Genomic DNA, 115,343 nt, shown 5'->3' on the forward strand with positions numbered 1-115,343 from the left:
AGAAAATAACCAGGACATCCTTTCAAGCATGCCTTTACATAACTGCAACAGGTGAAAACCTCCTGTTTTTATATATGAGCATACAAGCTGAATTTGGGAGTTGATTATACAATTACCCTTAACGAACTATTCAATTCCCTTTAATTGGTTATTTTAATGGGACTTTTTCAAATTTTAACAATTTATTGCTCAACAATTCTCATTGCCACATTTAAGATTTAAACAGCTTCAATCGGATAAAGCATTTATGACATCAACTTTAATCCATTGGAAAAAAAACTTTCATCAATCTAGAGTAAAAATACAACGGATGTAAACCACATCATTACAAATCAATTTAGGCATCTTCATTTTTGATACCCATTTTGTAGCCGATACGGTTAAACATTCATATCTTTGAACGGTCAAATAGTTCGGATGACCCAGCTCACAGGTCATCTTGATGGAGATAGAACATGAGCCAAGACGATAAAAAATGTCCTTATAGCCACTTAACCACTGATTTTGGTGCACCCGTGGTGGATAATCAAAATAGTATGACAGCAGGTGCTCGGGGTCCTTTATTAGCCCAAGATTTATGGCTAAATGAAAAACTTGCCAACTTTGTCCGTGAAGTGATTCCTGAACGTCGTATGCACGCTAAAGGTTCTGGTGCATTCGGTACATTTACAGTTACCCATGATATTACTCAATATACTCGTGCTAAAATCTTTAGCGAAATCGGCAAAAAAACAGAAATGTTTGCTCGTTTTACCACGGTTGCAGGTGAACGTGGCGCAGCGGATGCTGAACGAGATATTCGTGGTTTTGCCCTGAAATTCTATACCGAGGAAGGCAACTGGGATATGGTAGGTAATAATACCCCTGTATTCTTCTTACGTGATCCACGCAAATTCCCAGATCTCAACAAAGCAGTAAAACGCGACCCAAAAACCAATCTACGCAGTGCTACCAATAATTGGGATTTCTGGACTTTATTGCCAGAAGCCCTGCATCAAGTCACGATTGTAATGTCAGATCGCGGTATTCCTGCTAGCTACCGACATATGCATGGTTTTAGTAGTCATACCTATAGCTTCATTAATGCAGCCAATGAACGTTTCTGGGTGAAATTCCACTTTAGAACGCAACAAGGAATTAAAAACCTAACCGATGCAGAAGCTGGTGAATTGGTGGGTCAAGACCGTGAAAGCCATCAACGCGATTTATTCGATGCCATCGAACGTCAAGACTATCCAAAATGGACGCTTTTCGTACAAATCATGCCAGAACAAGATGCCGAGAAAGTTCCATATCATCCATTCGATTTAACTAAAGTTTGGCCTCATGGCGACTATCCACTGATTGAAGTTGGTGAGTTTGAACTCAATCGAAACTCTGAAAACTTCTTCCTAGATGTTGAACAGTCGGCTTTTGCACCAAGTAACTTAGTGCCAGGTATTAGCGTTTCACCTGACCGTATGTTGCAAGCACGCCTATTTAACTATGCGGATGCGCAACGTTACCGTTTAGGCGTGAACTATCAACAAATTCCAGTGAATGCTGCTCGCTGCCCTGTTCACAGTAATCACCGTGATGGTCAAGGTCGCATTGATGCCAACTATGGTGGTTTACCACATTATGAACCTAACAGCTTCGGCCAATGGCAAGAACAGCCGCAATACAAAGAACCACCATTGAAAATCAATGGCGATGCAGACTTCTGGGATTATCGTGAAGATGATAATGACTACTTCAGTCAACCTCGTGCCTTGTTCGAGTTAATGACACCTGAACAGCAAGATGCCTTATTTGGCAATACAGCACGCGCGATGGGTGATGCGTTGGACTTTATCAAGTATCGTCATATCCGAAACTGCTATGCTTGCCACCCTGCTTATGGCGAAGGTGTTGCAAAAGCACTTGGTATGACTGTTGCTGATGCGCAAGCCGCCCGTGAGACTGACCCTGCTCGTCATTTACCAAGCTTTCTTTAAACCCTAAAACATCCAAATAAAAAGCCATCTTCGGATGGCTTTTTTGATGGAATTGGGTAACCATTTAGTCAAGCCATGACATGAATAAGCGTTCAATCCTGTGATGATGAATGTTGGGCTTGTCAGCCTTTCCGTCATTGTCTTATGCTTTATCAGTACACTACAGCAAGCTAGGCCCGAATGAAATGTCCTTCACGAATACAATAAAATGGATTGACTAATTTAGATGAAGATTTCATTGCTTGTTGTAACTCATGTTCAGGAGCATTGCGATCTTCATCAGTAAGTTGGAAAGTTCGAAAATGAATGGCCAATGAACGATGCGCATGCAAATCTAAATGCGCGTGAAAAGCATCTTGTGGATTCATATGCACATATCGCATTAACTTTCGTGGCTCATAAGCACCTATGGGTAATAGTGCAATACGTGCATCACCATATCGCTCATATATTTGTTTGAAGTGCCCTGCGTAACCTGTATCACCCGCAAAGAAACAATGTCCTGTCTTTGCTAGAAGCGAAAAACCACCCCATAAAGCTCTATTTTGATCCCGTACCCCACGTCCAGAAGCATGTTGTGCTGGGGTATAGGCTATCTTGATTTCGTCATGAAAAGGAATCTCTTGCCACCAATCCATTTCAATCACATGTAAATGTTTTGCTAAGTAGTAACCATTACCTAAACCCGTATAAATCGGCATTTTAAATTTCTGATGCAGCCACTCCAACGTTGCCAAGTCCATATGGTCATAATGATTATGGCTTAGTAGTACTGCATGAATCGTTGGAAGCTTTTCTAAAGCGATGCCTGCAGGGCAAACTCGTTGCGGGCCTTGACCTTGCTTTGGGCTCACATAGTCACACCAGACAGGATCGGTTAAGAAGTTGTAAGGGCCTATTTGGATGAGAACCGTTGCATGTCCTACAAACCAAATCTGCCAATTATTTAAATCTGCGTGTGGTCTATTTTGTGGTAACTCAAGCATTTGATTACGCAAATTAGCTTCATGTGCGCGATCAACATTCCAAGTATAAGATTTTCGTGTCGCTAGCCATTTAAATAAACCTTTACGGTCAAACGGTGTAAGCTGTTTTTCTAAATTATAAAAACGATCAATACCACAATGATCAGAAGGCTCATGTGGAAATGGAGGTTTCCCCCAAGTATGGCTCAAGCAAGATTGGGTCGGCAATTGATAGGTTAATGTCGGCTTATCTTTCATGTACTTCTTCTTTGCTGGAATTGAATCGCACAAAATTCCGATAGGATTGGGATACTGAGCAGTCCTTTACTCTAACTTTTAAAATCAATCTAATTGTATGATTTTTTTAGAGGGTTTAACTGTCTCTAAACAATCGAACTTGATCCTAACATAAGCTCGTTAGTTATGCTGATTTTATCCAGTCGAGTCAATACAATTTTAGGGAACATATCAAACTTTTCCACTATATAACTTATATAGTTTTCTTATTTATCTAATACATTTTTTATATTTTAAGAAAAAGTATATTGTTTACAAAAACAGCTATTATATAATGCACACCGAGAAGTACTTTCTAACACTCATACTATTACAATAATAGTAAGACATATTTGGATCAGTCTAATGGAATTACGCCATTTACGTTACTTTATTACTGTTGCTGAGGAATTAAGCTTCAGTAAGGCTGCGGTAAAACTGCATACAGCTCAGCCCTCTTTAAGCCAACAAATCAAAGATTTAGAGGATGATATTGGTGTTCAATTATTTTATCGCACCAAACGTAAAGTTGAATTGACTGAGGAAGGTCTGGTTTTTTTAGAACAAGCACGCTTAACCTTAGCTCAAGCGGACAAAGCCATTACTATGGCGCGACAAGTTGCGGCAGCAAAAGTACAATGCCTAAGAATCGGATTTTTACCTTCTGCTGAAATTAGAATTTTTCCCTATATTTTCCCTAGGTTACGTGTCAAAACACCTAAACTGCAAATCAACACATTAAACTTAAAAGAAAGTGATCAAATCGCAGAATTAAAAAAAGGTGATTTAGACATTATTTTTATTAATCAAGACTTTCAAAATGAATATTTTGCCAGTCAATTGGTTTTGAAAGAACCGTTAATTTTTATGTTGCCGAAACAGCATCCTTTAATGGAGTTTAATGAGTTAAATATTGAACAACTGAATGGATTGGAACTGACCATCCTATCACATAAACTTTCTCAACCATTGGCTCAAACGATTCTGAAATACAGAGATCAGCATCAAATTAAATTTAAATCGGTCCACGAAACCAACACGATCGCTGAATGTATTCAAGCAGTACATAGTGGTTTGAGTTGCGCGATTTTACCTTCTTATATGCAAGCACTTGCGACGGATCAAATCGCTGTTCGCCCATTAAACCACCCTCTGCCGAGTCTCGATGTATTTATGAGTTTCCATCGCACCTCACCAAGCCAAGCAGCAGAACAATTTTTGGAAGAAATTAGACAAGTTTTCGAACTAGAACAGTTAGCGCTTTATGCAAGCTAAGAAAAAAGCCGATTTAAATCGGCTTTGAGTTTGTCTACTTAGGCTGGTTCACTAAAAAACGCTATAAATTTTTGATAACTTTCACGCTGTTTTACATTTTCTAAATATTGTTCTATTACGGGATGAGTCTGTATTTGACCAATTTTCAACTGCCAAAATAACATTGCTGCAACCATCACATCTGCTGTGGTAAATTGTTGCCCGCATAAATATGGATCAGCCTCATTTAAGCCCTGAATAAAGGCATGATAAGCTTCTTGATAATCACCATAGCCAACAAACATTTTCTGATCAGATTTTATCTCTACACCCAACATTTTGTTAGTCGATGCTGCTTCCCAAGGTCCAGAAATAAACATAAGCCAACGATAGTACAACCCTCGCTTAGGATCATTGAGTGCTGGTGCTAAGCCCTTATCCGCGAACTTATCTGTCAAATATGCACACACTGCTCCAAGCTCATAAATCACTATATCTCCATCGACTAGAACAGGAACTTTTCCAAAAGGGTTTATTTTTAAATATTCTGGTGCCTTCATTTCTGTCTGGTAAGCCACTTCTATTCGCTCACAGGCAACCCCCAGTTCAATGAGCAACCAATCAACAACCATACCGCGAGACTGAGTATTTGTATAAAATTTAAGTGTCATTTTTCATATTTCCTTGTTTATTGGTGTTATTAAAATTTAATCGTTCACATTGTCAGTTTTTGTCAGTAGTCGAACGACATACTTCCTGAGTCCACCATTGTTGAAAAAGTTGTTGTTTGAATTGTGGATAGAGCTCTTGGCTTAAACTTAAACTTTGCATACGATCAAGTCGAAAATTTCGAAAATCATTGCGTAATTCACACCAAGCAGCGAGCACAATCTTGTCATTAAAATACCCAAGTGCAAACGGCCAAACGGTTCTCGCACTGGTACGTTGCTGTTCATCAACATAATCAAAGAAAATTTTAACTTGAGATCGAATCGATACTCTGACTTGCTCAACCAATATTTGATTGACAGGTAACCATACGTTAAAGGCTCTTAATGTGGTTTGCTGCAATAAATTTTGCCGATGTTCAGGTAATACCGCATTTAATTTTGCTAACACTGAAATTGATGCTTCATTCAAAGCTTGGTCAGGAATACTTTTGAGCCAATATAGAGCTAAAAACATCGCTTCAATTTCATTTTCATTCAAGGTCATTGGAGGAAGCAAAAAATCTTCTTTGAGCTGAAACCCCAATCCTGCCGCTGCATCAATTTGAACGCCTTGTTCACGCAAAGTGTCTATATCACGATAAACGCTACGCTGACTAATCTGCAAACGCTCAGCCAAAACGACTTGTGCGGTGACTGGAGAACGATATTGTCGAAGTAATTGTAATAAATTCAGTAATCGAATAGAACGACTCATGCTATCCCTATTGTTATTATTGATGATGAGAAAATCAGCTTTCTCACCATCTTATCTTTGCAAATAATGTGAATCGCTTAACTTTCAGTAATCGCTGCGCGTTCTAAGATAGTTTGCAAATAAGCATGTAAATCCTGCACATTATGAGCAATCGTTAAAGGCTGGTATTGTTGCAAAGTTTCAATACTATGCACCCCATAGCTGACGCCAATACGTTGCATATTCAAATTTTCTGCCATTTCTAAATCGTAACTGGTATCCCCCACCATAATGGCGCATTCAACTGCTACATCCAACTCAGCAAGAATCTCCTGCAACATCAATGGATCAGGTTTAGACTTGGTTTCACTGGCTGCACGAGTAGTATCAAAAATCTGATGACTATTGGTTTGACTTAATACACGATCTAAACCTTTACGACTTTTACCCGTCGCAACTGCAAGCTTGATCCCTTGTTGTTTTAAGTCAGCCAACAACTCTGCCACACCACTAAACCATGCATCGCCTTTTGAATTTGCAACATAATGATCTGCATAACATTGCAAAATATCTTGCTGCAAATCTGGAACCTGCGGAAATAAGATTTGCATGACTTCGGGCAAACCCAAGCCAATGATACTTTTTGCGGCATCATCCGTTAAAGGTTGCTCAAATTGCTGTGCTGCATATTGCAGACTTGCTACGATTTGTCCAACCGAATCGAATAAAGTGCCATCCCAGTCAAAAATCACCAGTTCGATATTTTGACTCATTTCTGTTTTCTCAATTCATTGATCACTTGTTGCATATCTTCTGGCATTGGCGCTTCAATGCTTGGATAGTTTGGAATGTCTAAACGCATGGCATGTAGGCATAAACGACGTGCTTCAGGGCCTTTATAGTCTGTGTTATGTCCATATTTATCATCCCCAACTAAAGGATGACCAATACTTAAACCATGTACACGGATTTGATGGGTACGTCCCGAAAGCGGTGACGCATGCACCAAAGTTGCTGTCTTAAAACGTTCAACCACTTTCCAGTCAGTCTTACTCGGCTTACCGTCTTTGGTCACACGGACACGACGCTCGCCATTCGCCAGTTCATAACGCAATAAGGGCGCATCAATCAATTGCTGATCCAAACTGACTTGTCCTTTGACAATCGCCACATACGTTTTTTGAATTTTATGCTCGCGTAGTAAATCCTGAAGCAGTTTTAAGGTACTACGTTTCTTACTGATCATGACCAAGCCTGAAGTATCTCGGTCAATACGATGGATCAATTCCAAGTATTTTTTACCTGTCGCGGCACGCAAGGCTTCGATTAAACCATACGCCACACCACTGCCGCCATGAACAGCAATCCCAGACGGTTTATTCACTACTAATAAGCCTTCATCTTCGTAAACCACACGACTAAGCAGGCTTTGCGCCACGCCATCACTCACTGGTGCCGCGCTTTCATCCTTTTGTTCATAACGAATTGGTGCGACACGAATCTGATCGCCAATATTCAAACGTGTTTCTGCTTTTATTCTTTTTTTGTTTACACGTACTTGTCCTTCACGAATCAAACGGTAGATTCGACTTTTCGGAACACCTTTTAATCGGGTAAATAAAAAATTATCTATTCGCTGCCCGTCTTGATGCTCATCCACGTCAAACCAAGTGACACTTTGCCATTGTTGTGTAGAATTCATACGCTCGATTAATCCAAGATTTGCTAAATATGATTAAAAATTGATCATTTAGCTAAGTTATTTCACAAGAAACCTAAACTTAGCCCATAGGCAGATGCCGCAAGGTTTGATATATTCAGCGCACGGATACCACCGTAAGTGAGCATCAGATCAAAAATTTTATTTAGATAAAATTTTAAATCGACGAGATGTTCACCAATAACTCGGATAGGTCCTAAAGAATTATGCCGACGCCGAAGGCTTATTATATCGGCAAAATGGCAAACTGTTGCGTTTAATTGTGCATCAGCACATACAGTTTGTTCAGAAAAAATATGTTGCCAACAAATTTGTTGGTTATTAAACGTAAACTGATCCACATCAGACAATTTGCTCCCTGATGTCGCATTCAGGCTAAAGCGTTGATGCATTGGAACTGCTAAGCAGAGATACGATGATCATTCCGTATCACGAGACTTCCAGGTGGATCGACTTCAATGCTTAATGACAGTGAAAGTCACCATCCAATGCACCGCTCACCCGCCAGTGAAGCGTCTAGGAACTTTGATTATGCTGGGTCTAACGATATTTCACAGATGCAAAACATGGATGAAATATCATTAGACTGAAGATTAAGGCACTATTGCTGACATCGAAATAAACGTATCAAAGCACAAACTGAATATTTACAGTCAGTGGTTTCAGAGCATCATGTACAAAGCTGCTTCTGAATCTTGATCGCGCCAATTTGATGTTTGCTCAAAAGTATCGGGCTGATTGTTTGTGTGCATCACTATTAGGTGTCACACCCATGAAACGTATGTTGATTAATGCAACCCACGCCGAAGAAGTTCGCGTTGCACTGATTACTGGTAATCGTCTTTACGATTTCGATTTAGAAAATCGTACTCGTGAACAAAAAAAATCAAATATTTATAAAGGTCATGTCACTCGCGTTGAACCTTCTTTAGAAGCAGTTTTCGTTGAGTACGGCGCACAGCGTCAAGGCTTTTTATCTATGCGAGAAATTGCAAACTCGTATTTCAAAGCGGATCCTCGTCAAACTTCAAATATTCGTGAACTCATCACTGAAGGCACAGAATTATTGGTTCAAGTCGAAAAAGAAGAGCGCGGTAACAAAGGTGCTGCGCTTTCTACTTTTATTTCTCTCGCAGGCCGTTATTTAGTACTTATGCCAAACAACCCGAAAGGTGGCGGTATTAGCCGTCAGATTTCAGGTTCTGTGCGCGAAGAACTCAAAGAAATTCTATCTTCTTTAAATGTACCTCGTGGCATGAGCGTCATTGTTCGTACTGCGGGTATTGGTCGTACACAAGAAGAATTGCAACTTGATTTGCAACATTTACTTGACCTTTGGGCTCAAATCCAAGGTTCAGCAGGTTCTGGTCCATCACCAATGTTAGTTCACCAAGAAGCAGGTGTAGTGACACGTGCGATCCGTGATTATTTACGTGATGATGTTGCAGAAATCCTGATTGATAGTGAACAAGCTTATAACGAAGCCTATAACTTCGTAAAAGCAGTCATGCCACGTCAACTTGATAAGTTAAAAACTTATACCTTGAATGAGCCTTTATTTGCTCATTTCGGCATTGAAAGCCAAATCCAAACCGCTTATGAACGTGAAGTTAAACTTCCGTCTGGTGGTTCAATCGTCATTGACCAAACTGAAGCTTTAGTTTCAATCGATATTAACTCGGCGAAATCAACACGTGGTCATGATGTTGAAGAAACTGCTTTAAACACCAACTTGGAAGCAGCTGAAGAAATCGCACGCCAACTTCGTTTGCGTGATATTGGCGGTTTAGTCGTAATCGATTTTATTGACATGACCAAAGACCGTAACCAACGTATGGTTGAAGCGAAATTACGTGAAGCAACGCAAAGTGACCGCGCACGTATCCAGTTCGGTCAACTGTCACGTTTTGGCCTCATGGAAATGAGCCGTCAACGTTTACGCCCTTCTTTAGAAGAAGCGACTGGCTACGTTTGCCCACGCTGTCATGGGACAGGTATGGTGCGTGACTTACGTTCATTATCACTTTCGATTATGCGCAAGGTCGAAGAAATTGCTTTACGCGAGCGTCAAGGTGAAGTTCAAGTTGAAGTTCCAGTTGAAATCGCAGCATTCTTATTAAATGAAAAGCGTCACAGCCTTGTATATCTGGAGCAAACTTCCAATGTGCGTGTCACCATTTTGCCGCATCCACACTTAGAAACGCCACACTATGAAATTCAGTACAATCCAGCAGGCTTTGCGCCTTCAAGCTATGAACGTACTGAAGCGACCCGTGACAGTGAAAAACAACTCGGTTATGAGTCTTCTGAATGGCATTTAGAAGAAGCAGAGCATCTCCATGCAGCACCTGCACAAAATAATGCAGCTGGACAGCAAAAGAAAGCCACTCAACAACAAGCTGCTCAACCTAAGCAAGCACAACAAGCTGTTGCACAAAAATCAGCAAGCCCTTGCGCATGGTTAGAGAACTTATTCGTTCAAAAGCAAGCACAAACGATTGATCAATCACGTTCTGCACAAAATGCTGCCGCAGCAATTGAACAAATGATTAATAACGGTGCAGTCAGCCGTGGTCAGTTTGGTCAAATGAATACACCCGCTGCTATCACTGAGACTGCAGCACCAACCGTCAATAATGCTTATATTTCACAATCACCCGTGAAACAAGAAGCACGCGAAACATTTGAGAAAGATGAAAAAGCTCATCGCCCAAATCAATCGCAAAATCCGAAGAAACGTAAACATAAAGAACAACGTGAACATCATTCACATGCACATGAACAACAAAATCAAGTGCAGGAAGAAAATGTTCAAGTTTCTTCTCGTCAAGAGCAACCATCACGTCAAGAACAACGTGAGTTAAAGCGTCAGCAAAAACGTCAGCAACCACAAGAACATCAAAACCAACAGCAGCATCAAGATGCTGGACATGGTAATGATACAAGCGCGTTGCCACGTCGTGATCGCAATAACCAACAGCGTCCAAATCGACCAAACCGTCATCGTGACCAAAGTGTTTTAAATGAAACTGCTGCCGCTACACATGAAACTGTAGCGAATCCTCAACAAATTAAAGTTGATGTGATTGATGCACCTCGCGCAGAACCAATCAACACAGCATTGATCGTAAATATTGATCAAGGTCAAAGTGAAATTGTTGCATTAAATCAACAACAGGCTAAGCCAGTTACAAAAACTGAAACAGCACCTGTTGCTGTAGAGCAAACTGAAGTCCTTGAACCTGTTCAAACAGAACAAGTGGCTACAGAAGTTGAAGAAGTGACATCAACTGAAGCTGCTCCAGCACCTGTAAAACGTGCTAGCAATGATCCACGTTCACGTCGTCGTCATCGTGATTCACAATCATCGCCTAAAGCTGTTGTGCCTAAAGTTGTACCGTCACAAATTCCAACATTAGCTCAATACACGATGAGTAGCCTGATTCGTCATGTATATGGTGAAGATTGTACTATTTTGATTGAGCAATTCGGCTTGGTGACAACATTTAATCGTGCATTACAAAAGTTTGCTGAGCAATATGCAAATACTTTAGTGCTTGAAACTGTTGCTGAAGAAAAACGTCCCGTAACCCGTGATGCTGAACTTCCAACTCAAAAGCAAACTGAAGAAGTTGAACCTGCACCTGTATTGGCACTAACTCCACCTGAAGCACCTGCTACTCGTGTTGCAAATGATCCACGCGAACGTCGCCGCTTGGCTAAACTTGCCGCTGAACAAGCTAAGGAAGCTCATATCGCTGCAAATACGACTGCTGCACCTATTGAAAGCACTGAATCGAAAGAAGAAGTGCCAGAAACAGTCGTTAATATTGTTGCAGATGAAACAGTAGCCACCACTCCAGCGCAACAACCATTAGAACTAGACAGTGCTGATGTTACGCCAGCAGAAGCCGCACCAGTTGAAGCTTCCGAGCCAGTAACATCGACTGAAACAGCTGAAGTTGAAATCGTAGCTGCAACGGTTTCTGAAACGACTGAAACTGTTCAAGCTATTGAAAAAGCTGAGCCAACTGAAGCAGAACTAGAGGATGAAGCAGAGAAGGCAGAAAAGGAAAAATCTAGCCGCCCTCGTCGCCCTCGTGGAAGACCACCTAAAAAGAGCACAACTAGCAATGAATAATTTGCTAAATTGCACTCAATAAGGCCAAGCCTAGTCATTTCGATGACTAGGCTTTTTTGTTATTTTGTCAGATTAGGTTGATTGCTCTAGGAAATTACCAGTAAAAACAGCATCAACAACAATGATGTTAATGGTTTTGTTCTAACAGATAGCCATTTTTGGACTGGTCGAAAAATAAATAGGATTGATATGAGCCAAACTACGCAGACCGATATTATTACCCTTAGTGATGTTGCTACTCGACTTCCAAACTTCATCACCAAAGTACCTCATATCCTCAATGGACTTAAACAAGCATATATACGAACGCCAACTTCACCTGCTGGTTTAGGCATTGCCTTTGAAAAAGCAGTCAAGCGTAACCCTCAAGGCATCGCACTGTTATTTGAAGATCAAAGTTACAGCTACCAAGCACTAAATGAATGGGCCAACCAAATTGCGCATTACTATTTATCACTTGGTGCTAAAAAGGGTGATGTCATTGCAGTGATGATTGAAAACCGTCCTGAACTGATTGCTACGATTGTTGCTTTAGCTAAAATTGGTGTCACGATCGCACTCGTAAACACATCACAAGTCGGTAAAATCCTCGCTCATAGCATTAATTTGGTTAATCCAATTGCAGTGATTGCAGGTGAAGAAGTCCGTGCTGCGATTGATGAAGCACGCACAGAATTAAAAGTTGCTCAAGATCGTTTCCACTGGTTTGCTGATCTAGAAACACGAAAAAATGCAGGGATTGCACCACAAGGTTATGTGAACCTTGCGCAACAAATTGACCAATTTCCAAAATTCAATCCATCGACTACCCGCACCGTGACAGGTAAAGATGGTTTGTTCTACATCTATACCTCAGGTACAACGGGCCTACCAAAAGCTGTTATTTTCACACACAGCCGTTGGACGCTTGCCTATGGTACGTATGGACATATCCTTAACCTCGGTAAAGATGATGTGATGTACGTGACCCTCCCGCTTTACCATGCAACGGGAGTTGTGGTGTGCTGGTGTGGTGTGATTGCAGGCAGTGCAACCCTTGCCGTACGCCGAAAATACTCGACGAGTGCATTCTGGAAAGATGTACAGAAATTCAATGCCTCTGCAATTGGTTATGTCGGTGAACTGTGTCGTTACCTCATCGATGCGCCTGCAACTGAACAGGATCGTGCCCATCGTGTTACCAAAATGATTGGTAACGGTATGCGTCCAAACATTTGGGGTAAGTTCAAAGAACGCTTTGGCGTGCAAGAAGTACTTGAACTTTATGCATCAAGTGAAGGCAATGTTGGTTTTAGTAATATCTTTAACTTTGACAATACAGTTGGCTTCTCTCCAACACCATACGCGATCGTTGAATTTGATAAAGAAAAGAATGAATTAGTTCGCGATAAGAAAGGCCACTGCAAGAAAGTCAAAACAGGTGAGGTTGGCTTACTGATTGGTAAGATCACTAGCCGTTCACCATTTGATGGCTACACCGATCCAGAAAAGAACAAATCTGTGATTTTAAAAGATGTGTTTAACAAGGGTGATTCATACTTCAATACGGGTGATCTGGTTCGTGACATCGGTTTCCGCCACGCACAGTTTGTGGACCGTTTAGGCGACACTTTCCGATGGAAAGGTGAAAACGTATCCACCACCGAAGTTGAAAACATGGTGTGCGAATACGATAAGATTGCAGAAGCTGTGGTATATGGGGTAGAGATTCCAAATACCAATGGTCGTGCAGGTATGGCAGCAATTACTTTGGTTGATGGTGCAGAGCTTAACGAAACTGATCTAAGCGCTATGGTAAATGTATTTAAAAAATGCTTACCATCATATGCAATTCCAGTATTTTTACGCATTCAAGCCAAAGTAGAAACCACTGGAACATTTAAGTATCAAAAAAATAAACTGAAAGAAGACTCATTTAATCCGAGCAAAACATCTGAACGTTTATTGGTTTTATTGCCAGGTACAAACAGCTATAGTGATGTAAATACTGAAATCTTTGATAACATTCAAAGCTATCAGTACCGTTTCTAGTTTATTTTTTAGCTAAACAAGAGGAAATCGTGCTTTTTATAAACAATCATGCAGATGTTTTTAAATTTCCTCTTGTGTTAGCTGAATAAGTTGCTAGAATACGCAACATCAAAACGAGATGGGTCGTTAGCTCAGTTGGTAGAGCAGCGGACTTTTAATCCGTTGGTCCCGCGTTCGAGTCGCGGACGACCCACCATTTAATGTTTTGAGCCCCTATGGGTCGTTAGCTCAGTTGGTAGAGCAGCGGACTTTTAATCCGTTGGTCCCGCGTTCGAGTCGCGGACGACCCACCAGATTCTAAAAAACCTCATCATTTATGATGAGGTTTTTTATTTTGTGCGAACTATCTTTCTAAAAGATGACAACAACCATTAGATTACTTTAAGCATCCTTGCTCAAAGTAATCTTGCACCTAAATTATAAAAAACTTTCCAACACCGAATTTAAAAAGATATGTCCCTGCTCTGTGCAAGCAATTCGATTTACATCATCGACCAAGAGTTTTTTGTCACGTAGTTGATTCAGCGTCTCATTGATATCTTGCAAATCAAGCCCTGTGCGTTGAGTATAAAATTTCGCATCTACCCCATCATTTAAACGCAAAGCATTCATCATAAATTCAAAGGGCAATTCATCCGCTTCAATCTTTTTCATTTGGAGATGATCCGCAGGAACCTTGGCTAAATAATCCTTCGGTAAACGGGTTTTCTGAAAACGATAAATCCCATCTGGACGACTAACCTTAGCATGTGCCCCTGCCCCAATGGCTAAATAATCACCAAACTGCCAATAGTTCAGGTTGTGCGCTGATGGCTTTTCCTTACGCCATGCGGAAACTTCATAATTGATAAAGCCCTGTGCCTTTAAACATGCCTCACCCTGCTCTTGTATCTGCTCCAGTATATCGTCCTGCGGAAGCATGGGCTGGGTACGAAAAAAAACGGTATTCGGCTCAATGGTCAGTTGATACCAACTAATATGGGTTGCGCCCTGTTCTACCGCAAGTTTGAGATCAGTTAGAGCTTGTTCAAGGGTTTGTTGGGGTAGACCATGCATTAAATCCACATTGACACGCTGAAAGCCTGCCTGACGCGCCTGCTGAATGGCACTGAGCGCATTATCGGCAGAATGAATCCGCCCTAAACGTTGTAAATGTTCCGTATTAAAACTTTGCACACCAATCGACAATCGGTTAATGCCCGCTGCAAGATAATCGGCAAAAGGATCATGCTCAACCGTGCCAGGATTGGCTTCCAGTGTAATCTCGCAATCAGCTTCAAAATTCAATCGGGCTTTGAGTTGATCGAATAACCACTGATAACCTTGTGCTGAGATTAAAGACGGTGTTCCACCACCAATAAACACACTATGAATCGCGCGCCCTTGTGCCATGTCGACTTGAGTCTCAAAATCAGCCACCAATGCTGCCAGATACTGTTGTTCCAAATCAGTAGAAAGTTGACCATCAGGAACAGCATGTGAGTTAAAGTCACAGTATGGACACTTGCGTACACACCAGGGCATGTGTATATAAAGTGAAAGTGGAATAAGGGCTGGATTTAATTCACTCAAAATATAAGCTCAATAACAGAACTTAATTATTTTAACATGACTCTATCAATCCGCTTATTATCATCACTTCACTATTCGGTTAGACTGAAACAACGAAGAACAATTAGACCGATAATATGATCAAAATTACCAGCCAATTGCTATTTATTCTTCCTCTTGCATTAGGTGTCGGTATTGCAATGGCATTTCAAACTGCAATTAATTCACAACTCAGAGAATATTTACACTCACCTCTTCAAGCTGCCTTACTCTCTTTTTTGGTAGGGACAATTGTGCTTGCATGTATGGTTTATTTTCAAAACACAGCAAAACCCAGTTTTGGAGAACTGTCTCAAATTCCATGGTTTCTGTGGGTCGGTGGATGTCTTGGGGTTTATGCCATCAGCATGAGCATTTATACTGCACCCAAACTCGGTTTTTTAACTTTTTCAGGCTTAGTTATTTTCGGTCAATTGACCATTTCAATGTTACTTGACCATTTCGGCTGGTTAGGTACAGAAAAAACACCTGTCAATTGGCAACGTCTTGTCGGCAGTATTGTCATTTTTATTGGTGTTATATTCACTCTACAACGCTAATTCTCCCTCAATCAATAAGAGTATTTTTTGTGTCTCACGCGACAACCAAGCGGTTTGAACTTAAGCAATTATTTCATTTAATGTTTCCAATCTTGATCACCCAATTTGCTCAAGCTGGGCTTGGTCTTATTGATACCATCATGGCAGGTCATCTTTCTGCTGCTGATTTGGCAGCGATTGCTGTCGGTGTTGGTTTATGGATTCCAATTATGTTGTTATTTGCAGGAATCATGATTGCCACAACACCTTTAGTCGCTGAAGCACGCGGTGCAAGAACACCAGAGAAAATTCCGACTATTGCACGTCAATCCTTATGGGTTGCGGTCATCCTCGGCATCGTTGCTATGTTGATTTTGCAATGTATGCCGATGTTTTTACCTCTCTTTGGAGTACCTGCAAGCTTACTACCCAAAGCAAGCCTATTTTTACATGCGATTGGCTTTGGTATGCCTGCGGTGATGATGTACGCAGCATTACGTAGTTATTCTGAAGCCTTAGGACATCCACGACCTGTGACTGCGATTAGCTTAATTGCATTATTGGTCCTGATTCCACTGAACTTTATTTTTATGTACGGTTTTGGACCTATTCCTGCTTTAGGGAGTGCGGGTTGTGGCTTTGCAACAGCAATCTTACAGTGGCTGATGTTTATTACACTGGCGATTTATATTTCAAAAGCTAAGGCTTATAAACAAGCGCCCATTTTCACAAAATGGGAAAAAATTGATCCTGTATGGGTAAAACGCATCTTAAAGCTGGGTCTGCCGATTGGTCTAGCTGTATTTTTTGAGGTAAGTATTTTCAGTACAGGCGCGATTGTCCTGAGTCCACTCGGTGAAAATGCGATTGCGGCGCATCAGATTGCAATTTCTGTGACTTCACAATTGTTTATGATCCCATTATCTCTTGCGATTGCACTCACGATTCGTGTGGGTACTTATTATGGAGAGAAAAATTGGTATGCGATGCGCCAAGTTCAAAAAGTAGGGTTAATTAGCGCAACCATTTTTGCTGCTTTGACCATGACACTGATTGCTGTAGCGCGCCCCTATATCGTGGCAATCTATACCAATGATATTCATGTTATTCCTGTCGCGATGTATCTCTTGTGGTTCGCGATGGCGTATCAACTAATGGATGCATGGCAAGTAAGCGCTGCAGGCTGCCTACGAGGCATGCAAGACACGCAAGCACCAATGTGGATTACCTTAATGGCATACTGGGTCATTGCTTTCCCAATAGGCTTATATCTGGCACGTTATACGATTTGGGGTGTTGCAGGTGTTTGGTTAGGATTGATTATCGGTTTAAGCATTGCCTGTGTATTCTTAATTGGTCGTTTATATTTAAACAATAAACGTTTAGGGCAACACATTAATCTCAACTCATAAGAACTTAATGCTGGTTTAATTTTATAATTGAAAGATGACAAGGATGTCATCTTTCAATTTGATCAAAATGTGCGATCAATCTAATAAAAACTTTGGCTAAATCTTAAAAGATCGGGCTAGATTACATCTAAAGATTCCAACCAATAGATGTCCAATACATCCTGTAAGATCTAATCCATTCTCAATATCTACTTACATCCCTTAACATTTTTTTATAGGCAATTTAAGTTTTGTCACCTATGATCAAAGCATCACTCTAAAACTGAATCGAATGAGGTCAAGCGAATATGGCAAAACATGCAAGCTCTCCCAGTAGACGTTTTTTAAAACTGGCTGGTATGACCGCAAGTATTGCCAGCAAAAGCGTTGCTAACTCCATTCGTAATCTCGCCGCAGATGAAGAACAAAAAAACGCAGCACGCAGCCAACTATTTCAAGATATTGGCTTACAGATTGCCGATACATTGGGTGAAATGAAAGGTGCTGTGATGAAAGTCGGGCAAATTGCCTCACAGTATAAAGACATTTTTCCACCCGAAGTGGCGAAAGCAATTGCTAAATTACAACGCCAAGCCCCAGCCATGCCTTTTGCTGAAATCAAGCAGCAGATTGAAAAAGAGTTGGGCAAACCACTGAATAAGATTTTTACCTCATTTGAGCCAGAGCCTTTCGCGGCAGCCTCGATTGGTCAGGTACATCGTGCGGTACTTCCAAATGGGCAAGCAGTTGTGGTGAAAGTACAATATCCAGGGGTTGACCAAGCCTGTGAAAGTGACTTAAAGCAAGTCCGCCTCGCATTACGCTTAATGGGCGTACTTAAGATTGATAAGAAGCTACAAGATCAACTATTTCAAGAAATTCAGGACAGCCTTTCTGCTGAATTGAACTACGAAATCGAAGCACAAAACCTTGAGGTTTTTAAAATTTTTCATGAGAAGTTGGATGATCAAATCATCATACCAACCGTCTATAAAGATTATTCGTCTCGCCGCGTACTTACGCTAAGCCTTGAACAAGGTGATTCCATTGAAACTGCCAGTACATGGTCAGTTGAAACCCGTAATCAAATCGGTCGTCGTTTGATTCGCGCTTTAGGACAAGAAATGTTTTTCTTGAAGCGTTTTCACTGTGATCCACATCCGGGCAACTTCGCTTTCCGTGAAGATGGCAGTGTGATTATTTATGATTACGGTAGCGTCAAAACACTATCCCCTGAAATCATTCAACACTTTAAAGCATTGGTCAATGCAGCTCGCCAAGAAGATATTGCTCAGGTTGAAGATTTACTGGTTGAACTGCATTCGATTGCTGAAAAGCAGAAATTTCCAAATGAATTGTATACACAATGGATTGAAATTCTATTACGCCCGTTAAGTACACATTATGACTTTGCCGAAAATTCATCGCATCACGATGGAATGCGACTTGTTAAAAAATCGCTGAAATATTGGGATGTATTTAAACCTTCTCCAGATACGCTCATGGTCAATCGTACGATTTCAGGACATTATTGGAACTTGATTCACCTTAAAGTTCACGACAACTTAAATGATTTATTTGAAGAGCTTGTTCCAAATTACTAAAAACCACCCCCTTTATTTTGAATAAAGGGGGTGAAATATTTTACCTACAAGTTATAGATCACTCACTTGAAAGCATTAGAATTGACTCTATATATTGTTATGTTATAACATACTATAAAAATAGGAGTCATTTAAAATGCGTAAAGATATCCATCCTGCTTATCAACAAGTCTTGTTTCATGATACCAATGCTGATGCCTACTTTTTAATTGGTAGCACACTCCAGACCAAACAAAGCAAAGAATATCAAGGGAAAGTCTATCCATACGTTACCCTAGATATTTCAAGTGCATCGCATCCGTTTTATACAGGTGAAGTACGCCAAGCAAGCAATGAAGGTCGTGTTGCCAGCTTTAACAAACGCTTTGCACGTTTTAATCGCAAAGGTTAATCTTGTTTTAAGTTTCATTCATTAAGCTATTAATATTGGAAGTCTAAGGCTATATCTCCTCCGCTTAGACTTCTTTTTTTATGTCTAGATTCTATACATCCTAGCGATCAGTTGATTTACCCACCACGCCAAACTCAATCGGTGTTTTCACATAGAATAAAGAAATCTCTTTACGATTCAAATAACTCAAGAATTCGATTGCCTGTTCAGAGCTTACTGCAAATTGAATTTGTATAGGTCGATCCGCTAATTCAAAGAAACGAGCAGAATGAAATAAAACCTGATGATCAACACCTTCCAAACCCGCTCATACTGTCGCCCCACACAAATTCATTTGACTTGCGACTGTCAACAAACATTCACTAATCATTTTTCCCTAAACATTATGGTTTTGTGTCGTACAAAAAGTAATTAAAAATCCATTCATTTCATCACTTCTTGGCTATGTGGCACTAAGCCATTGATGCAGGCTCATACCTAAGAGGGTAAACAGCAATGATCCAAGCACATGAATCAAAATCACAGCACAGGCATAACCCAATTTACCACTTTGTAATAAGGTAATAATCTCAGCCGAAAATGTTGAGAACGTGGTCAATGCACCACAAAAGCCCGTGATCACGAACAGTTTGTAATTGGGGCTGAGAGAGCTTTGAGAAAAATAGGAAATTGCAAAGCCAATAATAAAGCCACCAACAAAGTTGACAGTGACCGTTCCTAAAGGAATATTGGGGGAAATAGGATTCAGCTTTAAACCCAAAAACCAACGTAACCATGCACCTAATACCGAGCCAAGTGCGATTGAGAGTAAAGGATAGTACATGATTTACTCCATACACTGCGCTGGAGCTAAAATGATATTCAGCATGAGTTTATAGCTAATTTTCTGAAGATTTTTCATTTGCGAACTCCAAAATGGGAACAGAGCACGCACAAACCTACGCCCCCTGTTCAGGGTAACGTAGGCATCATTAGCCAAAACGGCGGTTTGTAATAGGAGGAATGCCATCTCCTTTGTTCTAAAATAACATAATTTTTAGACAACTCAACTGCTGTGTATAAACACAAAGTTATCCACAATTTATTGAGATTCTGGCAATACTTTTTCTCCCACCACATAAAAATCCAGTTTAGGAACCACAAAAGTAAAAGCTGCGGTATCATCATCTAAACCAAATTGTTGCAACAATTGAGGAGCCTGTAATTTATCAATCTCAGCAGCCTGAATTTGTGGAAATTGCACAGGCATGTTGATATCCCCCTTCGACATCCGAGTCGGTTGGTCAATCCATTCAGCCCACGCATGATCTTGATACACCAAAAATTGAACGGCCTCCTCCCATGAGGAAAATAAGCTTTGCCAAGCCTCAGGTAAACGTTTCTGCATGGTGATGTGTATATCACTGCTAAAAGAATAATCTTCATCCACGCGAATACGAGTATGAATCGCGTTTCCATCTCGTTGATGCTGAAAATTTGGCGCATATTGCGCAGGCATCACATCACTGGCGAGGCGACCACCGATCACATACAGAGCTTGATCAACGATCACTTGTTCAAAGATTACGGTCTTGGGCTTTGATTCATTTAAATAAAAGCGCCAATTACTTTGCCGAGGTGAAGGCATTAACTGGCGTACTTTTCCAAGGAAATTAAAGCCAAAATGCTGGTGCTGATAAGTTAAAATAGTAAAGATGGTTTTGCCCTGCTTTTCCCATAAAATAACAGGATCTGGATAACGCTGGCGAACTTGCTCAGCATCCGCCAACCAAGACAAATAAACCACATTGCTCACCTGACTTTGTAAACGCATAAAAGGAAGTATGCGCATCACCATACGACGGAGTTGCAAGACAAAACGACAACTTAATATCGGCGCGAAAAATCGCAATGTAGACCATGGTGAGGACCACCTTAAACGGTGTCTATTCATTATTATTCAAAAGATTCATGCTCGCTTTGAGCATAAACTGCCAAGATTACAACGTCCAGTTCAAATACGATGCTGTATTTAAATGTTATGATGCGGGCATTACTTCACCAAATATGGAATTTTGAAATGGCTCAAAGCTTATTGGCACAACTTAAAGATGGTTCAGCAAAGTTTGCAGACGTATTGGCATTTATTGAAGCGCGTTATCAACATACGCCAACAGCCTTTCAAAATGGCGCACAATCAAATGCTGAAACAGAAAACCAAGGCAGCGCAAAAGTACTCAGCTTTGCTCAAATCGAAGGCTTAAATCAAGCGGATACGCTCAGTTTATTTGCGGAACATTATGCATCTGTATTGGCAACACCTGAAGCAACAGATCATCAAAATATCCGTCAGTTTATGCAAAATGGTTGGGATGGCGTGAAGTTTGAAGGTAAAGCACTGACTGCAAAATAAGATAAAGGAGGTCTTTAACCTCCTTTTTTATCATCATTTTCTATTGTAATGTTGGGTCTAACCAGTTTAGATAAATTTGTTGTTAAACTATAAAAATCGCCACCCATTTTCCCAACACTATCGAGTTGCTGCTGATCAATCATCTGCCCATCCCATAACCGATCATCAACATAAATCGATTTGACATCCAGCAATACGACTGTACCTCCAGATGCTAAGCTACTGAGCTGAATCACCTCTCTTAATTGGCATTCATAACGCACTGGTGCATATTTTACTGCCAAGGCTGCGACCGCATGGCTTGGTTCAGACTCAATCTCAGCAAAATCAAACTCACTTTGCTCTGGAGGCAATACTGCACAAGATAAATTCATCTGTTCAAGCAGTTGTGAATTTACAATATGAATCGCACATTGTTGCGTCTCGATTAAATTTCTCAAAGTATCTTTATCTTGCCCATTTCTTGGATTGACTTGTGAATACCAAAGGATGGGAGGATGACAACTCGCAACGTTAAAGAATGAATAAGGGGCTATATTGGCTACGCCACTAGCAGAAATGGTACTGATCCATGCGATGGGTCTAGGCGTAATTCCCCCAACCAACAAACGATAGATCTGATTTGCATCTAACTCAGAGGTTTCAAAAATCATAATGCTTGCACTACCTACTTATGGGCGTTCGATATATTGTGGTAAATCATCTGTAATGCAGTCCCATTCTGCTTTTGACGCCGCGAAAATATGCATGCTGGGTTTTTGCTGTAAAGGTGTATCTAACGTACCAATTCTTAAACGATACAATTCTGGCTGCGCATCACGTGAGCTAATGAGTGGTGAACCACATTCCCCACAAAACCAGCGATAAACACCTGTAACAGCAAATTTTTTAACGAGGTGCTCACCTTGTACAATTTTAAAATCTCTACTACTAATCGGTGCATTAGTGGCGTAAGCCGTCCCGTTCGCTTTACGGCAACGCTGACAATGGCACTGAACTATCTCACCAATCTCACCCTGAATTTCGTAGCGGATGCCCTGACATAAACAACTCCCTTGATATACTGGCGATTGTTCAGACATATCATCATACATCCTATATTTATTGGCTACTCAAAACTAACACTATTCGCATATCAAACAAAGTACAAAACAGCGTATTTATCTGCTTAAAAAATGTTGTACGCCTTGCCCTGCTGCTCGCCCTGTGGCAAAACAAGCCGTCAGCAAATATCCACCTGTCGGTGCATCCCAGTCCAGCATTTCGCCACAGCAAAACACATAAGGATTAGATTTCAATTGCAATTGTGGAGATAAAATATCTTGCTTGACCCCGCCCGCACAGCTAATCGCTTCTTCGATTGGACGGAAGCCATCTAAAGAAATACTGAGATGCTTGATCTGCTGCACCATTTGCTTGGCATCTGACCATAAGCTTTTATCAACGATTTCCCGAAGCAGATTAATTTTGACCTGATCCAAGCCTGCTTTACGCCAAAGATTGGTAAGAGACTGCTTTTTATTGCCCTGTAATTTCTTTTCTAATTGTTCAATACTGAGGTCTGGTAGTAAGTCTAGGTGAAGTTTTAGGTTTTTCTTTTGGCTCAGCTGTGTTCTTAAATCACGCCCCAGCTTATAAATCACACCACTTTCAAAACCATAGTGCGTAATGATGATATCACCATGTGTCTTTCGCTCAGTTGTAACCCACGCATCAACTCGTTTGAGTGGCTGACCAAAACAATCTTGCATAAACGGCGACCATTGTTTCAACACCCCAGCATTGCTAGCCTGAAATGGTTCAATTTCATCGGTGGAAAGCCATTGCTGCCACGCGCCATCACTACCTAATTGTGACCATGACACTGCTCCGCAGGCCAAAATAATCGCATCATAAGTTGCACTAAATTGCTGAGTCTGATTCTCTATCGTGAGCTGATTGTTGGATAAATCCACACAACGATGACGATAATGGAATTTTACACCCTTCTGAATCAATCGCTTTAACCAAGCACGAAGTAACGGTGCTGCTTTCATTTCTACTGGAAACACACGCCCTGAACTGCCGACATAGGAATTGATCCCAAGACCTTGCATCCAATTTTGAATCCACTGAGCATCCCATTGTTTCACCCAAGGGCTCAACCAATCGGTACGATCATAGCGTTGGATAAATACGTCTACAGGCTCAGCATGTGAGATATTTAAACCTGTTTTGCCCGCCATTAAAAACTTGCGCGCTGCAGAAGGTTTTTGTTCAAACACATCAATTTGATAGTTGTATTGACTCAACATTTCAGCAGCCATCAAGCCCGCTGGACCTGCACCAATAATCGCAATGCGTTTAGACATCAAGGTTCTCTTGAATATTCTGCCCTTGCAATGGTGCAAAATCATCAAAACGGGTTGTATAGCCTTCTGGTTTTCGAATGATCAATTGTTGGCACAATTCACCACGTTCTAAGTACTTAATTTCAAAATGAGTACGTGCAGAATCTACTGCAATTTTCTGCTTTTCATATGGTAGTTTCCATAGCTCAATCAACTGCTGTTCAGCTTCATCAATATATTCAGGAATATTGCTTGCGAGCGTAATCGAGCCATTGGGCTGAAGACGAGAAAGTAAGAACTCAAAGAATGGCATATTCAGCCAACGTTGTGCAGGATTATGCGGCTCTGGATTTGGATAGAGAATAAAAAATTGTTCGACCTGTGCAGGATATAGGGCATGTACAATCCAAGGTAAAGCATCGGCATGAATCGGATTGAGATATTCACGCGGTTCTAGTTGATGCTGTTTTTGCATAGCCAGAAATTTTTCTTTGGTTCGTTCAATCGCATACAACGTGGTGTGTGGATTTTGCCCCGTAAACAACAAGGCATGTTTGCCTTTTCCAGCACCAATTTCGACACAAATCGGTGTACTAGGAATGGCAATAAAATCACGAGGGGCTTGCATACGTTGTGCTTGAAATTGACGAATCGACATAATCTCATCAAACTATCTAGAAATCGGCATAAGTCTAACAACTCACTTTACTTTTGCCTAATCTATTTGTTTTATGTTTTAGGAATTTTCTATGCCACGTACATTTCCCTGCCCTCGTTGTGGTGAAGCCAGCACTTGGGAAGGTAATGAATTTCGTCCGTTTTGCTCAGAGCGTTGCAAACTAATCGATCTTGGGGCTTGGGCGAGCGATGAATACAAATTACCTACCCAAGATTCACCTCAGGCAGGCGATAAACGTCATGAAGATGAATACGAGGATTAGCCAGCTTTACTTGCAACGAATGGGTTGAATTGTTTCTCGTAACCGATTGTGCTGATTGGACCATGCCCCGAAATAAACTGAGTTTCATCAGGTAAGCTAAAGCATTCTCTTTTAATCGAATCGAGTAACTGCTGATGATTTCCTTTTGGAAAATCTGTACGTCCAATCGAGCCTTTAAACAACACATCACCCGTCCAAAGCAAACCATGCTTTTGATTGTAAAACATCACATGACCAGGCGTATGTCCTGGTGCAAAACGCACCTCGAATTCGTCTTCACCCAGTTTTAAGGTTTCACCACCTTCTAACCACTGATCGACTTTAACAGGTTGGGGAATTGGGAAACCATAACGTGCTGAGACTTCTTGAATCATATCTAACCAGAATTGGTCTTCTTTATGTGGACCAATCACAGGAATATTCCATGTCTCAGCAAGTTCGCCCACCGCACCTGCATGATCAAGATGCCCATGCGTTAACCAAAGTGCTTTAACATTTAAACCGAGTGCTTCTACTTGTTGTTTGAGTACAGCAGCATCACCACCTGCGTCAATCAAAACAGCCTCTTTACTTTCACTATCCCAAAGAATAGAACAATTTTGGGAAAATGCAGTAACGGGTACAATTTTGACTTGCAGCATAAAAACCTCTGGCGAAATAAAACGTCAATTTAACGATGGGCTAAGGTATGAGTAAGGGCATCAAGATTAGCCTGAACTAGACTAGCAAGCAAATCAATATGCGCTTGATCGCTGTTCAAAGCAGGAATATAAGCATATTCCCCACCACCCGCATGTTGAAACAGTTCTTTATTCTGGATGGCCAACTCTTCCAATGTTTCTAAACAATCCGCCGAAAATGCAGGACTCAATACTTGCACTGATTTAACTTTTTGCTCACCCCATTGCTGTAAAATCACATCCGTATATGGCTTAACCCATTCCTGCTTACCAAAGCGAGATTGGAAACTAATAGCCCATTCATGCTCATTTAGGTGCAATGCTTCAGCAACGAGTTTCGCTGTCATACGACAACGATCAGCATAAGGATCACCTTTATCCGCATACGGCTGCGGGATACCATGAAAAGACATCAATAATTTTTCAGGTTTACCATATTGGGCTTGATAAGCGACAACACTATCCGCCAATGCCTGAATAAACATGGGATGTTGATAATAATCTTTGATTAACGTCAGACCGGGTAAATGGCGTTGTTTAGGAATCCATTTTGCAAAAGCATCATAAAGGGGTGCTGTTGATGTTGCAGAATACTGAGGGAATAAAGGTAAAAGGATAACGTGCTCTTGCGGTGTTTTTTCCAGTTGTGCCAAGACATCATAAATGCTCGGTTGCCCATAGGTCATAGCAGGAACAACCGTCAAATCAAAAGGCTGATTTTCCGATTGTAAGCGTTGCTTCACCAATTCAGTTTGCTCAAGCACAATTTCTCGCATTGGTGAATCTTTTGACCATACAGAAGCATAAGCTTCAGCCACTCTTTTAGGACGAAATGTCAATACAAATAAATGTAAAATAATCCACCAAATCGGTTTCGGGATTTCAATGACACGTGTATCGGATAAAAATTGTTTTAAAAATCGACGTACTGCTGGCACAGTGGCTTCGTCTGGCGTACCTAAATTTGCTAAAACCACAGTCACTTTTGGTTTTGGTGTAGCTGACATAGATCGCTTCCGCTATAGCTAAATTTCTTCAATTACTTTAGCAGTTTTATGATTATTTTTTAAATTGAATTAATGCATGGTCTTAAATTGAAAAACCCGATTACTATCCAAAATGTTACTTTCTAATAACTTCTGCCCTTTTGAGGTCAATTGCCATAACATCCGTTGGCGATCATCACGACCAGTTGGCATAATCCATTCATTTTGACGCATTTGTGTTTTAATTTCATGCAGCGCACGAATATTGATTTGCGCACGAGAAACAGCATGCGCGCGTGGCATTTCCTTGCGCGCATCATCCAGACCCGTTTCATTTAGATATTCATTCATGCGCTTGGAAAAATATTCTTCAGGTGTTGGAATCACAAATGATGAACCAAGCACATTCAGTAATTGTGCCCATGTCATTTTACGGAATGGTTTAACTTCTTTGAAATTACCATCTTGATAAGCATGCATACGATATTCAAATGAATAAATCTCATGCATTGATACCTTTGGAACAGTTGCAATCGGATCGACTTCTCGACTTCCAACTTCAGTTTCAAGTTGTTTTACTTTTGCACGCAAACTGTCAATTTCATCTTGTAAAACTTGCGTATTTTGCGGACGCACCCAACCGACCACAGGATAACGCTCTAACATTTGTGGCATATTCGAACGTACCGCAAGTTCTAAATCACGCAAAGTCCGATAAGTAAAAACTTGATCAACTTCATGTTGAAGCTGTTTTCTAAACTCTTTGAATTTTTCTCTCAATTCTAATTTATGATCATGTAATACAGCATCACGTGATTCAGGATCTTCATGCATGAATACAATCACAGGTTTTTGCTTCGTCATGGCGTAAATATATTCCAGATGCATGTAACCGACACCTGAAACGGATTGTTCGCCATACTGGCTACCTAATAAGATTACGACGTAATCACAGTCATCTATTTGACGACGAGCAATAGAGGTACTTAATGGTGTGCGCTGTTCTAAGCCCCACGAAAAGAAACCCATCCCAACCAAAGTTTGAGTCAAGACTGCTCGCTCTGGTTGCATTTCATTGCCAGACGTAGAAATAAACACTTGATAACGGGTATCTTGCATAGGCTAAGCCTCAATTCACTGATCAATAATTTTAAGCTATTTTGCTTAAATTTTATTAATAGATAACCTAGATCAAACCACAAATATGATTAGATTTTAAGCACTTAAGCAGTACTTTCATCCAAATTGCGAATCGTCCATGTTATTTGTTCTGGTACTAGATGTTTGAGCACTAATGATAACTCAATCGCATTATTACCACTGACATAACATTCAATACGTGTAATATTATGACTTATTTTGTCACATAATAACCTATTTTTTATTAAAATATATGCTGTTTGTCGTGCAACCGCTTGCCCAGAGTCAATTAACTTTAACTTTTCACCAAAAACCTGACGAATCGCATCTTTTAGGAAGGGATAATGGGTACAACCTAACACTAAAAAGTCCGCACCTTGAGCAACAACAGGCTGTAAAATTTCTTGCAATACATTCAAACAACCTTGACTCATTTGCTGACCTGACTCCACAAAAGGTACCAGTTTTAAACTGGTTACAGCGAGAACTTTCACCCCAGCAGGTTCAGCAAATTTGAGCATGACATCTTTAATCAATTGACCACGAAAAGTTGCTGGTGTTGCTAACACTGCTACAACTTTAGATTGGGTTTGGATCACAGCAGGCTTCAACGCAGGAACTAAACCTACGATTGGAAAACGCTCACCATAATAATCTCGCAAATAATCCAAACTAAAAGCTGAAGCAGTGTTACAAGCGACAACTGCAATTTTGCAACCTTGTCGATACAACCACTCAATTGCTTGAGCAGTAAGCTTGCGAATCTCTTGATCTGAACGCGCACCATAGGGAACATGCGCTGTATCTGCATAATAAAGAATGCGTTCATTCGGTAAATGTTGTGCAATTTCTTGTGCAATCGATAATCCACCAATACCCGAATCAAAAACCCCAATTGGCGCATCAGCAGATGCGTGTGGCATAGGATCCAATAAGAGAGGCATAGGTTGAACAACTGTCATACACACGTGAGCACTAATTTATCTAATCTTTTAAGCTTAAACCTCAGGTGCTCAAATGCAAGATCAAATCACCACTTTTTAACGTTAAAACAGCCTCACCTTGAGCATTTTCAGACAAAGAACCATAGTTCACGAGATGATAAAAACTTTGTCTCTGGATTAAAGCATTGATACCAAAACGTATATGTACATATGGGCGTAATTCACCTGCATATTCACGCATAAAAATAGGGTGTGTTTCATCCACAATCACGACGTCCTGATTGGTTGTAGAGACTTGCAAATAAGATTTTCCATCAATTTCAATTTGATCCACATGATTGATTAATAAAGGCTCATCTTCTACCTCAATTTCAATCTGCTCAACAGGTGTTTTAAGATAAAATTTACCCTCTTCTTTCCAAAGTACTTTAGTAAACAAATCCAATAGCGCCTGCCGCTTGATCAATTGACCTTCGTGCCACCATTCACCATTGGCTTTTACTTTCAAATCCATTTTGCCACAATGCTTTGGATGCCATTGGTCTAAAGGTGGAATTGACCTTTTGTGACTTTGCTGTACATCTTTTAAGTATTGTGAAATGTTCATTAAGTTTTTATCATCAGAAAACATGATTTTTCCCTGATTTTCTAAAGGGTTTTGTGAAGAATCATTTTCATTTATCATAGTTTATGCCTTGCTGACGAGAAAATATGACCGCTCAGCCAATTGGCGAGCCCAAGGTTTAAAACTATACTATCCCAAATGTTTGCAAGCACAATAGTAGCATTTGTGTTTGGCAATTCAGAACACTCATGGCAGCACCGAATCGCAATATTACGGTTGCCACCCTTAAAAATATGAGGAGTCCTACATGGAACACATCGAACGTGAAGCGATGGAGTTTGACGTAGTGATCGTAGGCGCAGGCCCTGCGGGATTATCTGCTGCGATTAAAATTCGTCAATTAGCCATTGAAAACAACTTACCTGATCTTTCTGTTTGTGTGGTTGAAAAAGGCTCTGAAGTCGGTGCGCATATCCTTTCTGGTGCTGTGCTTGAACCACGTGCCATGAATGAATTGTTCCCAGACTGGAAAGAACAAGGTGCACCGTTGAATGTGCCTGTGACTGGCGACGAGACCTATTTCCTACTTTCTGATACTAAATCTCAGAAAATGCCACACTGGATGGTACCAAAGACTTTGCATAACCAAGGCAATTATGCGGTATCACTGGGTAATGTGGTTCGCTGGTTGGGTCAAAAAGCGGAAGAGCTTGAAGTATCTATTTTCCCAGGCTTTGCTGCTTCAGAAATTCTGTACCATGCCGATGGAACAGTCAAAGGCATTCAAACGGGTGATATGGGCATTGGCAAAAATGGTGAGCCAACGCATAACTTTACACCGGGTTATGAGCTTCATGCTAAATATACTTTGTTTGCAGAAGGCTGCCGTGGTCATTTGGGCAAACGCTTAATTGCAAACTTCAATTTAGACAAAGATGCTGATCCGCAACATTATGGTATTGGTATTAAAGAACTTTGGGAAATCGACCCAGTTAAGCATAAAGAAGGCTTGGTCATGCATGGCTTAGGTTGGCCTTTGGATGAAACAGCTTCTGCTGGTGGTTGGTTCCTTTATCATCTTGAAAATAATCAAGTAAGCTTAGGCATGATTATTGATTTATCTTACGAAAATCCGCACATGTATCCATTTATGGAAATGCAACGCTGGAAAACGCATCCATTGATCAAACAATATCTTGAAGGTGGAAAACGCATTTCTTATGGCGCACGTGCGGTCGTGAAAGGTGGTTTTAACTCTTTACCGAAACTGACATTCCCAGGCGGCTGCTTGATTGGTGATGATGCTGGCTTCCTTAACATGGCAAAAATTAAGGGTTCTCACACTGCCATGAAATCTGGCATGTTGTGTGGTGAAGCAGTATTTGAAGCAATTGCAGCAGGCGTAGCCAAAGGTGGCGATTTAGCCGTTGCACGTGTGACTGAAAGCGAAGATCATTTCGATAAAGAATTAACAGCGTATACTGAAAAATATGACAATTCTTGGTTAAAAGAAGAGTTATACAATACGCGTAATTTTGGTTCAGCAGTCCATAAATTTGGTACTTGGATTGGTGGCGCATTTAACTTTATCGATCAAAACATCCTTAAAGTACCATTTACTCTACACGATCTTAAACAAGACTTTGCTGTACTTAAAACAGTTGATACCTCAACGTTCAAACCAAACTATCCAAAACCAGATGGTAAGTTGACCTTTGACCGTTTATCTTCAGTATTCGTGTCAAATACAGTGCATGAAGAGAACCAACCTGCTCACTTAAAGCTAACTGATCCATCAATTCCAGTGAATGTAAACTTACCAAAATGGGATGAGCCTGCTCAACGCTACTGTCCTGCTGGTGTTTATGAAATCATGGAAAATGATGATGGTTCCAAACGCTTCCAGATTAACGCAGCAAACTGTGTACACTGTAAGACTTGTGACATTAAAGACCCTTCACAAAACATTACTTGGGTAACCCCTGAGGGTGGTGGTGGTCCTAATTACCCTAACATGTAATCTATTATCATAGTCATTACTCAAAGCCCTGATTGAAAGATTGGGGCTTTGTTTCTTTTAACATTCGAGCTAAAATCAACTCAATTTTTTCTTTTTATGCAGATAAAGGAAAGGTTTTTAAGCAACTCAAACATCAGAATATTCAATGGCGTGAAATTACTGAGATAGCCAAGTTTGAAAATTTGCTTAAAAATAGCCTGATCAAGGAAGCATAATAAATATATCGCCCTGTCCCAAAATGTCAGGGCTTATTCATAGCATGACTATATATTGGCCAATAAAAACTCATGAGTGGGGCTTCCATATTCCCAAAGATGACCAAACTCTCTCCAGTAAACAAATGCCTGATCTTTCCCACCCATAGTGATATATCCCTCCTCAAATTCAGCAGGTTTAGGATGACGTTTTTTCTTGAGTTCTCGAGCAACCAGTGGAAAAGCAGCTTTTGCTTCAAAAAATGTGGCTTTAGCTCTATCCATATCTTGCTGCATTAATGCAAACAATACTTTTCCATATAAAAATTCAGGGCTATGGTCTTCTGGATACTTGGTATCCAGCCATTGCAATTTTAATTTATTCCCTGTTTCAAGAAAGCGTTTTAATAACAGATAGCGTGCTCCCTGATTATCATTTGGGGATATCTTCACTAATCTTGTAAAAATCTGCTCCGCTTCAACAGCCATCGGTGTATCAGCCAAATGTAAGGCTAAATTAAAGCAAGCCCTTAAAAATGGACGGTTCTCAATAAAGCCCCATTCTAATAAATCTTTATCCCAGTTAAATGTAGTGGAAAATGCTGCCAATCCAATACGATGAGCCTCACGCAAAGCAAGATAAGATTCCATTTTTCGACCAGAATATTTATAAACCAGCCCAAGATGAACCCAAGCATCAATATGTTGGGGATACTCAGAAAGTAGCTTGGTTAGAGTCAGCTCTGATGCAAGTAAACTGCCTTGAGACAAGTACTCCAATGCTTCATCAAATTGCTGCTCTATATCCTCATCAATCAAAGTTTCAAAAACCCACATGTGTTTTTCAAGCTGTTTTAATTTCACTGGGCCATTTCCTCAAATTTAATTCAATATCCAGACTACCCTTTCTGTACCAAGTAGCGATATTCAGTGTGACTGTTTTCATCGAGACTTTCTTCTTTTAATAATAGTTCATGCCCTAAATGCATACAGAATTTTGGAATATCCCATGAGGTTGACGGGTCGGTTGCCAGCACCTCCACAACATCACCCGACTTTGCCTTGCGGATAGCCTGATGCAACATCATGACAGGCTCAGGACAACGTAAACCTCTAGTATTAAGTTGAACAGTGGGAAGTTGAGGTTGTTCGGACATCATCATACTCATATATTTTAATATTCACATTTTAACATAAAGTAAGTCGATAAAAATCATCAACAGCTTTTTGAAAAACTGTACATTTTTCGCATCGTTTTATTAATGCATATCCGCTTTTTCTTCGGTATGATGAAAATCATCTAATTGATATAGAGAGTCTTTAGGAAAGATCATGGTCGAGGAATCCAGTCCGTCGTGGGGTATGCGTGGCTTAAGAAAGTGGTTAGGTACTGCACCTGAAACCCGCGATGAATTACTCAGGTTAGTTCAAGACTCACGTCGTTTTTTAGAACCAGATACTGTTGCTATGCTTGAGGGTGTTCTCGATCTACCAGCAACAAAAATTCGGGAAGTCATGACGCCTCGAACTGCAATCATCAGCTTACAGGAAGATGATCAGTTATTGGATATTTTAGATATCCTGATTGATTCAGCACATTCGCGTTTCCCAGTGTTCTCAGCAGATCAAAGTGATAATGTTGTTGGTATTTTATTAGCAAAAGACCTTTTACCTTTTTTGACTGAGCGTAATGTCAAAGTCGATATTCGTTCATTGATGCGCCAGCCTGTATTTGTGCCCGAAAGTGCACGTTCAGACCAGGTGCTACGCATGTTGAAGAATACCCAGACCCATATTGCCATCGTGATTGATGAGTATGGTTCAACTTCTGGTTTAGTCACCCTTGAAGACATTCTCGAAGAGATTGTTGGTGAAATTGAAGACGAACACGATATTGCCGATGAAGAAGCACTATATATCGTACCTGACAATGACCCAACCACAGCCAATACATGGATTGTGCAAGCACTTACACCCATTGAACATTTCAACACTATTTTAGATGCAGATTTTTCTGATGATGAAGTTGAAACTATGGGCGGTTTGCTACTGCAAGAGATTGGTTTAGTGAGCGATTTACAAGGTCAAACCATTGAGCTTGGAGATTGGCAATTTACCATTATTGAAGCAGATGCACGCACTATTCATCTGATTCGAGCTGTCCGTCAATGAGAAGCTATTTTGAAAAGCTGTTAAATCCATCTCAACCACAAAAACAGCTCCCCTTTATTGTTCCACTGCTGATTGCCCTGATCTCAGGCGCAATCTTTAGCTTGGCACTTGCACCGTATTATTTCTGGTGGTTGGCGATTCTATCACCAGCACTATTGTATGCTGTATTACGCCAGCGTAGTCCACGCCAAGCCTTTGCACTGGGCTGGGCCTATGGTTTTGGTTTATGGTTTGTGGGGGCATTTTGGCTCTACACCTCCATCCATACCTATGGCGACACCAATGCCTTTTTAAGCATCCTGATGATTGTCTTTATGGCAGCCGCAATGGGCTTATTTACTGCTTTTCAAACATGGCTGTACCGTCGCTTTTTCCCAGAAACACCACTCACCTTTGCCCCGCTCTGGGTGATGTTTGAATGGGCAAAAACCTGGGTATTTACAGGTTTCCCATGGTTGTTTGCTGGATACGCATTTACTGAACGGCTGCTGGATGGCTATGCACCTTTATTTGGTATTTATGCAGTTTCATTTGTGGTCATCGTGCTGGCATGTGCTTTGGTCGAAATTTTAAATCGACGCTGGTTTTGGGCCATTCCCTCCGCCTTGCTGGTGCTAGGGGCCTGGGGTGCTGGATTTATCCAGTTTGTTCAGCCCAAAGCCTCCAAGCCCCTGAGCGTGTCCCTGATTCAGGGCAATATTCCGCAAGATCTGAAATGGCTGACTGAATACCAGATCAAGACTTTAGAGATTTATGCAACCCTGACCCGTGCGGAATGGGGGCGTGACCTGATCGTTTGGCCTGAATCTTCAATTCCAATGTTCCAGACCGATATTCCTGAATTTTTGGAGGCCATGGCAGCTCAGGCAAAAAAGACAGATACAGCATGGGTCACAGGTATTCCCTATTGGGACGTGGCAAAATCACAGCAGGTGGGTGAACCACTGTACTACAACAGCCTCATGTCTTCGGGCAGCGACTCTCACGGTCTGTATAAAAAGCAACGCTTAGTGCCGTTTGGTGAGTACATTCCATTGTCAGGCATGTTGAAATGGGTACTGCCCGCCATGCAGAACGATGTCAGCATGAGTGGTTTCTCGCGTGGTGAAGCCAATCAGAAGCCACTGATCGTAAAAGGTCATGCACTCGCAGCCGCAATTTGCTATGAGGTCGCCTACCCGAACCTCACCCGCCGCAATGCATCGAATAGCGACTTTTTAATCACGGTTTCAAATGATGCCTGGTTTACAGGAACGGCTGGACCTTGGCAACATCTACAAATGGTGCAAATGCGCGCCAAGGAAAATGGTCGCTGGTTTATTCGCGCCACCAATACAGGCGTGACTGCGTTTATTGACCACAATGGTCATATCGTGAAACAGGCACCTTTGGATGAGGCGTTTGTATTACGTGGTGATTTACCCGCAATGCAGGGAAAAACCTTATATAGTCGTTTCAGCGATTATCCTATTCTGATCTTCTCCATTCTTCTATTGGTTGTAGGCTGGATTTATCGTCCACGTAAAGTTGATGTATCGTTTAAATCACGGCGGTAATAAAAAAGAGCGTTGTAAATCAACGCTCTTTTTCAATCCTAGATTAGCACTTGAATTACAAGGCCAATGTTAAGTGTACTGATAAATATGCAACCAGACTCGATAAAAATAACATCGGAATATAGCGGTAGGCCTTAAACAACAATTGCTCATATTTGGAAATCATCCCCTGATTATCCCATACGGTTGTTTTTAAGGCACTTAGAAAACACAGTACAAACCATGCACTCAACATGCTCAATGCAAAAAAACCAATCATGATCTGGCTGCTACCTTCTGTAGCATGCCATAAACTTAACGCCCCTTCTGTAATCGGCAATAACATTAAAATCAGTAAGACAGATTTAAGCATTGCCCAATGAAACTGATTCAGTTCATCCAACATAAAAAATGCTTTCATTTGCTCACTCCATGCCTGATTTAAATGGTCTGAATTTATTATGCAAAGCTTTGATTTAAAGGAAAATTCTATTTACCTACATAATTCATTGTTTCTTGTAACCATTAAGCATGGGAATAATTCTTATTATAAATCTCACATAGTTAATATTTTATTTTTACATATTTTTCAAAAACTTAGACAAAAATTATTAATCAATAAACATTATCACTTCACTCTTGATTTATTTAATCAAAAAAATGAAGTGATATTTTATTCAAGCATTATGGCTGATAATAAATATCAGCATCATTACCCTCGCCGCCTTCTTTACCATCCGCACCAAACGAATATAAATCAAACGCGCGACCTTCACGGCCAGGAATCACATATTGAACATCATTTTCCCAACTGTCTTTTGGATAACCACCTTTAACATAACCACCTGGCAACCAGTTTTTAGCGGCCGCAGGTTTGTTGACCAAAGCATCTAAACCACCATCTTGCATCGATGGATAACGACCATTATCGAGCTTATATTGATCCAAAGCACCTGCAACACCTTTTAAGGTAATATTGGTGGTATCTACTTTGGCTTTTTCACCACGTCCCATCACATTAGGTACAATCAGCGCAGCCAAAACACCTAGAATTACAATAACAACCATCACCTCAATGAGGGTAAATCCTGAGGCACGATTCGTTCGAGCAACGCTCGACACTGCCGCAAGGCGAGAAGCTGTGCTTCGAGTGGCTGGATTAAGATTATACTCGGACTCTGAGTTGCAAGATTCCGCGAGGGTAGAAGCATTCAAGCTACGTCCAACATTTTGTTTATCTATTAAATTATTCATATTCATCTCTTACATCTTACTCATCAGATCATATTGTTCATATTAATAATTGGCAACATTACTGCAATCACAATCACCAATACAATTGCCGCCATAAAAATCAGCATCAAAGGTTCAAGCAAGGCCAGTAATGTAGAAATAAAGGTCGTCACCTCACGATCTTGCATGGTCGATGCACGATCCAACATCCGATCCAGTTCACCTGACGCTTCACCACTTCGAATCATTTGTACCATCATGGGTGGGAAATAACCGCAACGCTCCAATTGTGTTGCTAAATTACCACCTTCTGTTACACGTTCCATCGCCACTTCAATCGCATCGCGAATCACCCAGTTATTGCTCACTTCCGCGCCAATGCGTAACGCTTCAACCAAAGGTACACCTGAACGGGTCAAAATCGACAGCGTACTAGCAAAACGTGCTGCATTGATACCACGCGAGAGTTTACCAAACAGCGGCAACTTGAGTGTTAAACGGTCAAAGGCATAATGCCCTGCAGTCGTTCTTAGAAACCGTGTAAACAGAATGATTGCAATCACAGCAAGGATCAGCATTGCAATCCATGTATGGCGAATAAAGGTACTGGCTTTCATCAGCACAACCGTAATCCACGGCAAGGCTTCTTTACTTTGTTCAAAAGTCTTAACGATTTCAGGCACGACATAGGTCATTAGACCCATGACAATTCCGAAAGACATCAACATCAGTACAATCGGATAAATCATCGCGCCCTGAATTTTCTTTTGCATGGCAAAACGATTTTCAGTGTAATCCGAAAGCTGATCTAGAATCAGGTCCAGATGCCCCGAACGCTCACCTGCCGCAACTGTGGCAATATACAGTTCAGGGAATCGCCCCGACTGCTGCATACTTTTCGCCAGTGAATGTCCTTCCAAAACCTTGGATCGTACGGCAATTAATAGGTTTTGCACATGTGATTTTTCACTTTGTTTACTCACTGCACGCAGTGCTTCTTCAAGTGGAATTCCTGCAGCGACCAAGACTGAAAGCTGACGGGTCATCAGGGCAAGATCATAGGCACTAAAGCTTTTTTTAAACCATGAGCGTTGTTGCTGTTTGTCTTTTTGCTCAACGGCATCGACCGCAATGGGTGTCCATGCTTTATCGCGTAACTGTTGACGAATTTGGCGTGCAGAATCCCCTTCCAGCACACCTTTATGTTGCTTTCCAGAGGCATCAAGCGCAGTAAATTGATAAGCAGGCATGGTTCTGTTCTAATTGTCCCAAAATAGTTGTTGTTACAGTTGCATCCGTGTTTGAAATGAAACCTGAGAGTTTCACAAGAAATTCATCGACATAACACTTCGCACTTTAGCATAATTCCATGACATGCAGTCATGCCATTTTAACCATGAATGAAGCCTATATGCCTACCGAAAATTCTAACGCGATTCTGTACCGTATTCGAGTTGCAATACCCGTTTATGTTTACGACACGTTTGACTACACGGTCAGCCCTGAACAATACGCACAAGCTCAAATCGGTGCACGTGTCGCGATTTCGTTTGGACGGCAAAATCTCGTGGGAATCATTACTGAAAAAGTTGATCCAAACGAAGCATTTACAGGGCAATTCAAACTTAAACCCATCACAGAATTACTCGATCAGGAATCGATTTTAGACCAACAAGTTTTAACTTTGTTGACATGGTCAGCACAATATTACCAATTCCCGATTGGTGAGGTGATGCAAAGCGCTCTGCCTACTTTATTAAGACAAGGGCGCTCCTTAGACATTCTGTTTCATTTATGGAAAATCATCCCATACGATGACCCGAATGCCTTATTAAAACGCTCTCAAAAACAATATGATGCCTATCAGGTGTTAAAACTTCATCCACATGGAGCCACCGAGAATATACTTAACCTGAGTGGTGTAGAAACCTCAACTTTAAAGGCATTAGAAAAAAAGGGCTTGGTTGAATGCTGCCTAGAACCGCATGATTTCACCCCTACACCTGTGCAATTGGCTCAAGTGCCTTTAACACCGAACGAAGATCAAAAGAAAGCCATTCAACAGATCCTCAAAGCACAACATCACTATCAGGCATTTTTACTCGATGGTTTGACTGGCAGTGGCAAAACTGAAGTTTATTTGCAAGTCATGCATGAGGTGTTAAAACAAGGCAAACAAGTATTGGTACTAGTGCCTGAAATTGGCCTAACCCCGCAAACGGTCGCTCGTTTTAAGTCACGGTTTCATTCCGATTTGGCTTTACTGCACTCAGGCTTAAATGACTCAAAACGTTTACAAGCATGGCAACATGCACAAACGGGCAAAGCTTCCATTATTATTGGCACACGTTCAGCAATCTATACCCCACTTCCTCAGCTTGGTTTAATCATCTTGGATGAGGAACATGATCTCTCATTTAAGCAGCAAGAAGGTTTTCGTTATCATACCCGTGATGTCGCGTTGTATCGTGGCCATTTGCAAAACTGCCCTGTCATTCTCGGTTCAGCCACCCCAAGTATTGACAGTTATCACTTGGTGGAATCGGGCAAGTTACATTTGCTTGAGTTGAATCAGCGTGCGGGCATCGCTGTACTGCCGAAAATGTATGTGGTGGATTTAAAAGTCGCAAAAAAGAAGCATGGTCTCAGCCAAACCCTGATCGAACAGATTAAGCATACTTTAGAGCGTAAAGAACAGGTGCTGATCTTTTTAAATCGACGTGGTTATGCGCCGATCCTGATGTGTGAAAGCTGTGGTTGGCAAGCCAACTGCCCACATTGTGATGCGCATTTTACTTTGCATTCACAGCCCTACCATTATTTGCATTGTCATCATTGCGGCACCATCAATCGTCTGCCTGATCATTGTCCTGCATGTCAGAAACAAAGCTTAAAAACGATTGGGGCAGGAACAGCAAAACTTGAAGAACATTTACAGGAGCTTTTCCCACATCATGAAGTGGTTCGGGTCGATCGTGACAGCACCAGTCGAGTCGGTAGCTGGCAGAAAATTTATGATCGCATTCAGCAAAATAAACCGAGCATTTTGTTGGGCACACAAATGCTGGCCAAAGGCCATCATTTTCCGCATGTGACTCTCGTCGCGATTTTAGACATTGATGCAGGACTGCTCAGTGTTGACCCACGTGCACCTGAACGAACTGCACAGCTGATTGTGCAAGTCGCTGGCCGCGCTGGTCGTGGTGAGCATAAAGGCAGTGTTTATTTGCAAAGTTTGCGTCCGGATCATCCGATGCTGACCACATTAATTGAACATGATTATCGTACTGTCGCCAAACAAATGCTGGCTGATCGCAAAATTGCCCTGCTACCACCTTATCGTTATGCAGTATTGGTTCGGGTTGAATCTAAAGACAGAGATTATAGCCAACAATTTTTAGCTGATATTGCACAACAATTACGTACAATGGCTGGAGATTTAGTTGATATTTGGGGGCCCATTCCCGCACCGATGGAACGTAAAGCTGGTCGTTATCGCGCGCATATGGTGATTTTATCCACTGATCGCGCCAAACTGCACTTTTATTTACGTCAATGGTGGCAACAAGTGGTACATTTACCACGTCAGCATTTGCTCAGACTCTCGATCGATGTTGATCCACAAGAGTTTAGTTAAATCAGTGGTTTATTAAATTTTGTGATATTAAAAATCATTTCCAAAAAATAAAAAAATCAAACTATTCGTAATAAACATTAACTTTGCAAATGAAAATAATTATAATTAGCATTATCTTTGTAAGATTATCATTTCACCATGCGATTCCGTACCTCCTCCCTCGCTTTTTCTATACTTGCTGTCATGGCAAGTCATACTTTTGCTCAATCTGAACAACAGCAAGATACCGCATCTTCTACCTCAACACAGGTCTTGCCGAAGATTAAAGTTCAGGCAGAAAAACAAGAAAAAAATAGCTATGCAGCAAAGACTGCCACAGCTGTGCTCAGATCAAATGCCCCTTTATTTGAAACAGCCCAATCAATTAGTGTGGTAACCAATCAGCAAATCGAGCAGAAACAAGCAAAAACCATTTCCGAAGCTTTAGAAGGCGTGGCTGGTGTGAGTTCTGGACAATATGGTCGTCGTGGTTGGGATGACTTTATTATTCGTGGACAAATTTCAAGCTCACAAACCTATATTGATGGTTTACGAGTACAGACATCAGACAATGTACTAAGAGCAGAAGATATTTCAGGCTTAGAATCGATCGAGGTCGTCAAAGGTCCTACTTCTGTTGGCTTCGGTTTTGCTTTACCTGGTGGTTTAGTCAACCTAACCACAAAGCGCCCACAGGCAGAAACCGCTTATCGGGGAACTTTAAGCTATGGTAGCTACAATCTCAGAGAAGGCACTTTTGATATTAACTATGCACCGAATAACACAGAGAAAGGTGCTTTCCGTCTCGTTGGTCGAGTCTCTGATCAAGATGATCCAACCGATTATGTGTATTTCAAAAACTATTACATTGCGCCGTCTTATAACTTTGATTTAGGTGAAAAGGACGATTTATCTGTTATTGCCAGTTATCAGCAGCGTGAATATGTTCGCCAACAGGGCATTCCACATGGCAATAGTTCAACCTATAAGAGTTATTCACACAATCTTTTCTTTGGTGAACCAGATCACGGCTATAACGTTGATGTCTATCGTGCTGGAGCAAACTATGCACATTATTTTGACAATGGTTGGACCTATAAACAAAACTTTGCTGTCACCAAAACAGATACTCAAGGTGATGCCGTTTTAGCTACGAGCAATACCACATTGCCAACCATTAAACGTGCAGTTAACAATCAAGATAAGCAAGATATCAACTATGCGTTGGATAGTCATTTGCAGCGCAACTTTAATTTTGGACGAGTCAATTATGATGTCATGGTTGGCTTGGATATGATGAAAGAGCGTAGTGATTATTACCGCCGAACAGATACTATTAATTCATTCAATGCGGATAATCCAAGTTATGGTATTACCAGCGTAAAACTGGGTACACCAACTCAAGAGCTGACTTATAGTCAATATGCAGGTTTATATCTTCGCAATACGATTAAGATTGATGACAACTGGATTATTGGCTTATCTGGACGCCATGACTGGACTCAAGTTGAAATTGACAACATCTTAAAAAACACCACGACACAGAATTCTGATCAAGCCTTTACAGGTAGTGCCTCTGTCATGTATCGCATCAATGATATGTTTGCGCCTTATATCAGCTATGCGACTTCATTTATGCCAGTGACAGATACAGGTGCAAATGGCGAATTACTCGATCCTGAAGAAGGTAAACAAGCAGAAATCGGTATTAAACTTCAAGCCTTAAATCAACGCTTGCAAGGTTATGTTGCTTATTATGACCTCACACGTAAAAATGTAACTGAATCAGATGCCAGTGGTGCTTATTCCATCCAAACAGGTGAACAAAAAACCAAAGGCTTTGAAGCTGAAATGGCAGCATCTTTGACGGATCAATGGAATGCATCTGCCACTTATAGTTACATCCCAACTGCGAAAGTGATGGAAAGTGTAACGGAAAGTGAAATTGGGAAAAGAGCCAACCATGTACCTAAAAATGCGGGAACATTATCGACTCAATATTATTTTAGTCCTGACAAACTAGGCTGGAATATCGGTGCAGGCATTCGCTATCAAGGTTTACGTACCGCACAACGTGGAACAGCCTATATTGAGTTACCAGGCTATACAGTGTTTGATGTTAATGCAGGTTATGAGGCAAAACATTGGGGAGCTGGCTTAACGATTAAAAACTTCTTTGACCGAGAATACCTAGCAGGTACGACACCAAATGCGCAATTAGTGAATTGGGGTGATCCTCGTATGATTCGTTTGAATGTGAAATTTAAATACTAAGCCACTGCCTCACATTTATTGTTCTGAGAATAATAAGTGCCTATTTTCATATGAATGAGCCATGCATTTTCTGAGTGGCTCATTCAATTGATGCTTCTGTGAAATGGTTATTGCGCCCAACAACATCATCTACTTTATAAATACTGCACCTCCATGAAACTCACGTGATATCGTTTGACATGGAGGCGTACATCTCAAGAGCGTTTAAAAATAAAAATCCAAAAGAAAAATTCATATTTCCCTTACAAACTCACCCAATTTTTAAGTTAATGTAACAGCTGAAAGAAATCAGCAGATCAAGGCAGAACATGTCATTCCTAGCACAAGCTATTGTTTTACTGGCGGCAGCTTTAATTTTTGCTCCATTAGCGAAGCGTTACACAGGCACGACTGTCTTGGGTTATCTGATTGCAGGACTTTTACTTGGTTCCAGTGTTTCTGGTTTGATTGAAGACCCTCAACTGATTAATCAACTGCTGCATTTCGGTATAATGGCCGTGATGTTCTTCATTGGCTTTGCTTTTCGCCCACTACAACTATGGCGAGAACGCAGAGAAATCCTAAAAAATAGTGGCTTACAATACTTCATCATCACGATCCTTCTAGCTGGAGCATGTTTCTTACTGTTTGATCAAGTGCTGCACAGTCTGATTGTCGGATGTGCTTTAGCACTCTCCGCATTGATTCTTCCACAACAACTACTCCAACAAAAACAACAGAGCAACCATAAGTTAGAACAAGCTACTTTAGCCACCTTACAATTTCAGGCTTTTATTACCGTCATTCTGATTGCACTCTTTCCTTTACTCGAAGACACAACATCTACTCGACACGGAGTCGCCTATTTTGCAGCACTCATTGCTACGATTTCAGGCCTTTTTTTAGCCAATCGTTATTTAGTTCGTCCTATATTTCGTTTTTTAGCACATAAAAAAAGTCTCCATCTCATTGCTGTGCTCAGTTTATTCATCCTGCTTTCAGTCATCCTAATTATGGATATTTTAAATCTTCATATTTTGATTGCTGCATTTTTAGCTGGACTTTTACTTGCTGAGACTGAATTTAAAGTTGAAGTTGAGCGTATTCTAGAACCCTTGAAAGATACGGCGACAGGCTTGTTTTTTATGGCGATTGGCTTAGGTCTTTCATTGACACCTTTAAGCCAATCTCCACTCTTGATTCTAGGTTCAATCTTTGCATTGGTCTTAATCAAAGCAGTTGTGATCGGTGCGATCAGCTATTACCAACAACGCAATGCCAAATTTAGTACCTTATTTGCCGTAAGCTTGGCACAAAGTGGTGAACTCAGTTTAATTCTACTCAAGCTAGCTGAAAGCGAAAATTTACTTAGCACAGAATTATTAGCACCGACATTTCTCATTATCTTGGGTTCGATGCTATTCACACCTTTACTTTACGCACTGTTTAATCGGAAAATTTTACCGATGCTACAAAAGAATAAAGTCACGGTGGTTGATACAGATATTCCACCCCATCCGATTCTTATTGTGGGATTTGGGCGTTTTGGGCAAGTCATTGCACGTGCTTTACATGCGCAAGGCAAACACTTTAACGTGATTGATAGCAACCAACCTGATGCTGACTTTATTGAACAATATGGACATCATTTTATTGATGCCGATGTTACACAAATCGAAAACCTACGCGCTACAGGTATTGAATACTGTAAGTTACTGATTATTGCGATTGATGATGTCGAGGACAACATGAATCTAGCACGACATCTGCGTTTAAATTATCCAGATTTAACCATTTTGGTTCGTGCTCGAGATCGTCATCATGCACGATTACTTCATGATTTAGGTATCTCACAGATTTGGCGTGAAACCTACGCATCTGCGTTAAGTATGGCGCAGCAAACCTTGGTTGAAACAGGCCTTCCCGAAGATGAAGCACAAAATTTGATGATGCATTTTAAACAAGAAGATGAACGGCTTATCCAGCAACATTGGAATTCTAATCAACAAGAGATCATTAAAAACCATCCAAGTGCTATTGCCGAGCTTGAGTATTTATTTGCAAATACAAAAACTTTGATTTTAGATCGTGCGAGCAATGATCAAAACACACAATGTGATGCAAAATCACTCAATGAAACATCTTGAGTTTTGGCAAATTGACACCATTATTGATTGCATAACCATGCACCTCTTTATAAATTCTGAAGTGCGTTACAAAGCAAAGCGTTGCTTTGCGCTCCCTCGAAGGAGCACTGGAGAAAAATATGTCTGATTTACGCCAACGCTTTTTTATCGAAGACTGCCCTGTTCGTGGTGAAGTGGTTCATTTGGAAGAAGCACTACAAACCATTTTGGCGCAACGTGAATATATGCCTGCGGTACAAAGTCTCTTGGGTGAAATGCTGAGTGCAACCGCCTTACTTGCAAGTACACTCAAGATTCGTGGTCGTATTAGCTTACAAATTCAAGCAAGTGGAACATTTAAATGGGCTATGGCCGAATGCAATCACTTAGGTGAAGTTCGTGCGCTCGCAGATTACGAAGAAGATCCGCGCTTCGCAGAAGGTAAAGATAGTCGTACCGTGCTTGCTGCCCTGAGCAACCCTGTGCTGTTCATCAATATCGAACCTGAACACGGCGAACGCTACCAAGGTATCGTACCATTTGATCAACCGACATTAGCAGGTTGCTTAAAGCAATATTATGATTTGTCTGCACAGATTCCAACACATATCGTACTGGCAACTAATGGTCAACGTTCAGGTGGTTTATTAATCCAACTACTCCCTCGTAATAATGAAGAAGAACAAAAGTTGGTTGATGAAGACCTGTGGCCCCGTTTGACCATGTTGACTGAAACCCTTAAACCCGAGGAGTTGACGGATCTTTCAGCCAATGAAATTCTCTATCGTTTGTATAACGAAGAAGAGGTTCGTTTACCTGAAGTTGAGCAGTTAAAGTTCGGTTGTACCTGTTCAAAGGAACGCTGCGCCCACGCTTTGATTCAAATTGGTGTGGATGCAGTTCATGAAACACTAGAAGCACAAAATCCAATCCAGATGGATTGCCAATTCTGTAATGCACGTTATGAGTTTAGTGCAGAAGAAGCTTTAGGCTTATTTGGTGAACATTTAAGTTAATTGAAAAGTAAAATAAAAAAAGACGGGCTTCCGTCTTTTTTTATTTGATATGAATGTCTACTGGATAACACATTTACCCAAAACTCTATCTCACTTAAAGTGATAGTTCAATGGACATCATGATCGGTGTCAGCTAAGCCAAAGTGCTGGCATTTTTTCCAAAACAACAAAACAAATCTTATACAATCCAGCCTATTTAAATCTTGCCAATTCGTTTCATAATGAAAGAAACATTTCATTATTATATTTAAGATCATGGCAAAAAATTATTATGAAGAGCTAGGTGTTTCAAGAGATGCCTCAGCAGACGAAATCAAGAAAGCCTATCGTAAATTAGCAAAGAAGTATCATCCAGATATTAGTAAAGAAGCAGATGCTGAAGCCAAAATGCAGGCGATTAATGTCGCCTACGATACCTTGGGTGATGCCACGAAAAAAGCTGAATATGACCAGATGCTGGATCATCCACAGGGCTTTGCAGGCTTTGGCCAGGGTACAGGTGGATTTGGTCAAGGTACGGGTGGTTTTGATGGTTCCCAGTTCTATCGCCAAAGTTCAGGCGATGAGGGTGCAGACTTTAGTGGTTTTGAAGACTTATTCGGCCGTTTTGGCGCAGGGTTTGGTGGCGGACAACAACGTTCGCAACGTCAACAACGTAGCTATCGGGGTGAAGATCAGCATGCCAGTATTCAAGTCGATTTAGATATTGCATATCACGGTTCAACCCAACAGATTACCTTACAAATTCCAACTTATAACGTCTATGGTGAACCTGAAGTCCAGCGAAAAACCTTACAGGTTAAGATTCCAAAAGGAATGAAAGAAGGTCAGCAAATTCGCTTAAATGGTCAAGGACAAAGTGGTATCAATGGCGGTGAAAATGGTGATCTTTATATTGAAATCCAATACAAAGATACCGACCGCATTCGTATTGAAGGGGCTGATGTCTATCAAACTATTGATGTGAGTCCGTGGGAAGCAGCTCTAGGACAAAGCATTGAAGTCAATACTCCCGCAGGGCAACTCAAAGTCAATTTACCTAAAAATGCCAAAAATGGACAACAATTACGTCTCAAAGATAAAGGGATACCAAATAAAACCGCAGGGCATTTATATCTAATTATTAATATTGTTTTACCACCAGCACACAGTGAGCAAGAACAACAGGCTTATCAACAATTTGCCGAAGCCTTCTCCACTTTCCGACCTCGTGCCTCATAAGGAGTAAGATCATGACAACTATTCAATACAAAGAAATTCAATATGACGGTCACTGCCAAGTTGAAATTATTGATGAACAATTGGCACTTGATCTCGAACACTTTGCAGAAGCATGTGGCCAAAGTACAGATTGGGTTTTAAAACTGATTGATTATGAAATTTTACAAATCCAAGTCGATCCACAAAGTTATCAGTTTATCGGTGAAGATGTCGCCCGAGCACGTCGAGCTTATCGTTTACAACGTGACTTCGATGCTAGCTTATCAGCAGTTGCGGTGATGCTGGACCTGATTGATGAAGTGCAGCAACTCCGCAGGCAGTTAAAACATTTTCACTAAGGTAACATCAATATATATGACTAAACGCTTTATTTAAGTTTAGTCATTTTTTCTACTTCTTTGAGTGTTTGCTTAATTGGTTCATAGTCTAAGAACCAAAGTAAATTTAAATTTCGTTGTTTATGCTGTTGCGCCAATAACTCAATTACGCTCCGTTCACCCCGCCCTACTAGATGTTGCTGGTAAAAATAGTACAACAGTGCCACCGTGCTCATTACCATGACTGCAAGCATAATCCAAAAACCAACAGGTGACTTTAATCCTGGAATAAACTCAAAGTTCATTCCGTAAATTCCCGTCAGCAAAGTCAAGGGTGCAAATATTGCCGTAATAATTGCCAAAATCCGCATATTTTCATTGGTTTGATTCGCAATAGCTGAAAAATGTAAATCAATCGCCGATTGAATCGCATTTCTTAAACGCAAGGTATGTTTTTGAACACGCTCTACATGGCTCATTAAATCATTGAGACGAACCAAGAGAATGTCTTGATTCTTATGTTTATGTTCCCCCATCACATGATGATAATTATCCACCAGTTCATCTCGTAATTCCTGCAAGGTCTCTACTTGTTCCTCACATAAATTTTCAATTTGCTGGAAAGCCATATCTTCATGAAACAATTGATGCCACTGTTTAAAACGGCGGTTGCCCTGCAAAAGTTGCTGTTGCCAATATTCAACACGACGGGTCAAGGGCGTACGTAAATTCAAATAGCCATCAATCATGCTGTTCAATAAGCGTAAGCATAAATCGGCAGGTGTACTGGCTAATTTTCTCGGCTTATTTTGTTCAGCAATCGGACGACCCATAATTACTTGAATACGTTGAATATAGCTTTCGATTGCTTTATTTCCCTGCTCCCTCACACTCACCAAAATGTTCGGCGTAAGGATAAAACTCATCGGTGTAGTTGCTAGGCCAAAAATACTTTCATGAGATTCTAAAGCATTGTCACTTTCATAAATCTGGTCGTCTGGACTGATCAATTTCCGAAATACTAATAGGTCATATTCCTCGACACTGTCGAAAGCACAAGGATGTTCGATATTGAGCAGGTCACGCATATGAAATTCGTTAAGCGCCACACCTGTATGCTCATAAATATTTTTTTGCCAAGAATCGGTATGATTAACCAAATCCTGTCTCAAACTATCAACCCATAAAAACTCAAGCGTATGTTCTGTTTGTTGTTCCACGCTAATAAAAATCGTATTTTCACTGTTATGACGATAAAAATAATAAAGCTGCATAGAGTCGAGATAAGTTTGAAAATCTATAGAAATGCTGCCATGAAGCACAATAAAAAGCTATGTTTATTCTATTATCAAAATCAAATGACATGAAAAAGCCTCGTATGCGAGGCATCGAGGCTTTTTCAAATTAAGGGGTATTAAACTTCTTTGTTTAGTACCACACCATGTTTTAAGGCTTGGTCGAGTTGCTCTTTATCTAATGCCTTATCCCATTTTGCAACAACAATTGTTGCGCAAGCATTACCAACTAAATTAGTTAGAGCACGGCATTCAGACATAAAACGGTCAATACCAAGGATCAATGCCATTCCCGCAACTGGAATCGCAGGAACAACCGAAAGCGTTGCTGCTAAAGTAATAAAGCCTGCACCCGTAATCCCTGCAGCCCCTTTAGAACTGAGCATAGCCACCAATAAAATTGTCACTTGTTGAGTGAGTGTCAATTCAATATTACATGCTTGTGCAATGAATAATGCCGCCAATGTCATGTAAATATTGGTACCATCTAAGTTGAATGAATACCCAGTCGGAATTACTAAACCTACAACCGATTTTTCACAACCTGCTTTTTCCATTTTCGCCATTAATGATGGGAGTGCTGCTTCTGATGAACTTGTACCAAGAACCAACCACAGTTCATCTTTGATATAACGGATCAGGTCGATAATCGAAAAACCGTTATAACGAGCGACTGCACCCAAGATAACAATAACGAAAAGTAATGCGGTGATGTAGAAGGTTGCGATTAATAACATCAAGTTCCCAATTGAACTAATCCCATAAGCGCCAATGGTAAATGCCATCGCACCAAATGCACCAATAGGTGCAAACTTCATCAACATGCTCACTAAAGTGAATACAGGATTGGTTAATTGTTGTAAGAAGTCCGTAATTGGACGGCCCAAATCACCTGATTTAGCAAGTGCCAAACCAAATAATACTGCGACAAACAAAACTTGAAGAATTTGACCTGATACAAATGGACTTACCAATGTATCTGGAATGATATTCATCAAGAAACCTGTAATAGTTGACTCATGTGCTTTAGCTGCATATTCATCAACTTTAGTGCTGTGTAACGTACTTGGATCGATATTTAACCCATGACCAGGTTGAATCACATTCCCAACAATTAACCCGACGACTAATGCCAATGTTGAAAAGGTCAGGAAGTAAATCATCGCTTTACCCGTGACTCGTCCAACGCTACCGAGATTTTTCATCCCAGCAATTCCTGTCACAACAGTCAAGAAAATTACGGGTGCAATAATCATTTTCACCATTTTAATGAAGGCTTCACCAAGTGGTTTTAAGCTTTCACCAAATTCAGGAAAAAAATGACCTAACAATATCCCTGCAACAATTGCGAAGATCACTTGTACGTAAAGAATTTGATAAAACTTGGGTTTCTTTGGTGGCTGCTGGTCATCTTGACCTGTGGCGGCATGATCGATATGCATGTGCAATATTCCTTCATATTGGGATAACAAATAGACTTCCGACAGTCTATCTAAAACGGCAGGAGCGGAAATTTGGGGAATTCTACGTTAATTGTAATCCTCACAATTTAAGCACTCGACTAATGTCTAATATAAAATAATTTTATGTTTATTGTTTCGCCAATTTATATTTATAGTTTTCATCTAGTTAATAAAAAAGCGCATTGTAAAAACAATGCGCTTTTTTTAATCAAAAGTATTGCTATTATTGAGCTTGCTCAATATCTTTCATTGTCAACTTGATACGACCACGGTTATCAACATCCGCAACCTGTACTTTCACATCTTGACCTTCTTTCAATACATCAGTCACGTTTGCAATACGCTCATTTGAGATTTGCGAAATGTGAAGTAAACCATCAGTACCTGGCATGATGTTTACAAACGCACCAAACTCAACGATACGGATTACTTTACCGTCATAGATCTTACCTGGTTCAACTTCAGCAGTAAGTGCTTGGATTTTTGCAATCGCAGCACGAGCAGCAGCTTTAGTTTCACCAAATACACGAACTGTACCATTGTCTTCGATATCAATCGCAGCTTTAGTCTCTTCTGTAATGGCACGAATCGTTGCGCCACCTTTACCAATGACATCACGAATCTTGTCTGGGTTAATGCTGATCACTTCAAAAGTAGGAGCATGCATTGAAATTTCAGGACGAGCACGTGAAATCACTTTGTTCATTTCATTAAGGATGTGCATACGACCAGCAAATGCTTGGTTTAACGCAACTTCCATAATTTCTTCAGTGATCCCTTCAATCTTAATGTCCATTTGAAGCGCAGTAATACCGTTTGCTGAACCTGCTACTTTAAAGTCCATATCACCAAGATGATCTTCATCACCTAAGATGTCAGAAAGAACTGCGAAACGCTCACCTTCTTTCACTAAGCCCATTGCAATACCAGCAACTGGCGCTTTAAGTGGAACACCTGCATCCATAAGTGATAATGAAGCACCACATACTGAAGCCATAGAAGATGAACCGTTTGATTCAGTAATATCAGATACGATACGAATCACGTACGGGAAACGATCAGCAGCAGGAAGAACAGCTTGAACACCACGACGTGCTAAACGACCATGACCGATTTCGCGACGTTTAGGGCCTGATTCACGACCCGTTTCACCTACAGAGTATGCAGGGAAGTTATAGTGCAACATGAAGTTGTCAGTTTTAGTACCAGCAAGGGTATCAACCATCAACGCATCACGAGTATTACCCAAAGTTGTTGTTACCAACGCCTGAGTTTCTCCACGTGTAAATAGCGCAGAACCGTGAGCACGATCTAATACACCGACTTGAACATCGATCGCACGAACAGTTTTAGTATCACGACCATCAATACGTGGTTTACCTGACAAAATGTTGTCGCGTACTGTACGATATTTAAGGTCTTCGAATAAGAAATCAACTTCATCAGCGATGCCATCCATATCTTCTTCAGGAACGAATTGCGCTTTCGCTTCTGCATAAAGTGCATCCAAAGCTGCATAACGATCTTGTTTCACTGCAATTGTATAGGCTTCTGAAATTTTTGCTTCAAATGCTTCTTTTAATTTCGCACGTAATTCTTCGTTGTGTGTTGGAGCAACCCACTCTGATTCTTTCGCACCAACTGCAGCAGCAAATTCTTTGATTGCTTGTACAGCAATTTGCATTTCGTCATGACCGAAAAGTACTGCGCCTAACATTTGATCTTCTGAAAGTTCTTTTGCTTCAGATTCAACCATTAACACCGCTGATTCTGTACCTGCAACCACAAGGTCAAGATCAGATTGTGCAAGTTGTTCTAACGTTGGGTTAAGAACATATTCACCATTGATTAAACCAACACGCGCACCACCGATTGGACCACGGAAAGGTGTGCCCGCAATCGACAAGGCAGCAGATGTACCCAACATTGCAGCAATGTCAGCATCCATGGTTTTATCAGAAGACACAACTGTTGCTGTGACTTGAATTTCGTTGAAGTAACCTTCTGGGAACAACGGACGAATTGGACGGTCAATCAAACGAGAAATTAAAGTTTCAGCTTCAGACGCACGACCTTCGCGCTTGCCATAACCACCAGGGATACGACCCGCCGCATATTGTTTTTCTTGATAGTTAACAGTTAACGGGAAAAAGTCTTGACCCGCTTTTGCTTTAGGCTGAGCCACAACCGCAACAAGCACAGTGACACCACCCATGGTGATTAAAACTGTATTTGCTTGACGTGCAACACGACCCGTTTCTAAAACAACCTGATGCTGACCAAATTGGAATTCTTTACGAACGATATTAAACATTGACATGTATTATATTTTCCTGGTTTCTTTTAAAAAGTTATTCTAGTGAGACCCCTAAGGTTTGGCATTCAGACCACAACTCATGTGTAGATAAATGACAAAGCTTAGAAGCCATCGCACCAGATCAAAATTTTTAAATAAATTTAAACACAAAGAAGGAGCGAACATGCGCCCCTTCTAAAAATCGCCTAACTTAAATCAGGCGAAACTTTGTTTTCAGCGTTAAAGCATTGCAACATGCGAAATACCGAAAATAAAGCCAAATCGAATTAACGACGTAAACCTAATGCGCCGATCAAAGCAACATAACGACCGTGATCTTTACCATTTAAATAGTCAAGTAATTTACGACGTTGGTTAACCATACGAATCAAACCACGACGGCTGTGGTGGTCATGTTTGTGTTCTTTAAAGTGACCTTGCAAATCATTGATTTGAGCAGTCAATAAAGCAACTTGTACTTCAGGTGAACCAGTGTCGTTTTCTGCACGAGCAAATTTAGCAATGATCTCTGCGCGATCTGCGTTAGTTAAAGCCATTCGATTTCTCCGAGATGCTTAAAAAATAAAATGATAATGATCAGTTGCAAGCAACTGACTGCCGTGCATCACTACAGCAAGTCGCCTATTTTAAGTGATCTATCACCATATTGCAAAAATGTTTTAACTTTGCTGGCATTTCGGCAGCTGACAGCATTGAACAAAATAGGCACACTATGGGATATCTGTTTTCAATTTATGACAGAGACGAAAGAAAACGAAAATATTGCGAGGGAATCGTGAAAATTTTATCAACCAATACTTGTTATGTACCAAATGACTTAAATCAAGTGATTCGCTCAAAAGATGAAGTTGCGGCTGAATTGGGTGGAATGACTGAAAAGCAGATTCAAAAGATCTGGAATAGCGTTGAATGCCTGTATAAAACAGGAAACTATCCACTCGTTACATTATGTTTGCGACGTCAAGGACAAATTTTACTGAACCGCAGTATTGGTTATGCACAGGGTAACTCCCCAGATGGCTTAGCCGCAGATGCAAAAATTGGTACGCCTGATACGCCTGTATGTTTATTCTCTGCATCAAAAATGATTACAGCAATGCTGATCCATATGTTGGATGAGCGCGGTGATTTAAATCTGCTCGATCCGATTAGCTACTATATTCCTGAATATGGGGTCAATGGTAAACGTCGTGCGACTATTTTCCATTTGCTTTCTCACCGTGGCGGGATTCCACGTATTGATACAGAAGTCACACCAGAACTTTTATTTAACCAAGAAGAAATCTTAAAAGTACTTTGCGCAGCTAAACCTGTTTCGCCATCAGGGACACATCTTGCTTATCACGCTGTTACCGCGGGTTATATCCTAGGTGAAATCGTTCAGCGTGTAACTGGACAAAGCGTACGTGAGTTTTTAGCTGAAAATATTGAAAAACCAATGGGGCTGGATTATTTCAACTATGGTCTGAAACCACAATATCGAGATAATGTTGCACTAAACTATGCCACAGGAATTCACCCAAGCTTAGGTACAGACCATTATCTTAATCATGTACTTGGTGGCGGTTTACAACTTGCAGTGGATGTAACCAACGATACTCGTTTCATGGATACCATTTGTCCTGCTGGGAACATTTATACCAGCGCTGAACAAATCGGTCGTTTTTTTGAAATGTTACTCAGCGGTGGTGAGTATCAGGGTAAAGAGATCATGAGCGCAAAAACTGTATTTCGCTCAACCCTACCAACATCAGGAACAAGCATAGACCGTACTCTACTCGCCCCAATGCGTTATGCGTTAGGTCCAATGCTTGGTAGTAATCCAGTCGGTTTATTTGGTCCAATGACTGGCCAGGCTTTTGGGCACATTGGTTTTTCTAATATTTTATGTTGGGCAGATCCAGAGCGTGATATTAGTGTATCGTTGCTTACCACAGGAAAATCTGTCGTTGGGACACACCTCCCTGCTCTTGCCAAAACATTATATCAGATCTCAACAAACTGCTCGAAGATTCCAAAGAATCAACGTCGTTCATTATTCGCAACAGATCGACACGAGGCAGACATCGTCTAATTCAATTTGATCGCAGCAAAAAAAGAGCCCAAGTCAGACTTGGGCTTTTGCGCGTTATTCAAGGTTCTTTTCATTTTTCTATTATTATTTATGTTTCTTATTAAGCTACTTTCAGCCCCTCTGAACGTATTTTACACATCACTTCTTATGTTTTGCTTTCAGTGTGTATCTTCTTTATACCGATTATTCTGTCAGAACCAATTGTGGAGAAAAATAGCATTTTTCTTATCTCTATGTAAGCAAAAACGTACGGGGCTGTATAACATTTAAATTAATAATACATAAAAATTATCAAAAAATCATGTTTTTAATTTAAACTTTTGGTTAAAAATTTTTATAGAAAAATTAATGTTTGCTTCACACAGTTAGAGGTAGAGATTCTTCATTAAAATCATTTTGATTAAAATAAATACAATAACTATCATGACATTAGTAAGATTAAAGATTAAAAATAAAAAAGCCCTGTAGTCTCTCCCAAAACTACAAGGCTTAGCGGCTGTAAGTTTCCTCTTTTATCACTTACCTCACTGTAAGTTCGCTGTCTCATTGACTTAATTATTATATTTTTGCGATTTACCTAGCTTTCCGTGCCAGGCTCTTTGTGTGTACATGATCTCAAAAACATTTATTTCACTCTAGCGACAATATCTCGAATCTTTGTAAGCTTTTACTTACAGAACAGTGAATTTTAAAGAATAATTTCACAATCCCTCTAAATTGATCTTTTGCACTAAACCACTTCGACGAACGGTTCTAATCATCAATGACTGTTGTAATGCCTTCCGATCAGCCAGAATACTCACTACTTTTTTAGCGCGAGTGACTGCGGTATAGATCAATTCCTGACTCAATAGTTTCTCGGCATGTACATCCAAAACAATCGCGGTATGGGTAAATTCCGAACCTTGTGATTTATGAATGGTTAAAGCAAAAGCGGTTTGCATACTGCGTGGCAGTCGGTGCGCTGCAATCCATTTATTTAAGCTCGGGAAAAATACTTCAAATTGCTGCGCTTGAGTGCGATGTTTAAAACAAATGCCAATATCACCATTAGAAATCCCAAGCTGATAGTCATTATAGGTCATCATTACAGGACGTCCGATATACCAGTCTCCAACAGCGATTTGTTTCAATTGCTGATTGAGCCAATGCCCCGCATAACGATTCAGTTGCTCGATTCCCAACGGGCCATGTCGAACTGCCGTTAAGATTCGATAATCATCAAAGGCTTGAATCACGTTCTGAATCTGTTCGACAGGTTCATCTGCCTGTATATAATGTTTTAAAGCTTCAATATAAGCTTGAAATCCAGCCATTAGCTTCTGTTGATAAGGTTCAATCTCCACATCCTGCTGCTCGGGTAGATATTCCAACTGGATCAGATCACGCATATCTTTATTTAAAGAAATCGTTTGCAAAGGTGCAGCCTGAACAATTTCTGCCTCTAATTTTGATAAGACTAAATCAGGGCTGCTGAGACCTTGCTGGGCCTGAATAAATCGTGCGAATTGACCAATCTTGGCTTCACCAGAGAAACGACGGCTAGTCTGTAGCTGGACTCGATTTTCAGTCAATGCCTGTACTTGCTGTAAATCAGCCAAAACCGAGCCGACCTCAACCGAAGCCAACTGATTGGCATCACCCAGCAAAATAAGTCGACATTGTTCTGGGACTGCCTCGAATAACAGGGTTGCCAAATTCAAATCCAGCATTGAGGCTTCATCCACCACAATCACATCATAGGGCAGAGGCTGTTTGGGATGAAAGCGTGGTATTTGTCGATTGCCCATACCCAGTAAACGGTGCAAGGTTTGCGTGGTTTGATTACGCAACTCATCGGTGATGAGTCCTGATTCCAATAATTTTGGATCATTAAAAGAGTTCTGCAACGCTTCCTGCATGCGTTGAGCGGCTTTACCTGTCGGTGCCGCCATAGCAATACGAATATCTGGAATGGTCTGGTTGAGGGCTGCAATAATACGCGCCAAAGTATAGGTTTTCCCTGTCCCTGGCCCGCCTGTAATAATGCTCAGGCCTTGTTGCAAAACCATTTTCAGTGCAGCCTGCTGATGTTCATCACTGAGTAAGTCTTGATACTGTTCGGCATCAACAGCCTGAATCGTTTGTCGCTTTAATCGACAAATCTGCTGTGCAAGGCGTTGCTCTAGGTGCCAATATCGGTATAATGCCAAGCCCTGCTGATCATAGACACAAGGGGCAACCTGCGTGGTTGCGATTTCGCTGGAAACAGCCAAATCCGCCAATGCCGCAATCTGGCTTGGCTCAACCTCAATACAACTGTCACCTTGTAGGCTGGCTTCAACCAGTTGTTGTAGTACATGTGCAGCGTTAACGGTTTGAGTAGATTGAGAAAATGGTGCTTGTGAGAGGTAGTTACTCCACATATTTAACCATGTCATTTGTGCTGACTGATCATCAACTTGTTTGTCCACAGAGTTATCCTCAAACTTACCCACACGCTTATCCACAAGGTTATAAACACATTTATCCACATGATAAACTGTTGTTTAATCTAAATTCATAACTTTTATCTACATTGGTTTGCCCATTTTATCCTCAGAGAAATATCCGAGGATGGCATCCAGACGCAAGATAAATTCATCATCAGGTTTCCAATAGTAACAGCCTTGCTGCGCCTGCCCATTCATGCCGCGCAAATACAGATAAGATGCGCCGCCTAAATGCTGCTGCATATCATAATCCTGCAATTTCACCGACAGATAACGATGTAGTGCCACAAGATATAACGCTGCTTGCAACCAATAACTCGACAACGACATACTTTCTGCAATCTGAGGCTGCTGATAATCCAGTTGCTCCGCTCCCAGATAATTACTCTTATAATCGGCAATATGGTAACGCTGACCATCGAAGTACACCAAGTCAATGGAGCCATTCAAGTAGCGGGCAGATTTAGCCTCAAGTAACTCTGGCATTTCAATACCATATTCCTCAAACAGCTGCTGTACACGCTGCATCGCTAGCACTCGATCTGATAAAGCCAGATAGAAAGGACATTCCGACAAGTATTGTCCTGCAGCTAATTGCTTTAACTGAAAACCCTGATTGAGTGGCGTGTGTAATACCTCACCAAGCCAATCAGCAATCCATTGATACAGTTGTTGCTCGCTATTTTCTTGTTTAGGGAAATGCTGTTGATATTGAAATAGTAGCTCTGACCATAAACTTTGATAGCTATTTTTAAAACGACGGCGAATTTCTTCTACCCACATGTGGGGTTGCTGAAAATTAATCTGTTCAAAAATCTCATGCAGGAAATTTCCAGCCAGCGTTCCTCTCGGAAAGTGTTGTTTAATCCAGGCAATCGGCTGAGCTGTGGCTGTATTTTTCGATTCTGTAAGATTCAGCTCATCTTCTGCTTGCTCAAAATCAGTGTTTATATTGGCCAAGCGATCAGCCCGAGTCGCTTTGTGCTTTAAATGTTGTGCCAGATAACTAAAACTGGTTTTCCCACGCGAATAAAAACGTTGTGTCGGCAGTGTTTGGGCCAACAGTACGCGCTGTTGTTGAGTTTGTTGCATCTGTAAGGCTTGTGGTCGCGCTAAGATCAGCTCAGCATCGGCACTATAGGGATGTTGAAAGTGATCGCCCTGATTCTTCCAAAAAGCCAAACCTGAAATTTTATTTTTATCGCCTTTTTCTGGTTCAAACACCGCATAGACCCGATGACTGGCACGTGTTAGTGCCACATACCACAACCGATTTTGTTCCGCTAAAGCGCGTTGCTGGTGCTGATCCAGCTCATTCTGTTGCAGAAAGTTTTTATCCGCAATCGCCACCACACGTTGTGTTCTAGTTTGTCCTATTTCTGGCAGCTGGATTTCTGTGGTTGAGAAATTTAAAGCCTCTTTTTGTGAGTCTGGTGCTGCTTTATTTGCTCCAAGCAAAAAGACGATTTTAAATTCCAGACCTTTTGACTGGTGGATGGTCATCAACTGCACCCCAGCTTCACTGGAAAGCTTATGTTCCAGTTCCCATTCACGGTCACTTGGAGAATTGAGTTGCTTTAAATACCAGTGATACAGGTTTTGCGCTCCCTGCACATGCTCACTATGCTGACTCAGAATATCAGTGAGATGGCACAGATTGACCACTGCCCGTTCATTGTCCTTGCTTTGCGTTGCAACCAGTTGCTGCCAGATACCAAACTGGTTTAGGCAACGTTGCCATGCCACCAAAAATCCCTGATTCAGCCACATTTCACGGATGTCATCGAATTGCTGAATATAATGGCTCAAGCCTTCTGCACTTTGTTCTAAGGCCAACAGTCGAGCCAGATCAAAGCCAAATAAACGACTAAGTAAAGCCCGTTTGAGCTTGGCTTCATCATAAGGATGAAGCAACGTCGTGAGCAGGGCCCCTACATCCTGTGCAATGCTGGAATCAAACACACTGCGTTTCGAAGGTCGGTTGACCCGAATCCCCATACGTTCCAATACATATTGCACTTCATCCAGTTGGCGATGGCTACGCGAAAGAATGGCAATATCATCTTCATCAATCGCAGTCGGAACATCCCCCTCTAAGTACAATTGCTTTAAATAGGCTTGGTTGAGTAAGTGCTGAATCTGCCACGCCACTTGTGTGGCCTGTTCATTGCCCTCTTGCAAATGCAACCAACGTAAAGGCATTGGATTGGGTTGGGCATTTTCAACCAAGGCAGGATGTGGACGCGAACCAGCCTGAATCGGGTCATAGATCACCTGCTCGCCAAAATCCATTTGCCGTTGAAACAGCACATCCACCACTTCAACCAGCTCTTTCACCGAACGGTGGTTGTGGATCAGTTTATATTCACGCCCCTGCTTCGCCATAATATCCTGATAGGCATTCAGGAAGGTCAGCATATCACCACCACGGAAACCATAAATCGCCTGTTTACGGTCACCCACCATAATCATGCAGCCCTTTTGATAACGTTGCGGATGGCGCCAGATACTGGCCAACATATCATCTTGATCTTGGTTGGTATCCTGAAACTCATCCACCAGAATCAATGGATAGCGTGACTGTACAAATACCGCGAAAGATTGTCCTTGCTCACCTTTTAAAGCTTCAGACAGGGTTTTGATTTGCTGAGCAAAGGTGGTCTCGCCTTTTTGCTGCAACACTTGAGGCAAACGCTTTTTGACTTGCTGACAAAGATGAAACTGTAAATAGGTATTGAATTGATCTAAATCATTTTGAATTTTAAGTTTCATCTCCCAAATATCTTTTAATAACTGAATCAAAGGATGCTGGTAAAAACAGTCCTGAATGCTTTGATCACATTTATTAAAAATACTACTTCGAGCTTGTCCTTTGGAATCTAAAAATAAAACATCGACGTCTTTGAACGCCTTTTGATCAAAATAAATATCTATACCCTGCTTTTGAATTTGCTGAGCCAGCCGAACTAAGCCTGTTTGAAAAATGAAATTAAAACGATCTTTTGCAAAAGCCTTTTTATTAATAAATTTATAATATGCACCATCGAGTAGATAATAATCCTGTAACTCTTGTAAATATTGTGATGAACTTGTTGCGAACTGATGCAAGCATGATTCAAACTCAACTGTGCTAAACACAGGCAAATCTACTTGTTTCAAATGTGCTGAACTAAAATTCAAACTTTCTTCAACCACTTTAATATACTGATCTACGCTCTTTAGTTGCTGACTCATATATAAAAAATCAATCACTTGCTGTGGTTGGGTCTGAATCCATTCCCGCAACACATCATGAATCAATTGACGGGTATAGCTTTTGGCATCCTCAGTAATTTCTGCGCGTTCAATTTTTCCACTTTCAAAGGCAAACTCTCGCAATAGCTTTTGGCTAAAACTGTCCAAGGTTCCAACAAATAATTCATCCAATTGATCGATGACCAATTTTAGCCGTTCACAGGCATAGGCAATTCGTGGCGCAAAGTTTTGTAAGACCTGTTGTTTTAAGGGATCAGACTCTTGTAATGCCTTGGCCTGAATATCTTGTTCCAATACATCACGGAAAGGCTCTAAAAATTCAAGGATTTCGACCAGACGCAAACGGATACGCGTTTTCAGTTCTGCTGCTGCAGCACGGGTAAAGGTGGTGGCAATCACCTGATTAGGCAGATATTTCTCTAAGAAAATCCGCACCATCAAACTGGATAGCGTATAGGTTTTCCCTGTTCCTGCAGAGGCTTCGATTAAATGCAGCCCTTCAAATTGAATATCTCCAATCGGCTGATAAGACACTGGATACTTTGAGTTCATGTCTTACTCCACCCGTAAAAATTCAAAAATCGGTTGATACAACGAATAGGAATAATGATCACAGGCATACTGTAATAAAGCGGTTGCATCTTGCTCTTGCAAAATGAACTGCCAATCGCGGTGCAATTTACAGGCTTCATTCTGAGTCATATCAAAACCCGAGAAATCCCCCGTATCATTCCAGTCCTTCAATACTTGCTTTTGACTCTCTTCAGTTAAAACCTGAGTTGAATCCAGCTCAATCCACTCATATTGCTTGCCTTTTTCCAAAGGCTTTAACACTAAGGCAGCAGGCAAGACCACAGGCTGCTGCTGTGCATCGTGCCAAAGCTGTAACCACGCATTTAAATAATGCTGCGCCTGTTGTGAACTTAGGCCTTCACAAATCACCGTCTGATCACTAAACACCACAATTCGGCGCTTCTCTGTAGCAGCGTCACTCTTGATTAGCGCCAGCCAAAGCAGATATTCCAGCCAGACTTTGGCAAAGCGTTTGGCACGTGCACTGGAAGCATCCAAACTGACCCAATCTTGAGTCAGTTGTTTCGGGGTCACACAGGCGATTTGTAATTGTTTCGAGACCCGCCAAACCCGTTGCGTGGTTTCAGTCGGCGCTGGGGCATACTGCTGCAAGCGCTCCAACAAGCGTTGCTGCTCTAAGCGACTTTGCTGCCAAGCACTGTGCTGAACTTTGCCAACAGGCAACTGATCTTGCAACAGACTCGGAGAGAGCTGATCATCCTGCTGCTGTAAAAAATGCCGAATGGCATATTTACCGAGACCATCGAGTAATAACGGTTCAGCTTGATCGACCAATTCTTTTGCGGTTAAATTTTCCACACCTAAGGTCTTTAAGTACAGCCGCGCAGGGAAACTGATATCTTGAATCCATTGCTGACTCTCCAAAATGATCATTTCATTTTGTTCAACGGGATAGACGGTATTGACCCATGCTTGCCGCTCACCTTTCATCTGCTGAATCTGTGAAGCGACCTTAAACCATTGATCTTGGAAGCGCACAGGCCGATTCGAAACAAAGCCGAGTGGATCGAACGGCTGTAGACGATGTAAATGATACAGCGGATAAAGCTGTGTGGGGACCTGCAAAGCATCCAATCCAGCCAAATCCACTTCGGATAAAGGAGGACCATCTTCGCGGCTCGTCGGTTTTACAATCAACGCCAAATGATCGCGGAAGCCCTGCAACACACTGGAGGGTTCTCTGACTTCGCCATCATTAAGATCAAAGCCATTATAAAACAGCCAAACCTGTTCTTGTGCCAATAAGATGGCATCCAAAAATGCCCCCTGATCATCCTCCAAACGAGAGCGATCACCCAATTGCTGACGCAGTGCATCCATCAAGTCAAACGGAATATGACTGTCTCGATTTGGAAATTTACCCGTATCCAAATTCAACAGTACAATCAGCCGATAAGGAATCGGACGAATCTGTCCAATCTGACTAAAGGTGATTTGTCCTGTCGGTTCAACTTGCGCAGACTGGCTTTCTAAAGTACGTTGAATTTCCTCAACAATATAAGGCAAAGGCAAGGAAATTTGACGTAATTGGGTTTCGGTATCTTCATAATAGCTGGCCAAAGTCAGCATACGTTCTTGCTTCTGAATAATTTCACGAATTGCTTTTAAAGCAACCACATCGGCTTGCTCAAACTCCTGTACATCCGCCTTGATTCGCTGTAGCCAAAACTCGACCGGCAAACGTTGGCCTTGTTCATGTGCCACCAACCAATCTCGACGCGCTGCTAAATCTTGATAGATCTGAATCAGAATACCAATCAGTTCAAAATCACTTGGCTGCACCAAGGCATAACTGAGCATATCCTGCACCATCACATGGGCAGGCACAGCAATTCCTAAAGCCAAACGGTCCAAAGCAAATTTAAAACTATAACGGTAGTCTTGATCTTCGTCACTCAGACTTTGCTTTAAGTGTTGTTGGTCTAAACCACGTTTAAAGCCAGCATCACTGAGCAACGCTAAAATGCGTTGCACCTGCGTATAGTCCAATCCATAACACTGCTGCGTCGCGTAAAGATTAAGCCAATCCGCAAAATCATCCTGCGTAAAACGACCCTGTGTCAGTTGCAAACGTCCAAGTACAGCACGCCATGCGTTTAAGGCATCTAATTGCGCAACGCCAGCAATTTTAACAGGTAAAAATATCTCATGTTCATTGGCAACCGCTGGAAACACACTACGGATCAAAGGCTCTAGTTCAGCTAGGTTCGGAACCAAAATTAATACGTCATTTGGACGACGTGGCTGACCATCCGCCTGAGATAGCCAATGGACCAACTGCTCTTTTAAGACTTCAAGTTGTCGTATGCTGGAATGGCAGACATGCAACTGAATCGACTCATCATTCGATGCAAGCTCATATTGCTGCGACTGTGGCTCTGCCAAATAGAAGATATCGGATTGAATTTTACCCAGTAGCGTTTCAGGAAACTGCTCCACAAAGGCATCGACCCACTTTCCCTCCTCTCCTGTTGCCAGTTGTGATAACAGGGAAAAATGATCACGCGCTTGCTTACCTAACCGTGTCAGTAAGGGATGTCGGGATTCACGACTTAAGGCATTAAACCCCAAACTAAAACTGTCGAAGAATGCGGCAATGTCTGCATCACTGGCATTGGGATGTTTGGCGATATAGCGCTCTTTCACCCCCAAGTCATAACGCTTCTTCCAGAGCGGATCGACACTGTCAGCCCAATATTCTTGTGATGGGTTATAGTGCAAAATTACCACATCTAGATATTGCCCCAAACGACGTAAAAATTGCAGTTGGCTCGGTGGTAAATCTAAAATCGTAAATACAATCACCTGACTTGGCAGTTGTGCCAAAGCTCGGGATCGTGTCTGCTGATTGTCTAGAAGTTGCCAAAAATCAGCATCAATGCTTTGTATTTCAACAAAATCATCATGAAAGTAGTTTTGCCACAACCAACGCTGCCAAGCTTCTAATTGTTCGGTTTGTTGTAGGCTAAAAGCTGAAGTTTGTTGATCTGTTTGAGCAATCAATTGTTCGATATTTAAGGCTTTATTCTGTCCCCAAGTCGATAGCCAATTCCCCACACAGGTACAATTGCTTTGGCAGCCGCGTTGACAATGACCGCGATAAATCATGTAGTTACTAAATAGCTGCGAAACTTGCTCCGCCACCCAATACAGCATACTTTGTTTTTTTAGTTGTTTTTCAGTGCCTTGTTGCAGTTGATCGGCACTGTCGTAAATCCGTTGCACAATTGAATATAAAGGGTGCTCATTCACAACAGTATTCTGTTCGGGTTGAATAAAAGGCTGTAAAGCTTGATAAATACGCCACTTTAAAATCAAACGCGGAATATTGGCTTTACGCACTTGTTCTTTATTTTCTAATACTTGCTGGTATGCATACCACTGAAAACCACGAATGCGTTGATGAAATTGATAGTTGGCAGTCATGCCTTGTTGTTCGGCAATTTTCTGCGTCAACCATTGTTCTTGTGCAGGACTGGGAACAATAAAATGCTGAGTTTTAAATACCTGAAATGGAGAAGAACTCGGTTGGGTGATTGATGCCATCACACCTTGTAATAACACTTCAAGGCTTTGACTTTGAATAACATGAATACCCATCTACAAATATGACCTCATCAGGAATGCTTATTGTATTGCACGAAAACATACATATTTATCACTATACAACTTCATGTAACTATGTCACGTTAAACATACAAGGAAATAAATAAATTGTTTTGAAATTCACCACTCAATCCGATTGAATGTACTATCGAGGGATAGACTTTAGGTATAACTTTATGAAAATTGAAAAAATTCCTGATTCGATTGATCCAAACTTAAACTTGGAGCAAATTCGCGAAGAGTGTTTGGCTCTGACCAAAAATCGTGCATATTGGTCTGCAGGTGCAGCGATTGTACCCATCCCATTTTTTGATGTGGTCGTTGATTTGGGCATGCTCACTCAAATTATTCCTTATATTAATACGCGTTTTGGTTTAGCACCTGAACATATCAGTGTCTATGATCCTGAAACCAAAAAAGTACATTGGGATGAGCTACGTAAACGTGGTTTTGAATTTTCAGGTTTGGTGGTGGCGCGCACAGCCATGAAAAAGTCTTTTAATGGTTTTTTCACGAAAATTGCCACCAAACAAGTGACCAAGTTTATTCCTTTAGGCGGACAATTGGTTGCTGCAAGCCTCGGTTATTTTATGATGCGTAAAATTACCGAAGCACATATTCAAGATTGCTATAACCTTGCTAAACGCATTCAACAAAAAAGTCGTAGTACCATTGTGGCTTAATCATAATATTTGATGACGACAAGGCGGTTTAATCCGCCTTGAGTTGTTTTAAAATTGCCTTTAAAACTTCGATCCGTGCTGTATTTTTATCATCAGTAGCGATTACATACCAAGGCGCATAATCTGTGTTGGTTCGTTCGAACATGTCTGCAGCGGCTTTTAAATAATCGTCCCATTTATCACGATTACGCCAATCTTCTTCAGTAATCTTGAAACGCTTATGTGGAGTTTGTTCACGATCTTTAAATCGAACTTCTTGTTCATCTTTACTGATTGCAAGCCAAATTTTTACAATCACGGTTTGACTATCAACCAAATTTTCCTCAAACCGATTAATTTCATTATAAGCACGTTGCCATTCAACGACTGAAGCAAAACCTTCGATCCGCTCAACCAAAACACGACCATACCATGTACGATCAAAGATGGTAATTTTCCCGCCATCATTCAGCTTATTCCAAAAACGCCACAAATAAGGACGGCGTAATTCATAACGTTCAGGTGCAGCAATACTATGAATTTCATATTCACGTGGATCTAGTTTTTTAACAATTCTTTTTATTGCTCCCCCTTTACCTGCGGCATCCATACCTTCAAAAGCAACAATCACTTTTCGTTCGTCATAACGTAATGCATCAGCTACTTTTTTGGTTAATTTGTTCAATTCTTCTTTGTAGTCATCTTTATCTAAGCTTTGTTTTGACGGTTCTAACAGTGCTGTGGGAATCTGTGCTTGTTGCCATTTTTCCGTGACTTTAGTTTGATGGTCAGGCAACTCTTGCAATGTTTGTAATATGTATTGAGCAAAACATTGATCACGTAGAGCTTCGTCTTCACCGTCAATCACAAACCAATCATCGGTAAATCTTTGGCTTAACTCCTGTAAAGTATCGTATTGTTTTTTATTGCGCCAATCTAAACCATGTAATTTATGCCAATGTTGTTCCGAAGCATCGATTTGGTCTAAGCGTTTTTGTAAGGACTTCCACGATAAATCAAACCAAACTTTGACCACATGTACATTATTATGCTGTAAGTCATGTTCGAATGAACGCATCTGATCAATATAGGCATCAAACATTGTTTCATCCAATGGTTTTGACACATGCATGGCAGTTGAAAGCAAGTCACTGTACCAATTCCCAAACATCACCACGATCTGACCTTCGGCAGGAATAAATCGCGTATAAGACTGCCAAAAGGTTTGATAGGTCGTTAATAACCGTGGTGCATCTGCTTTAACTCTGAAATAGCGTGGATCTAACCATTCACGTAATTGCTTAACTGCCTCACCTTTCCCTGCTAATTCAATCCCACTTACTAAAATCAGAACACTTTTTGCATTTTTTTTATCTTGGCTATCTTTTAAGGCATATTGTGCTTCAATCAAATCTAAAGACAACGCATCTTCATCACGCAATTCAAATTTGGGTTGTTGTATACTCATATTCGGCTCTAAATGGCTCATTATTAAGAATAAGTATAATGAAATCTATTTCACTGCATGCAAAACCCTTGTACAGTTTCTGTAGAACTCAATCCGTGTATCAACATCGTGACCGATTGTTAGACATTTAGAGTTTATGCTGTCATGGTTCTTCGTTATGATGCAGCCTATGATTTTCTGGTTTTATTTTATTTGAGTTCGAATATGTCAAAACTCGCTGCATTTGATCATCTTTTATTACAATACCAAACTCTGAATTACCACCAAAATCCAGCACTTAAGCAACGTCTGCATGAAGTACAAGCGTGGATGAAAGCACGCATCGCAGAAACCCATAAAGAATTTTTTGCTCTGCCTGAAAATCAACTGATGGCACAGTATTTTCTCAATCGTTTGTATGGCGGTCCTGATTTTGAGGCAATTGCACAGCAAATCGAACGCCTGTTGAAATATGCACATAAAGCAGAAAGCTTACTCCCTGAAAATGCAATTAAAACAGGAACAAAATCGGTCAGTCTTGCTGTACTTGCCACTCAACTCGATGAACAAGTCGCAGAACAACTACTCAAAGATTATCCTTTGGAAACACCACTCACTGATGAAATCATGCGCCAGACCTTAGTCAAACTCGATCAAGGCGATGTACGTTATGAACAATTACAATTACTTGACGAGCTTGGTCTCACATTAGATAAGTATATGCGCTCTACGATGATGTATGCGGCTTTTAAAATGTGTAAAGGCATTGCAACCAAATATCAATTTGAACCTATGTACGATTTTATCCAAGAAGGTTTTGCTGCAATGAAACCGATGAAGTCTGCTGCAACGTTTATCAAAACATTTACGGCAAAAGAACGTGAAATCATCGAAAAAGTCCACGCTGGTCACCCAAACCCATTTCGTGACTAAATTGAATTGATAGCCATCCCTCTTCGTATTAGGAGGGACTATTGAATTCCAAAACAAAAATTAAAAATGCTTTTGAGCGTGTGACTTTCTGTATATTATTCATAACAATGATATGCTAAACCCTGTAAAAAAATACAAAATCTGTCATCATGCTTGCTGATTCGTGCCGCTAGAGCGAAAGTTTAGGAGAAAACAATGTCTAACGAAAACCAACAGCCTACCCCAGAAGTTGAGCAAAACCCAAGTTCAGACAAAGTCAGTCCTTTCCTCAGTTCTCCACTTCCTCAAGGAGCGCCTCAAGGTCAACAGCAATCGTTACAACAAGGCTCAACATCAACACCGAATACATCAGTACCAAAATATAATTTGCCACGTGGTGCCAACACGGGAAATGTTGGAGCAACCACTCACTTTGGCTATCAAACTGTAAGCAGTGATGATAAGGCACAAAAAGTTGCTGAAGTTTTTCATTCAGTTGCAAGTAAATACGACATCATGAATGACCTGATGTCATTCGGTATCCATCGTATTTGGAAACGTTTTGCGATTAATATGTCAGGTGTTCGCCGTGGTCAACATGTACTGGATATTGCTGGTGGTACAGGTGACTTAGCAAAAGTATTTAGCCGTGAAGTCGGTCCACAAGGTCATGTCGTACTCTCAGACATCAATGAATCCATGCTAAATGTAGGTCGTGATCGTCTGATTGATGCTGGCTGTACTAACGTTGATTTCGTACTTGCCAATGCTGAAACTTTAGAACCCTTTGCCGATAATAGTTTTGATTTAGTGACTATCAGTTTTGGTTTACGTAACGTGACGGATAAAGATGCCGCACTACAAGCCATGTATCGCGTACTTAAACCAGGTGGTCGTTTATTGGTTCTCGAATTTTCCAAGCCTGTGTTTGAACCATTTTCAAAGCTCTACGATCTTTACTCATTCACGGCCCTGCCAATCATGGGTAAACTGGTGGCCAATGATTCTGAAAGTTACAAGTATCTTGCAGAATCTATTCGTATGCATCCAGACCAACGTACACTCAAAGGCATGATGGAAAATGCGGGCTTCCAAAGCTGTGACTACCACAACCTCACTGGTGGTATTGTTGCCGTTCACCGTGGATTCAAACTTTAAGGCTTAGGATATGTGGTCGATTTTAGCACTGGGTGCAGTCGAACGTATCATTCATCAGGTGATTGATCTGGATGCGATTACCCGTATTCAGCTCAATCAGCTACAAGGTCAATTGTTGCGGGTGGTGATTGATCATCCACAGCTCTCGGTTGATGTTTTTTTTGATGAAAATAAAGTTCGTCTGGAACCTACCGTAACTGGACACAGTCAAACCCCATCAATATTTGAACAGCGTCCCTACGATGTTCAAAATAAAATTACAGATGCCACAGCCACCCTGCATGTCGCCAATGTGGTCGAATTAGTCAAACTCCTGCTCAGTGATATGGACCAGATTGGCAATATTCCACTGCAAGGTGACTATCATTTATTGCAAGATATCCAGCGTATCATGCAGCAGGCAGAACCTGACCTTGCCGCACATCTATCTCCGTGGATTGGTCCTCAGCTGGCGCATGAACTGGGTAAGATTCAGCTTGCACCGAAGCAGCTCAAACGCTCATTGCAAAGCCATCTGTTCTTTGTTGAAGATGCCCTAAAAGAAGATAGCGGCTTATTTGCCCCACGCTGGCAAATGGATGACCTGAATCGGGAGACCCGCCAGCTCAATCAGGAACTAGACCGTCTGGAAGCCAGATTCCAGCAATTACAGGCCCAATTCAATTCACACCAGCAATCCACACAAAACTAGGTAAGATTTTATATGATTCCGCATGTTAGACGGTTATTTGAACTTTGGCGCATTGCAGCACATTATCGCCTTGACACTTTATTTCCTGCGGAAGAATTACCTGTAAAAGCCCAACATGCCTTGGGTGTGATTAAAATGCATCCTGCGGCTTGGTCAAGCCGTGAAAAAAAGAATCCGCTTAAACTCAAGCAAGCACTGGAAGAGATGGGGCCTTTGGCGATTAAGCTGGGTCAACTGCTCTCCACTCGCCGTGACCTGATTCCGCCAGAAGTGTTGTCACAACTGGTGTTGTTGCAAGATCGCGTCAAACCCTACGACACCCAGTTGGCCAAACAGCGGATTCAAGAATCCCTCAAGGCAGATGTTGGCACCTTGTTTGCCCGTTTTGATGAACAGCCACTTGCCGCTGCCTCAATTGCACAAGTACATACCGCTGCATTACACGATGGCCGTGAGGTGGTGGTCAAAGTCACCCGTCCTGATATTCGCAACCAGATTCTTCAGGACTTTGAAATTTTGGCATGGCTGGGTGACTGGCTGGAAAACCGTCTGGAAGCTGCCCGTGCGCTGCACCTGTCCGAGATCATTCAGGACTACCGTCAGATCATTTTAAATGAGCTTGACCTGAGTCTGGAAGCGGACAACACTCGCCGTATGCGCCACTACTTTACAGGCTCCAGCATGATGTATGTGCCTGAAGTCTATATGGATAGTAAAGACGTGATGGTGGCTGAACGCATCACGGGTGTGCCTATTTCAGATATCACAACCTTTGATCGTTTGGGTATGGATCGCGCAAACTTGGCTGAAAAAGGTTTAACCATCTTCTTTACCCAAGTATTTCGAGACAACTTTTTCCATGCCGACATGCATCCGGGCAATGTGTTTGTTGAAACCATTAACCCAAGTAATCCGCGTTTTATTGCTCTAGATTGCGCCATCATGGGTGAACTGTCCAAACATGACCAAATGACAGTTGCCCGTATGTTGCTTGCAGTAATGAATAGCAACTTTATGCAACTGATTCAGATCGTACATCAAGCAGGTTGGATTCCACCAGGCACAGATCAAGATGCCTTGTCACGTGAAATGCGCCGCACTGTTGGTCCAATGGTATCAAAACCGATGGATCAATTGGATTTCGCAGGAATTTTAATTCAGGTGATGGATATTGCACGTCGTTTCCATTTGGAAATTCCGCCGCAATTGATGCTATTACTCAAAACATTGGTACACGTAGAAGGCTTAGGCACAGATCTTTACCCACAACTCGATATTTGGAAACTGGCAAAGCCGATTCTGACCGAATGGGTCAAAGCCAATATGAATCCTGTTAAAAATATCAAGGAAATTGGACAACAGATTCCAGATCTATTATTAGGCGCTCAAGATTTACCAACATTATTAATTGATAGTTTAAATGGTTTAAAAAATCAATCGGCTTGGCAAGATAAGCAACTCCGTGAAATTCAGCAAATGCGTTTGCAAATGCAACAGCAGCAACGCCGTAGTTGGATGTTTGGCAGCACCATGTTGATTTTGCTGACCATTGCGATTATTAGTCCTTGGTTTGTCTCCATCATTTTAATCGTATTAAGTGCACTGATTGCAGTTTGGCGAATTATGAAATAAGTTCAAAAATCCCTTGTTTTAATGGGCAAGGGATTTTTTATAACGTAAATATTTCATTTTTAAACCCACAAATAATTTATTTAATCATCGTGAATAAAATAATAAAAATCTCGTGATTTAGCTCTGAGTAAAGCCATTTAAAAATAAAAAAATGAGATATATGTCACAAAATCAAGCATATCATTTAGATATGAACACTTATTAAACTGATAAATGAAATTTAACTAAATAATACAAGAGATCTATTTAGATTAAATAAACAAACTGTTTATTATGTCTTATATTGATACATTTTTACTTAAAAAATTTAAAAAAGTCATTATCACATCTATAAAACTTTGCTATAACTACGCAGGAATCAATTAAAATACCGATATTCGGGGAATAATATAATGTTTAAATCAAAAAAACTGTCATTGAGCTTGTTGACTTTATCCGTTTCTTCAGCCCTTTTACTTACAGCTTGTGGTGGAGGCAATGGGGGATCATCTGGAGGTAACCCTCCAGCGGCAGCAACACTGACAGGACGTGTGGTAGATGGTCCTATTGCAAATGCAACCGTTATATTTACTGATGAAGCAACTGCATGTAAGGATAAAATTGCGACTACAGATGAAAATGGGGTATTTACTTTCCCACAAGGATGTACTGCAAGCGCATTGAAAGTGACAGGTGGACAGGATACGACTACAGGTCTGCCATTTACAGCTACACTAGAAGCACCAAAAATTTCTTTGACAGATACTCAAGGTATCGATGTTGTTGTTACGCCAATCACAACCCTCGTTGCAACGGTAGGTACAGATAAGGCAGCAGCTATTGCAACGGCTTTAGGTTTACCGGGAACAAATTTACTAACTGCTGACCCATTAAACAGTGCTGCATTATTAGCTAAAACCACAGCTATTCAACAACTGAATGAACAAATCAGCACAGCGGTTACAACACTAAATACAGATGGTAGTTTAACCAGCACTATTGCTCAAAAAGCAATCGCCACTGCATTAATCAGCCAATTAACATCAAGTACAACCACTGTTGATTTAGGTAATACCAATACAATTAATGCGATTATTCAGGCTACTGTCAAAGATGCTGATGTAAAAGCAAAACTTCCTGCTAGTCTTCAGAGCAATATTGATAACGTTGCAACTAACCTTGCTGCCTTAACTAGTGCTAGCATTGCAGCCAATGTAAAAACGGTAGAAACCACACTTGCTGCACTTCCTGCAACACAAATTAGCTCTGCGGCAGCATTAAAAACAGCTGCACAAGAAAAAATTCTGACCGAGAAAAATGACAGTACTACTGTCAATCTGATTCAGGCATTAAGCCAAGTCTTGGAAACGGATAGTACTGAGATTGAATCTGCTCTCAAAGATATCGCTGAAGCAGCAACAACTGGTGGTGCGGCAACTGATAAATTAACTGATGCTCTCGCTGTCATTGAAGATGCAACAGGCATTGTTGTACCGACTGAAACCATTACTGAAGCAAATAATTTTACAAATTATTTACTATTGAATGGTCTTAGTTTACAAGGCACAAGCTATACACTCGACCAATTAGCAGCATCATTAATCACTCCAATTAAAGTCTCGAGCCTGAACAATCTGCTCGTACCTCTTGTTGCAAGTGATAGTTATAAGTCTTCAAATCAAGCTGTTGCCGCAGCATTAAAAGTTGAAACAGCAACCAAAGCGTTACTCATTTCTGCTGATCAGCTCAACCTAACATATACCAATGGTACATTGACGGCAGCAACATTACCAAAAGGCTCTACCGTAGGTATTACATCAACTACTTCTGAACTCAATACCAACCTTACGTTAGGTACTGATATTGATGTATTGTCCAACGGTCAAATTGCTTTAAATAGCACAACTTTAGGTAAAATCTCTGCTAGCTTAGTCAACTCACTGAACAAATTTAACAGTGAAAAAGGCACAGCAACGGTTACAGCTGTGGTAGCACCAAGTAAGGGGCAAATCATTGCAGCGACATCTAAGTCTTTTGCAACAAAATACACCGTATCTGTATTGAGTAAATCTATAACAGGTTACGGCACAAGCGCTAAAGTTACGGTTGAATAACTTTATGATTAAACAAAGAGAGCTGCTTTCATAGTGGCTCTTTTTTTATTGTCTATTTAATGGGATCATAATGAAACATTTAAATTTACTATCAGCTTCGATACTTCTCCTCTCTCCTTCATTGCTCCACGCTGCACCGAATGATATGTTCCTGCAAGCCAACTCACTTTCAGGAAAAACACAACCCTTGAATGTAGATGTTGCCATTGATGCCGTCAATAAAACCATTGACCTGTTCGATGTCCGTGCCAAAGAAGGTGCAACTTCAGAAAATGCAGGTGATTATTTAGGTGGACATATCGTTGGTAAATATCAACTTTATCCAAATTTTGAACTAGAAGCTGGTTTTTGGCAGCGTGAAATTGATTATTCAAAAGATACCAATAAATTACAAAGTTGGTTGGTTGCCACAACCTATACCCCAAATTTAAATCTACAGAAAAACGATTTTCTGGATTTACGTTTTAGCTTATGGGGCAACTACGCAGATCAGCTCAAGAAAACAACACCGACAACCATCAACAACAGAACCTTTAATGATGTTCGGGTCAATGATCCATCTGATATACAGCTACAGGTTGATGCAATTTTTTCAAGAAAACTGGATCCTATGAATCAACTCAATGCGTATGTCAGTACAGGCTATAGCAAAGTGAAAGTTGACAGCTTAAAGACCCAAGCCAAATATCAGGGTTGTTTAGTCAACTTGAATATTAATAAAAACAACCATTACACTGGTTCTCTAGCTGAACCGTGCCAGATTGACAATGCGATTATTAATGAGCTCAATATTTCGGGTTCAGCATCCGATTTCAATCTCGATGTCGATAAAGATTTAAATTACGATGCTTATTACGCCGCTATTGGAGGTTCATGGAATTGGCGCTATCAACAATTTGAAAGTCAGCTTGCTTATCAATATCAGCGTTTATGGCGTAATGACATTGATGATCGCGTCAATCATTTTGGCAATAGTGCATTGAAAGATAATCATACTTTTTCCGCACGTTTTAGTTACGACGTTACACCGAATATTACGCCTTTCGTTGAAGGTTATTTATTTAAACGCAATTTTGTAAGTAATATCCCCTTTCTTTATAACGGGGTGACTGCTTCACGTTTAGATCGTAAATATGGCTATGCCTCTTTGGGTGTGAATTTTCATTACTAATGAAAATACCTCATTTTGCCATTATTGGTGCAGGGACGGCTAGGCTCGCAACAGCAATTTTTTTGGCTCGGCAAAGTCATCAGGTGACACTGTTTGAACAGGTCGATGAACTTGCACCTGTTGGCGCAGGTTTACTGTTACAACCTGCGGGCTTAGCCGTTTTTGAACGTCTTGGCGTATTAGATGAAGCCCTCAAACTGGGTGCAAAAGTGACAGGACTTGAAGGGCAACTCGCCAATAAATAACTTTTGGTCAATAGCCATTACCATCAGGCAGCCCCAAATCTGTATGGCTTGGGGATTCACCGCTCTACCCACAGCTTTTATTGGATGAACAAAATCAACCACTGTGGCTCTCGGCACAGTATCGTGATGTGGTGATGTCTCGATATGGACAAGGTCGAATCGGTATGATTGGTGATGCTGCACATGCCATGAGCCCACAACTCGGACAAGGGGCAAATATGGCACTTTTAGATGCATGGGCCTTTTCACAGTCCTTGCAGCGTGCCAGGAAAAATCAACAGATTGACCGGCAATGTTGTGGCAAAACTATCACCAACAGCGTCGTTCCTCAACCCAGTTTTATCAATTCCTCAGTCGTTTGCTCACACCACTTTATCAATCTGATCACTGGTGGGCAGGCGGTTTACGTGATCTTACTTTTCCGTGGATGTATCAAATCCCTTATTTTCGTAAAGAAATGGCGATTACCATTTCAGGCTTAAAAACTGGTATGTTTCAGCAAATACAATAGATGAGATTGCCAAACAATAATAAGATGCATAGTTCAACCTATATGATTGAGATACAGGCGAACACCGTTCGTCTCTACAATTCCAGATGAGATGTGGGAACCGAACTATGTTCGCCCATTATAATTTTGGTGATGAGCGGCTAATCCAACCCAGCACCTAAAGCATTTTTTACCCAACAAGCATAGCCAACCCTAGTTACAAACGCTACACTAACGGCTTTCCACTCAATGGATTTTTCACTCATGTCAAACTGGTTAGATGAAGTTAAATTTGATTCCAATGGTCTTATTCCTGCCATTGCACAACATCATCAGACTGGTCGAGTGTTAATGGTTGCATGGATGAACCGTGAGGCATTACAACTGACTGCTGAAAAAAATCAAGCCGTGTATTACTCACGTTCACGTCAAAAATTGTGGCACAAAGGCGAAGAATCAGGACACTTTCAAACCGTGCATGAAATCCGTCTCGATTGCGATGCCGATGTCATCATCCTACAAATTGAACAACATGGTGGCATTGCCTGCCATACAGGTCGGGAGTCTTGTTTTTATCGTAAACTCACGCCACAAGGCTGGGAAATTGTTGATGCACAGTTGAAAGACCCAACTGCCATTTATGGCGCATCTGCCAAAGCAGAAACGCATGACCATACGCATAGCGAACAGGTGGATGTACTCAGTCATTTGGGTCGCCTGATGCAGGAACGCAAACAGGCTGAAGCAGATAGTTCTTATGTTGCCAGCCTATACAAAAAAGGCATCAATAAAATTTTAGAAAAAGTCGGCGAAGAAAGTGTGGAAAGCATTATTGCAGCCAAAGATTATGCAGCACATGCTTCTTTAGAAAATAAGCACGATCTGATTTATGAAGTTGCAGATTTATGGTTCCACAGTATTGTCATGCTCGGCTACTTCGACCTTGATCCACAAGAAGTCCTTGATGAACTTGCTCGTCGCCAAGGTCTATCTGGCTTGGTTGAAAAAGCCAATCGTAGTCAAGAAGCGTAAACCTCGCCTGTGTCGAATATCGAGAAACCCAAAGCTACCTATGAGCAAGCGATTGCAATAGATAACGCGCGTTTAGGGCAGTCCTTTAAAGTGATTGCCTATGCTGGCACAGGTAAAACGACAACTTTACAAATGATCAGTGATGCCATGCCCGAACGGCGTGGTATGTATTTGGCTTTTAACAAAGCGATTGCATCTGAAGCACAGAGTAAATTTCACGGCAATGTCAATTGTCGTACCTTTCACTCTCTTGCCTTTCGTAGCGTACCGCGTGGCGTGACTGATAAATTACGACTACCTCGCTTAAGCCCAAGTTTTATCGCTAAAGAATATCGTTTAGAACCTATTACGCTCCGCCGTCTCATGGGCGGACGTTATGAAAAATATGTACTGATGCCAAGTCGTCTTGCGAGTTTGGTCGCCAATGCTGTCAGCTATTTCTGCTCGACCAGCTCACAATACCCTGCCCCTCGCCATATTCAAGCGCCAAGCTGGTTACACCAAGATGATATTGAATCGTTACAACAACACTTATATCCAGCAGTTGAACGCCGTTGGTTAGAGTCAATTGATCAAAACCATCAAGCAGGGATTGGTCACGATATTTACCTCAAACTTTGGGCATTATCAGAACCCAATATTCCAACAGATTATGTTCTGTTTGATGAAGCACAAGATGCTGACCCACTCATGTTGGGTATTTTACTACGTCAAAAAAGCACACAAGTGATTTATGTCGGTGATGCACATCAGCAAATTTATGCGTGGCGTGGTGCAGTCAATGCAATGCAACAGATGCCTTTACATGAAAGCCGTTTAACCACCTCTTTCCGTTTTGGTGATGCGATTGCTGATGTTGCCAATAGTCTGCTTGGTGCATTAAACGAAACTGTTCCACTATTGGGCAATCCAAATGTTAAATCGAGTGTGGTGAATAAACCCCACACCAAAATGCGCGATGCCATTTTATGTCGTACCAATGCACGTGCAATGGAACTCCTACTTTCTGGTTTAGTGCATGGCGACAAAGTCAGCTTACAAGCTGATCATCAGAAACTCAGTCGTTTTGTGGATGCCGCTAGTTTACTTAAACAAGGCAAACGAATCACTGATGTGCCTGAACTGGCTTGGTTTAATTCATGGCATGATGTGCATGAATATTGCGAAACCAATGATGGTAGCGACATCAAACCTTTAGTAAAGCTGGTCGATGATCATGGTACTGAGCCACTCAAGAAAGCACTTGCCAAAATCACGCCGATTGAACAAGCAGATTATGTTATTTCAACTGCACACAAAGCCAAAGGCTTGGAATGGAATCGTGTGCATATTGAAGATGATTACCAATTTAAAATAAATGGCCTAGAACATAAAATTACAGATGAGGAATTAAGACTACTTTATGTTGCCTGTACTCGTGCTAAAGTAAGTTTAAATATTCATCATCTTTACGATTTAATACAACAATTAAAACGGGGCGCTCCCTCAAGTCTTCGCTAGTCCGTAGGTTAAAGCGCTTATGTTCAGGGAGAGCTTATGCAACTTGAATCAGTGCTATTTAAACATGTTGGCATGTTTCGCGACTTAACCATTGAATTTCAACCGACTCAACGCCCAATTACACTTATCTTAGGTGAGCAAGCTACAGGCAAAACCACAATTTTAAAAAATATCTACCAAGCCTTAACGTGGTTTTCCGCACGTTATAAAGATATTCGTACCGCAGGTGTCGTGATTGCTGATCAAGATATTTTGTTGACACGCTTACAAGCCAAAGTTCAAGTCCAAGTTAGAATGAGCAGTGAATTAACTCATCATCTACCAGAAAGTAGCTCTGCACAAACGACTGACACTCAGAATTGTAGTTGGAAGTTATTTAAAACGTTTAACAGTCAAGGCGTTGGAATTAGCCAAGTTGAAACGCAGCAACTTGATCAAATGGTATCGCTATACCAAAAAACCAGTCTTCAAGATCCATTATTTGGATTACCGTTAATTGCGTATTATCCTGCCGAACGCTTTGTACAAGAGGTTAATTTACAAAGCAAGAATGCACCAGGAACACTACAAGATATTGCTGCCTACGATTTAACAGCGATTCCATACACAACTTTTGCGCGTTTCTTTGAGTGGCTACGGGAAATTAGTGATGTTGAAAATGCTCACTCTGCCCATATCGTCAGACGTCTTATTGGCAACGATTTCAGTCAGCAGAATCAATCAGAGGTTTTGCAGCAATTACAACAAGAACTGATGAATCATCCTAAACAACTCTCAGCACCTAATTTATATGCGCTGAAAAAAGGCTTACATACCATCTTTCCAGAATTGAATGATATCTATATTCAATATATTCCTAAACTTCAATTAATGGTGCGTTACAAAGATCAGACCATTCCCTTTCAGCAATTATCGGCCTCTCTTAAATCATGGATTGCATTGGTCGGTGACATTACACGTCGTTTATGCTTACTTAATCCACATTGTTTCGACCCATGTTTAGAAGGTGAAGGCATATTATTAATTGATCAAATTGAGCATCAGTTAGATCAAAATATGAGTGCTGAAATTTTAGAGCGTTTGCATCAAGCATTTCCAAGACTACAAATTATTGCTTCAGGCAATCGCGATGAATTATTAGAACATGCTTTAGAATATCAATGCTTCAGGTTAGGTGATAAAGAAATTTATGAGATTAATCTTGAGAAATCTCAACAACAACTTTCACAACTCTATAATGAGTTAAGTCAATCAGAAAGCATTCTCTTGCAGCAGAATCAACACTTATTAGAATCAGAAAATTTGGTCAGTAAAGTTGATGAACTCTTGCATCAAATCCAAGCGCTTGATGAACAAGAAAAGAGTCATTTACTTCATCTACTTAAAATTGATGATACCCCTCAAGAGAGATCAATTTGATATTGGGCTTTAAGATTGATTGCATCATTAATCCTTATAAACTAGAGGTCAATTTTTTCTTTTAAATAGGTGTTCTGTACTGAAAACACTAGATTGTAGGGATGCGCATTTGATCCAAGACCAGATCTCTATTCCTCTTATGTATACAGATAATCGAATGGAAAATATTCAATTAAATAGCGAATAAAAAACGTTGATAGACAAGTTTTAGCGACAAAGATGTTGTTAGTTTCATGTAATAACATCAGATTTTTGTTGATTTTTTATAGTAAAATAAAATTCATTTTTTACTTTCAAGTTGTGCAATACAACTTGCTCTTTCCGTTAACTTGATTGGGTTTCGAGACTTGAAACTTTGGCTTTCTCTTTGAACGCCTTAAGTCTTGGAAGAAAATCCACCATTAGGTCTCTCTCGACCTAAATCATCGACATGGATACCAGTGTGCTACCGATTATTATTTTATTACCTCTCATACTTGGCACAACCCTTGTCTCACAATTGCAACGTATTTCACGGGGTGTGACGGCAATTGGAGCAATTGGCATTAGCCTGAGTTGTTTTATTTTATTGCTTAGCCAAGCTGAAACGGTTTTACAGGGTAATGCCCTGCAACAGAGTTGGGAATGGCTTCCACAACTGGGCATCAATCTTAGTTTTCGCCTTGATGCATTAGGATTATTGTTCGGTTTACTGATTAGTGGGATCGGCACACTGATTTATATTTATGCCTATTATTATCTCAGCCCCAAAAACTCACTCAGTAAACTGTATCAGTTGCTCATGCTATTCATGGCAGCGATGCTTGGGATTTCACTTTCCAACAATTTGATTATCTTACTGGTATTTTGGGAAATGACCAGTATTTCTTCATTCTTGCTCGTGGGCTATTGGAGTCAATATGATGCCGCCCAACGTGGTGCGCGTATGGCACTCACGATCACAGGGATGGGCGGTTTGGCAATGCTAGGGGGCTTTGTCCTCTTAGGACAGATGGCAGGTACTTACCAGATTGACCAATTGGTGTTAATGAAAGAGTCTATTCAGCAGCATCAATTATTTGTTCCCACTCTACTGCTCATTTTACTAGGTTCATTTACCAAAAGTGCGCAATTCCCATTTCACTTTTGGTTGCCAAATGCAATGGCAGCACCTACGCCTGTTTCAGCCTATCTCCATTCAGCAACGATGGTGAAAGCAGGTATATTTTTATTAGCCCGCTTAGCGCCACTCTTTATTGGGGCAGCGTTGTACCACAATATCGTAACTTTCGTCGGTTTATTCACTTTATGTATGGCAGCGGGTTTCGCCATATTTAAAGAAGATCTCAAAGGGCTTTTAGCTTATTCAACCATCAGCCATTTAGGTTTGATTGTTTGTTTACTCGGCATCGGTTCCCCACTTGCAGTTGCGGCAGCCATTTTCCACATCATCAACCATGCCACTTTTAAGGCTGCACTCTTTATGATTGCAGGGATTATTGATCACGAAACGGGTACACGGGATTTACGTAAGCTCAGTGGTATCTGGCAACTTCTTCCGTTCACAGGTACTTTAACCATGATCACCGCTGCTTCGATGGCTGGTGTACCGCTAACCAATGGCTTTATTTCCAAAGAGATGTTCTTTACGGAATTACTGGCAAACCTATCAGGTCCAGTAATGATAATTGCAGCGATCGTGGCAACTTTATCCGGTATTTTTGCTGTTACTTATTCTATTCGCTTGGTACATGGCGTGTTCTTTGATGGTGGGCTTGGTAAACACGTTCCTAATAAAGATGCACACGAACCGCCTCTTGGAATGCGCTTACCTGCGATTATATTAGCGACATTATGTATTCTGGTCGGCATTCTGCCTGCACTATTGGCTGGAACAGTCGTGAATAGTGTGACGCGCGCGAGTTTGGCTCAACCTGAATTTGAGGGTGTTCACTTAGCGATTTGGCACGGTATTAATGCACCTTTAATCATGAGTCTAGTTGCATTAATGGGTGGTGGTTTATTTTACTTTAGCCTCATTAAAAATGAGCGTTTACGTAAAATTGACTTAGACCCTTATTTAGGTAAATTCCAAGGCAAACTTTTATTTGAATCATTCCTGAAGCATCTCTTAATTACCAGTCGAAAAATCAAACAAAAGACTGAAACAGGTTCTCTACAAAGTTATCTTCTTTGGATTGTTTTCTTTAGCATTATCATGGTGGGTTTACCTTTATTCAATCAGGGATTAACAACTGGCACACGTGAGCTTACCCATGCTCCATGGATTGCTGTGGTCTTATGGCTCACATTATTCTCGGGCTGTTGGATGATGTTGTGGTTCCACCACGAACGGATTAAAGCTGTTTTAATTAGTGGTGCTGTTGGACTTGTCGTCACCATGGTGTTTGTCACCTTATCTGCACCAGATCTTGCACTCACTCAGATCACAGTTGACGTTGTTACTACTGTTTTATTGTTGATGAGCTTATCGCTATTACCGCAGTTGACCCCTTACGAATCGAGCCGTCCACGCCGTTGGCGAGATGCAAGCTTAGCAATCGCAGGTGGTATCGGTATTGGTTGGATTACATGGCTAATATTAACGCGAGAACATAATTCAATCTCATGGTTCTTCTTACAACAATCCCTCCCACTAGGCGGTGGTTCAAACGTTGTCAATGTTATCCTTGTTGATTTCCGTGGTTTTGATACCTTCGGTGAAATTACAGTATTGGGTATTGCAGCAATAGGAGCACTGTGTCTCATGGATGGTATGCGTGCACATGGCACCACCATGACACAAGGTTTATCTTATCGTTTTAACCCTTCACCATTGATGTTACGTATTTCAGCCTCATGGGTACTTCCCCTCGCCCTTGTCGTCAGTATCTACATTTTTATGCGTGGTCATAACTATCCGGGGGGTGGCTTCATTGCAGGTCTGATCACGGCAATGGCGCTGATTATTCAATATATTGTTTTAGGTCAGGATAGAACTGAACAACTGATCAAAGCAAAATCTGGTCGTTTATATGAGATTTGGATTGGCTCAGGTTTAGCAATTGCAGGTTTAACAGGTATTGCAGCTTGGTTTTGGACACGCCCATTCTTAACAACAGCACATATTTATATAGAACCACCATTATTTGGAAAAATGCATTTAGCTTCGGCTGTGTCATTTGATCTCGGGGTTTATATGACCGTTGTTGGCGCGACAATGCTGCTAATTTCAGTCTTAGGGGATTCGCGTCACTCAAGTATGTCAGGACCTGTTCCAAGTGGAGATAAATAAACATGGTTAGTATTGAGTTTTTGCTCGCTTCGGGAATTGGTCTGCTAACAGCAACAGGCATCTATTTAATTTTACGTGCCAGAACCTTTCCTGTCGTACTCGGTCTGGCCATGATCGGTTATGCCGTAAATTTATTTTTATTTGCAGTCGGTCGTATTCAAATTAATGCACCTGCAATCATTACAGAAACAACTAAAGTAACAGATCCGTTACCGCAAGCGTTGGTACTCACTGCGATTGTGATTGGTTTTGCAACAACCGCTTTTATTGTACAACTTGCTTTACGCAGCCGTTATGAATCGGGCACGGATCATGTTGACTCCAAAGAAGAAGCAACTGTGACTTATGACCCACGTGAGGATGAGCCATAATGTTTGATTTCAATAATTTTTGGCATGCTCATACTCCTATTTTAAGTATTTTAATTCCAGCATTTACGAGTTTTTTACTACTTTTATTAGGCAATCCTGGGTCTGGTTCTCTAAAACAGGATTGGCGCCAACCTTGGCGACGTGGCATTAGCTTAGGTTCTGCACTTCTAGGCTTAATCACAGCAATCAGTTATTTGATGATCGCCAATACAGGTCAAGTTACCGTCTATCAACTTGGTGAATGGTCTGCTCCTTTTGGAATTGTTTTAGTTCTCGATCGTCTCGCTGCGTTCATGTTGGTGCTGACTTATGCACTTGCATTGCCTGTCATTTGGTATGCAAGTGATAACTGGGATACCCGTGGGCGCTATTTCCACACCATGTTCCATTTTTTGTTAATGGGTATAGCCGGTGCATTCCTGACAGGTGACTTATTTAACTTATTCGTGTTTTTTGAAATCCTGTTAATGGCATCTTATGTATTGCTATTACATGGTCAAGGGCGACCACGTTTCCAGCTAGGCATACATTACGTCACGATTAACTTACTCGCATCAGCGCTATTTTTGATTGGTTTAGGGATGATCTACGGCAGCGTTGGTAGTTTAAATATGGCTGATGTGAGTCGCCTTATCCCAACCTTAGACAGCGATCAACATAAACTTGCAATCGCGGGTGGCTTGTTACTGTTTGTGGTATTTGGGATCAAAGCAGCAATGCTACCTGTCGGCTTTTGGCTACCAAAAACCTATGCTGTTGCAAGCACACCCGTTGCTGCAATTTTTACTATTATGACCAAAGTTGGTATTTATGCCATTCTACGTGTCAATGGTACTGTTTTTGATGATGCAATGGCACAAAGTATTTTCAAAAACTGCTTATTAATGATTGGCTTGATTACTTCATTCTATGGTGTAATCGGTGCAATTGCTGCTGAACGCTTACGCCGTTTTGTTGGCTTTATGGTGTTGTCATCGATTGGAACATTACTCATCGCTATTGCCATGTTGAATACTCAAGCATGGTCAGCAGCATTGTATTATTTAGTCCACAGTACCCTAATTGCTGCTGCATTCTATTTATTTTGTGGTTGGATGACTGCGCAACGTGGTTCATTCAAAGATCATTTAAAAGTTGCACCGAAAATCAAACAGGAAAAAGCGGCTGCTTTTACTTATTTTACCATTGCACTCATGATGGCAGGTTTACCCCCTTTCAGTGGTTTTCTAGGTAAAGTTTTTATCTTACAGGCTACCGCTGAAACGCCTTATCAGGGTTGGATTATTGCTGTTATTCTAATTGTGAGCTTACTTAGCATTATCGCATTCACACGTGTTGGTTTTATCCTTTTTTGGCGTGCTAGCCCACCCGAAGAAAATCCTAAAGAATCAGCATATATCGCTTTTCAATCACTACCTGATACAGCACCTCATCGGAATGACAAAGCAATCTATGTATTACTGATTGCTTTGATGAGTTATGTTGTATTTGCAGCACCAATTCAGCGTTATACAACTTCAACTGCACAACAAATTCAAAATCATGCGCTTTATCAACAAGCGATTCTAAAACATGATAGTCAAGGTCGTGCCATTAGCGTGCAGCCATTTGATGAAGCATATTTGCCTGAAACTAAATATGGTGGCGAGGTTGAGGATCATAATGCGGTATTAATTCCAGATGTTATCTCAAAACCGACGCTACAAGGCGAACATATTTCGGAATATAAACAACGTCAAATTGCTGAGCAAACTTTGTCAAATCCAACTATTCCAAATGCCACACAATTAAAACCGATGGAGGAACACTAATGCAAAAACGTGCTTTGCTTGATCGTTGGTTTCCCCACCCCTTTGTGTCATTTTTAATTTTTGTGACTTGGCTCATGCTGTCGCATAGTTTGGACATCACAGATATTTTTATTGCAATTCTATTAGGTATCTTTGTTTCACGTTTGGTAAGTCCTTTTATTGCACGTACACCACATATTCATTGGTTACCTGCAATCAAACTTTTTTTTGTGGTGCTATGGGATATTGTGATTTCCAACTTTCGTGTAGCTAAAATGGTGCTTGGACCAATGGATGAGTTACATCCAAAATGGTATCGCGTGCCATTAGAAACTGAACATGAGCAAGTAAATACGCTACTCGCAATGATCATTACAACAACACCAGGTACAGTATCCGCAGGGATTGATCAAGAGCGAGGAGATATTTTAGTTCATGCACTCAGTACCGATAATGCTGAATTAGATATTCAAGACATCAAAAATCGTTATGAGCTACCTTTGCTCGAAATCTTTGATGTAAAGATTGCAGAAGGAGCAGCAAAATGACCATTTTACCTTATGCACTTGCAATTAGTTTAGTAGCGATCACGATCTCCATGTTTCTTTGTCTCATCCGCATGATCATTGGGCCATCTGTTGTTGATCGCTTGTTAGCACTCGATACTCTTTTTCTTAATGCAACATGCCTGATCGTGGTGTTAGGCATCTATTGGGCAAGTACCAATGTATTTGAAGGTGCTTTATTGGTGGCGATGCTCGGTTTCGTTTCAACTGTTGCACTGGCTCGCTATTTTACCACTGGACATGTGATTGATTAAGGAGAGTTTATGCAAATAATTTTTGAGATTATCATTTCGTTCTTTTTGATCTTTGGTGCATTTTTTATGCTCGTAGGTTCAATCGGAATGATTCGCCTACCCGACTTATTTATGCGTTTGCATGCACCGACTAAATCAAGTACGTTAGGCTTGGGGAGTTTTTTAATTGCAGCTATGGTATTTGGAGCGACTCAAGGTCGTTTCGGTTTTGCTGAATTATTGATTACTTTATTTGCCTTTATTACTGCCCCAGTATCTGCAAATTTAATGGCACAAGCTGCAATTCATTTACGTTTGCGTTCAACCAGTGGTGATGTTCCAGAAGCTTTAAATCGTCCGCTACCGTGGCAACGTTATCGTCGTAATGCAGAAAAGAAAGATCAACTTTAAGTTGGTCTTTTTATTGAGCTCAATGTATTTTTTTAAGTTTTAGAAAGCCTAAACCAATTAACTCACTGAAAGATATAATTTTAATAGAAAAAATCATATCAATCTAAACAATGATCTATAGCACAAAAGAAAGCCACCCGAAGGTGGCTTTCTTTTAGAACTTATTCTTTATCATCTTGCCCTTGTTCAGGCAGATCCTTCACAGCTTCCGCGATCAGACCAAACATATAGTTACCATAGGCATTCGTTTTATCGTAATGGAAACGCAATCTTGGCGTAATACGTGTCTTGATACGACGGCTCAATTCATGACGCAAGAAACCAGAAGCTTTATTCAATACATCTAAAGTTTCTTTATTTGCGACTTCACTTTGCTCATCACCAAGTTCACGTCCCATCACAGTGACATAAACTTCAGCATAACCCATGTCTGCACTGACTTTCACCGCAGAGATGGTCACTAGACCACCTAAGCGAGGATCTTTAAGCTCTTGACGGATCAGCTCAGACAACTCACGTTGTACTGAATCCGCCATGCGCTTTAAGCGTTGGCTACCCGCCATTAAAGACTCCGTTTAATCAATTGAACATCATAGACTTCGATCTTGTCTTTAACTTTGATGTCTTTATAGCCTTTGACTGCAAGGCCACATTCCATACCAGCACGAACTTCTTCAACCACTTCTTTATAACGACGAAGAGATTCAAGTTCACCTTGGAATACAACCACGTCATCACGTAATACGCGAATCGGTTTATTACGATGCAATGTACCTTCAAGTACCATACAGCCAGCTGCTGCACCAAACTTACTTGAGTGGAAGACTTCACGTACTTCTGCAACACCCAAGATCGTTTCACGATGTTCAGGTGCAAGCTTACCGCTCATTGCAGCTTTTACATCATCAATTAAATGATAGATGACGCTGTAATAACGAATATCGATGCCATCTTGATCAGATTTTTGACGAGCCGTGTTATCTGCACGAACGTTGAAACCTAATAATACTGCTTCTGAAGATTCAGCTAAAGTCACATCTGACTCAGTGATTGCACCAACACCAGAACCAATGATGCGGACTTTCACTTCATCTGTAGAAAGTTCATCAAGCGCAACATGTAATGCTTCTAAAGTACCACGTACATCTGTTTTGAGTACGACATTCACATAAGGAATATCTTTTTTACCCATAGATGCCATGATGTTTTCAAGACGCATTGCACTGGCACGCTCTAGACGCTTATGACGTTCACGATCTGAACGAGCATCTGCAACTTCACGTGCTTTCTTCTCATCATTCACGACAAGAACTTCATCACCTGCCATTGGTGCATCAGGTAAACCTAAAATTTCAACTGGAATTGAAGGACCCGCTGAGGTGATACGTTGACCATTTTCATCAACCATCGCACGTACACGACCATAAGATGAACCCGCAAGAACCAAATCACCAATGTTCAATGTACCATTTTGTACCAAAATTGATGTTACCGCACCACGACCTTTGTCAACACGTGCTTCAATCACCACACCTTGCGCCGCGCCTTCTGCTGAAGCTTTAAGCTCCATCAATTCAGCTTGGATCAAGATGAGATCAAGTAACTCATCGATACCCGCACCAGAGTGTGCTGAAACTTTAGCGATAGGTGTATCCCCACCCCATTCTTCAGGCACGATTTCTTTATGTGCTAATTCATTTAATACACGATCGACATCAGCAGATTCTTTGTCCATCTTGTTAATAGCAACAATAATCGGTGTACCCGCAGCACGCGCATGGTCAATTGCTTCCGCTGTTTGTGGCATCACACCATCATCAGCAGCAACAACAAGTACCACGATATCAGTCGCTTTCGCACCACGGGCACGCATTGATGTAAACGCAGCATGTCCTGGTGTATCTAAGAAAGTAATAATGCCTTTCTCGGTCTCAACATGGTATGCACCGATATGCTGGGTAATACCACCCGCTTCGCCTGCCGCCACTTTAGAACGACGAATGCGATCAAGTAACGATGTCTTACCATGGTCAACGTGACCCATGATTGTGACCACTGGCGGACGAGTCGTTTGTTCGCCACGAGCTTCTTCAGCTGCAACTAATAAGTTGTCTTCTGCTTGTGTATCAGAAACTAAAACTGGATTGTGACCCAATTCTTCAACTACCAATACTGCTGTATCTTGATCAATCGCTTGGTTTTGAGTAACAAGTTCACCCATTTTCATCAGGGTCTTAATGACTTCACGAACCTTAACCGCCATTTTTTGTGCAAGATCGGCAACGATAATCTTCTCACCAATCTCAACATCATAAACCTGTTTTTTCACAGGTTTTTCAAAACCATGCTTGTTGGATTGGCTGGTTTTCAAACCGCGCTTATGATGACTTTTGCTGAAGCTCTGCTCAGCCTGAGCATCACCACCTCGGCCACCTTTCTTGCTTGCACGTGGATTTGCAGTCGCACCACCACGCTTGATTTCACGGTCTTCCTTGTTGAAAGAATCTTCATATGCCTGACCAACAAGTCCAGCGGCTAAAGGTGAATCATCAATCACACGAATGGTTGTGGTTGCATCATCACTTGAATATTTTGAAGCCATCTGGCGCATTTGCTCCAGTGTACGCTTCTGTGCTTCTTCCGCAGCTTTACGGCGTACAGCTTCTTCAGTCGCCTTTAACTTGGCTGCTTCTGCTTCACGGGCTTTTTTCTGTTCAGGTGTTTCTGTTGGCTTGACAACAGGTGCTTTAATTACCTTGTCGCTACCCCGTTTCTTCACCACAACTGCGGTTTTTGCAGGAGCTTGTGAAGCACTCTCAGAAGTATGTGCTGCACGCATTGCTTCTAACGTTGCATTGGCTTTTTGTTCAGCTACATCACGTGCATTTTGAACAGCTAAATCACGTGCATTTTGCTCTGCGCGTACTTTAGCATCTGCTTCTGCACGTGCTTTGGCTTCTGCGGCGATCTGCTCTGGATTTGGCTTGGCAAAAACCTGCTTTTTACGCACCTCAACATTGATACTTTTTGCTTTACCCGAAGTACTGGTGACTTTGGCTGTATGGGTTGTTGTACGTTTCAACGCAATTTTTCCTGTGTTACCACTGCCTTGACCATGTACTTTTTTCAGGTGATTAACCAAAGTATCCTGCTGTTCAGTGGTAATAATGTCATCTGCTTTACGCTGTGGTAGACCTGCTTCGCGAACCTGCTCTAGGAGTTTCTCTACAGGACGTTCTACGCTGAGCGCTAACTCTTGAATCGACTTGTCCGTCATCTATTATCTCCTAGTTAAACCATGATTCACGTGCTTTCATGATCAATTGACCTGCTTTGTCATGACCTAAACCTTCGATATCCGAAATATCATCAGTCGCTTGATCAGCCAAATCATCAATTGTAATCACACCACGCGCCGCCAATGCATAAGCAATCTCAGTGGTCATACCATCCATACCGAGAAGTTCTGCGCTTGGCTCTTGAATATTTTCTTGCTGTTTCAGTGCATCAGTTAAAGCAGCCTCTTTAGCACGGCTTTGAAGCAATTCAACTAAATCTGCATCTAGTTCAATTTCATCAAATGTTTCAGCTGGAACATAAGCAATCTCTTCTAATGAAGTAAAGCCCATTTCCACCAATGCCATTGCTAAATCTTCTTCAATATCGAGACGTGTAACAAACATATCTAAATACTGTTGTGCTTCATTTTGCTGACGAGCACGATACTCTTCTTCTAACATCATGTCGAGTTTATAACCCGTCAATTCCGATGCTAAACGAACATTTTGCCCTTGCGAACCAATTGCACGTGCTAACTGATCATTCGTTGCGAAGATAATATCTGCACTACGTGCATCTTCATCTAGCACAATACCTGATACATCAGCTGGCTCTAATGCGCTTGCAATATATTGTGCTGGATCATCTGACCACACCACGACATCAATACGCTCACCGTTCAACTCTTGTTGTACTGCTTGAATACGTGTACCACGCATACCAATACATGCACCTACAGGGTCAATACGATGGTCATTAGTTTTCACTGCAATTTTAGCACGAACACCTGGTTGACGAGCAGCTGCTTTAATTTCGATGATTTCTTCAGAAATTTCTGGAATTTCTTTTTTCATCAATGCAATTAACATCTCAGGACGAGCACGAGATAATAATAATTGCGCGCCACGACCTTCGCGGTTTACGCTGTATAAAATGGCATTGATACGTTGCTTAGGACGCAAAATTTCTTTATGAATGGTTTCTTCACGCGCCAAGTAAGCTTCAGCGTTATCACCTAGATCAATGATGAAACCATCTTTGGTTTGTTTTTTGACTTCGCCGTAAATCAACTCACCCACTTTAGATTCATAGGCATCGGCAACCAAAGCACGCTCAGCTTCACGAATCTTTTGTACAATGACTTGTTTCGCAATTTGAGCAGCAATACGACCAAACTCAATTGACTCAACTTCTAGCTCACGCACATCACCGATTGACCATTTTGATGGATCAACATCTGAGATTGCATCTTGGCAAGCTGGCATTTCATGATCTTCATCCGCCACAACTGTCCACTGACGGAAAGTGCGATAATCACCTGTTTTACGATCAATCTCAATACGAAGCTGTGCTTCTTCTGAATGGGTTCCTTCGTAAAACTTTTTCTTCGTTGCTGCAACAAGTGCTTGCTCTAATGCTTGGAAGATCGCCTCACGACTAACACCTTTTTCATTACTAACCGTTTCTGCAACGGTAAGAATTTCGCGGCCCATAAGTCACCTACCGATTTCTTATAAAATTAAGTTAATATTAGTCTTGATAGATTAAATTTGCTTTATCAATATTATTACTATCAATTTCAAGCACATGCTTACCTTCCACTTCAACTTGAATGATTTCATTTTCTAAGTCTACAGAAAGTAATTTCGCCTGAAACTTACGACGATTTTCGACGGCAGCAATTAATCGTAAAGCCACTTGTTGCCCAATATAAGCAGGCAATTGATTGAGTTGGAAAAATGGACGATCCCAGCCTGGCGAAGAGACTTCTAAAGCATATTCACCTGAAATTGGATCATGAACATCAAGCATTGCACCCACTTGTTGTGTCACTAAAACACAATCTTGAACGCCAATACCACGCCCTTGTTCAACTTCGCCATCTTCATTCAAGATAGGTTCAACATTCTCATCAACTGCTTTATCAATATAAATACGTAATAAAGAACGTTTACCTTGTGGTAGGAATTCAATCCCCCATAGATCTACACCACACGCAGCTACTGCTGGCGCGATTAGATCATACAATGCTTGAGATTTATTTGATAATTTCATTTACTCTCGTCGCTCTCATGCGAGCCAATCAATCTTAACCGTATAGTGAAGCACGACTATTTGACCAATTGATGTCGAACACTACACGATAGCTAAACAACCAATAAAAAAGGGCGTAAATCGCCCCTATGTTACACAGAAAACCGAAGTCCACTGTGCAAAAAGGCCCACCTTATTGTGAGCCTCTTTTAGAAACTTGGTAGCGGGAGCTGGATTTGAACCAACGACCTTCGGGTTATGAGCCCGACGAGCTACCAGACTGCTCCATCCCGCATCAATGTGCAAAATTATATACAAATATAAAAAAAAGTCAATTTAAGTTTTTTATATTTGCTTGATTAAGTTGCACCTTAATCAAATGGTAGCGGGAGCTGGATTTGAACCAACGACCTTCGGGTTATGAGCCCGACGAGCTACCAGACTGCTCCATCCCGCATCAACAACATCACTGCATACACCAAACTTACTGGTTATTAAGCTTGGTGCGGAAGGGGGGACTTGAACCCCCACGCCCGAAAGCACTACCACCTCAAGGTAGCGTGTCTACCAATTCCACCACCACCGCAGCTTTGTGGGACGCATTCTATTCCTTTAAATATAAAAAGGAAAGTGCTAATTCAACTTATTGAGTTGTTTTAGGTGCGTTTGATGAAGTTTCAGGCGATGTTACTGGTGCAGAGGTCGTGGTTTGAGCAGATTTTAAGCTATACGCATCAGCTGTTTGTTTTTTTGCAAAAACAGCCAAAGTTAAGCTCGTAGCAAAAAACAAGGCTGTAAAAATTGCAGTTAAACGAGTTAAAAAGTTACCCGCTCCCGAGGCACCAAATACCGTAGCAGCACCACCGCCACCAAACGACGCCCCCGCCTCAGCACCCTTACCTTGTTGCACTAAAACCAATCCAATAATCATAATTGCTAAAATGATATGTACAACGAGTATAAAACTATACATTTCTACTTCCTATTATTTGCTTTGAGCAAATGCTTTTGCAATTTGATAAAAAGATTGTGCATTCAGTGATGCACCTCCAACCAAAGCGCCATTAATATCAGGACATGCAGCCAACTCAACAGCATTCTCGGCTTTGACACTACCGCCATACAATATAGCCATGTTTGTACCGAATGATGTAATTTGTTTTAAGCCTTCACGTATTTTTGCATGCATTGCTTGAGCATCCGCAGGTGAAGCTGTCTTCCCTGTCCCAATTGCCCAAATCGGCTCATACGCTATCACAATATTTTGCCATTGTTCAGCTTTAACGACGGATGCAATATCACAAATTTGTTGTAATACCACTTGCTCAGCAGCACCTTGCTCACGCTGCTCTAAGCTTTCGCCAACGCAATAGATCACCGTCAAACCTGCATTTAATGCATTTTGCAGTTTTGCTTTTAAAATATTGACGTTGTCACCAAACAATTCACGGCGCTCAGAGTGTCCAATCAACACATATTCAATCTGGCTATCTTTTAACAGCTCCGCACTTACCTCACCTGTGTAAGCACCAGTACCTGCCACACGAGAAAGATCCTGAGCCACAGTATAAATGGCTCTAGTTGCATCTTTTAACTGAGCATGAATACCACTCAAGGCAATCGTCACGGGCGCTACACCAATATGACATTGCTCAGGAGAAATATTGTCCTGTTGTAGTAACTGCTTAAATTCTTCTATTAATTGGAAAGCACTCGCATGCATTGGATTCATTTTCCAATTGCCAATAACCCAAGGGGTAATCGCCGAATTCGACATACTTCGCCCACCTACAACTAATTTATAAAAAATGCCGTATATTTTACACGTATTTTTATAAAATTCAGTTTTTCTTTTCAGTTTAAGTTTCAACCAACAAAAAATAGATTTAAAAATTCTCGTCCCTTTTACATATATATGTCGATTTTTTACAATCGTTTGCTTTATTTCTAACGAAGGCTACTCTCTAAATCTGAAATTAATTTGTAAAAAAATCGATCAGTTCAAGTTTTTCAATATGAACCAAGTAAAAAACAACACTTTCTATAGTAGTATTTTTACGTAACAAAAGTATAATTTTGAGAATAGCTATTATAACCATATTGTGAGTAAGGCGGACAGATGTCAGGATTACATACGTCTCCAAAGTTTTCGGGGTTCATTCGACGTTTAGTTGAAGATGGTCATATGACTGCTGCAAATATGCAGAATGCAATTGATGCAGCCAAGAAAGCCAAACAAGATATTGTTGCTCATTTAATCGAACAACATCGTCTTTCTCCACTTACCATTGCAGAAAGCATCTCTGTAGAATTTGGCGAACCACTTTTTGATTTGGCGGTTTATGATGTTGGATTATTACCTCGAGAATTAACCGACAATAAACTCATACAAAAACATCGTGTTGTTCCGTTAACACAACGTGGACAAATTTTGTATGTTGCTACGAGTAATCCAACCAATATTGATGCATTAGATGCAATTCGTTTCAATACCAAACTTAATATTGAACCAATTATTGTTGAGCATACTAAACTTGAAAAGTTAATCGAACAACATTTTGGTGATTCAAGTAGTTTCGATTTTGGTGACAGTGAGGACTTCGACTTAGATATTGATGTTAATCAAGATTCACCTCAAGAAGATGATGATGCATCACCGCAAGGTGACGAATCCCCAATTGTCAAATATATTAATAAGCTTTTAATTGATGCAATTCGCATGGGCGCATCAGATTTACATTTTGAGCCCTATGAAAAAATGTACCGTGTGCGTTATCGTGTTGATGGTGTGCTCCGTCAAATCGCTACACCTCCGTTACAAATGGCAACCCGCTTAGCTTCTCGTTTAAAAGTCATGTCTCAAATGGATATCTCTGAAAAACGAATGCCTCAAGATGGTCGTATTAAACTCAAATTGTCAAAAACCAAAGCCATCGATTTCCGTGTAAACTCTTTACCAACACTGTTTGGGGAAAAATTAGTACTACGTATTTTGGATCCATCAAGCGCTATGCTCGGAATTGAAGCATTAGGCTATGAAGATGATCAGAAAGCATTATTCATGGAAGCACTTGAAAAGCCTCAAGGAATGCTACTGATTACGGGTCCCACAGGTTCAGGTAAAACTGTATCGCTATATACTGGTTTAAATATTCTAAACACTGAGGATACTAATATTTCAACAGCGGAAGATCCTGTTGAAATTAATTTAGAAGGCATCAACCAAGTCAACGTGAATCCCAAAACGGGGTTAACTTTCTCTGCTGCACTGAAAGCTTTTCTACGTCAAGATCCAGATGTAATCATGGTCGGTGAGATTCGTGACCTTGAAACTGCTGAAATTGCAATTAAAGCAGCTCAGACAGGTCATATGGTAATGTCAACATTACACACCAACAGCGCACCTGAAACTTTAACTCGTTTGCGTAATATGGGGGTACCCTCATTCAATATTGCAACCTCAGTCAATCTTGTCATTGCACAACGTTTAGCACGACGCTTATGTTCACAATGTAAAGCGCCCGTAGATGTACCTAAACAAAGTCTCATTGAACTTGGATTTACTGAACAAGACTTAGCCAATCCGGATTTACAGATCTTTCAACCGATTGGCTGTGCGGAATGTCGAGAAGGGTACAAAGGACGTGTAGGTATTTATGAGGTGATGAAGGTCACTCCTGCAATTTCTCAAATCATCATGGAAGATGGTAATGCACTACAAATTGCAGCGGCCTCAGAAAAAGCTGGTTTTGATAATCTGCGTCGTTCAGGTCTAAAAAAAGTGATGCAAGGTATTACTTCTTTGCAAGAAATTAACCGAGTAACAAGTGAATAAAATCAATAAAAAGGATTAAGAATCATGGTAGCGAAAAAAGCGCAAATGATGCCTACTTTTGCTTATGAAGGGGTAGATCGAAAAGGCGCCAAAATTAAAGGGGAATTACCAGCACGCAATATGGCTTTAGCAAAGGTCACATTACGCAAACAAGGCGTCACAATTAAAACCATTCGAGAAAAACGCAAAAACATTCTCGAAGGTTTAATGAAGAAAAAAATAAAGACCCTCGATATTACGATCTTTACTCGTCAATTAGCAACCATGATGAAAGCCGGCGTTCCGCTTGTGCAAGGATTCGAAATCGTTGCAGAAGGTTTAGAAAATCCCTCTATGCGAGAGGTGGTACTCGGCATTAAAGGAGAGGTTGAGGGCGGTAATACTTTTGCTGGTGCTTTACGTAAGTATCCACAATACTTTGATAATCTATTTTGCTCCCTTGTTGAATCTGGCGAACAATCTGGTGCACTTGAAACGATGCTCGATCGCGTCGCAATTTATAAAGAAAAAAGTGAATTACTGAAACAAAAAATTAAAAAGGCCATGAAATATCCTATTAGTGTATTAATAGTTGCAGTGATTGTTACAATTATTTTAATGGTCAAGGTTGTCCCTGTATTCCAGGATCTTTTTAACTCATTTGGTGCCGATCTGCCTGCATTCACGCAACTAGTCGTTAATATGTCAAAATGGATGCAAGAGTATTGGTTCATTCTTATTCTTGCAATTGGGGCAATTATTACAGCTTTTCTTGAAGCAAAAAAGCGCAGCAAAAAATTCCGCGATATTTTAGATAAAATAGCACTAAAAGCTCCTATTTTTGGTGATCTTGTTTATAAAGCAATTATTGCGCGTTACAGCCGCACGCTTGCAACTACTTTTGCAGCAGGTGTACCACTGATTGATGCTCTTGAATCTACAGCAGGTGCAACAAATAATGTGATTTACGAAGAAGCTGTCATGAAAATTCGTGAAGATGTGGCGACAGGTCAACAACTACAATTTGCAATGCGTGTTTCCAATCGCTTTCCCTCTATGGCAATTCAAATGGTTGCGATCGGTGAAGAATCTGGTGCACTAGATAGTATGTTAGACAAAGTGGCAACACACTTTGAAAATGAAGTCGACAATGCTGTTGATGGTCTTACTTCTATGATGGAACCATTAATTATGGCAATTTTAGGCGTACTTGTTGGTGGTCTAGTTATTGCCATGTATCTCCCTATCTTCCAAATGGGTTCGGTCGTTAGTTAACTATGCAAGATATTATTAGTTATTTTATAAATGAGCCAACTGCATTATATATTGCTATTGGCCTTTTCAGCCTATGTATAGGTAGTTTTTTAAATGTCGTCATCTATAGAACACCAAAGATGATGGAACAAGAATGGCATCATGAATGCCAAATATTATTACACCCAGAACAACCTATAATAGACGAAACAAAATTAACCTTAAGCACCCCACCATCTACATGTCCAAAATGTAAATCTGCTATTCGCTGGTATCAAAATATTCCTGTAATGAGTTGGTTAATGCTTCGTGGCAAATGTGGTGCTTGCCAAAATCCAATTAGTATTCGCTATCCACTTATTGAACTCTTAACAATGATTTGCTCATTAATAGTAGTTGCTATATTTGGCGCGACCGTACAAATGTTATTTGGTTTAATACTCACTTGGGTCTTAATCACATTAACGTTTATTGATTTCGACACACAGCTATTACCCGATCGCTTTACCTTGCCACTTGCCGCACTAGGCCTAGGAATCAATAGTTTCACTGTTTATACTTCTGCAGGCTCAGCGATTTGGGGCTATTTGATTGGCTTTCTATGTTTGTGGATTGTTTACTATATCTTTAAACTCGTCACAGGCAAGGAAGGCATGGGCTATGGTGATTTCAAGCTCTTAGCCGCACTCGGGGCTTGGATGGGGCCAATGATGCTACCTCTAATTGTGCTACTCTCTTCAGTTGTTGGTGCAATTATTGGTATTATTTTGATAAAAATGCGTGGTGAAAACCAACCATTTGCATTTGGTCCTTATATTGCAATTGCTGGTTGGATTGCATTTTTATGGGGAAATCAAATTATGAAAATATATCTAGGTGGATAATATGAGTTTTATCTTGGGCATTACTGGTGGCATTGGTAGTGGCAAATCCGCCGCGACACAATGGTTTGAATCCCAAGGAATTGTTGTAGTCGATGCAGATATTGTAGCTCGTGAAGTGGTTGATCTAGGTCAACCTGCTTTGAAAGAAATTCAACTTTCTTTTGGAGACTGGGTATTACTAGAAGATGGCAATCTGAATCGACGTGCACTTCGTGAACACATATTCCAGTTTCCAGAAGCGCGACAAACACTCGAAAAGATCACTCACCCTGCTATACGCCAATCCATTATTCAACAATTACAACAAGCAGAAAGTCCTTATGTCATTTTAGTTTCACCTCTTCTCTTTGAAACTAATCAGCATGAACTTGTGCATCATACCCTACTCATCGATGCAAATGAACAAACACAACTACAACGTGCAAGTCAAAGAGATGGACAAAATGAAGAACAAATCCGAAAAATTATCTCGGTACAAATGCCTCGCACCCAAAAGCAATTACTCGCAAATGATATTGTTATGAATGATGGTTTACTTGAGCACCTTCATCACCAACTAAAACCATTACATCTAAAATATCTACAAAGCGCTGAGCAAGCATTTTAATCCTGCTTCTGTTGCGCCAATCGTTCACTCAGCGTGTCTTTTTTAAACCAGCGCCACGGCTGTAATGCACCAAAACCCATTCCGACTAAACCACAAACAATCGCTGCATTTAGAGGCTCATCAAGCAGTGGAACAGCAATCACAGCTGCAATAAAAGGTGCCAAAGTAACAATACTCCCCGTTTTAAAGGCACCTAAACGCTCAATCGCAGCAACATAGGTCAATGTCGCAATAATTACGACCAATACACCATGAAATAAACCTTGAATGACTAAATGAATGGGTTCTGCTTCTTGAAAATGTTTTGGAACAAATAAAACATAGACAGGTAAATAAATAATCGCTGACCAAATTGCCACGCTCACCATGGAATGCCAAGCCGATAATTTCCATTGTTTAAGCAATACTGTAAAAATTCCCCACCAAACAGCGCTGATAAAAAAAAGTAAATCGCCTAAGCCAAAAGCGGTCGCTTGATCACGCAGCATCAGATAGCTCATCAATACAAGCGCACTTGACATGATGCTAAGACTCAACCAAGTATGTTTATCAAAAGGTTGTCTAAACAACAAATAAGCAGCAACTGCCGTACATAGAGGAATACAGCCATTTAAGAAAATTGCAGCATGGGCTGCTGGTGCTTGCAAAAAAGCAGTATAAACGGTCAGACAGTAGGCTAAACCACCTGTTAAGGCTAAAATGACTGGACGTGGATGCCATAAGAAAGCTAAATCTTTTTTATAAATGAGCACAGGCATTAAAATAAGAAAAGCAATCGCAAAACGCATGGCCACCAAGTCCCAAGCACTGACATGCCAGTGCAGATTTAAACGGGAGAGAATGGTAAAACCACCCCAGATGCACATGGTGATACAGACAAACAGATAGCCTTGCGTGCGAGCAGTCATTTTTAATTACATTGACGATAATTGTGTGAATTATACAGCATTACGCTGACGGCATGCCTCATAAAGTGCCATGCCTGTTGCCACACTGACGTTTAAACTTTGTAAATCACCAGACATGGGGATATACACGGTTTGGTCACATTGCGACTGGGTGATCGGTCTTAAGCCTATATCTTCCGCACCCATCACAATCACCACGGGACCATTAAAATCACACTGTTGAATAGGCAATGCCTTTTCGTCCAGCATAGTGCCAATCACACGGCTATGTGTGGTCTCTTTAAGATGTGCCAATGTTCGGGCCAAATTGGTGACCTGAATAAACTTCACTTTCTCAGCACCACCTGCGGCAACCTTACGTGCCGTCGGAGTTAAACTAGCCGAACGATCACGCGGTACAATCACCGCCTGAACCCCCATTGCAGCTGCGGTACGAATACATGCACCGAGATTATGCGGATCCGTCACTTGATCTAATGCCAATAACAAAGCATCTGGTGACTGCTGCATCAATTCGTCTAAATCTTTTTCATTTAAGGTTGGATGTGGTCGAACTGCAGCCACTACACCTTGATGAAAAGGTAAGCCTGCAAGCTTTTCCAAACTATCCCGACTCGCCTTTTGGACGCTAATCCCAAAAGGTTCGGCAAGTTGCAAAATCTTTTGTAATCGCTGGTCATCACGACCTTTTAAGGTAAATAAAGTCAAAACGCGTTCAGGCTCTAACTCCAACAATGACTCAACCGAATGAACGCCATAATAATATTCAGGTTTTGCCATGAACGACCTCTTGCAGTATTCCCGATCTATAAAGGGAGATTTTGAAAAAATAAAAATCCTGCAAAGTAGCTTTACAGGTGAGGAGCGAATAGCTCCACAAGGGAATTTAATAAAAAAATCCTGCAAAATGAATTTACAGGATTCTCTTTAGGTATAGTGTACCCGATTTAGCAAGCGATCAGTTAACCTTCTAAATGACATACATAATCAAGCACTTCATCAGTCTCGATGTGGAAAACACTATTTCCTGGGACATAAAAAGACTGACCTGCACGGAATAACTCACTTTCTGTACTGTCTGCAATTTTTACACGACATTCACCAGAAATGATTTCCATACGTTCTGGCACATGTGTTTCAAAAGTTAATGCCTGTTCAGTAGGTAAAATCACACCTAATGTCTTTTTAGTACCATCTTCAAATTGTACAGTATGGCTGATACATGCCCCACCAAAATATACATTTGACTTTTTAATGACCGTAACATGATCAAACTGCACTGAACTCATGCATACTCTCCAAATAATGCAGCATTTATATTAGGTTATGATGGACGTAGTTTAATTGTGCCTGCGTCACTAATCAATCCATTTTTATCATGCTTTAACAGCAATTTTTATGCCTTTCTACTAAAGTTATGTTCAACTCACAAGCGCTTTTAGATCAAAGCATCCGATCTAAACAACAATAGAAAAAATCTTATAAATTGATAGACAAGCTTTACATCACTAAATTATTCAAAACAACTCCAGAAATAAAACATGATTTCATCAACACAACGCTGATCCTCTTGTTCGATTAGCAAAATTTCTCTATCTTTATGCAAAAGATTGCGTGCACTGGATGCATATATGCTCACCCATTTAACTTTAATTAATTTTGCACTTGCAGACCATTTAGCTTTAGATATTGAACAAGGTTTCAATGTTTTGACTGGGGAAACTGGTGCAGGAAAATCGTTATTGTTAGATGCACTGTCTGCATGCTTGGGTGAACGTACCGATACCAACTATGTCCGTTATGGTGCAGATAAAGCAGATGTCACTGCTGTCTTCAGTTATCAAGCTGAAAGTGCGGAAGCAAAATGGCTTACAGAACATGAACTAGATGATGATTCTGGTGAAATTCATTTAAGACGTGTCATATTTGCGACAGGCCGAAGCAAAGCATGGATCAATGGACGCCCAAGTAGTTTGTCGGAGTTAAAAGAAATTGGGCGCTTACTGGTACAACTTTATAGCCAGCATAGCCAACAGCAATTACTTGAGCCCCCTTATCCGAAGCACTGGTTAGATCGTTATCATAATTTTGCCGAACCAGCAAATGAAGTACGTGAAGCGTATAGCACATGGCAAAAAAACATTCGCCAGCATCAAGCCGCTTTAGATGCGCAAGCCACGCGTATTCAAAAAATACAAAATTTAGAATCCCAAATAGAAGAACTTGAAGAGATTGTCCAAACGGATTATCGAGAGATTGAACAAGAGTTTGATCGTCTCAGCCATCATGAACATATTATGCAAGACTGTAGTTACAGTCTAAATGTCTTGGATGAGGCTGAACAAAATATCACTCAAGAAGTTGCTTCAATCATTCGTCGTTTAGAGTCTCATGCAGGGCGCAGTGAACAGTTATCAAATATTTATAATTCGTTACTCAATGCGCAAAGTGAGATTGAAGATGCAACCGCGAGTTTACGTCAATTTATTGATCGCCAAAGCTTTGATCCTGAGCGCATGGAACAGCTCAATACAACCTTAGAAATTTTCCATCGTCTCGCACGCAAACACCGTACCCAGCCTGAATTACTCAAACAAGAATATGAAACTTGGCAACAAGAATTAGAGCAATTACATCTATTAGAAGATCCTGAAACCTTAGCGGAACAGGTAGAAATTTCTTATCAAATTTTTATGCAAAAAGCTGAGCACCTAGATCAGATTCGTCGTACAGCCGCAGTTCCATTGGCGAAGCAATTGACTGAACAAGTGAAGCCGCTTGCTCTACCTGAAGCATATTTTGAATTTAAGTTCGAGCCAATGGAAGCAAATGCCGAAGGTCTCAGCTTTATTCAGCTTCTTTTCACTGCCAATAAAGGCATTCCACCACAACCGCTGGCTCGCGTTGCATCTGGCGGTGAACTCTCTCGTATTGCACTGGTCATGCAAGTGATGAATGCCGAAAAAACAGAATCTGAAGTTTTGGTCTTTGATGAAATTGATGTCGGAATTAGTGGTGGTACGGCCGAAGTGGTTGGTCGTTTACTCGCTGATCTGGCTCAACATGTACAACTACTCTGTATCACTCACCAAGCTCAAGTTGCTGCACAGTCTGACCAACACTTATTGGTCAAAAAACAACAAACAGATCCAGCAAGCAGTACCATTATTGAGTTGAATGAGGAACAACGCATTCTAGAACTAGCACGTATGTCTGGCGGCGTCGAGATTAGCGAAACCACCTTGCAACATGCCAAACAACTGCGTCAACTCAAATTTCAATCCGCTTAAAACGCATAACAAAATGTGAGAAAAAGATTGGCGAAATCCGATTAACTCTTGTATGTTGATAAGAAGAACCTATATAGATAGATCAGCATAATATTTTTGATGGAGAATCGCCTAGGTGACGAAACAATATCTAACTCACCGTTGTCTCATCGCTCCACCAGACATAACAGATGACTTCTTTGCCAATACTGTTATCTATGTGGCACGCCATGATGAAGATGGTGCACAAGGCATTATTATCAATCGCCCTTCTGAGTTACAAATCAAAGAATTATTGAACGATTTAGAGATTGATGCAGATAATGTGCAGCCTCATGCCGTGTTACAAGGTGGGCCATTACGCCCAGAAGCAGGTTTTGTACTACACACAGGTCAACCTACTTGGCATTCATCAATCGCAGTAGGTGAAAATGTTTGCATTACCACCAGTAAAGATATTTTGGATGCAATTGCACATAACGAAGGTGTCGGTCGTTACCAAATTGCTCTAGGCTATGCCAGCTGGGGCAAAAATCAGCTTGAAGAAGAAATGGCACGTGGTGACTGGCTGATTTGTGACTCAGACATGGATTTAATCTTTAATCTACCTTATGGCGATCGTTGGGATGCGGCATACAAAAAAATTGGGGTAGACCGTACATGGTTTGCTTCAGAGATTGGTCATGCCTGATTTTAAAACTTCGCAATCCATTATGGCCTTTGATTTTGGTACTCAAAAAATGGGGATCGCAATTGGTCAATCAACTATTGAGAGTGCTAATCCTCTGCCATTATTCGTGATGAAAGATGGTATCCCTGACTGGAACCAACTATTAAAACTCGTGAAAGAGTGGCAACCCAATCTTTTTTTAGTCGGTTTGCCATTAAATATGGATGATAGTGAATCTGAACTCTCTGCTCGCGCACGAAAATTTGCACGACGTTTGCGTCATCAAACCAATATTGAAACGTGGATGGTGGATGAGCGTTTGACTACACGCGAAGCGAGAGAAGAACTTGAGTCTTATCAAAATAAAGGCCGAGCAAAACGCTTATCGGCTGATAGTTTCGCAGCAGCACTACTCATTCAAAGTTGGTATCGTGATCCTAATGGAGTAACACCTTAATTATTTATATTTAAGCGCTTTATCACGGTATAGCACACTGATGTACCGTGATAAAATCAGATCCAGACCATGAAAATAACTGCTTTAGCACCTCTACAACCCAAAGCATTTGCATAAAATTTAGAATGCAATTCTTAAAAAATAAATCAGCTCAGACTACGTCTGATTATTTCTCAATAATTCTCACCGTTGCAGTTCGCCCTGAAACAAAAGCCAATGGATTCTGAGGCTGTTCATCTAAAATAATTTTTACAGGCACACGTTGCGCTAAACGTACCCAACTAAAAGTAGGGTTTACATTTGCCAATAGATTAGAACTACCAGAACGCTCACGATCTTCGATCCCTGTTGCAATACCTTGAACATGCCCACGAATGAATTGACGATCCCCCATCAACTGTACGGTTGCCGAATCACCGACATGAATACGATTCAATTTGGTTTCTTCAAAATAACCCACGACATAAAGCTGATGACGATCTAGCAGCGCAGCAACCGCTTGCCCAACCTTAACATAATTCCCAACACGTAAATCAAAGTTAGCTAAGGTTCCATCCGCAGGTGCAACGACTGCTGAACGACTCATATTAAGCTGAGCTAAATGTAAATTACTCTTCGCTACTTCGATCAAAGCTTGCTGTTGTTGAATGGCAGCCTCAGCCTGTTCGATACTCGCTGCTAGCTGCTCTTTTTCCGCAATCGCCTGATCGCGTGTAGCAAAAACCTGATCTTGCTCTTGCTTAGAGATTGCACCATCCATCAAACTTGCATAACGTGCTGCATTCTTCTCAGCCAATTTCATATTAGCTTCAGTCTTGACCAAATTTGCCTTTGAACCGACTAAGTTTGCACGTGCCTGAGCCAAACCGGCATTGGCTTTAGCTAAATCAGATTTAGCTTGTTCAACGTCAAGGGCTTGACGTTCTACATCAATCTTGAAAAGAACTTGTCCTTTCTTTACCGTCTGATTGTCCTGTACCAGCACCTCAGTTACTAATCCATTCACATCCGAAGCCACTTGAACCACATCACCACGCACACGACCATCACGTGTCCACGGTGCGGCATTGTAGTAATTCCATAAATGCACGACTGCATATATCGCAATCAAAACCGAAAGTACTAATACAATTGGACGTATGACTTTTCGTACATCAAATGCATTCATGTTCATCACCTTTACCACATATTTTTAAATCATTAAATTTCGGAGAGAGCTACTTAAAGGCTTGTACCTTGTAAATAAAGACATAACCAATGCATACACAGCAACAATCCCAAGTACAAACACAAGTTGAAAATGTTCGGTAGTACAATCCAACCTCTCATAACTAAGCGGTCGATCAGTGGACTCATCAGCTTAAAGAGCACGTAGGCGATGATGGCTTGCACCAAAAGAATTGGAATATAGATTCCATAAACGTTAATCTCACCCATGCAATACACCTAAATCATATGTTTCTGAATCCATCTTTTGTGTTGAGACATGCCCTATGCTTTCACAAATATTATTCAGAGAAATCAACATTCTTTGAGCGAGTTGCTCATCTTCAATTTGCAGTGCAATCCGCTCTAATAGATCAATCTGCTGTACAATTCGAATTGGAAAATGGTTCAGAGAAAGTTGTTTCTCTTGCATTTGAAAATATTCTGTCAGTTGCTGTTGCAGCACATTGACTTCATTTTTCAAACTCACCAATTGGGGGAGTTTTTGGCTAATTTCTTGCAATCGGACTAAGTCAATAATTGAACTACTTTCAATCAAAGCATTCTGAATCGAAATCTTAACTTGAGGATTTTGAACCATTTTGGTATTCAATACTCCAACACGGTCCAGCATACTGCGTAGATGAATTTTGAAATCACTACCATAAGATAGATTTAATGCCTGACGCATCGCCTGATAATGTAAAGTTAAAATTCGCGTTGCACTGGTATCAGGTGAAACAGCTCGAACTAAATCAATCACAATTAGTGAAACCAATACGCCCAAGACCATTGCAAATGAACTATCTAAATAAGAAACAGCATCCATGCTGTATTTATTATGCAGATTCAATCCCATCATGGTGTTAATCCCAAGTACCATCCCTACAGGCATTAACATTTGATTGGCCATCATGGTGACCGCCACTAAAAACACAGGAAAGAGCACCAAAGCCAATTGCCAAAAATGAGTCACATGCGGAAAAATACCAAATGCATATAAGAATACTAAGCCTGCGGATACAATACTGCCCCAAATGAAAATCCGTAGCACAGGTACTGGGTTATCCAAAGCCGTTAAGATACACGCCGTGATAGCCCCCATTTGCGCCATCATAAAACCCGCCTTCCAACCAGACAGAATCCAAGCTGCAGTGACAATAAAAGTAATCAGTACGGCACTAATTCCACCTCGTATCGCAATACCATGATCACGATGTAAACTTGGATATTTCGTCGTAATGGCTGTAATTTCTATTGGAATTTCTTTATTACCTTGCTGAATCTGTTGCCAAAGTAGTTTTACTGCCAAGATATTGGCTATAAAATGACGAACATCCATCTTTAATGCAGCCAATACAACTTCCTGTTCAGACGTTGCTTTAGAAATCAGCTCAGCGAAATCCTCTTCAAATCCAATCGGCAAAGTCTGTAAATCAGCAGGTACTAAACTTTTCTCTTGTTTTAAAAATGTCAAAGTATGCTGACGAAGCATATCCAAATGCGAAACAAGATTAACTAAATGCAAATGTTCGAGTTGTTTCACACGTTGAGACAATGCCACCAAATTCGCAACCACCAATGACACTTGATGTAGCATTTCTTGTAAAGGCTTGGTCATGCCTTTCAACTCACCTTTCTCATAAGCCAAATGTACAGCTAAAGCATGAATATCAGAGGCATCACGAGTAATCACAGATAAAACTTGCGTGTAATTTTCAGGTGTTTCTTGAACTGCAATCAATTTTTCAAAAGTTGCTTCTAGATCGTTTAAGGTTTTATTGACACGTTGCTTGATCATTGCGCCAACATGAACTGGAAAAAAAGTTGCCGAAACAACGGCAGAAGAGACCACCCCAACTGAGATTTCAAGTACACGTGCAACAGCGATATCAAAAATATTGTAGGTATCGATATAGGTAATTGCATTGTAAACAATCATGGCAGTTGAATATCCTGCCAACATAAATACGTAGCTACGCGGCGTGCGGTCTAGTAATGACACATATAAAGCAAAGCCCACCCAGAGAGATAAAATAACCGTAAATAACCACGGTGTATTAATTAAATGTGGGGTCAATAACAGTGCTATGACTGCCCCTGCAACAGTTCCAATCAAACGATACACACATTTCGAAGACACCATTCCTGAATAAGGATTGGCAATAATCATGACCGTTCCAATCGACCACATCGGATTAATCAAATCTAATTCAAAAGAAATAAACAGTGCCAGCATGCCTGCTACAAAGGTTTTACAAACAAAAATAAGATCAAGTCGGCTTGGTCTGAAAGCTAACAGCTGTTTAAGTAACATGAATATGTCTCAATTCTAAGTCAGCCTGATCTAATGACACATAACAATGTGGCACGAAGTTACACCGATTTGGAGTATCAAATCAGTTGACAAGAAAAAGCTGATTATGGGGAGCAAGGCATAGTATCTAGAGCAAATGGAGATAATTTAACGAATTTCATTATCCAATGAAGACACTATATCTATAATTTTTTCAAAACAAAGCAAATTAGTCAACATAAATTATCACTATTTGATAATTTTTCATTTTAATTTAAAATATTTTCAATAAAAGCCATATTTTTTCTCAATTCAAGGCTTAATTGGTCGAGCAAAAATATTCCGACCTAAAAGTCCATACACGATCTCAGGCTTTTCTGTTATAAAGCAATAAAAGTTCGATTTTCACGTTATTTTTAAGGAGTAGACAACGCATCATGGCAATTTCGAGTTTTGGTAAAATTCTCACCGTGCTGGATTTATTTTCAGTTTCACGTCCGATTATCAATGTCGATATCATTTGTGATGAGCTTGGTCTCTCAAAACCCACAGCCTATCGTTATCTTAAAGAACTTGTTTCAACAGATATTTTAAAACGCATTAGTGGTACATCAGGAGACTACACTTTAGGTTCTAAAATTGCCGTTCTTGATTATATTTCTCATAGTACTGATCCATTGGTTCAGATCAGTATTCCTTTTATGCGTGATATCGTAGATCGTACTGAACTCTGTTGTTTACTAACCTATTTAAACCATGATTATTGTATTGATCTACACCATGAAACCTTTAAAGAAGCAGAACTTATCTCTTACGGAAGAGGTTGTCCACGCCCTGTTTATGTAGGTGCTTCACCCAAAATTGTGATTGCTCATCTTTCCAAGCAACATATTCAAGCTTATTATCATCAGTTTACTCAGGAACTTGCTCAGGTAGGCTTTGCCCATAGCCTCGACGAATTCACTCAGCAAATGCGGAAAATTAAAAAACAAGGCTTTTATTTATCGCAGGGTGAGATTGACCCGATGGTATGTGGCCTTTCCGTGCCGATTCGCTTTTCTACTAAAGAAGCGCCAATTGCACTCACGCTAGTAGCATCAAAAAATCGTTTTGATTTCTTGAATATTCAAAAACTGATCGAGATCTTGCAAAATAATGCAGCGCAAATTGAACATAAATTTGCAACACTTTCCGAAAATCAGTCAAACTGAATTGAGAATTTTAAAAAATATTTACATTTTTATCCGTTGTAAATAGCAATATATTCTCATATTATGATTATGTTCTTCAGCATACCCTGCTAAAAAGAGTATGACTTTCCTCAGAGAACTAAGCCCATCTTTGTTATGGGCTTTTTTCTTGACCAGTTCTTATCGAAAGGCATAAAAAAGCCTTTCAAAAGAAAGGCTTTCATTTATATGGCTATACAAAAAATCGTTAGGGCTGCTTCAGATAAGGCCAAGCAGCTTTCATATAAATAAACATCGACCACAACGTCAAAATCACTGCCGCATAAAGCAAAGCGTAGGCCCACATTTCCAGTGGTTTCCAGTTCAACAGGAACACACTAATCGCAATCATTTGAAATGCTGTTTTATACTTTCCTACTGTAGAAACTGCAACGCTCGTACGTGCACCTAATTCAGCCATCCATTCACGCAATGCCGAAACGGTAATTTCACGGGAAATAATCACGATCGCCGCAAAAGCCATTGAAATGGTTGGTTGCCATTGCACCAATACAATCAATGCGGCTGCAACCATAAGCTTATCGGCGACTGGATCAAGGAAACGCCCGAAAGCAGAAGTCTGATTCAAAGTCCGAGCTAAATAACCATCGAACCAATCTGTCACTGCTGCAAGAACAAAGATTGCAGTCAATATCAGATGTCGCATCATTCCCCCATGATGCTCAGCAATCCCAATGGCAGGCGGCCAATAGGCAATTGCCAGAAACACGGGAATAAGGGCAATACGCGCCAAAGTTAAAATATTAGGAATGTTCAGGATTCGCCCTGTGCTCATAAACACCGCCATGTTGTTCGCATCAAATATGCATGTCGCACAAAGGATGTGCCGAGATTGTATCCATCTGTAAGCAACTTTATACGAAATGCACGGCAGTGTCGACTAGGCAAAAACGGCAACTGTTTGTCGAAGTATCGCAATCAGTTGATTTTCATCATCCCAAAGATAGGCATACTCGGTTGAATAACCATGTTCAGCATATTCAGTCACTACTTTGTATTTGAACCAATCCTGTACTTGATGAGCAATCGGCTGCAAATAGGTAATCTGCCAAGTTAATGAGCTTGCAGGTGCAGGGGTTTTAAACATTGGTAACACACCCGGTGGCCACACATCCATCAATCCAAATAGATCTGCCAATTTCATTTCGCGATTTGGATGCAACTGAGGCATAAAACGACACCATCCACCAAAATCAGGCACTTTGCTGCCAGCCATTGGATAATTACCTTCAGCCCAACATAGTTCAAACTGTTGCAAACATTGTGGCATTAAGCCTTCAATATAAGCTGTTTTTTCCAACTGTGCTGGCAGTGGATAATCAGGAACTTGCGGTAGATTTTGCACATGAATCCGAGATTCACGCTGCGAACCAAAACTCGCAATTAATATACTTTGTACAGTATCTGCTTGCCATAACCGCACTTCTAAGGTTGTAACCGATTTACCCTCTCGCAACACCTCCGCCGTGAGTTTAGCCTGCCCTTCTTGCACAGGACCAATAAGGGTCACATTACAACTCAATAACTGCTTTGTTGTATCATGAACCACGCTCTGCGCCTTTTGGATTAATAATCCTGCAACTAAACCGCCAAATACGGTACGGCCTTGTAACCATCCTGAGGGAATATCAATCCACTCTTGATGTTCAACTTGTTGATACAGCGGAAGCAATGACATTATCTTTCCTTAATCGTCAAACCATCTTATCTTTAAATGTTTTTATCTGTTTGTGAATGATCATTGACGCATCAGTCATTGAGAGATTGAGCCAATCGGTCAAATTATTCATGCAAAATTTTATAAATCGTTCTCGCCATGACTTCACCCAAACCTGGTACAAGCATCAACTCTTTTTCTGAAGCTTTTAAAACACCCTGAATCCCACCAAAATGAGTGAGTAGATCACGACGGCGTTTTGGCCCTAGCCCAGGAATAGCTTCCAAAACTGAACTACTACGGCGTTTATCACGCTTAGCTCGATGTTTGGTAATGGCGAAACGATGCGCTTCATCTCGCACTTGTTGGATGAGGTGTAAAGCTTTATGGTCTTCGGGTAATTGAATCTTAGTGCCATCAGTAAAATGCAGCGTTTCTAATCCCGGTTTACGTCCCTCACCTTTAGAAACACCAATCATAAAAGCATCAAGTGCTAATTCTTGCATGACCTCCATCGCCATATGCAATTGCCCTTTACCACCATCAATCAAGAGTAGATCAGGTAACATATTTTTTTTATAACGGCGTATCAACGCTTGGCGCATCGCCGCATAATCATCACCGCCCGTAATATCCTGAATCGCAAACTGACGATAATCTCGCTTTCTTGCACCACCCTGATCAAAGACCACACAAGAAGCAATCGGTGCTTCACCCATGGTATGACTGATATCAAAACATTCAATCCGATCAATCGGACGCCCAACCACTTGTTCAAGTTGATGAAAACGCTCGTTTAATTCCAAGTGATTACTCAGTTTGCCTTTAATCGCATGTTGCACATTCATTTGCGCCAGTTCTAGCCATTCAGCCCGAGTCTCTCGCACTTTATGCTTGATTTGAACTTTCTTATTGAAGCTTTGCTGTAATGCTTCTTCTAATTGTTTTTGATCGGGAATATCTACATTTACAATCAATTCTGATGGCACTTCATCCGCCACTTGGAAATAGAAATTCGCCATAAAATCATTCAGCATTTGCGCCAAATCATCTCCCAACATATCTGGAAAATAACTTTTTCCACCAAGCATACGCCCATTACGAACATGCATGATTTGTACACAAGTCACACCCGCTTGGTAAGCAATCGCCAAAATATCGGCTTCGCCTTTGATCTTAAATACTGCTTGTTGTGCTTGAACCTCGCGCAATAACGCGAGGCGATCACGATAAAATACGGCTTTTTCAAACTCAAGAGCTTCGGCAGCCTGTTCCATTTTTCCAATCAGCTCTTGATTGAGTTCTTTGGTATCACCTTGTAAAAAACGAATTGAATTGTCCACATCTTCCTTATAGTCCTGAGGGCTAATCAGACCGACACAAGGCGCTGTACAACGTTTAATCTGATACTGTAAACAAGGGCGTTTACGTTGTGAAAAATAACTGTTTTCACATTGGCGCACATTAAATAATTTTTGTAAAACCAGTAAGGTATCTCGTGCACTATAGGCACTGGGATAAGGCCCAAAAAACTTGCCGACCTGATGCTTGCCCTTGCCACGCCCACTGGCAATGCGGGGATAGGGCTTGTCTGCCGAGACAAAGATATACACATACGACTTATCATCGCGCAGCATAATGTTGTATGGCGGACGATGTAATTTAATCAGATTTTGTTCAAGTAATAATGCTTCAGTTTCAGAACGAACAACCAAACTTTCGATGTCATAAATTCGCGCAACTAAAGCCTGTGTCTTAGGATGGTCAATCGTTTTAACAAAATAGCTGGATACACGATTCTTTAAGTTTTTGGCTTTCCCAACATACAGTAACTCTCCATCTTTGCCGAGCATTTTATAAACACCAGGCAATTGAGTCATATGAGTCAGGATTTTTTCAATATGTTCACGCGCGTTTGGATTCACAGCAGACTTTCATCATCAGTAATGCTTTCGATGATGTAGTCTGCATAAATCAATTTCAAGTCAATTGAGCCAAAATGCATCAATTCAATAACTCAAATAACACCTATCATTTAAAAACTCGACTCAATACTTGATCAGCGCTCTTAAATGCAGACTCATGAAAGAAATCACAGGCTAGTTCATTTACATGTGACAGATTTTGGGTTGGATAAGATTCAATATAATCTTGAGTACTCAACTGAACTTGTTTTTGCCAACATTAATAAACAAATAAATAACTAAATCATCGTTATAAAAAAACGCCCTTTCGGGCGTTGATCTCATTCAGACTTAAAATACATAAGGTCGAATAAAAATTAAGAAAAATAGCCCTAACATGATGAACCATTTCAAAAAATAATATAAACCACGATTGCTTGCTTTTAAGGCTTTGGCTTTTAAACGAAACTGATAAATATAACCAAAGACTTTATTTAAGCCACCTGTTTGATCACCCGCTTCGTTAGGTGAACTGGCTGCCGTCATGACACTTTTACCAAACCAATGATTAAACTTTTCCATAAAACGGGTTTTTAATGGGCGTTCTACATCAGCGAAAAAGATAATACGATTCTGGTTCGTCGTGTTTTCCGCATAATGGATATAGGTTTCATCAAACACCACACTTTCACCATCACGCCACGAATATCGCTGACCATCAACATCAATAAAACAGCGATCATCATTGGGTGTAATCAAACCTAAATGGTAACGCAATGAACCCGCATAAGGATCACGATGGCGAACTAAACGGCTATCTGGTGCTAACTCAGTAAACATCGCAGCTTTAATTGTTGGAAGCGTTTTTAATAATGCGGTTGTTTTTGGGCAAAGTTCAGCAGCAGATGGATGTGCCGAGTCATACCATTTCAAATAGAAACGTTTCCAACCTGTTTTAAAGAAGGAGTTGAAACCGAGGTCATCATAACTACTTGAAGCTTTAATCCCACCTTTGTCATATAAAGCTTTGGCTTCGTCTCGAATCATTTCCCAATTTTCATCTAAAACTTTTAAATCTTTAAAATACTGCGTATCAATATAAGGTTGATTCGGTACTTTAGAAAACATGTACATTAAAAAGTTTATAGGTGCAAGAATCGTTGAATGATCGAAAAATTGACGATAAAACGAATGTTTTACTTTACCGCGTCGTTGAATATACAAAGCTGAAATGATAAAAATCGCTAAAATGATCCATTTAACCATTGAAAAAATCGACCAAAAAAATGAATCTCGGAATTTTATCATCGTCTTTTTTAATTTCTAGCCAATTTTGGTTCAACAATTTTTTCCACTTAATTCATTAGATAAAATAAACAATAAATATCATGCAGATATAAAAATAGATCTTCCAATAAAAATTGTTATTTTTTTATTTTTTGCTGTTTTTTGACCAAATACATTTTTGCATCAGCTTCATGAATCAAAGTAGATGCATCTAAGTAACCATCCACATGATCTGTTTGTTTTACACCGATACTCAAAGTAATACTCGGCTCAATATGATAAACATACTGTAGTAATCTTGGAACGAAACTTTCGAGTGCCTGTGCTTCAGTACAACGTGGAAACACAATACAAAACTCATCTCCACCACATCTAAAACAATGATCATCCAAACGTGCAACAAATCGAATCGCATCCGCTACAACTTTTAACATTTGATCACCTTTAGAATGCCCAAAATTATCATTAATGATTTTAAAATCATTGATGTCAATAAATACGACTGTAACGGGTTCTAAACTTCGTTCAGCCGCATAAATGGTCGAATTTAAAATACGATTTAAATGTCTCACATTTAATAGTCCTGTGAGCGGATCAGTTTGAGATAAAGCTTCCATTTGCTGAGCCCGATCTTCTAACACAGAAGCATATTGCTCAATTTTTTCTTTAGACGCCTTCAACTCACTGACCAAACTCCACACATAGGTTTCTACAACCAGCGAAATATCAAACATAAATAACTTTTCTAAAGTAGAACGTATTTGATGAAAATTCTCTGTATCGCCTAATTGTTGTTGAATCATTGATATCAGCATGATTTTGAGATGATAAACGGCGGATAAATATAATTTGGGTTCGACACCAATTCGTTTATGCACTAAACCGATTCTCAATCGATTATTGACATAATTGGCATCATAATTACCTGAAAAAAGTTCTACCAAGTATTGGCGTTGTGCATGTTGTAACCGAGATAAAGTGTCTATATCGCCAATCAGTGAAGCAATCTCCGAAATCGAGGTTTGCTGTTGATAAAAGGTAATCACAACTTGGTCAAGTAAATACTCAAGATCAATTTGTCCCCCTAAGTCAACCAACTGCTGTAATTCTTGATGACTTAAACTAAGCAAAGATCGTCGATATTCAATTTCTTCAATCGAAATATGCATTTGTTTCATCAAGGTTTGGTCTGTTGGTTTCATCTTTTACCCAGCCTTCCCTAAACAGGTTTGTTTTTTATTCAGCTTCCCAACCACATCATCAACAAATAATTATTTTTCTATTCGTTTTCATATAAACCCTAAAAACAGCTATAACTAACATTTTTTGTCATAAAATCAAACTATGTCTCATTTTAAAAACAAAAAAAATCTTTCAAAATCCTTTTTCTAACAAAGAGTTAACAACAAAATATTGCTTTCGCTATATCTATAATAAAGCAATAAATAAGCCATAACTTTAGCAACTTAACTTAAAGCTTAAATATGCTAATAAAAAATATACGAATTTAAAAATGATTTATGGGTTGCTTAATACAATTTTTACGTTTAAAACCGATAAGCACATGACTAAAATCAATAAACTTTTCACTGTTTTTAAAGGAAAAAATAGCTTTCTATTTTTATACAAGCCTTAGAAATAAATTCTTTAAAAGAATAGATGACCCTAGCGTCACGGCTTGATACAACTTGTTATGTCCTTTTTGGATATAGTTATCGTAAGATTAGCAAAGCATTTTGTGTGCGCTAACGCATACACGCTTTATGACATCAACTCAGAATCCTCCACAACAAGGGAGATCAGGCATGATCCACGCTGGCAATGCCATTACCGTCCAAATGCTTGCGGACGGAATTGCAGAATTCCGCTTTGACTTACAAGGTGAGTCGGTTAATAAATTTAACCGTGCAACCATCGAAGACTTCCAAGCAGCAATTGCTGCGGTTAAAGCCAATAACGACATTAAAGGCTTAGTTGTTACCTCTGGTAAATCAACATTTATCGTTGGTGCAGATATTACTGAATTTGGCGACAACTTCGCTGCTGGTGAACAAGCAATTGTTGATTGGCTTATGCCTGTACATGACGTCTTCAATAGCTTTGAAGATTTAGACATCCCTAAAGTTGCTGCGATTAATGGTACAGCGCTTGGTGGTGGTTTTGAAATGTGCTTAGTGTGTGACTACCGTGTCATGTCTGAGCAAGCTCAAGTTGGCTTACCAGAAATCAAACTCGGTATCTATCCTGGTTTTGGTGGTAGCGTACGTTTAAGCCGTTTAATCGGTATCGACAATGCCGTTGAATGGATGGCAATGGCGAATCCTAAGAAGCCAGCTGCTGCACTGAAAGATGGTGCTGTAGATGCGGTTGTTGCTGCTGACAAACTTCAAGAAGCTGCTGTTGACTTAGTTAAACAAGCGATTGCTGGTCGTTTGAACTGGAAAGCAAAACGTCAAGAAAAATTAGACGCAATTAAATTGAATCCACTTGAACAAATGATGGCATTCAATACAGCAAAAGGTGCGGTACTTGCAAAAGCAAACCCTGCACAATACCCTGCGCCAAAATTGTTACTTGACTCATTACAAGCAGGTGCAAGCCTTACACGTAATGATGCATTAAAAGCAGAAGCTCAAGGTTTTGCTAAAGCAGCAATTACTCCACAAGCAGGTGCATTGATTGGTTTATTCATCAATGACCAAGTTGTGAAGAAAACTGCGAAGAAATATGAGAAAGGTGCTCACCCTGTCAACCAAGCAGCTGTATTAGGTGCGGGTATCATGGGTGGTGGTATTGCTTACCAAGCGGCAAGCAAAGGCACTCCAATCATCATGAAAGACATTGGTAACCCACAACTTGCATTGGGTATGAAAGAAGCGAACGGCTTACTGACTAAGCAAGTTGAACGCAAGAAAATGAAACCTGCGCAAATGGGTGAAACACTTGCTCGCATCCGTCCAACTTTAAGCTACGATGAGTTTAAAGAAGTGGATATCGTGATCGAAGCAGTGACTGAAAATCCAAAAGTAAAAGAAATGGTACTTGCAGACACTGAGAAGAATGTTCGTGAAAACACGATTATTGCTTCTAACACGTCTACGATTTCAATTACTCGTTTGGCGAAAGCATTACAACGTCCTGAAAACTTCGTTGGTATGCACTTCTTTAACCCAGTACACATGATGCCATTGGTAGAAGTGATTCGTGGTGAGAAGACATCTGATGAAGCGATTGCAACTACTGTTGTTCTTGCTCAGAAAATGGGTAAAACACCAATCGTTGTCAACGACTGCCCAGGTTTCTTAGTTAACCGTGTATTGTTCCCTTACTTTGGTGCATTCGATCTTCTTGTAAAAGATGGTGCGGATTTCCAACAAGTGGATAATGTCATGGCGAAATTCGGCTGGCCAATGGGTCCTGCATACTTGATCG

94 protein-coding genes, 5 tRNA genes, 2 pseudogenes and 1 riboswitch (2 of these 102 cut by a window edge) are annotated in these 115,343 nt (G+C 40.7%); of the genes and pseudogenes, 49 read left to right on the forward strand and 52 right to left on the reverse strand.

Annotated elements, in window-relative coordinates; all coding sequences use genetic code 11:
- Nucleotides 1-2, forward strand: partial view of a phosphoenolpyruvate--protein phosphotransferase gene (gene ptsP / locus M5121_RS01980; RefSeq protein ID WP_249570146.1) — a 2-nt sliver only. Its footprint begins 2,293 nt before the window's first position; just 2 of its 2,295 coding nucleotides fall inside the window; the start codon falls outside the window, past its left edge; only part of the stop codon is in view: it crosses the left edge, with 2 bases visible at nucleotides 1-2.
- Nucleotides 3-455: 453 nt separating this feature from the next.
- Entirely contained in the window at nucleotides 456-1,976 is a 1,521-nt protein-coding gene (locus M5121_RS01985) for a catalase (RefSeq protein ID WP_004659136.1), read from the forward strand.
- Between the two features lie 170 nt (nucleotides 1,977-2,146).
- Here M5121_RS01985 and M5121_RS01990 read toward each other — a convergent pair whose 3' ends face one another.
- The gene (locus M5121_RS01990) at nucleotides 2,147-3,199 is read right to left on the reverse strand and encodes an MBL fold metallo-hydrolase (RefSeq protein WP_249570147.1); all 1,053 of its coding nucleotides are present in this window, start codon (nucleotides 3,197-3,199) and stop codon (nucleotides 2,147-2,149) included.
- Nucleotides 3,200-3,583: 384 nt separating this feature from the next.
- Between M5121_RS01990 and M5121_RS01995 the strand changes: the two genes are divergently transcribed.
- A complete protein-coding gene (locus M5121_RS01995) occupies nucleotides 3,584-4,492 on the forward strand; it encodes a LysR substrate-binding domain-containing protein (RefSeq protein ID WP_249570148.1) in 909 nt (302 codons plus the stop codon).
- A gap of 38 nt (nucleotides 4,493-4,530) precedes the next feature.
- Here M5121_RS01995 and M5121_RS02000 read toward each other — a convergent pair whose 3' ends face one another.
- From M5121_RS02000 to M5121_RS02020, 5 genes are all read right to left on the reverse strand, one after another.
- The gene (locus tag M5121_RS02000) at nucleotides 4,531-5,142 is read right to left on the reverse strand and encodes a glutathione S-transferase family protein (RefSeq protein ID WP_249570149.1); all 612 of its coding nucleotides are present in this window, start codon (nucleotides 5,140-5,142) and stop codon (nucleotides 4,531-4,533) included.
- A 52-nt stretch (nucleotides 5,143-5,194) separates the two neighbouring features.
- Complete coding sequence (locus M5121_RS02005; RefSeq protein WP_249570150.1) at nucleotides 5,195-5,896, reverse strand: helix-turn-helix transcriptional regulator; 702 nt, start codon at nucleotides 5,894-5,896, stop codon at nucleotides 5,195-5,197.
- Nucleotides 5,897-5,973: 77 nt separating this feature from the next.
- Nucleotides 5,974-6,648 (reverse strand): HAD-IA family hydrolase, encoded by a 675-nt coding sequence (locus tag M5121_RS02010; protein ID WP_249570151.1) that lies wholly within the window; start codon nucleotides 6,646-6,648, stop codon nucleotides 5,974-5,976.
- The gene (locus M5121_RS02015; RefSeq protein WP_249570152.1) at nucleotides 6,645-7,577 is read right to left on the reverse strand and encodes an RluA family pseudouridine synthase; all 933 of its coding nucleotides are present in this window, start codon (nucleotides 7,575-7,577) and stop codon (nucleotides 6,645-6,647) included. Before M5121_RS02015 ends, M5121_RS02010 begins: the two co-directional genes overlap by 4 nt.
- Nucleotides 7,578-7,639: 62 nt before the next feature.
- The gene (locus M5121_RS02020; RefSeq protein WP_249570153.1) at nucleotides 7,640-7,987 is read right to left on the reverse strand and encodes a hypothetical protein; all 348 of its coding nucleotides are present in this window, start codon (nucleotides 7,985-7,987) and stop codon (nucleotides 7,640-7,642) included.
- A 380-nt stretch (nucleotides 7,988-8,367) separates the two neighbouring features.
- Here M5121_RS02020 and M5121_RS02025 point away from each other — a divergent pair, with 380 nt between their 5' ends.
- From M5121_RS02025 to M5121_RS02040, 4 genes are all read left to right on the forward strand, one after another.
- The gene (locus M5121_RS02025) at nucleotides 8,368-11,736 is read left to right on the forward strand and encodes an Rne/Rng family ribonuclease (protein ID WP_249570154.1); all 3,369 of its coding nucleotides are present in this window, start codon (nucleotides 8,368-8,370) and stop codon (nucleotides 11,734-11,736) included.
- A 189-nt stretch (nucleotides 11,737-11,925) separates the two neighbouring features.
- Entirely contained in the window at nucleotides 11,926-13,767 is a 1,842-nt protein-coding gene (locus tag M5121_RS02030) for a long-chain-acyl-CoA synthetase (protein ID WP_249570155.1), read from the forward strand.
- 120 nt (nucleotides 13,768-13,887) lie between these two features.
- Nucleotides 13,888-13,963 (forward strand) — tRNA-Lys (locus M5121_RS02035).
- A 21-nt stretch (nucleotides 13,964-13,984) separates the two neighbouring features.
- Nucleotides 13,985-14,060 (forward strand) — tRNA-Lys (locus tag M5121_RS02040).
- A gap of 124 nt (nucleotides 14,061-14,184) precedes the next feature.
- Here the strand turns inward: M5121_RS02040 and hemW are convergent.
- On the reverse strand, nucleotides 14,185-15,339 hold the full coding sequence (gene hemW / locus M5121_RS02045) for a radical SAM family heme chaperone HemW (RefSeq protein WP_249570156.1): 1,155 nt from the start codon (nucleotides 15,337-15,339) through the stop codon (nucleotides 14,185-14,187).
- Nucleotides 15,340-15,455: 116 nt separating this feature from the next.
- Here hemW and M5121_RS02050 point away from each other — a divergent pair, with 116 nt between their 5' ends.
- From M5121_RS02050 to M5121_RS02065, 4 genes are all read left to right on the forward strand, one after another.
- A complete protein-coding gene (locus tag M5121_RS02050; RefSeq protein WP_249570157.1) occupies nucleotides 15,456-15,917 on the forward strand; it encodes a DMT family transporter in 462 nt (153 codons plus the stop codon).
- A 29-nt stretch (nucleotides 15,918-15,946) separates the two neighbouring features.
- Complete coding sequence (locus tag M5121_RS02055) at nucleotides 15,947-17,308, forward strand: MATE family efflux transporter (protein WP_249570158.1); 1,362 nt, start codon at nucleotides 15,947-15,949, stop codon at nucleotides 17,306-17,308.
- 287 nt (nucleotides 17,309-17,595) lie between these two features.
- Nucleotides 17,596-18,891, forward strand: a complete 1,296-nt coding sequence (locus tag M5121_RS02060; protein WP_249570159.1) for an ABC1 kinase family protein — start codon at nucleotides 17,596-17,598, stop codon at nucleotides 18,889-18,891.
- Nucleotides 18,892-19,027: 136 nt separating this feature from the next.
- A complete protein-coding gene (locus tag M5121_RS02065) occupies nucleotides 19,028-19,282 on the forward strand; it encodes a type B 50S ribosomal protein L31 (protein WP_005218504.1) in 255 nt (84 codons plus the stop codon).
- 100 nt (nucleotides 19,283-19,382) lie between these two features.
- Here the strand turns inward: M5121_RS02065 and M5121_RS02070 are convergent.
- The 3 genes and pseudogenes from M5121_RS02070 to M5121_RS02080 all read right to left on the reverse strand — a co-directional run bounded on the left by M5121_RS02070 (nucleotide 19,383) and on the right by M5121_RS02080 (nucleotide 21,215).
- Nucleotides 19,383-19,652: pseudogene (locus M5121_RS02070) on the reverse strand (DUF190 domain-containing protein).
- 72 nt (nucleotides 19,653-19,724) lie between these two features.
- The gene (gene crcB / locus M5121_RS02075) at nucleotides 19,725-20,105 is read right to left on the reverse strand and encodes a fluoride efflux transporter CrcB (RefSeq protein WP_249570160.1); all 381 of its coding nucleotides are present in this window, start codon (nucleotides 20,103-20,105) and stop codon (nucleotides 19,725-19,727) included.
- 132 nt (nucleotides 20,106-20,237) lie between these two features.
- Nucleotides 20,238-20,304: riboswitch (Fluoride riboswitch) on the reverse strand.
- A gap of 59 nt (nucleotides 20,305-20,363) precedes the next feature.
- A complete protein-coding gene (locus M5121_RS02080) occupies nucleotides 20,364-21,215 on the reverse strand; it encodes a DUF2071 domain-containing protein (RefSeq protein ID WP_249570161.1) in 852 nt (283 codons plus the stop codon).
- Between the two features lie 126 nt (nucleotides 21,216-21,341).
- Here M5121_RS02080 and M5121_RS02085 point away from each other — a divergent pair, with 126 nt between their 5' ends.
- Nucleotides 21,342-21,674 carry a HopJ type III effector protein gene (locus tag M5121_RS02085; protein ID WP_004659167.1) on the forward strand — a complete coding sequence of 111 codons (333 nt, stop codon included), beginning with the start codon at nucleotides 21,342-21,344 and terminating at the stop codon, nucleotides 21,672-21,674.
- A gap of 14 nt (nucleotides 21,675-21,688) precedes the next feature.
- On the opposite strand, the gene M5121_RS02090 is transcribed toward M5121_RS02085, so the two are convergent.
- The 4 genes from M5121_RS02090 to M5121_RS02105 form a co-directional block, all read right to left on the reverse strand.
- Nucleotides 21,689-22,327: a flavin reductase family protein gene (locus tag M5121_RS02090; RefSeq protein ID WP_087542980.1), complete on the reverse strand. Its 639-nt coding sequence runs from the start codon at nucleotides 22,325-22,327 to the stop codon at nucleotides 21,689-21,691.
- An 18-nt stretch (nucleotides 22,328-22,345) separates the two neighbouring features.
- Nucleotides 22,346-22,756: a GFA family protein gene (locus tag M5121_RS02095; RefSeq protein WP_249570162.1), complete on the reverse strand. Its 411-nt coding sequence runs from the start codon at nucleotides 22,754-22,756 to the stop codon at nucleotides 22,346-22,348.
- A gap of 78 nt (nucleotides 22,757-22,834) precedes the next feature.
- Nucleotides 22,835-24,025 (reverse strand): TIGR03862 family flavoprotein, encoded by a 1,191-nt coding sequence (locus tag M5121_RS02100; RefSeq protein WP_249570163.1) that lies wholly within the window; start codon nucleotides 24,023-24,025, stop codon nucleotides 22,835-22,837.
- Entirely contained in the window at nucleotides 24,018-24,662 is a 645-nt protein-coding gene (locus M5121_RS02105; protein WP_249570164.1) for a class I SAM-dependent methyltransferase, read from the reverse strand. The genes M5121_RS02100 and M5121_RS02105 overlap by 8 nt, the downstream gene beginning before the upstream one ends.
- 91 nt (nucleotides 24,663-24,753) lie before the next feature.
- Here M5121_RS02105 and M5121_RS02110 point away from each other — a divergent pair, with 91 nt between their 5' ends.
- Complete coding sequence (locus M5121_RS02110; protein ID WP_249570165.1) at nucleotides 24,754-24,945, forward strand: DNA gyrase inhibitor YacG; 192 nt, start codon at nucleotides 24,754-24,756, stop codon at nucleotides 24,943-24,945.
- Here M5121_RS02110 and M5121_RS02115 read toward each other — a convergent pair.
- From M5121_RS02115 to M5121_RS02135, 5 genes are all read right to left on the reverse strand, one after another.
- Nucleotides 24,942-25,586 (reverse strand): MBL fold metallo-hydrolase, encoded by a 645-nt coding sequence (locus tag M5121_RS02115; RefSeq protein ID WP_249570166.1) that lies wholly within the window; start codon nucleotides 25,584-25,586, stop codon nucleotides 24,942-24,944. The two genes, M5121_RS02110 and M5121_RS02115, sit on opposite strands and share 4 nt — an antisense overlap.
- 29 nt (nucleotides 25,587-25,615) lie before the next feature.
- On the reverse strand, nucleotides 25,616-26,632 hold the full coding sequence (gene hemH, locus M5121_RS02120) for a ferrochelatase (RefSeq protein ID WP_249570167.1): 1,017 nt from the start codon (nucleotides 26,630-26,632) through the stop codon (nucleotides 25,616-25,618).
- Between the two features lie 69 nt (nucleotides 26,633-26,701).
- Nucleotides 26,702-27,730: a DUF4062 domain-containing protein gene (locus M5121_RS02125; protein ID WP_087542990.1), complete on the reverse strand. Its 1,029-nt coding sequence runs from the start codon at nucleotides 27,728-27,730 to the stop codon at nucleotides 26,702-26,704.
- A 104-nt stretch (nucleotides 27,731-27,834) separates the two neighbouring features.
- Nucleotides 27,835-28,713 (reverse strand): glutamate racemase, encoded by an 879-nt coding sequence (murI, locus tag M5121_RS02130; protein WP_178882977.1) that lies wholly within the window; start codon nucleotides 28,711-28,713, stop codon nucleotides 27,835-27,837.
- Between the two features lie 43 nt (nucleotides 28,714-28,756).
- The gene (locus M5121_RS02135) at nucleotides 28,757-29,380 is read right to left on the reverse strand and encodes a DUF1285 domain-containing protein (protein WP_050042092.1); all 624 of its coding nucleotides are present in this window, start codon (nucleotides 29,378-29,380) and stop codon (nucleotides 28,757-28,759) included.
- A gap of 187 nt (nucleotides 29,381-29,567) precedes the next feature.
- Between M5121_RS02135 and M5121_RS02140 the strand changes: the two genes are divergently transcribed.
- Nucleotides 29,568-31,280, forward strand: coding sequence for an electron transfer flavoprotein-ubiquinone oxidoreductase (locus M5121_RS02140; protein ID WP_249570168.1), 1,713 nt, complete (start codon nucleotides 29,568-29,570; stop codon nucleotides 31,278-31,280).
- Between the two features lie 263 nt (nucleotides 31,281-31,543).
- Here M5121_RS02140 and M5121_RS02145 read toward each other — a convergent pair whose 3' ends face one another.
- Nucleotides 31,544-32,338 (reverse strand): tetratricopeptide repeat protein, encoded by a 795-nt coding sequence (locus tag M5121_RS02145; RefSeq protein WP_249570169.1) that lies wholly within the window; start codon nucleotides 32,336-32,338, stop codon nucleotides 31,544-31,546.
- 35 nt (nucleotides 32,339-32,373) lie between these two features.
- Nucleotides 32,374-32,631, reverse strand: a complete 258-nt coding sequence (gene tusA / locus M5121_RS02150) for a sulfurtransferase TusA (RefSeq protein WP_004680654.1) — start codon at nucleotides 32,629-32,631, stop codon at nucleotides 32,374-32,376.
- Between the two features lie 175 nt (nucleotides 32,632-32,806).
- Here tusA and M5121_RS02155 point away from each other — a divergent pair, with 175 nt between their 5' ends.
- Nucleotides 32,807-33,646, forward strand: coding sequence for a CBS domain-containing protein (locus tag M5121_RS02155; protein WP_004756240.1), 840 nt, complete (start codon nucleotides 32,807-32,809; stop codon nucleotides 33,644-33,646).
- Nucleotides 33,643-35,202, forward strand: a complete 1,560-nt coding sequence (gene lnt, locus M5121_RS02160; protein ID WP_249570170.1) for an apolipoprotein N-acyltransferase — start codon at nucleotides 33,643-33,645, stop codon at nucleotides 35,200-35,202. The genes M5121_RS02155 and lnt overlap by 4 nt, the downstream gene beginning before the upstream one ends.
- Before the next feature lie 55 nt (nucleotides 35,203-35,257).
- Here the strand turns inward: lnt and M5121_RS02165 are convergent, their stop codons facing one another.
- The 3 genes from M5121_RS02165 to gspF all read right to left on the reverse strand — a co-directional run bounded on the left by M5121_RS02165 (nucleotide 35,258) and on the right by gspF (nucleotide 37,664).
- On the reverse strand, nucleotides 35,258-35,602 hold the full coding sequence (locus M5121_RS02165; protein ID WP_249570171.1) for a hypothetical protein: 345 nt from the start codon (nucleotides 35,600-35,602) through the stop codon (nucleotides 35,258-35,260).
- A gap of 263 nt (nucleotides 35,603-35,865) precedes the next feature.
- On the reverse strand, nucleotides 35,866-36,435 hold the full coding sequence (gene gspG / locus M5121_RS02170) for a type II secretion system major pseudopilin GspG (RefSeq protein ID WP_502798259.1): 570 nt from the start codon (nucleotides 36,433-36,435) through the stop codon (nucleotides 35,866-35,868).
- A 23-nt stretch (nucleotides 36,436-36,458) separates the two neighbouring features.
- Complete coding sequence (gene gspF, locus M5121_RS02175; protein WP_249570172.1) at nucleotides 36,459-37,664, reverse strand: type II secretion system inner membrane protein GspF; 1,206 nt, start codon at nucleotides 37,662-37,664, stop codon at nucleotides 36,459-36,461.
- 161 nt (nucleotides 37,665-37,825) lie between these two features.
- Between gspF and M5121_RS02180 the strand changes: the two genes are divergently transcribed.
- From M5121_RS02180 to M5121_RS02205, 6 genes are all read left to right on the forward strand, one after another.
- On the forward strand, nucleotides 37,826-40,051 hold the full coding sequence (locus M5121_RS02180; RefSeq protein WP_502798261.1) for a primosomal protein N': 2,226 nt from the start codon (nucleotides 37,826-37,828) through the stop codon (nucleotides 40,049-40,051).
- 138 nt (nucleotides 40,052-40,189) lie between these two features.
- A complete protein-coding gene (locus M5121_RS02185; protein WP_249570173.1) occupies nucleotides 40,190-42,304 on the forward strand; it encodes a TonB-dependent siderophore receptor in 2,115 nt (704 codons plus the stop codon).
- Between the two features lie 308 nt (nucleotides 42,305-42,612).
- The gene (locus M5121_RS02190; RefSeq protein WP_249570174.1) at nucleotides 42,613-44,430 is read left to right on the forward strand and encodes a cation:proton antiporter domain-containing protein; all 1,818 of its coding nucleotides are present in this window, start codon (nucleotides 42,613-42,615) and stop codon (nucleotides 44,428-44,430) included.
- A gap of 119 nt (nucleotides 44,431-44,549) precedes the next feature.
- Nucleotides 44,550-45,425: an Hsp33 family molecular chaperone HslO gene (gene hslO / locus M5121_RS02195; protein WP_087536918.1), complete on the forward strand. Its 876-nt coding sequence runs from the start codon at nucleotides 44,550-44,552 to the stop codon at nucleotides 45,423-45,425.
- A gap of 255 nt (nucleotides 45,426-45,680) precedes the next feature.
- The gene (locus M5121_RS02200) at nucleotides 45,681-46,646 is read left to right on the forward strand and encodes a DnaJ C-terminal domain-containing protein (RefSeq protein ID WP_249570175.1); all 966 of its coding nucleotides are present in this window, start codon (nucleotides 45,681-45,683) and stop codon (nucleotides 46,644-46,646) included.
- 11 nt (nucleotides 46,647-46,657) lie between these two features.
- Entirely contained in the window at nucleotides 46,658-46,984 is a 327-nt protein-coding gene (locus tag M5121_RS02205) for a chaperone modulator CbpM (RefSeq protein WP_004680669.1), read from the forward strand.
- Between the two features lie 29 nt (nucleotides 46,985-47,013).
- On the opposite strand, the gene M5121_RS02210 is transcribed toward M5121_RS02205, so the two are convergent.
- From M5121_RS02210 to rpsO, 4 genes are all read right to left on the reverse strand, one after another.
- A complete protein-coding gene (locus M5121_RS02210; protein WP_249570218.1) occupies nucleotides 47,014-48,237 on the reverse strand; it encodes a magnesium transporter CorA family protein in 1,224 nt (407 codons plus the stop codon).
- A gap of 140 nt (nucleotides 48,238-48,377) precedes the next feature.
- Nucleotides 48,378-49,700, reverse strand: coding sequence for a dicarboxylate/amino acid:cation symporter (locus tag M5121_RS02215; protein WP_087543013.1), 1,323 nt, complete (start codon nucleotides 49,698-49,700; stop codon nucleotides 48,378-48,380).
- Nucleotides 49,701-49,944: 244 nt separating this feature from the next.
- Entirely contained in the window at nucleotides 49,945-52,035 is a 2,091-nt protein-coding gene (gene pnp / locus M5121_RS02220) for a polyribonucleotide nucleotidyltransferase (protein ID WP_249570219.1), read from the reverse strand.
- A 269-nt stretch (nucleotides 52,036-52,304) separates the two neighbouring features.
- Nucleotides 52,305-52,574 (reverse strand): 30S ribosomal protein S15, encoded by a 270-nt coding sequence (gene rpsO, locus M5121_RS02225; RefSeq protein WP_004637724.1) that lies wholly within the window; start codon nucleotides 52,572-52,574, stop codon nucleotides 52,305-52,307.
- A gap of 239 nt (nucleotides 52,575-52,813) precedes the next feature.
- On the opposite strand from rpsO, the gene M5121_RS02230 reads away from it, so the two are divergent.
- Nucleotides 52,814-54,112, forward strand: coding sequence for a serine hydrolase domain-containing protein (locus M5121_RS02230; RefSeq protein ID WP_178882986.1), 1,299 nt, complete (start codon nucleotides 52,814-52,816; stop codon nucleotides 54,110-54,112).
- A gap of 701 nt (nucleotides 54,113-54,813) precedes the next feature.
- On the opposite strand, the gene recD is transcribed toward M5121_RS02230, so the two are convergent.
- The 3 genes from recD to M5121_RS02245 all read right to left on the reverse strand — a co-directional run bounded on the left by recD (nucleotide 54,814) and on the right by M5121_RS02245 (nucleotide 64,032).
- On the reverse strand, nucleotides 54,814-56,565 hold the full coding sequence (gene recD, locus M5121_RS02235) for an exodeoxyribonuclease V subunit alpha (RefSeq protein ID WP_249570176.1): 1,752 nt from the start codon (nucleotides 56,563-56,565) through the stop codon (nucleotides 54,814-54,816).
- Nucleotides 56,566-56,664: 99 nt separating this feature from the next.
- Nucleotides 56,665-60,390 (reverse strand): UvrD-helicase domain-containing protein, encoded by a 3,726-nt coding sequence (locus M5121_RS02240; protein ID WP_249570177.1) that lies wholly within the window; start codon nucleotides 60,388-60,390, stop codon nucleotides 56,665-56,667.
- A 3-nt stretch (nucleotides 60,391-60,393) separates the two neighbouring features.
- Nucleotides 60,394-64,032: an exodeoxyribonuclease V subunit gamma gene (locus M5121_RS02245; protein ID WP_249570178.1), complete on the reverse strand. Its 3,639-nt coding sequence runs from the start codon at nucleotides 64,030-64,032 to the stop codon at nucleotides 60,394-60,396.
- 182 nt (nucleotides 64,033-64,214) lie between these two features.
- Between M5121_RS02245 and M5121_RS02250 the strand changes: the two genes are divergently transcribed.
- Complete coding sequence (locus M5121_RS02250; RefSeq protein WP_005162854.1) at nucleotides 64,215-64,721, forward strand: hypothetical protein; 507 nt, start codon at nucleotides 64,215-64,217, stop codon at nucleotides 64,719-64,721.
- A 28-nt stretch (nucleotides 64,722-64,749) separates the two neighbouring features.
- Here M5121_RS02250 and pap read toward each other — a convergent pair whose 3' ends face one another.
- Nucleotides 64,750-66,168, reverse strand: a complete 1,419-nt coding sequence (gene pap, locus M5121_RS02255) for a polyphosphate:AMP phosphotransferase (RefSeq protein WP_249570179.1) — start codon at nucleotides 66,166-66,168, stop codon at nucleotides 64,750-64,752.
- 204 nt (nucleotides 66,169-66,372) lie between these two features.
- On the opposite strand from pap, the gene M5121_RS02260 reads away from it, so the two are divergent.
- The 16 genes and pseudogenes from M5121_RS02260 (at nucleotide 66,373) to M5121_RS02335 (ending at nucleotide 85,135) form a co-directional block, all read left to right on the forward strand.
- Nucleotides 66,373-67,080, forward strand: a complete 708-nt coding sequence (locus M5121_RS02260; protein ID WP_178882992.1) for a DUF8198 family protein — start codon at nucleotides 66,373-66,375, stop codon at nucleotides 67,078-67,080.
- 195 nt (nucleotides 67,081-67,275) lie between these two features.
- Nucleotides 67,276-68,217, forward strand: a complete 942-nt coding sequence (gene ubiE, locus M5121_RS02265) for a bifunctional demethylmenaquinone methyltransferase/2-methoxy-6-polyprenyl-1,4-benzoquinol methylase UbiE (RefSeq protein ID WP_004659241.1) — start codon at nucleotides 67,276-67,278, stop codon at nucleotides 68,215-68,217.
- A 10-nt stretch (nucleotides 68,218-68,227) separates the two neighbouring features.
- Nucleotides 68,228-68,908, forward strand: coding sequence for a ubiquinone biosynthesis accessory factor UbiJ (locus M5121_RS02270; protein ID WP_249570180.1), 681 nt, complete (start codon nucleotides 68,228-68,230; stop codon nucleotides 68,906-68,908).
- A gap of 12 nt (nucleotides 68,909-68,920) precedes the next feature.
- On the forward strand, nucleotides 68,921-70,540 hold the full coding sequence (locus M5121_RS02275) for an ABC1 kinase family protein (RefSeq protein ID WP_249570181.1): 1,620 nt from the start codon (nucleotides 68,921-68,923) through the stop codon (nucleotides 70,538-70,540).
- Between the two features lie 392 nt (nucleotides 70,541-70,932).
- The gene (locus tag M5121_RS02280) at nucleotides 70,933-72,633 is read left to right on the forward strand and encodes a hypothetical protein (RefSeq protein ID WP_249570182.1); all 1,701 of its coding nucleotides are present in this window, start codon (nucleotides 70,933-70,935) and stop codon (nucleotides 72,631-72,633) included.
- 70 nt (nucleotides 72,634-72,703) lie between these two features.
- Entirely contained in the window at nucleotides 72,704-73,804 is a 1,101-nt protein-coding gene (locus M5121_RS02285; RefSeq protein WP_249570183.1) for a hypothetical protein, read from the forward strand.
- Nucleotides 73,804-74,560 (forward strand): annotated as a pseudogene (locus tag M5121_RS02290) (FAD-dependent oxidoreductase). The gene M5121_RS02285 and the pseudogene M5121_RS02290 overlap by 1 nt, the downstream one beginning before the upstream one ends.
- 243 nt (nucleotides 74,561-74,803) lie before the next feature.
- A complete protein-coding gene (hisIE, locus tag M5121_RS02295) occupies nucleotides 74,804-75,571 on the forward strand; it encodes a bifunctional phosphoribosyl-AMP cyclohydrolase/phosphoribosyl-ATP diphosphatase HisIE (RefSeq protein WP_249570184.1) in 768 nt (255 codons plus the stop codon).
- Nucleotides 75,572-75,580: 9 nt separating this feature from the next.
- Nucleotides 75,581-77,071 carry a UvrD-helicase domain-containing protein gene (locus tag M5121_RS02300; RefSeq protein WP_087547201.1) on the forward strand — a complete coding sequence of 497 codons (1,491 nt, stop codon included), beginning with the start codon at nucleotides 75,581-75,583 and terminating at the stop codon, nucleotides 77,069-77,071.
- 36 nt (nucleotides 77,072-77,107) lie between these two features.
- On the forward strand, nucleotides 77,108-78,490 hold the full coding sequence (locus M5121_RS02305; RefSeq protein ID WP_087547200.1) for an ATP-binding protein: 1,383 nt from the start codon (nucleotides 77,108-77,110) through the stop codon (nucleotides 78,488-78,490).
- 430 nt (nucleotides 78,491-78,920) lie between these two features.
- Nucleotides 78,921-81,764, forward strand: coding sequence for a monovalent cation/H+ antiporter subunit A (locus M5121_RS02310; RefSeq protein ID WP_249570185.1), 2,844 nt, complete (start codon nucleotides 78,921-78,923; stop codon nucleotides 81,762-81,764).
- A 2-nt stretch (nucleotides 81,765-81,766) separates the two neighbouring features.
- On the forward strand, nucleotides 81,767-82,135 hold the full coding sequence (locus M5121_RS02315) for a Na+/H+ antiporter subunit C (protein ID WP_005218581.1): 369 nt from the start codon (nucleotides 81,767-81,769) through the stop codon (nucleotides 82,133-82,135).
- Nucleotides 82,135-83,946 carry a monovalent cation/H+ antiporter subunit D gene (locus tag M5121_RS02320; protein ID WP_249570186.1) on the forward strand — a complete coding sequence of 604 codons (1,812 nt, stop codon included), beginning with the start codon at nucleotides 82,135-82,137 and terminating at the stop codon, nucleotides 83,944-83,946. Before M5121_RS02315 ends, M5121_RS02320 begins: the two co-directional genes overlap by 1 nt.
- Complete coding sequence (locus M5121_RS02325) at nucleotides 83,946-84,473, forward strand: Na+/H+ antiporter subunit E (RefSeq protein WP_005162910.1); 528 nt, start codon at nucleotides 83,946-83,948, stop codon at nucleotides 84,471-84,473. Before M5121_RS02320 ends, M5121_RS02325 begins: the two co-directional genes overlap by 1 nt.
- Nucleotides 84,470-84,745: a monovalent cation/H+ antiporter subunit F gene (locus M5121_RS02330; RefSeq protein WP_004659265.1), complete on the forward strand. Its 276-nt coding sequence runs from the start codon at nucleotides 84,470-84,472 to the stop codon at nucleotides 84,743-84,745. Before M5121_RS02325 ends, M5121_RS02330 begins: the two co-directional genes overlap by 4 nt.
- A gap of 9 nt (nucleotides 84,746-84,754) precedes the next feature.
- A complete protein-coding gene (locus M5121_RS02335) occupies nucleotides 84,755-85,135 on the forward strand; it encodes a Na+/H+ antiporter subunit G (RefSeq protein WP_087536899.1) in 381 nt (126 codons plus the stop codon).
- Nucleotides 85,136-85,296: 161 nt separating this feature from the next.
- Here M5121_RS02335 and M5121_RS02340 read toward each other — a convergent pair whose 3' ends face one another.
- From M5121_RS02340 to tpiA, 9 genes are all read right to left on the reverse strand, one after another.
- The gene (locus M5121_RS02340) at nucleotides 85,297-85,698 is read right to left on the reverse strand and encodes a ribosome-binding factor A (protein ID WP_004659268.1); all 402 of its coding nucleotides are present in this window, start codon (nucleotides 85,696-85,698) and stop codon (nucleotides 85,297-85,299) included.
- Nucleotides 85,698-88,412, reverse strand: coding sequence for a translation initiation factor IF-2 (gene infB / locus M5121_RS02345; RefSeq protein WP_087547196.1), 2,715 nt, complete (start codon nucleotides 88,410-88,412; stop codon nucleotides 85,698-85,700). Before infB ends, M5121_RS02340 begins: the two co-directional genes overlap by 1 nt.
- A 10-nt stretch (nucleotides 88,413-88,422) precedes the next feature.
- On the reverse strand, nucleotides 88,423-89,907 hold the full coding sequence (gene nusA / locus M5121_RS02350) for a transcription termination factor NusA (protein ID WP_005218583.1): 1,485 nt from the start codon (nucleotides 89,905-89,907) through the stop codon (nucleotides 88,423-88,425).
- 37 nt (nucleotides 89,908-89,944) lie between these two features.
- Complete coding sequence (gene rimP / locus M5121_RS02355) at nucleotides 89,945-90,469, reverse strand: ribosome maturation factor RimP (RefSeq protein ID WP_087536896.1); 525 nt, start codon at nucleotides 90,467-90,469, stop codon at nucleotides 89,945-89,947.
- A 197-nt stretch (nucleotides 90,470-90,666) separates the two neighbouring features.
- Nucleotides 90,667-90,743, reverse strand: a tRNA-Met gene (locus tag M5121_RS02360).
- Between the two features lie 85 nt (nucleotides 90,744-90,828).
- Nucleotides 90,829-90,905: transfer RNA gene (locus M5121_RS02365), tRNA-Met, on the reverse strand.
- 44 nt (nucleotides 90,906-90,949) lie between these two features.
- A tRNA-Leu gene (locus tag M5121_RS02370) sits at nucleotides 90,950-91,034 on the reverse strand.
- A 57-nt stretch (nucleotides 91,035-91,091) separates the two neighbouring features.
- Complete coding sequence (gene secG / locus M5121_RS02375) at nucleotides 91,092-91,421, reverse strand: preprotein translocase subunit SecG (protein ID WP_005162938.1); 330 nt, start codon at nucleotides 91,419-91,421, stop codon at nucleotides 91,092-91,094.
- A 12-nt stretch (nucleotides 91,422-91,433) separates the two neighbouring features.
- The gene (gene tpiA, locus M5121_RS02380; protein WP_249570187.1) at nucleotides 91,434-92,225 is read right to left on the reverse strand and encodes a triose-phosphate isomerase; all 792 of its coding nucleotides are present in this window, start codon (nucleotides 92,223-92,225) and stop codon (nucleotides 91,434-91,436) included.
- Nucleotides 92,226-92,567: 342 nt separating this feature from the next.
- On the opposite strand from tpiA, the gene pilB reads away from it, so the two are divergent.
- The 4 genes from pilB to coaE are packed head-to-tail and all read left to right on the forward strand — an operon-like array spanning nucleotide 92,568 to nucleotide 97,007.
- Nucleotides 92,568-94,283 carry a type IV-A pilus assembly ATPase PilB gene (gene pilB, locus M5121_RS02385; RefSeq protein WP_249570188.1) on the forward strand — a complete coding sequence of 572 codons (1,716 nt, stop codon included), beginning with the start codon at nucleotides 92,568-92,570 and terminating at the stop codon, nucleotides 94,281-94,283.
- Between the two features lie 24 nt (nucleotides 94,284-94,307).
- Nucleotides 94,308-95,537: a type II secretion system F family protein gene (locus tag M5121_RS02390; RefSeq protein WP_249570189.1), complete on the forward strand. Its 1,230-nt coding sequence runs from the start codon at nucleotides 94,308-94,310 to the stop codon at nucleotides 95,535-95,537.
- A 2-nt stretch (nucleotides 95,538-95,539) separates the two neighbouring features.
- Complete coding sequence (locus M5121_RS15855) at nucleotides 95,540-96,400, forward strand: prepilin peptidase (protein ID WP_283772246.1); 861 nt, start codon at nucleotides 95,540-95,542, stop codon at nucleotides 96,398-96,400.
- 1 nt (nucleotide 96,401) lies between these two features.
- Nucleotides 96,402-97,007: a dephospho-CoA kinase gene (gene coaE, locus M5121_RS02405; RefSeq protein ID WP_249570190.1), complete on the forward strand. Its 606-nt coding sequence runs from the start codon at nucleotides 96,402-96,404 to the stop codon at nucleotides 97,005-97,007.
- Here the strand turns inward: coaE and M5121_RS02410 are convergent.
- From M5121_RS02410 to ppnP, 3 genes are all read right to left on the reverse strand, one after another.
- Entirely contained in the window at nucleotides 97,004-97,915 is a 912-nt protein-coding gene (locus tag M5121_RS02410; protein ID WP_249570191.1) for a DMT family transporter, read from the reverse strand. The genes coaE and M5121_RS02410 overlap by 4 nt on opposite strands.
- Before the next feature lie 30 nt (nucleotides 97,916-97,945).
- A complete protein-coding gene (gene rlmB / locus M5121_RS02415) occupies nucleotides 97,946-98,695 on the reverse strand; it encodes a 23S rRNA (guanosine(2251)-2'-O)-methyltransferase RlmB (protein WP_249570192.1) in 750 nt (249 codons plus the stop codon).
- Nucleotides 98,696-98,877: 182 nt separating this feature from the next.
- Nucleotides 98,878-99,204, reverse strand: a complete 327-nt coding sequence (ppnP, locus tag M5121_RS02420; RefSeq protein ID WP_004659291.1) for a pyrimidine/purine nucleoside phosphorylase — start codon at nucleotides 99,202-99,204, stop codon at nucleotides 98,878-98,880.
- Between the two features lie 342 nt (nucleotides 99,205-99,546).
- On the opposite strand from ppnP, the gene recN reads away from it, so the two are divergent.
- The 3 genes from recN to ruvX all read left to right on the forward strand — a co-directional run bounded on the left by recN (nucleotide 99,547) and on the right by ruvX (nucleotide 102,311).
- A complete protein-coding gene (gene recN / locus M5121_RS02425; protein ID WP_087547947.1) occupies nucleotides 99,547-101,205 on the forward strand; it encodes a DNA repair protein RecN in 1,659 nt (552 codons plus the stop codon).
- A 115-nt stretch (nucleotides 101,206-101,320) separates the two neighbouring features.
- Nucleotides 101,321-101,875: a YqgE/AlgH family protein gene (locus M5121_RS02430; protein WP_004659294.1), complete on the forward strand. Its 555-nt coding sequence runs from the start codon at nucleotides 101,321-101,323 to the stop codon at nucleotides 101,873-101,875.
- Nucleotides 101,868-102,311, forward strand: coding sequence for a Holliday junction resolvase RuvX (gene ruvX, locus M5121_RS02435; RefSeq protein WP_087543060.1), 444 nt, complete (start codon nucleotides 101,868-101,870; stop codon nucleotides 102,309-102,311). The genes M5121_RS02430 and ruvX overlap by 8 nt, the downstream gene beginning before the upstream one ends.
- Before the next feature lie 166 nt (nucleotides 102,312-102,477).
- On the opposite strand, the gene M5121_RS02440 is transcribed toward ruvX, so the two are convergent.
- Genes M5121_RS02440 through M5121_RS02450 form a run of 3 tightly spaced genes read right to left on the reverse strand, consistent with a single transcriptional unit; the run spans nucleotide 102,478 to nucleotide 105,834 of the window.
- Nucleotides 102,478-103,479 (reverse strand): HlyD family secretion protein, encoded by a 1,002-nt coding sequence (locus M5121_RS02440; protein WP_249570193.1) that lies wholly within the window; start codon nucleotides 103,477-103,479, stop codon nucleotides 102,478-102,480.
- 53 nt (nucleotides 103,480-103,532) lie between these two features.
- Nucleotides 103,533-103,748 (reverse strand): DUF1656 domain-containing protein, encoded by a 216-nt coding sequence (locus M5121_RS02445; protein WP_004659299.1) that lies wholly within the window; start codon nucleotides 103,746-103,748, stop codon nucleotides 103,533-103,535.
- Nucleotides 103,741-105,834: an FUSC family protein gene (locus M5121_RS02450; RefSeq protein ID WP_249570194.1), complete on the reverse strand. Its 2,094-nt coding sequence runs from the start codon at nucleotides 105,832-105,834 to the stop codon at nucleotides 103,741-103,743. The genes M5121_RS02445 and M5121_RS02450 overlap by 8 nt, the downstream gene beginning before the upstream one ends.
- A gap of 416 nt (nucleotides 105,835-106,250) precedes the next feature.
- Here M5121_RS02450 and M5121_RS02455 point away from each other — a divergent pair, with 416 nt between their 5' ends.
- Complete coding sequence (locus tag M5121_RS02455; protein ID WP_249570195.1) at nucleotides 106,251-107,024, forward strand: IclR family transcriptional regulator; 774 nt, start codon at nucleotides 106,251-106,253, stop codon at nucleotides 107,022-107,024.
- Between the two features lie 226 nt (nucleotides 107,025-107,250).
- On the opposite strand, the gene pgsA is transcribed toward M5121_RS02455, so the two are convergent.
- From pgsA to M5121_RS02480, 5 genes are all read right to left on the reverse strand, one after another.
- Complete coding sequence (pgsA, locus tag M5121_RS02460; RefSeq protein ID WP_004674390.1) at nucleotides 107,251-107,838, reverse strand: CDP-diacylglycerol--glycerol-3-phosphate 3-phosphatidyltransferase; 588 nt, start codon at nucleotides 107,836-107,838, stop codon at nucleotides 107,251-107,253.
- A gap of 105 nt (nucleotides 107,839-107,943) precedes the next feature.
- Entirely contained in the window at nucleotides 107,944-108,741 is a 798-nt protein-coding gene (locus tag M5121_RS02465) for a thioesterase family protein (protein WP_249570196.1), read from the reverse strand.
- A 104-nt stretch (nucleotides 108,742-108,845) separates the two neighbouring features.
- Nucleotides 108,846-110,645, reverse strand: a complete 1,800-nt coding sequence (uvrC, locus tag M5121_RS02470; protein ID WP_005162980.1) for an excinuclease ABC subunit UvrC — start codon at nucleotides 110,643-110,645, stop codon at nucleotides 108,846-108,848.
- 330 nt (nucleotides 110,646-110,975) lie between these two features.
- Nucleotides 110,976-111,890, reverse strand: a complete 915-nt coding sequence (gene lpxO / locus M5121_RS02475) for a lipid A hydroxylase LpxO (protein ID WP_249570197.1) — start codon at nucleotides 111,888-111,890, stop codon at nucleotides 110,976-110,978.
- Nucleotides 111,891-112,048: 158 nt separating this feature from the next.
- The gene (locus M5121_RS02480; protein ID WP_005162997.1) at nucleotides 112,049-113,113 is read right to left on the reverse strand and encodes a GGDEF domain-containing protein; all 1,065 of its coding nucleotides are present in this window, start codon (nucleotides 113,111-113,113) and stop codon (nucleotides 112,049-112,051) included.
- A 603-nt stretch (nucleotides 113,114-113,716) separates the two neighbouring features.
- Between M5121_RS02480 and fadB the strand changes: the two genes are divergently transcribed.
- Nucleotides 113,717-115,343: the 5' portion of a fatty acid oxidation complex subunit alpha FadB gene (gene fadB / locus M5121_RS02485; protein ID WP_249570220.1), read on the forward strand. Its footprint extends 527 nt past the window's final position; 1,627 of the gene's 2,154 nt are visible here — the first part of the coding sequence; the start codon lies at nucleotides 113,717-113,719; its stop codon lies beyond the right edge, outside the window.

The sequence above is a fragment of the Acinetobacter sp. ANC5681 genome (assembly GCF_023488045.1).
In the GTDB taxonomy this organism is placed as follows: domain Bacteria; phylum Pseudomonadota; class Gammaproteobacteria; order Pseudomonadales; family Moraxellaceae; genus Acinetobacter.

Coding starts and splice junctions, on each gene's coding strand:
- M5121_RS01985 (WP_004659136.1), top strand. CDS start 456: ATGAGCCAAGACGATAAAAAATGTCCTTATAGCCACTTAACCACTGAT.
- M5121_RS01990 (WP_249570147.1), bottom strand. CDS start 3,199: ATGAAAGATAAGCCGACATTAACCTATCAATTGCCGACCCAATCTTGC.
- M5121_RS01995 (WP_249570148.1), top strand. CDS start 3,584: ATGGAATTACGCCATTTACGTTACTTTATTACTGTTGCTGAGGAATTA.
- M5121_RS02000 (WP_249570149.1), bottom strand. CDS start 5,142: ATGACACTTAAATTTTATACAAATACTCAGTCTCGCGGTATGGTTGTT.
- M5121_RS02005 (WP_249570150.1), bottom strand. CDS start 5,896: ATGAGTCGTTCTATTCGATTACTGAATTTATTACAATTACTTCGACAA.
- M5121_RS02010 (WP_249570151.1), bottom strand. CDS start 6,648: ATGAGTCAAAATATCGAACTGGTGATTTTTGACTGGGATGGCACTTTA.
- M5121_RS02015 (WP_249570152.1), bottom strand. CDS start 7,577: ATGAATTCTACACAACAATGGCAAAGTGTCACTTGGTTTGACGTGGAT.
- M5121_RS02020 (WP_249570153.1), bottom strand. CDS start 7,987: ATGCATCAACGCTTTAGCCTGAATGCGACATCAGGGAGCAAATTGTCT.
- M5121_RS02025 (WP_249570154.1), top strand. CDS start 8,368: ATGAAACGTATGTTGATTAATGCAACCCACGCCGAAGAAGTTCGCGTT.
- M5121_RS02030 (WP_249570155.1), top strand. CDS start 11,926: ATGAGCCAAACTACGCAGACCGATATTATTACCCTTAGTGATGTTGCT.
- M5121_RS02050 (WP_249570157.1), top strand. CDS start 15,456: ATGATCAAAATTACCAGCCAATTGCTATTTATTCTTCCTCTTGCATTA.
- M5121_RS02060 (WP_249570159.1), top strand. CDS start 17,596: ATGGCAAAACATGCAAGCTCTCCCAGTAGACGTTTTTTAAAACTGGCT.
- M5121_RS02065 (WP_005218504.1), top strand. CDS start 19,028: ATGCGTAAAGATATCCATCCTGCTTATCAACAAGTCTTGTTTCATGAT.
- crcB (WP_249570160.1), bottom strand. CDS start 20,105: ATGTACTATCCTTTACTCTCAATCGCACTTGGCTCGGTATTAGGTGCA.
- M5121_RS02080 (WP_249570161.1), bottom strand. CDS start 21,215: ATGAATAGACACCGTTTAAGGTGGTCCTCACCATGGTCTACATTGCGA.
- M5121_RS02085 (WP_004659167.1), top strand. CDS start 21,342: ATGGCTCAAAGCTTATTGGCACAACTTAAAGATGGTTCAGCAAAGTTT.
- M5121_RS02090 (WP_087542980.1), bottom strand. CDS start 22,327: ATGATTTTTGAAACCTCTGAGTTAGATGCAAATCAGATCTATCGTTTG.
- M5121_RS02095 (WP_249570162.1), bottom strand. CDS start 22,756: ATGTCTGAACAATCGCCAGTATATCAAGGGAGTTGTTTATGTCAGGGC.
- M5121_RS02100 (WP_249570163.1), bottom strand. CDS start 24,025: ATGTCTAAACGCATTGCGATTATTGGTGCAGGTCCAGCGGGCTTGATG.
- M5121_RS02105 (WP_249570164.1), bottom strand. CDS start 24,662: ATGTCGATTCGTCAATTTCAAGCACAACGTATGCAAGCCCCTCGTGAT.
- M5121_RS02110 (WP_249570165.1), top strand. CDS start 24,754: ATGCCACGTACATTTCCCTGCCCTCGTTGTGGTGAAGCCAGCACTTGG.
- M5121_RS02115 (WP_249570166.1), bottom strand. CDS start 25,586: ATGCTGCAAGTCAAAATTGTACCCGTTACTGCATTTTCCCAAAATTGT.
- hemH (WP_249570167.1), bottom strand. CDS start 26,632: ATGTCAGCTACACCAAAACCAAAAGTGACTGTGGTTTTAGCAAATTTA.
- M5121_RS02125 (WP_087542990.1), bottom strand. CDS start 27,730: ATGCAAGATACCCGTTATCAAGTGTTTATTTCTACGTCTGGCAATGAA.
- murI (WP_178882977.1), bottom strand. CDS start 28,713: ATGACAGTTGTTCAACCTATGCCTCTCTTATTGGATCCTATGCCACAC.
- M5121_RS02135 (WP_050042092.1), bottom strand. CDS start 29,380: ATGATAAATGAAAATGATTCTTCACAAAACCCTTTAGAAAATCAGGGA.
- M5121_RS02140 (WP_249570168.1), top strand. CDS start 29,568: ATGGAACACATCGAACGTGAAGCGATGGAGTTTGACGTAGTGATCGTA.
- tusA (WP_004680654.1), bottom strand. CDS start 32,631: ATGTCCGAACAACCTCAACTTCCCACTGTTCAACTTAATACTAGAGGT.
- M5121_RS02155 (WP_004756240.1), top strand. CDS start 32,807: ATGGTCGAGGAATCCAGTCCGTCGTGGGGTATGCGTGGCTTAAGAAAG.
- lnt (WP_249570170.1), top strand. CDS start 33,643: ATGAGAAGCTATTTTGAAAAGCTGTTAAATCCATCTCAACCACAAAAA.
- M5121_RS02165 (WP_249570171.1), bottom strand. CDS start 35,602: ATGAAAGCATTTTTTATGTTGGATGAACTGAATCAGTTTCATTGGGCA.
- gspG (WP_502798259.1), bottom strand. CDS start 36,435: ATGAATAATTTAATAGATAAACAAAATGTTGGACGTAGCTTGAATGCT.
- gspF (WP_249570172.1), bottom strand. CDS start 37,664: ATGCCTGCTTATCAATTTACTGCGCTTGATGCCTCTGGAAAGCAACAT.
- M5121_RS02180 (WP_502798261.1), top strand. CDS start 37,826: ATGCCTACCGAAAATTCTAACGCGATTCTGTACCGTATTCGAGTTGCA.
- M5121_RS02185 (WP_249570173.1), top strand. CDS start 40,190: ATGCGATTCCGTACCTCCTCCCTCGCTTTTTCTATACTTGCTGTCATG.
- M5121_RS02190 (WP_249570174.1), top strand. CDS start 42,613: ATGTCATTCCTAGCACAAGCTATTGTTTTACTGGCGGCAGCTTTAATT.
- hslO (WP_087536918.1), top strand. CDS start 44,550: ATGTCTGATTTACGCCAACGCTTTTTTATCGAAGACTGCCCTGTTCGT.
- M5121_RS02200 (WP_249570175.1), top strand. CDS start 45,681: ATGGCAAAAAATTATTATGAAGAGCTAGGTGTTTCAAGAGATGCCTCA.
- M5121_RS02205 (WP_004680669.1), top strand. CDS start 46,658: ATGACAACTATTCAATACAAAGAAATTCAATATGACGGTCACTGCCAA.
- M5121_RS02210 (WP_249570218.1), bottom strand. CDS start 48,237: ATGCAGCTTTATTATTTTTATCGTCATAACAGTGAAAATACGATTTTT.
- M5121_RS02215 (WP_087543013.1), bottom strand. CDS start 49,700: ATGCATATCGATCATGCCGCCACAGGTCAAGATGACCAGCAGCCACCA.
- pnp (WP_249570219.1), bottom strand. CDS start 52,035: ATGTTTAATATCGTTCGTAAAGAATTCCAATTTGGTCAGCATCAGGTT.
- rpsO (WP_004637724.1), bottom strand. CDS start 52,574: ATGGCTTTAACTAACGCAGATCGCGCAGAGATCATTGCTAAATTTGCT.
- M5121_RS02240 (WP_249570177.1), bottom strand. CDS start 60,390: ATGAACTCAAAGTATCCAGTGTCTTATCAGCCGATTGGAGATATTCAA.
- M5121_RS02245 (WP_249570178.1), bottom strand. CDS start 64,032: ATGGGTATTCATGTTATTCAAAGTCAAAGCCTTGAAGTGTTATTACAA.
- M5121_RS02250 (WP_005162854.1), top strand. CDS start 64,215: ATGAAAATTGAAAAAATTCCTGATTCGATTGATCCAAACTTAAACTTG.
- pap (WP_249570179.1), bottom strand. CDS start 66,168: ATGAGTATACAACAACCCAAATTTGAATTGCGTGATGAAGATGCGTTG.
- M5121_RS02260 (WP_178882992.1), top strand. CDS start 66,373: ATGTCAAAACTCGCTGCATTTGATCATCTTTTATTACAATACCAAACT.
- ubiE (WP_004659241.1), top strand. CDS start 67,276: ATGTCTAACGAAAACCAACAGCCTACCCCAGAAGTTGAGCAAAACCCA.
- M5121_RS02270 (WP_249570180.1), top strand. CDS start 68,228: ATGTGGTCGATTTTAGCACTGGGTGCAGTCGAACGTATCATTCATCAG.
- M5121_RS02275 (WP_249570181.1), top strand. CDS start 68,921: ATGATTCCGCATGTTAGACGGTTATTTGAACTTTGGCGCATTGCAGCA.
- M5121_RS02280 (WP_249570182.1), top strand. CDS start 70,933: ATGTTTAAATCAAAAAAACTGTCATTGAGCTTGTTGACTTTATCCGTT.
- M5121_RS02285 (WP_249570183.1), top strand. CDS start 72,704: ATGAAACATTTAAATTTACTATCAGCTTCGATACTTCTCCTCTCTCCT.
- hisIE (WP_249570184.1), top strand. CDS start 74,804: ATGTCAAACTGGTTAGATGAAGTTAAATTTGATTCCAATGGTCTTATT.
- M5121_RS02305 (WP_087547200.1), top strand. CDS start 77,108: ATGCAACTTGAATCAGTGCTATTTAAACATGTTGGCATGTTTCGCGAC.
- M5121_RS02310 (WP_249570185.1), top strand. CDS start 78,921: ATGGATACCAGTGTGCTACCGATTATTATTTTATTACCTCTCATACTT.
- M5121_RS02315 (WP_005218581.1), top strand. CDS start 81,767: ATGGTTAGTATTGAGTTTTTGCTCGCTTCGGGAATTGGTCTGCTAACA.
- M5121_RS02320 (WP_249570186.1), top strand. CDS start 82,135: ATGTTTGATTTCAATAATTTTTGGCATGCTCATACTCCTATTTTAAGT.
- M5121_RS02325 (WP_005162910.1), top strand. CDS start 83,946: ATGCAAAAACGTGCTTTGCTTGATCGTTGGTTTCCCCACCCCTTTGTG.
- M5121_RS02330 (WP_004659265.1), top strand. CDS start 84,470: ATGACCATTTTACCTTATGCACTTGCAATTAGTTTAGTAGCGATCACG.
- M5121_RS02335 (WP_087536899.1), top strand. CDS start 84,755: ATGCAAATAATTTTTGAGATTATCATTTCGTTCTTTTTGATCTTTGGT.
- M5121_RS02340 (WP_004659268.1), bottom strand. CDS start 85,698: ATGGCGGGTAGCCAACGCTTAAAGCGCATGGCGGATTCAGTACAACGT.
- infB (WP_087547196.1), bottom strand. CDS start 88,412: ATGACGGACAAGTCGATTCAAGAGTTAGCGCTCAGCGTAGAACGTCCT.
- nusA (WP_005218583.1), bottom strand. CDS start 89,907: ATGGGCCGCGAAATTCTTACCGTTGCAGAAACGGTTAGTAATGAAAAA.
- rimP (WP_087536896.1), bottom strand. CDS start 90,469: ATGAAATTATCAAATAAATCTCAAGCATTGTATGATCTAATCGCGCCA.
- secG (WP_005162938.1), bottom strand. CDS start 91,421: ATGTATAGTTTTATACTCGTTGTACATATCATTTTAGCAATTATGATT.
- tpiA (WP_249570187.1), bottom strand. CDS start 92,225: ATGTCGAATTCGGCGATTACCCCTTGGGTTATTGGCAATTGGAAAATG.
- pilB (WP_249570188.1), top strand. CDS start 92,568: ATGTCAGGATTACATACGTCTCCAAAGTTTTCGGGGTTCATTCGACGT.
- M5121_RS02390 (WP_249570189.1), top strand. CDS start 94,308: ATGGTAGCGAAAAAAGCGCAAATGATGCCTACTTTTGCTTATGAAGGG.
- M5121_RS15855 (WP_283772246.1), top strand. CDS start 95,540: ATGCAAGATATTATTAGTTATTTTATAAATGAGCCAACTGCATTATAT.
- coaE (WP_249570190.1), top strand. CDS start 96,402: ATGAGTTTTATCTTGGGCATTACTGGTGGCATTGGTAGTGGCAAATCC.
- M5121_RS02410 (WP_249570191.1), bottom strand. CDS start 97,915: ATGACTGCTCGCACGCAAGGCTATCTGTTTGTCTGTATCACCATGTGC.
- rlmB (WP_249570192.1), bottom strand. CDS start 98,695: ATGGCAAAACCTGAATATTATTATGGCGTTCATTCGGTTGAGTCATTG.
- ppnP (WP_004659291.1), bottom strand. CDS start 99,204: ATGAGTTCAGTGCAGTTTGATCATGTTACGGTCATTAAAAAGTCAAAT.
- recN (WP_087547947.1), top strand. CDS start 99,547: ATGCTCACCCATTTAACTTTAATTAATTTTGCACTTGCAGACCATTTA.
- ruvX (WP_087543060.1), top strand. CDS start 101,868: ATGCCTGATTTTAAAACTTCGCAATCCATTATGGCCTTTGATTTTGGT.
- M5121_RS02440 (WP_249570193.1), bottom strand. CDS start 103,479: ATGAATGCATTTGATGTACGAAAAGTCATACGTCCAATTGTATTAGTA.
- M5121_RS02445 (WP_004659299.1), bottom strand. CDS start 103,748: ATGGGTGAGATTAACGTTTATGGAATCTATATTCCAATTCTTTTGGTG.
- M5121_RS02450 (WP_249570194.1), bottom strand. CDS start 105,834: ATGTTACTTAAACAGCTGTTAGCTTTCAGACCAAGCCGACTTGATCTT.
- M5121_RS02455 (WP_249570195.1), top strand. CDS start 106,251: ATGGCAATTTCGAGTTTTGGTAAAATTCTCACCGTGCTGGATTTATTT.
- pgsA (WP_004674390.1), bottom strand. CDS start 107,838: ATGAGCACAGGGCGAATCCTGAACATTCCTAATATTTTAACTTTGGCG.
- M5121_RS02465 (WP_249570196.1), bottom strand. CDS start 108,741: ATGTCATTGCTTCCGCTGTATCAACAAGTTGAACATCAAGAGTGGATT.
- lpxO (WP_249570197.1), bottom strand. CDS start 111,890: ATGGTTAAATGGATCATTTTAGCGATTTTTATCATTTCAGCTTTGTAT.
- M5121_RS02480 (WP_005162997.1), bottom strand. CDS start 113,113: ATGAAACCAACAGACCAAACCTTGATGAAACAAATGCATATTTCGATT.